The sequence below is a fragment of the Escherichia sp. KS167_9B genome (assembly GCF_030295215.1).
GTDB lineage: Bacteria > Pseudomonadota > Gammaproteobacteria > Enterobacterales > Enterobacteriaceae > Escherichia > Escherichia coli_F.
Genome location: NZ_AP025754.1, coordinates 1,325,376 through 1,438,369 on the forward strand (window position 1 = coordinate 1,325,376; position 112,994 = coordinate 1,438,369).

The 112,994-nt window shown below is 49.7% G+C and carries 123 protein-coding genes, 1 tRNA gene, 9 pseudogenes and 1 other annotated feature (2 of these 134 cut by a window edge); of the genes and pseudogenes, 89 read left to right on the plus strand and 44 right to left on the minus strand.

Going from position 1 to position 112,994, the window contains the following annotated elements; translation table 11 throughout:
• The 6 genes and pseudogenes from QUE34_RS06515 to QUE34_RS06540 form a co-directional block, all read left to right on the plus strand.
• On the plus strand, positions 1-95 hold the end of the coding sequence (locus tag QUE34_RS06515) for a tellurite resistance TerB family protein (protein ID WP_000007449.1). It extends 361 nt beyond the left edge of the window; only the last 95 of its 456 coding nucleotides appear in the window; its start codon lies off the left edge, out of view; it ends in the stop codon at positions 93-95.
• A gap of 22 nt (positions 96-117) precedes the next feature.
• Positions 118-1,158, plus strand: a complete 1,041-nt coding sequence (gene terC, locus QUE34_RS06520) for a tellurium resistance membrane protein TerC (RefSeq protein ID WP_000255079.1) — start codon at positions 118-120, stop codon at positions 1,156-1,158.
• A 48-nt stretch (positions 1,159-1,206) separates the two neighbouring features.
• A complete protein-coding gene (terD, locus tag QUE34_RS06525) occupies positions 1,207-1,785 on the plus strand; it encodes a tellurium resistance membrane protein TerD (RefSeq protein WP_000116680.1) in 579 nt (192 codons plus the stop codon).
• 68 nt (positions 1,786-1,853) lie between these two features.
• Entirely contained in the window at positions 1,854-2,429 is a 576-nt protein-coding gene (locus QUE34_RS06530) for a TerD family protein (protein ID WP_000301248.1), read from the plus strand.
• Positions 2,430-2,851: 422 nt separating this feature from the next.
• A complete protein-coding gene (locus QUE34_RS06535) occupies positions 2,852-3,238 on the plus strand; it encodes a TerD family protein (RefSeq protein ID WP_001053349.1) in 387 nt (128 codons plus the stop codon).
• A gap of 145 nt (positions 3,239-3,383) precedes the next feature.
• Positions 3,384-3,534 (plus strand): annotated as a pseudogene (locus QUE34_RS06540) (transposase domain-containing protein); the annotation flags it as partial.
• Between the two features lie 217 nt (positions 3,535-3,751).
• Here the strand turns inward: QUE34_RS06540 and iha are convergent.
• Positions 3,752-5,842, minus strand: coding sequence for a bifunctional siderophore receptor/adhesin Iha (gene iha, locus QUE34_RS06545; protein WP_001223350.1), 2,091 nt, complete (start codon positions 5,840-5,842; stop codon positions 3,752-3,754).
• Between iha and QUE34_RS28415 the strand changes: the two genes are divergently transcribed.
• The 3 genes from QUE34_RS28415 (at position 5,781) to QUE34_RS06555 (ending at position 8,481) form a co-directional block, all read left to right on the plus strand.
• A complete protein-coding gene (locus tag QUE34_RS28415) occupies positions 5,781-5,963 on the plus strand; it encodes a hypothetical protein (protein ID WP_000922604.1) in 183 nt (60 codons plus the stop codon). The genes iha and QUE34_RS28415 overlap by 62 nt on opposite strands.
• A 1,331-nt stretch (positions 5,964-7,294) precedes the next feature.
• On the plus strand, positions 7,295-7,513 hold the full coding sequence (locus QUE34_RS06550; RefSeq protein WP_047082682.1) for a hypothetical protein: 219 nt from the start codon (positions 7,295-7,297) through the stop codon (positions 7,511-7,513).
• Positions 7,514-8,145: 632 nt separating this feature from the next.
• The gene (locus tag QUE34_RS06555; protein ID WP_001310149.1) at positions 8,146-8,481 is read left to right on the plus strand and encodes a hypothetical protein; all 336 of its coding nucleotides are present in this window, start codon (positions 8,146-8,148) and stop codon (positions 8,479-8,481) included.
• 121 nt (positions 8,482-8,602) lie between these two features.
• Here the strand turns inward: QUE34_RS06555 and QUE34_RS28550 are convergent.
• Positions 8,603-8,967: pseudogene (locus QUE34_RS28550) on the minus strand (DDE-type integrase/transposase/recombinase); the annotation flags it as partial.
• A 294-nt stretch (positions 8,968-9,261) separates the two neighbouring features.
• Complete coding sequence (locus QUE34_RS06565; protein WP_001004881.1) at positions 9,262-9,456, minus strand: hypothetical protein; 195 nt, start codon at positions 9,454-9,456, stop codon at positions 9,262-9,264.
• Between the two features lie 319 nt (positions 9,457-9,775).
• Between QUE34_RS06565 and QUE34_RS06570 the strand changes: the two genes are divergently transcribed.
• The 4 genes and pseudogenes from QUE34_RS06570 (at position 9,776) to QUE34_RS06585 (ending at position 12,664) form a co-directional block, all read left to right on the plus strand.
• On the plus strand, positions 9,776-10,048 hold the full coding sequence (locus QUE34_RS06570; RefSeq protein ID WP_001303898.1) for a hypothetical protein: 273 nt from the start codon (positions 9,776-9,778) through the stop codon (positions 10,046-10,048).
• A 228-nt stretch (positions 10,049-10,276) separates the two neighbouring features.
• Positions 10,277-10,547, plus strand: a pseudogene (locus QUE34_RS06575) (hypothetical protein); the annotation flags it as partial.
• Positions 10,548-10,612: 65 nt separating this feature from the next.
• Entirely contained in the window at positions 10,613-10,810 is a 198-nt protein-coding gene (locus tag QUE34_RS06580; protein WP_000958487.1) for a helix-turn-helix transcriptional regulator, read from the plus strand.
• A gap of 729 nt (positions 10,811-11,539) precedes the next feature.
• Positions 11,540-12,664, plus strand: a complete 1,125-nt coding sequence (locus QUE34_RS06585) for a nucleotide disphospho-sugar-binding domain-containing protein (protein WP_001231525.1) — start codon at positions 11,540-11,542, stop codon at positions 12,662-12,664.
• A gap of 141 nt (positions 12,665-12,805) precedes the next feature.
• On the opposite strand, the pseudogene QUE34_RS06590 reads toward QUE34_RS06585, so the two are convergent.
• The 4 genes and pseudogenes from QUE34_RS06590 to QUE34_RS06600 form a co-directional block, all read right to left on the minus strand.
• Positions 12,806-13,066 (minus strand): annotated as a pseudogene (locus QUE34_RS06590) (alpha/beta hydrolase-fold protein); the annotation flags it as partial.
• Between the two features lie 16 nt (positions 13,067-13,082).
• Positions 13,083-13,780, minus strand: a protein-coding gene (locus QUE34_RS06595; RefSeq protein WP_223718721.1) for an IS1-like element IS1F family transposase whose coding sequence is annotated in 2 segments (ribosomal slippage) — positions 13,083-13,531 and positions 13,531-13,780 — 699 coding nt in all. Because the reading frame shifts where the segments join, the coding sequence is not laid out codon by codon here.
• A 55-nt stretch (positions 13,781-13,835) separates the two neighbouring features.
• Positions 13,836-13,918: pseudogene (locus QUE34_RS28555) on the minus strand (CPBP family intramembrane glutamic endopeptidase); the annotation flags it as partial.
• 99 nt (positions 13,919-14,017) lie between these two features.
• Positions 14,018-14,476, minus strand: coding sequence for a hypothetical protein (locus tag QUE34_RS06600; protein ID WP_001301456.1), 459 nt, complete (start codon positions 14,474-14,476; stop codon positions 14,018-14,020).
• A gap of 457 nt (positions 14,477-14,933) precedes the next feature.
• Here QUE34_RS06600 and QUE34_RS06605 point away from each other — a divergent pair, with 457 nt between their 5' ends.
• From QUE34_RS06605 to QUE34_RS06615, 3 genes are all read left to right on the plus strand, one after another.
• Positions 14,934-15,443, plus strand: coding sequence for a UCP030791 family putative phage-derived protein (locus QUE34_RS06605; RefSeq protein WP_001167434.1), 510 nt, complete (start codon positions 14,934-14,936; stop codon positions 15,441-15,443).
• An 88-nt stretch (positions 15,444-15,531) separates the two neighbouring features.
• Positions 15,532-16,155, plus strand: coding sequence for an ECs1377 family protein (locus QUE34_RS06610; RefSeq protein WP_001260386.1), 624 nt, complete (start codon positions 15,532-15,534; stop codon positions 16,153-16,155).
• A gap of 95 nt (positions 16,156-16,250) precedes the next feature.
• On the plus strand, positions 16,251-16,484 hold the full coding sequence (locus QUE34_RS06615; protein WP_000124179.1) for a hypothetical protein: 234 nt from the start codon (positions 16,251-16,253) through the stop codon (positions 16,482-16,484).
• A 52-nt stretch (positions 16,485-16,536) separates the two neighbouring features.
• Here the strand turns inward: QUE34_RS06615 and QUE34_RS06620 are convergent, their stop codons facing one another.
• A complete protein-coding gene (locus QUE34_RS06620) occupies positions 16,537-16,728 on the minus strand; it encodes a DUF4222 domain-containing protein (RefSeq protein ID WP_001287881.1) in 192 nt (63 codons plus the stop codon).
• 593 nt (positions 16,729-17,321) lie between these two features.
• Positions 17,322-18,535 (minus strand): IS3 family transposase gene (locus tag QUE34_RS06625; protein ID WP_428830039.1). Its coding sequence is split into 2 segments (ribosomal slippage): positions 17,322-18,247 and positions 18,247-18,535, totalling 1,215 coding nucleotides; the frame shifts between segments, so codons are not numbered across the junction.
• Positions 18,138-18,254, minus strand: a sequence feature (AL1L pseudoknot). Its footprint overlaps the gene before it by 117 nt.
• Before the next feature lie 130 nt (positions 18,536-18,665).
• Between QUE34_RS06625 and QUE34_RS06630 the strand changes: the two are divergent.
• Positions 18,666-18,926, plus strand: a pseudogene (locus QUE34_RS06630) (transposase); the annotation flags it as partial.
• 49 nt (positions 18,927-18,975) lie between these two features.
• Positions 18,976-19,215: pseudogene (locus tag QUE34_RS06635) on the plus strand (autotransporter outer membrane beta-barrel domain-containing protein); the annotation flags it as partial.
• Between the two features lie 47 nt (positions 19,216-19,262).
• On the opposite strand, the gene ureG reads toward QUE34_RS06635, so the two are convergent.
• The 7 genes from ureG to QUE34_RS06670 all read right to left on the minus strand — a co-directional run bounded on the left by ureG (position 19,263) and on the right by QUE34_RS06670 (position 24,157).
• Positions 19,263-19,880 carry an urease accessory protein UreG gene (ureG, locus tag QUE34_RS06640; protein ID WP_001021388.1) on the minus strand — a complete coding sequence of 206 codons (618 nt, stop codon included), beginning with the start codon at positions 19,878-19,880 and terminating at the stop codon, positions 19,263-19,265.
• An 11-nt stretch (positions 19,881-19,891) separates the two neighbouring features.
• Positions 19,892-20,566: an urease accessory protein UreF gene (locus QUE34_RS06645; RefSeq protein ID WP_001142971.1), complete on the minus strand. Its 675-nt coding sequence runs from the start codon at positions 20,564-20,566 to the stop codon at positions 19,892-19,894.
• Positions 20,567-21,031: an urease accessory protein UreE gene (gene ureE, locus QUE34_RS06650; RefSeq protein ID WP_000966485.1), complete on the minus strand. Its 465-nt coding sequence runs from the start codon at positions 21,029-21,031 to the stop codon at positions 20,567-20,569. It lies immediately after the preceding gene.
• A 9-nt stretch (positions 21,032-21,040) separates the two neighbouring features.
• Positions 21,041-22,744 (minus strand): urease subunit alpha, encoded by a 1,704-nt coding sequence (gene ureC / locus QUE34_RS06655; protein ID WP_000065682.1) that lies wholly within the window; start codon positions 22,742-22,744, stop codon positions 21,041-21,043.
• Complete coding sequence (locus QUE34_RS06660; RefSeq protein ID WP_000612150.1) at positions 22,737-23,057, minus strand: urease subunit beta; 321 nt, start codon at positions 23,055-23,057, stop codon at positions 22,737-22,739. The genes ureC and QUE34_RS06660 overlap by 8 nt, the downstream gene beginning before the upstream one ends.
• 8 nt (positions 23,058-23,065) lie before the next feature.
• Entirely contained in the window at positions 23,066-23,368 is a 303-nt protein-coding gene (locus QUE34_RS06665) for an urease subunit gamma (RefSeq protein WP_000424145.1), read from the minus strand.
• A gap of 90 nt (positions 23,369-23,458) precedes the next feature.
• A complete protein-coding gene (locus QUE34_RS06670; protein WP_042352357.1) occupies positions 23,459-24,157 on the minus strand; it encodes an urease accessory protein UreD in 699 nt (232 codons plus the stop codon).
• Positions 24,158-24,537: 380 nt separating this feature from the next.
• Here QUE34_RS06670 and QUE34_RS06675 point away from each other — a divergent pair, with 380 nt between their 5' ends.
• Positions 24,538-24,813 carry a hypothetical protein gene (locus QUE34_RS06675; RefSeq protein ID WP_000134927.1) on the plus strand — a complete coding sequence of 92 codons (276 nt, stop codon included), beginning with the start codon at positions 24,538-24,540 and terminating at the stop codon, positions 24,811-24,813.
• A gap of 224 nt (positions 24,814-25,037) precedes the next feature.
• Positions 25,038-26,657 carry a phosphoethanolamine transferase gene (locus QUE34_RS06680; protein ID WP_000591997.1) on the plus strand — a complete coding sequence of 540 codons (1,620 nt, stop codon included), beginning with the start codon at positions 25,038-25,040 and terminating at the stop codon, positions 26,655-26,657.
• A 92-nt stretch (positions 26,658-26,749) separates the two neighbouring features.
• On the opposite strand, the gene QUE34_RS06685 is transcribed toward QUE34_RS06680, so the two are convergent.
• Together QUE34_RS06685 and QUE34_RS06690 are read right to left on the minus strand one after the other, a co-directional pair.
• Positions 26,750-27,109 (minus strand): diacylglycerol kinase, encoded by a 360-nt coding sequence (locus tag QUE34_RS06685; protein WP_000024297.1) that lies wholly within the window; start codon positions 27,107-27,109, stop codon positions 26,750-26,752.
• A gap of 413 nt (positions 27,110-27,522) precedes the next feature.
• Positions 27,523-27,738: pseudogene (locus QUE34_RS06690) on the minus strand (integrase core domain-containing protein); the annotation flags it as partial.
• Positions 27,739-27,824: 86 nt separating this feature from the next.
• On the opposite strand from QUE34_RS06690, the gene tnpA (QUE34_RS06695) reads away from it, so the two are divergent.
• Positions 27,825-28,250 carry an IS66-like element accessory protein TnpA gene (gene tnpA / locus QUE34_RS06695; protein WP_000422760.1) on the plus strand — a complete coding sequence of 142 codons (426 nt, stop codon included), beginning with the start codon at positions 27,825-27,827 and terminating at the stop codon, positions 28,248-28,250.
• Positions 28,247-28,321, plus strand: a pseudogene (locus QUE34_RS06700) (IS66 family insertion sequence element accessory protein TnpB); the annotation flags it as partial. The gene tnpA (QUE34_RS06695) and the pseudogene QUE34_RS06700, both read left to right, overlap by 4 nt.
• 228 nt (positions 28,322-28,549) lie before the next feature.
• Here the strand turns inward: QUE34_RS06700 and QUE34_RS06705 are convergent.
• The gene (locus tag QUE34_RS06705; RefSeq protein ID WP_000282125.1) at positions 28,550-28,732 is read right to left on the minus strand and encodes a hypothetical protein; all 183 of its coding nucleotides are present in this window, start codon (positions 28,730-28,732) and stop codon (positions 28,550-28,552) included.
• Positions 28,733-29,060: 328 nt separating this feature from the next.
• Here QUE34_RS06705 and QUE34_RS06710 point away from each other — a divergent pair, with 328 nt between their 5' ends.
• The 15 genes from QUE34_RS06710 (at position 29,061) to QUE34_RS06780 (ending at position 43,421) form a co-directional block, all read left to right on the plus strand.
• Positions 29,061-29,933, plus strand: a complete 873-nt coding sequence (locus QUE34_RS06710) for a GTPase family protein (protein ID WP_001069768.1) — start codon at positions 29,061-29,063, stop codon at positions 29,931-29,933.
• 371 nt (positions 29,934-30,304) lie between these two features.
• Positions 30,305-33,154 (plus strand): calcium-binding autotransporter Cah, encoded by a 2,850-nt coding sequence (gene cah, locus QUE34_RS06715; protein WP_000820483.1) that lies wholly within the window; start codon positions 30,305-30,307, stop codon positions 33,152-33,154.
• Positions 33,155-33,264: 110 nt separating this feature from the next.
• On the plus strand, positions 33,265-35,649 hold the full coding sequence (locus QUE34_RS06720) for a dynamin family protein (RefSeq protein ID WP_000544679.1): 2,385 nt from the start codon (positions 33,265-33,267) through the stop codon (positions 35,647-35,649).
• The gene (locus tag QUE34_RS06725) at positions 35,646-36,551 is read left to right on the plus strand and encodes a diguanylate cyclase regulator RdcB family protein (RefSeq protein WP_000203541.1); all 906 of its coding nucleotides are present in this window, start codon (positions 35,646-35,648) and stop codon (positions 36,549-36,551) included. The genes QUE34_RS06720 and QUE34_RS06725 overlap by 4 nt, the downstream gene beginning before the upstream one ends.
• On the plus strand, positions 36,548-37,618 hold the full coding sequence (locus QUE34_RS06730) for a patatin-like phospholipase family protein (RefSeq protein WP_000102669.1): 1,071 nt from the start codon (positions 36,548-36,550) through the stop codon (positions 37,616-37,618). The genes QUE34_RS06725 and QUE34_RS06730 overlap by 4 nt, the downstream gene beginning before the upstream one ends.
• A gap of 446 nt (positions 37,619-38,064) precedes the next feature.
• Positions 38,065-38,523, plus strand: a complete 459-nt coding sequence (gene tnpA, locus QUE34_RS06735; protein ID WP_000502112.1) for an IS200/IS605 family transposase — start codon at positions 38,065-38,067, stop codon at positions 38,521-38,523.
• Positions 38,524-38,668: 145 nt separating this feature from the next.
• Positions 38,669-39,487 carry a DUF932 domain-containing protein gene (locus QUE34_RS06740; protein WP_001234682.1) on the plus strand — a complete coding sequence of 273 codons (819 nt, stop codon included), beginning with the start codon at positions 38,669-38,671 and terminating at the stop codon, positions 39,485-39,487.
• Positions 39,488-39,577: 90 nt separating this feature from the next.
• Positions 39,578-40,063: an antirestriction protein gene (locus QUE34_RS06745; RefSeq protein WP_000214398.1), complete on the plus strand. Its 486-nt coding sequence runs from the start codon at positions 39,578-39,580 to the stop codon at positions 40,061-40,063.
• Between the two features lie 15 nt (positions 40,064-40,078).
• A complete protein-coding gene (locus QUE34_RS06750; protein ID WP_001186738.1) occupies positions 40,079-40,555 on the plus strand; it encodes a JAB domain-containing protein in 477 nt (158 codons plus the stop codon).
• Between the two features lie 62 nt (positions 40,556-40,617).
• Positions 40,618-40,839, plus strand: a complete 222-nt coding sequence (locus QUE34_RS06755) for a DUF987 domain-containing protein (protein ID WP_001220314.1) — start codon at positions 40,618-40,620, stop codon at positions 40,837-40,839.
• 162 nt (positions 40,840-41,001) lie between these two features.
• On the plus strand, positions 41,002-41,376 hold the full coding sequence (locus QUE34_RS06760; RefSeq protein WP_001280954.1) for a type IV toxin-antitoxin system YeeU family antitoxin: 375 nt from the start codon (positions 41,002-41,004) through the stop codon (positions 41,374-41,376).
• Between the two features lie 46 nt (positions 41,377-41,422).
• Positions 41,423-41,797 (plus strand): TA system toxin CbtA family protein, encoded by a 375-nt coding sequence (locus QUE34_RS06765; RefSeq protein ID WP_000854914.1) that lies wholly within the window; start codon positions 41,423-41,425, stop codon positions 41,795-41,797.
• The gene (locus tag QUE34_RS06770; protein ID WP_000976857.1) at positions 41,794-42,285 is read left to right on the plus strand and encodes a DUF5983 family protein; all 492 of its coding nucleotides are present in this window, start codon (positions 41,794-41,796) and stop codon (positions 42,283-42,285) included. The genes QUE34_RS06765 and QUE34_RS06770 overlap by 4 nt, the downstream gene beginning before the upstream one ends.
• Before the next feature lie 11 nt (positions 42,286-42,296).
• Positions 42,297-42,494, plus strand: coding sequence for a DUF957 domain-containing protein (locus tag QUE34_RS06775; RefSeq protein WP_000839282.1), 198 nt, complete (start codon positions 42,297-42,299; stop codon positions 42,492-42,494).
• 84 nt (positions 42,495-42,578) lie between these two features.
• The gene (locus QUE34_RS06780; protein ID WP_001280481.1) at positions 42,579-43,421 is read left to right on the plus strand and encodes a DUF4942 domain-containing protein; all 843 of its coding nucleotides are present in this window, start codon (positions 42,579-42,581) and stop codon (positions 43,419-43,421) included.
• Between the two features lie 149 nt (positions 43,422-43,570).
• Here QUE34_RS06780 and QUE34_RS06785 read toward each other — a convergent pair.
• A tRNA-Ser gene (locus QUE34_RS06785) sits at positions 43,571-43,658 on the minus strand.
• Between the two features lie 233 nt (positions 43,659-43,891).
• On the opposite strand from QUE34_RS06785, the gene ghrA reads away from it, so the two are divergent.
• The 4 genes from ghrA (at position 43,892) to QUE34_RS06805 (ending at position 46,793) form a co-directional block, all read left to right on the plus strand.
• Positions 43,892-44,830: a glyoxylate/hydroxypyruvate reductase GhrA gene (ghrA, locus tag QUE34_RS06790; protein ID WP_032302840.1), complete on the plus strand. Its 939-nt coding sequence runs from the start codon at positions 43,892-43,894 to the stop codon at positions 44,828-44,830.
• Between the two features lie 54 nt (positions 44,831-44,884).
• Positions 44,885-45,622 carry a zinc-binding phosphatase gene (ycdX, locus tag QUE34_RS06795; protein WP_000283664.1) on the plus strand — a complete coding sequence of 246 codons (738 nt, stop codon included), beginning with the start codon at positions 44,885-44,887 and terminating at the stop codon, positions 45,620-45,622.
• Between the two features lie 23 nt (positions 45,623-45,645).
• A complete protein-coding gene (gene ycdY, locus QUE34_RS06800; RefSeq protein WP_001001909.1) occupies positions 45,646-46,200 on the plus strand; it encodes a molecular chaperone YcdY in 555 nt (184 codons plus the stop codon).
• A gap of 101 nt (positions 46,201-46,301) precedes the next feature.
• Entirely contained in the window at positions 46,302-46,793 is a 492-nt protein-coding gene (locus QUE34_RS06805) for a DUF1097 domain-containing protein (protein ID WP_032144287.1), read from the plus strand.
• A gap of 63 nt (positions 46,794-46,856) precedes the next feature.
• On the opposite strand, the gene csgG is transcribed toward QUE34_RS06805, so the two are convergent.
• From csgG to csgD, 4 genes are read right to left on the minus strand one after another with little or no spacing between them, the layout of a single operon-like run.
• Entirely contained in the window at positions 46,857-47,690 is an 834-nt protein-coding gene (gene csgG / locus QUE34_RS06810; RefSeq protein ID WP_001189321.1) for a curli production assembly/transport protein CsgG, read from the minus strand.
• A 26-nt stretch (positions 47,691-47,716) separates the two neighbouring features.
• Complete coding sequence (csgF, locus tag QUE34_RS06815) at positions 47,717-48,133, minus strand: curli production assembly/transport protein CsgF (RefSeq protein WP_001264088.1); 417 nt, start codon at positions 48,131-48,133, stop codon at positions 47,717-47,719.
• A 24-nt stretch (positions 48,134-48,157) separates the two neighbouring features.
• Complete coding sequence (gene csgE, locus QUE34_RS06820) at positions 48,158-48,547, minus strand: curli production assembly/transport protein CsgE (protein WP_000833288.1); 390 nt, start codon at positions 48,545-48,547, stop codon at positions 48,158-48,160.
• A 4-nt stretch (positions 48,548-48,551) separates the two neighbouring features.
• Positions 48,552-49,202, minus strand: a complete 651-nt coding sequence (gene csgD / locus QUE34_RS06825) for a biofilm master transcriptional regulator CsgD (protein ID WP_000481500.1) — start codon at positions 49,200-49,202, stop codon at positions 48,552-48,554.
• A 754-nt stretch (positions 49,203-49,956) separates the two neighbouring features.
• Here csgD and csgB point away from each other — a divergent pair.
• From csgB to clsC, 6 genes are all read left to right on the plus strand, one after another.
• Positions 49,957-50,412 carry a curli minor subunit CsgB gene (gene csgB / locus QUE34_RS06830; protein ID WP_001360656.1) on the plus strand — a complete coding sequence of 152 codons (456 nt, stop codon included), beginning with the start codon at positions 49,957-49,959 and terminating at the stop codon, positions 50,410-50,412.
• Positions 50,413-50,452: 40 nt separating this feature from the next.
• The gene (gene csgA, locus QUE34_RS06835) at positions 50,453-50,908 is read left to right on the plus strand and encodes a curli major subunit CsgA (RefSeq protein WP_032302842.1); all 456 of its coding nucleotides are present in this window, start codon (positions 50,453-50,455) and stop codon (positions 50,906-50,908) included.
• A gap of 58 nt (positions 50,909-50,966) precedes the next feature.
• Entirely contained in the window at positions 50,967-51,299 is a 333-nt protein-coding gene (csgC, locus tag QUE34_RS06840) for a curli assembly chaperone CsgC (RefSeq protein WP_000992818.1), read from the plus strand.
• A 120-nt stretch (positions 51,300-51,419) separates the two neighbouring features.
• Entirely contained in the window at positions 51,420-51,731 is a 312-nt protein-coding gene (locus QUE34_RS06845; protein WP_000489582.1) for a YmdA family protein, read from the plus strand.
• Between the two features lie 94 nt (positions 51,732-51,825).
• A complete protein-coding gene (gene ymdB / locus QUE34_RS06850) occupies positions 51,826-52,359 on the plus strand; it encodes an O-acetyl-ADP-ribose deacetylase (protein ID WP_105268585.1) in 534 nt (177 codons plus the stop codon).
• The gene (clsC, locus tag QUE34_RS06855; protein ID WP_001353293.1) at positions 52,301-53,782 is read left to right on the plus strand and encodes a cardiolipin synthase ClsC; all 1,482 of its coding nucleotides are present in this window, start codon (positions 52,301-52,303) and stop codon (positions 53,780-53,782) included. The genes ymdB and clsC overlap by 59 nt, the downstream gene beginning before the upstream one ends.
• 7 nt (positions 53,783-53,789) lie before the next feature.
• Here the strand turns inward: clsC and mdoC are convergent, their stop codons facing one another.
• A complete protein-coding gene (mdoC, locus tag QUE34_RS06860) occupies positions 53,790-54,947 on the minus strand; it encodes a glucans biosynthesis protein MdoC (RefSeq protein WP_001070350.1) in 1,158 nt (385 codons plus the stop codon).
• Positions 54,948-55,340: 393 nt separating this feature from the next.
• Here mdoC and mdoG point away from each other — a divergent pair, with 393 nt between their 5' ends.
• The 3 genes from mdoG (at position 55,341) to QUE34_RS06875 (ending at position 59,809) form a co-directional block, all read left to right on the plus strand.
• The gene (gene mdoG, locus QUE34_RS06865; protein WP_001300662.1) at positions 55,341-56,876 is read left to right on the plus strand and encodes a glucans biosynthesis protein MdoG; all 1,536 of its coding nucleotides are present in this window, start codon (positions 55,341-55,343) and stop codon (positions 56,874-56,876) included.
• The gene (gene mdoH / locus QUE34_RS06870; RefSeq protein WP_072000945.1) at positions 56,869-59,412 is read left to right on the plus strand and encodes a glucans biosynthesis glucosyltransferase MdoH; all 2,544 of its coding nucleotides are present in this window, start codon (positions 56,869-56,871) and stop codon (positions 59,410-59,412) included. The genes mdoG and mdoH overlap by 8 nt, the downstream gene beginning before the upstream one ends.
• Before the next feature lie 169 nt (positions 59,413-59,581).
• Positions 59,582-59,809 (plus strand): YceK/YidQ family lipoprotein, encoded by a 228-nt coding sequence (locus QUE34_RS06875; RefSeq protein ID WP_001211028.1) that lies wholly within the window; start codon positions 59,582-59,584, stop codon positions 59,807-59,809.
• On the opposite strand, the gene QUE34_RS06880 is transcribed toward QUE34_RS06875, so the two are convergent.
• The 3 genes from QUE34_RS06880 to lpxL form a co-directional block, all read right to left on the minus strand.
• Entirely contained in the window at positions 59,810-60,184 is a 375-nt protein-coding gene (locus QUE34_RS06880) for a MysB family protein (protein WP_000180056.1), read from the minus strand.
• 82 nt (positions 60,185-60,266) lie between these two features.
• A complete protein-coding gene (gene mdtG, locus QUE34_RS06885; protein WP_000074172.1) occupies positions 60,267-61,493 on the minus strand; it encodes a multidrug efflux MFS transporter MdtG in 1,227 nt (408 codons plus the stop codon).
• 171 nt (positions 61,494-61,664) lie between these two features.
• A complete protein-coding gene (gene lpxL, locus QUE34_RS06890) occupies positions 61,665-62,585 on the minus strand; it encodes a kdo(2)-lipid IV(A) lauroyltransferase (protein WP_001354911.1) in 921 nt (306 codons plus the stop codon).
• 224 nt (positions 62,586-62,809) lie between these two features.
• Here lpxL and trhO point away from each other — a divergent pair, with 224 nt between their 5' ends.
• On the plus strand, positions 62,810-63,862 hold the full coding sequence (gene trhO, locus QUE34_RS06895) for an oxygen-dependent tRNA uridine(34) hydroxylase TrhO (RefSeq protein WP_001353290.1): 1,053 nt from the start codon (positions 62,810-62,812) through the stop codon (positions 63,860-63,862).
• Positions 63,863-63,903: 41 nt separating this feature from the next.
• On the opposite strand, the gene QUE34_RS06900 is transcribed toward trhO, so the two are convergent.
• From QUE34_RS06900 to mdtH, 10 genes are all read right to left on the minus strand, one after another.
• On the minus strand, positions 63,904-64,479 hold the full coding sequence (locus QUE34_RS06900) for a YceI family protein (RefSeq protein WP_000749261.1): 576 nt from the start codon (positions 64,477-64,479) through the stop codon (positions 63,904-63,906).
• A 3-nt stretch (positions 64,480-64,482) separates the two neighbouring features.
• Positions 64,483-65,049 carry a cytochrome b gene (locus QUE34_RS06905; protein ID WP_032302850.1) on the minus strand — a complete coding sequence of 189 codons (567 nt, stop codon included), beginning with the start codon at positions 65,047-65,049 and terminating at the stop codon, positions 64,483-64,485.
• Between the two features lie 261 nt (positions 65,050-65,310).
• Entirely contained in the window at positions 65,311-65,424 is a 114-nt protein-coding gene (locus QUE34_RS06910) for a YceO family protein (protein ID WP_001253418.1), read from the minus strand.
• 47 nt (positions 65,425-65,471) lie between these two features.
• Positions 65,472-66,590: an N-methyl-L-tryptophan oxidase gene (gene solA / locus QUE34_RS06915; protein WP_032302851.1), complete on the minus strand. Its 1,119-nt coding sequence runs from the start codon at positions 66,588-66,590 to the stop codon at positions 65,472-65,474.
• A 114-nt stretch (positions 66,591-66,704) separates the two neighbouring features.
• The gene (gene bssS / locus QUE34_RS06920) at positions 66,705-66,959 is read right to left on the minus strand and encodes a biofilm formation regulator BssS (protein ID WP_000414437.1); all 255 of its coding nucleotides are present in this window, start codon (positions 66,957-66,959) and stop codon (positions 66,705-66,707) included.
• Positions 66,960-67,248: 289 nt separating this feature from the next.
• Positions 67,249-67,494, minus strand: coding sequence for a DNA damage-inducible protein I (gene dinI / locus QUE34_RS06925; protein ID WP_001217754.1), 246 nt, complete (start codon positions 67,492-67,494; stop codon positions 67,249-67,251).
• 73 nt (positions 67,495-67,567) lie between these two features.
• Positions 67,568-68,614, minus strand: a complete 1,047-nt coding sequence (pyrC, locus tag QUE34_RS06930) for a dihydroorotase (protein WP_000126544.1) — start codon at positions 68,612-68,614, stop codon at positions 67,568-67,570.
• A 105-nt stretch (positions 68,615-68,719) separates the two neighbouring features.
• Complete coding sequence (locus tag QUE34_RS06935) at positions 68,720-69,280, minus strand: lipoprotein (RefSeq protein ID WP_001353288.1); 561 nt, start codon at positions 69,278-69,280, stop codon at positions 68,720-68,722.
• A gap of 133 nt (positions 69,281-69,413) precedes the next feature.
• The gene (grxB, locus tag QUE34_RS06940; RefSeq protein WP_032302853.1) at positions 69,414-70,061 is read right to left on the minus strand and encodes a glutaredoxin 2; all 648 of its coding nucleotides are present in this window, start codon (positions 70,059-70,061) and stop codon (positions 69,414-69,416) included.
• 63 nt (positions 70,062-70,124) lie between these two features.
• A complete protein-coding gene (gene mdtH / locus QUE34_RS06945) occupies positions 70,125-71,333 on the minus strand; it encodes a multidrug efflux MFS transporter MdtH (RefSeq protein WP_000092207.1) in 1,209 nt (402 codons plus the stop codon).
• A 235-nt stretch (positions 71,334-71,568) separates the two neighbouring features.
• Here mdtH and rimJ point away from each other — a divergent pair, with 235 nt between their 5' ends.
• From rimJ to murJ, 4 genes are all read left to right on the plus strand, one after another.
• Positions 71,569-72,153, plus strand: coding sequence for a ribosomal protein S5-alanine N-acetyltransferase (gene rimJ / locus QUE34_RS06950; protein WP_000468190.1), 585 nt, complete (start codon positions 71,569-71,571; stop codon positions 72,151-72,153).
• Positions 72,154-72,163: 10 nt separating this feature from the next.
• Positions 72,164-72,811 (plus strand): YceH family protein, encoded by a 648-nt coding sequence (locus QUE34_RS06955; RefSeq protein ID WP_000877119.1) that lies wholly within the window; start codon positions 72,164-72,166, stop codon positions 72,809-72,811.
• A gap of 1 nt (position 72,812) precedes the next feature.
• Positions 72,813-73,736: a Gfo/Idh/MocA family protein gene (locus QUE34_RS06960; protein WP_032302856.1), complete on the plus strand. Its 924-nt coding sequence runs from the start codon at positions 72,813-72,815 to the stop codon at positions 73,734-73,736.
• A gap of 109 nt (positions 73,737-73,845) precedes the next feature.
• A complete protein-coding gene (gene murJ / locus QUE34_RS06965) occupies positions 73,846-75,381 on the plus strand; it encodes a murein biosynthesis integral membrane protein MurJ (RefSeq protein WP_001050688.1) in 1,536 nt (511 codons plus the stop codon).
• A gap of 39 nt (positions 75,382-75,420) precedes the next feature.
• On the opposite strand, the gene flgN is transcribed toward murJ, so the two are convergent.
• From flgN to flgA, 3 genes are all read right to left on the minus strand, one after another.
• Positions 75,421-75,837, minus strand: coding sequence for a flagella biosynthesis chaperone FlgN (gene flgN / locus QUE34_RS06970; RefSeq protein WP_000197347.1), 417 nt, complete (start codon positions 75,835-75,837; stop codon positions 75,421-75,423).
• A 4-nt stretch (positions 75,838-75,841) separates the two neighbouring features.
• Positions 75,842-76,135: a flagellar biosynthesis anti-sigma factor FlgM gene (flgM, locus tag QUE34_RS06975; protein ID WP_000020882.1), complete on the minus strand. Its 294-nt coding sequence runs from the start codon at positions 76,133-76,135 to the stop codon at positions 75,842-75,844.
• A 75-nt stretch (positions 76,136-76,210) separates the two neighbouring features.
• Positions 76,211-76,870, minus strand: a complete 660-nt coding sequence (gene flgA / locus QUE34_RS06980; protein ID WP_032302857.1) for a flagellar basal body P-ring formation chaperone FlgA — start codon at positions 76,868-76,870, stop codon at positions 76,211-76,213.
• 154 nt (positions 76,871-77,024) lie between these two features.
• On the opposite strand from flgA, the gene flgB reads away from it, so the two are divergent.
• From flgB to flgL, 11 genes are all read left to right on the plus strand, one after another.
• Positions 77,025-77,441, plus strand: coding sequence for a flagellar basal body rod protein FlgB (gene flgB / locus QUE34_RS06985; RefSeq protein WP_000884705.1), 417 nt, complete (start codon positions 77,025-77,027; stop codon positions 77,439-77,441).
• A 3-nt stretch (positions 77,442-77,444) separates the two neighbouring features.
• The gene (flgC, locus tag QUE34_RS06990; RefSeq protein ID WP_001196460.1) at positions 77,445-77,849 is read left to right on the plus strand and encodes a flagellar basal body rod protein FlgC; all 405 of its coding nucleotides are present in this window, start codon (positions 77,445-77,447) and stop codon (positions 77,847-77,849) included.
• A gap of 11 nt (positions 77,850-77,860) precedes the next feature.
• Positions 77,861-78,556 carry a flagellar hook assembly protein FlgD gene (gene flgD / locus QUE34_RS06995; RefSeq protein ID WP_000020484.1) on the plus strand — a complete coding sequence of 232 codons (696 nt, stop codon included), beginning with the start codon at positions 77,861-77,863 and terminating at the stop codon, positions 78,554-78,556.
• A gap of 25 nt (positions 78,557-78,581) precedes the next feature.
• Positions 78,582-79,787 (plus strand): flagellar hook protein FlgE, encoded by a 1,206-nt coding sequence (gene flgE, locus QUE34_RS07000; protein ID WP_105268584.1) that lies wholly within the window; start codon positions 78,582-78,584, stop codon positions 79,785-79,787.
• Between the two features lie 19 nt (positions 79,788-79,806).
• Positions 79,807-80,562: a flagellar basal-body rod protein FlgF gene (gene flgF / locus QUE34_RS07005; RefSeq protein WP_032183933.1), complete on the plus strand. Its 756-nt coding sequence runs from the start codon at positions 79,807-79,809 to the stop codon at positions 80,560-80,562.
• Positions 80,563-80,733: 171 nt separating this feature from the next.
• Positions 80,734-81,516, plus strand: a complete 783-nt coding sequence (gene flgG / locus QUE34_RS07010) for a flagellar basal-body rod protein FlgG (protein ID WP_000625837.1) — start codon at positions 80,734-80,736, stop codon at positions 81,514-81,516.
• Between the two features lie 52 nt (positions 81,517-81,568).
• Positions 81,569-82,267 (plus strand): flagellar basal body L-ring protein FlgH, encoded by a 699-nt coding sequence (gene flgH / locus QUE34_RS07015; protein WP_001295442.1) that lies wholly within the window; start codon positions 81,569-81,571, stop codon positions 82,265-82,267.
• Between the two features lie 11 nt (positions 82,268-82,278).
• A complete protein-coding gene (gene flgI / locus QUE34_RS07020) occupies positions 82,279-83,376 on the plus strand; it encodes a flagellar basal body P-ring protein FlgI (protein WP_000589300.1) in 1,098 nt (365 codons plus the stop codon).
• The gene (flgJ, locus tag QUE34_RS07025; RefSeq protein WP_103253914.1) at positions 83,376-84,317 is read left to right on the plus strand and encodes a flagellar assembly peptidoglycan hydrolase FlgJ; all 942 of its coding nucleotides are present in this window, start codon (positions 83,376-83,378) and stop codon (positions 84,315-84,317) included. The genes flgI and flgJ overlap by 1 nt, the downstream gene beginning before the upstream one ends.
• A gap of 65 nt (positions 84,318-84,382) precedes the next feature.
• Positions 84,383-86,026, plus strand: a complete 1,644-nt coding sequence (gene flgK, locus QUE34_RS07030) for a flagellar hook-associated protein FlgK (protein ID WP_103253915.1) — start codon at positions 84,383-84,385, stop codon at positions 86,024-86,026.
• Between the two features lie 11 nt (positions 86,027-86,037).
• Entirely contained in the window at positions 86,038-86,991 is a 954-nt protein-coding gene (gene flgL, locus QUE34_RS07035) for a flagellar hook-associated protein FlgL (protein ID WP_001212755.1), read from the plus strand.
• 184 nt (positions 86,992-87,175) lie between these two features.
• Here flgL and rne read toward each other — a convergent pair whose 3' ends face one another.
• Entirely contained in the window at positions 87,176-90,361 is a 3,186-nt protein-coding gene (rne, locus tag QUE34_RS07040) for a ribonuclease E (RefSeq protein WP_103253916.1), read from the minus strand.
• A gap of 572 nt (positions 90,362-90,933) precedes the next feature.
• On the opposite strand from rne, the gene rluC reads away from it, so the two are divergent.
• Positions 90,934-91,893, plus strand: a complete 960-nt coding sequence (rluC, locus tag QUE34_RS07045; protein ID WP_000846356.1) for a 23S rRNA pseudouridine(955/2504/2580) synthase RluC — start codon at positions 90,934-90,936, stop codon at positions 91,891-91,893.
• A gap of 111 nt (positions 91,894-92,004) precedes the next feature.
• On the opposite strand, the gene yceF is transcribed toward rluC, so the two are convergent.
• Positions 92,005-92,589 (minus strand): 7-methyl-GTP pyrophosphatase, encoded by a 585-nt coding sequence (gene yceF, locus QUE34_RS07050; RefSeq protein ID WP_001125202.1) that lies wholly within the window; start codon positions 92,587-92,589, stop codon positions 92,005-92,007.
• Positions 92,590-92,787: 198 nt separating this feature from the next.
• On the opposite strand from yceF, the gene yceD reads away from it, so the two are divergent.
• The 15 genes from yceD (at position 92,788) to tnpA (QUE34_RS07125) (ending at position 105,946) form a co-directional block, all read left to right on the plus strand.
• Positions 92,788-93,309: a 23S rRNA accumulation protein YceD gene (yceD, locus tag QUE34_RS07055; RefSeq protein WP_001174481.1), complete on the plus strand. Its 522-nt coding sequence runs from the start codon at positions 92,788-92,790 to the stop codon at positions 93,307-93,309.
• Between the two features lie 51 nt (positions 93,310-93,360).
• Positions 93,361-93,534, plus strand: coding sequence for a 50S ribosomal protein L32 (gene rpmF, locus QUE34_RS07060; protein ID WP_000290727.1), 174 nt, complete (start codon positions 93,361-93,363; stop codon positions 93,532-93,534).
• 80 nt (positions 93,535-93,614) lie between these two features.
• Positions 93,615-94,685 carry a phosphate acyltransferase PlsX gene (gene plsX, locus QUE34_RS07065; RefSeq protein ID WP_000197578.1) on the plus strand — a complete coding sequence of 357 codons (1,071 nt, stop codon included), beginning with the start codon at positions 93,615-93,617 and terminating at the stop codon, positions 94,683-94,685.
• Positions 94,686-94,752: 67 nt separating this feature from the next.
• Positions 94,753-95,706, plus strand: coding sequence for a beta-ketoacyl-ACP synthase III (fabH, locus tag QUE34_RS07070; protein ID WP_000288132.1), 954 nt, complete (start codon positions 94,753-94,755; stop codon positions 95,704-95,706).
• 15 nt (positions 95,707-95,721) lie between these two features.
• The gene (gene fabD, locus QUE34_RS07075) at positions 95,722-96,651 is read left to right on the plus strand and encodes an ACP S-malonyltransferase (protein WP_032183939.1); all 930 of its coding nucleotides are present in this window, start codon (positions 95,722-95,724) and stop codon (positions 96,649-96,651) included.
• Between the two features lie 12 nt (positions 96,652-96,663).
• Positions 96,664-97,398: a 3-oxoacyl-ACP reductase FabG gene (gene fabG, locus QUE34_RS07080; RefSeq protein ID WP_001008535.1), complete on the plus strand. Its 735-nt coding sequence runs from the start codon at positions 96,664-96,666 to the stop codon at positions 97,396-97,398.
• Positions 97,399-97,608: 210 nt separating this feature from the next.
• Complete coding sequence (gene acpP / locus QUE34_RS07085; RefSeq protein WP_000103754.1) at positions 97,609-97,845, plus strand: acyl carrier protein; 237 nt, start codon at positions 97,609-97,611, stop codon at positions 97,843-97,845.
• An 87-nt stretch (positions 97,846-97,932) separates the two neighbouring features.
• Positions 97,933-99,174, plus strand: coding sequence for a beta-ketoacyl-ACP synthase II (gene fabF / locus QUE34_RS07090; RefSeq protein WP_000044678.1), 1,242 nt, complete (start codon positions 97,933-97,935; stop codon positions 99,172-99,174).
• Between the two features lie 119 nt (positions 99,175-99,293).
• A complete protein-coding gene (pabC, locus tag QUE34_RS07095) occupies positions 99,294-100,103 on the plus strand; it encodes an aminodeoxychorismate lyase (RefSeq protein ID WP_032302863.1) in 810 nt (269 codons plus the stop codon).
• 2 nt (positions 100,104-100,105) lie between these two features.
• Positions 100,106-101,128 (plus strand): cell division protein YceG, encoded by a 1,023-nt coding sequence (yceG, locus tag QUE34_RS07100; protein ID WP_000756841.1) that lies wholly within the window; start codon positions 100,106-100,108, stop codon positions 101,126-101,128.
• Positions 101,118-101,759 carry a dTMP kinase gene (tmk, locus tag QUE34_RS07105; protein WP_032302864.1) on the plus strand — a complete coding sequence of 214 codons (642 nt, stop codon included), beginning with the start codon at positions 101,118-101,120 and terminating at the stop codon, positions 101,757-101,759. Before yceG ends, tmk begins: the two co-directional genes overlap by 11 nt.
• Positions 101,756-102,760 carry a DNA polymerase III subunit delta' gene (gene holB / locus QUE34_RS07110; RefSeq protein WP_001267966.1) on the plus strand — a complete coding sequence of 335 codons (1,005 nt, stop codon included), beginning with the start codon at positions 101,756-101,758 and terminating at the stop codon, positions 102,758-102,760. The genes tmk and holB overlap by 4 nt, the downstream gene beginning before the upstream one ends.
• A 10-nt stretch (positions 102,761-102,770) precedes the next feature.
• Positions 102,771-103,568 carry a metal-dependent hydrolase gene (locus tag QUE34_RS07115; RefSeq protein WP_000480245.1) on the plus strand — a complete coding sequence of 266 codons (798 nt, stop codon included), beginning with the start codon at positions 102,771-102,773 and terminating at the stop codon, positions 103,566-103,568.
• Positions 103,569-103,862: 294 nt separating this feature from the next.
• On the plus strand, positions 103,863-105,296 hold the full coding sequence (gene ptsG / locus QUE34_RS07120; protein WP_000475716.1) for a PTS glucose transporter subunit IIBC: 1,434 nt from the start codon (positions 103,863-103,865) through the stop codon (positions 105,294-105,296).
• Between the two features lie 191 nt (positions 105,297-105,487).
• Positions 105,488-105,946: an IS200/IS605 family transposase gene (gene tnpA, locus QUE34_RS07125; RefSeq protein ID WP_000502112.1), complete on the plus strand. Its 459-nt coding sequence runs from the start codon at positions 105,488-105,490 to the stop codon at positions 105,944-105,946.
• 120 nt (positions 105,947-106,066) lie between these two features.
• On the opposite strand, the gene fhuE is transcribed toward tnpA (QUE34_RS07125), so the two are convergent.
• The gene (fhuE, locus tag QUE34_RS07130; protein ID WP_103254022.1) at positions 106,067-108,256 is read right to left on the minus strand and encodes a ferric-rhodotorulic acid/ferric-coprogen receptor FhuE; all 2,190 of its coding nucleotides are present in this window, start codon (positions 108,254-108,256) and stop codon (positions 106,067-106,069) included.
• Between the two features lie 333 nt (positions 108,257-108,589).
• Here fhuE and hinT point away from each other — a divergent pair, with 333 nt between their 5' ends.
• The 7 genes from hinT to ndh form a co-directional block, all read left to right on the plus strand.
• Complete coding sequence (gene hinT, locus QUE34_RS07135) at positions 108,590-108,949, plus strand: purine nucleoside phosphoramidase (RefSeq protein WP_000807125.1); 360 nt, start codon at positions 108,590-108,592, stop codon at positions 108,947-108,949.
• A gap of 2 nt (positions 108,950-108,951) precedes the next feature.
• Complete coding sequence (locus QUE34_RS07140) at positions 108,952-109,329, plus strand: YcfL family putative periplasmic lipoprotein (protein ID WP_001225281.1); 378 nt, start codon at positions 108,952-108,954, stop codon at positions 109,327-109,329.
• Positions 109,330-109,342: 13 nt separating this feature from the next.
• Complete coding sequence (gene lpoB, locus QUE34_RS07145; RefSeq protein WP_000164439.1) at positions 109,343-109,984, plus strand: penicillin-binding protein activator LpoB; 642 nt, start codon at positions 109,343-109,345, stop codon at positions 109,982-109,984.
• The gene (gene thiK, locus QUE34_RS07150) at positions 109,965-110,789 is read left to right on the plus strand and encodes a thiamine kinase (protein ID WP_001116586.1); all 825 of its coding nucleotides are present in this window, start codon (positions 109,965-109,967) and stop codon (positions 110,787-110,789) included. Before lpoB ends, thiK begins: the two co-directional genes overlap by 20 nt.
• Positions 110,790-110,799: 10 nt before the next feature.
• Positions 110,800-111,825 (plus strand): beta-N-acetylhexosaminidase, encoded by a 1,026-nt coding sequence (nagZ, locus tag QUE34_RS07155; RefSeq protein ID WP_000529294.1) that lies wholly within the window; start codon positions 110,800-110,802, stop codon positions 111,823-111,825.
• Positions 111,826-111,847: 22 nt separating this feature from the next.
• Positions 111,848-112,390: an alpha/beta hydrolase YcfP gene (ycfP, locus tag QUE34_RS07160; RefSeq protein ID WP_000587933.1), complete on the plus strand. Its 543-nt coding sequence runs from the start codon at positions 111,848-111,850 to the stop codon at positions 112,388-112,390.
• 405 nt (positions 112,391-112,795) lie between these two features.
• Positions 112,796-112,994, plus strand: the 5' end (the start) of a protein-coding gene (gene ndh / locus QUE34_RS07165; RefSeq protein ID WP_000211045.1) for an NADH-quinone dehydrogenase. 1,106 nt of this gene lie beyond the right edge of the window; the window shows 199 of its 1,305 coding nt (coding positions 1-199); it begins with the start codon at positions 112,796-112,798; the stop codon falls past the right edge of the window.

Below are 112,994 nucleotides of genomic sequence, written 5' to 3' on the forward strand. Positions count from 1 at the left end.
CGAAAAGTGACGGTAACTTCGATCAGGACGAGAAACTGGCCTCCCGCGAGATCGCTATCGCGTTGGGCTTCGACCCGGCTGAATTTGGCCTCTGATCCACATCCCTAAGGGTAAAATATGGTTTCCACACACATCGGCTTCCCGACTGAAACGGTCATTGTTTTTATTGCGCTTTCAGTCGGTGCCATCTTTATTGACCTGTTTATGCACCGTGATGACAAGCCAATCTCGCTGAAGAGTGCTGCGCTCTGGTCCGTATTCTGGGTTGTGGTTGCGATGGCATTTGCCGGTTTCCTCTATATCCACCACGGTGCTGAGGTTGCCAGTCTGTTTGTCACGGGTTATGCGCTGGAGAAAGTGCTGTCGGTCGATAACCTGTTCGTCATGATGGCAATCTTCTCCTGGTTCGCCGTTCCGGATCGTTATCGCCACCGTGTTCTCTACTGGGGGATCATTGGTGCCATCGTCTTCAGGGGCATCTTTGTCGCCATCGGTACGAGCCTGCTGAGTCTGGGGCCGTACGTTGAAGTTGTCTTCGCTATTATCGTTGCCTGGACGGCGGTCATGATGCTTAAAAGCGGTGATGACGATGATGAAATTGAGGATTACTCCCAGCATCTGGCTTACCGTATGGTTAAACGCTTCTTCCCTATCTGGCCGAAGCTCAGAGGGCATGCCTTCCTACTTAACCAGAAGGAAGTGGATGCTGAACTGGCGAAACCAGAAAACAGCGATGTCACCATTGGCCGTGGTAAAAAAGCGGCGCTGTATGCGACCCCGCTGTTCCTGTGTGTGGCTGTGGTTGAACTCTCGGACGTAATGTTCGCGTTTGACTCGGTACCGGCAATCATTGCCGTCAGTCGTGAACCGCTTATCGTCTATAGTGCCATGATGTTTGCTATCCTGGGTCTGCGTACTCTGTATTTTGTCCTTGAGGCACTGAAACAGTACCTGGTTCATCTGGAGAAGGCCGTTATCGTGCTGCTGTTCTTCATCGCGGCAAAACTCGGCCTGAATGCGACCGATCACATCTGGCATCATGGTTACAGCATCGCGGCAACAACCAGCCTGTATGTTGTACTGGGTGTACTGGCGCTGGGCATTCTCGCAAGCGTCATGTTCCCGGGCAAACCTGAATCTGAGGAAAAGGGGAGTTAATCCCCTTAAGTGTTAACCTGAACAATTACTAATCGAAGAGGTTATTTTATGAGTGTTTCTCTTTCCAAAGGCGGGAACGTCTCCCTGAGTAAAGCAGCTCCGTCAATGAAAAATGTCCTGGTGGGCCTTGGCTGGGATGCGCGTTCAACAGACGGTCAGGACTTTGACCTGGATGCTTCAGCATTCCTGCTGGCCTCAAACGGCAAAGTGCGCGGCGATTCAGATTTCATCTTCTATAACAACCTGACGTCATCCGACGGTTCCGTAACGCACACCGGCGATAACCGCACCGGTGAGGGCGATGGTGATGATGAATCGCTGAAAATTAAACTGGACGCCGTCCCGTCTGAAGTTGACAAGATCATCTTCGTTGTGACCATCCACGATGCTCAGGCTCGTCGCCAGAGCTTTGGTCAGGTATCCGGTGCGTTTATTCGTCTGGTTAATGACGATAACCAGACTGAAGTCGCTCGCTACGATCTGACCGAAGATGCGTCCACTGAGACTGCCATGCTGTTCGGCGAGCTGTATCGCCACAATGGTGAGTGGAAATTCCGCGCAGTAGGCCAGGGTTATGCTGGTGGTCTGGCATCTGTATGTGCTCAGTACGGCATTAACGCGTCCTGATCGAAAAGTAACTTTTCATATCTGGGGCTGTTAATTCAGCCTCATTCAACTGTTTGCAGGAGCTAAAAATGGCAGTTTCTCTCGTAAAAGGCGGCAACGTATCTCTGACCAAAGAAGCACCAACCATGAATGTCGCTATGGTTGGCCTGGGCTGGGATGCCCGTGTAACCGATGGTCAGGGTTTTGATCTGGACGCTTCCGTATTCGCAGTAGGTGAAGACGGTAAAGTACTGTCAGATGCCCATTTCATTTTCTTCAATAATAAAACCAGCCCTGATGGCGCAGTAGAGCACCAGGGCGACAACCGTACCGGTGAAGGCGACGGCGACGATGAGCAGGTCAAAATCGATCTGACCAAAGTCTCAGCAGACATCAAAAAACTGGTATTTGCCGTTACCATCTATGATGCAGAAGCGCGTAAACAAAACTTCGGCATGGTGAGCAACAGCTTCATGCGCGTTTACAACAACGACAACGGGACGGAAATTGCCCGTTTCGATCTGTCTGAAGACGCCTCAACCGAAACCGCAATGGTCTTCGGTGAACTGTATCGCCATGGTACTGAGTGGAAGTTTAAAGCTGTTGGCCAGGGTTTTGCCGGTGGTCTGTCAGCGCTTGCTTCCCAGCACGGCGTCAATGTCTAAAAGACGCTGAGTCTGACCCCGGCAATGCCGGGGTTTTTTTTGGGTATCGATCCGCTATCAACGGGTGAATATGGGAAAGGGGGGGGGCAGAAAGCAGAGCTATGTTAATTCTGGCATGAACCTTTTATGCAGGCCCCGGGTTTATCTGTGGTTGCTGGTTAAAGCCAGTATTCCGTGTCTGATATCAACAGCATGCCCTTCGGATATATGTTACTTTTGCGACTTATGAAGGAACGGGCCCTGGAAAATAAGATACCCGGTCAATGAAAATTCAAATTCAACAGGTATAGAAACTTCAGCGTTATGAAAAATGGTGTCATACCATATTTACGCCTCACCGAATATCCAGCGTCCAGAACTAAGCCTAGGGAACATATATAAACGCTGCGCATTAATAATAATCAAAAATCAGGAGAGTTAATATGAATTTACAATCCGGACAAAACATACCCCTTCAGCAATCTACGATCAGGCTGAATCTTCAGTACCCTGCCAAATCCGGCTTTAAAGGCGAACCCGATACCTGCCTGTTCATGCTTAATGCTCAGGGAAAGGTCAGTGGCGATTCTGACTTTATCTTTTATAATAATTTGTCTTCTCCTGAGGGGGCAGTCAGGCTCGTTACCGGTTCGCAGCAGGCCAGCATTGAGATAGCACTGGATCGTGTTCCGGCGAACGTCAGTAAAATTGCGATCACCGTTGTCATTGATGGTGAAGATACCATCAGTTCAGGCTGTACGCTTACTGACAAAATGGCGATTGAGAAGGTGCAATTGACTTATTTGGATTTGGTCGTGGCGAGGTGGTGACCCTGCATTCTGCTAACCGGGTTATGAGTCAGGAGTCAGCGATAGACAAAGGGACTTATCTGACCGGGCCCCTGGAAAAATGGCGGGAGAGAATGATACCTTCCTGCTGACGAGACCGGACTTTGAGATGACGAGCGATAGTGCGGCAGTGATGTACAGCCTGATCGGTAGCTGCAAAACTTAACGGAATCGAGCCGGAAACGTGGCTACGCCACGTGATCAGTGTAATCAACACCTGGCCTGCCAACCGCATGAAAGAGTTGTTGCCCTGGAACGTCACTCTCTCTGTAAACTAATTTTTACCCCACGTCCTTCACGGTGCGCTTACACTCTGGACAAGTATGTAAATGATAAGTTAAAAATAATCCGTGCATTTCCTGTGACGATATTAGTTGTTGGTAACGAAATCTCATTAGCGGATCGGAAATGCACTTAACCTAATACGTTGCCACTGTTCCGCCAGGAGTTGCAGTGGCAACGTATTCTACCGTCAGTGATAGCGTTTTGTTATTATCAGAACTGATAGTTCAGCGACATCCAGTAATTTCGCTCAGGTATCACATATCCTGTTGTTGATGATCCCGTCTGGAAGTAATCACCGGCATACAGCGTACTCTTACCGGCACTGTACAGGCTCACGTCACTGTAATCCTTGTTGAGCAGGTTATTCACCGCAGCATTCAGCGTCAGGGCATCCGTCATCTTCCACGACAGACCTGCATCCACCACCGTCCAGGCTTTCAGGTATTCTCCTTTCTCATCATACACTTTCTTCTGTACAGCGCTCAGTGACGAATAATTCTGGGTGAAACGTGGTGTTTTCCCGCGATAACGGGCACCCAGCCATGATGCCACCTCTTCGGTGATCTGCCAGTTCAGTTTCGCATTCACCATGTGTTCAGGGGTATAACTCAGCGGCGCACCTTTGTTATCACCATCACGTTGTTCACTTCGGGTCCAGGTGTAATTCAGTGACAGCGTGACATCCTCTGACCACAGCGGCAATGTGCCGGCAAATTCCACACCGTGCAACCGGGCCTTTCCGCTGTTTACATAGCTATTGGTGTTATCATTTATGGAATAAGAGACAATCTTGTTGGAGAAGTCAGTCATAAAACCTGTGACATTGGCATTCAGACCGGCGGGGTTATCGTAATACACCCCAGCCTCATAACTGACGCTCTCTTCCGGCTTCAGGTCGGGGTTACCAAGTAGATTTGTTTTTCCCTGCCCGGACACACCACTAATCCCTTTATGTAGCTGCCCCATTCTGGGTGCCTTATATCCCGTGGTCACACCGCCTTTCAGCGTCCAGGCATCTGCCACATCCCAGACCAGATATGCACGCGGACTGAAGTGTCCCCCGAATTGCTCATGATGTTCATAGCGGCTGCCCGCAGTCAGCGCAAGTGCATCCGTGAGATGCCACTCATCCTCAGCAAATACCGACCAGCTTTTCTGCCGGAAAGTTTCACCTGTGCTGGCAAGGACAACTCCGTCTTTCATGGACGAGCTCTGAAACTCGCCCCCCACCGTAACCAGATGAGATTCTCCCAGAGGGGTAAGCAGTAATGAATTCAGGATAAGGTTCGATTCCTTAAGCTCCCGCGGCTGACCGGCAAGCCCCCATTTGTCGCGCTTCAGTACACTGCGTACAAGCTCACGACCTTTATTTTCTGTCTCGTTCCAGTTCAGATACGATTTCCATGTTCCGAAGGTGAAAGTATGATCATAGCCAGCTGAAATTTTGTTTCGCTCATAGCGCAGGGTCCGGTCATATCCCCCCGTCAGACTCCCCAGTTGCCCATCCCGGTTATCATAACGCTGCCGGGTGGTATCCATATCAAACCAGAGCACATCCTGCTCCGACGCCTTCCAGTCAAGACGTGCACCAAGATTATAATTCTGTGACTCCGTGGGATAAGGAATACGCGTGGCTGCTGTATCGCTCAGTGATGTGACCGATGAACCCTGACGCTGTTGTGTGCTACCGCGTACCTGCAGGCTGACAGAATCATCCACAAGGGGACCACTGCTCCAGAAATTAAACTGGCTGCTGTTACCCCATTTGTTGCTTTCCTGCAGATTCAGCCCTGCATTGACGGAAGAGAGCCATTTGTCTGCATTCTTTCTGGTAATGATATTCACCACACCGCCCATCGCATCAGAGCCATACAGTGTGGACATCGGCCCCCTGATAACCTCAATACGCTCAATGGCGGCCAGAGGGGGCATGAACCCGGTATTCATGGCAGAAAAACCGTTGGGAGTCACGTCACTGCTTCCGCCCTGACGAACACCATCAATCAGTATCAGCGTGTAACTGGCTGGCATTCCTCGGATGCTGATTTCCAGCCCTCCGGTTTTACCCGTACCACTTTCAACATCCACACCCTCTACTGATCTCAGAGCCTCCGCCAGATCGTGGTACTGGCTGGACTGCAATTCCTCCTGGCTAATCACAGAAACACTGGCGGCTGCGTTAGTCAGCTTTTTCTCATAGCCGGATGCCGAGACAATCATCACATCCTCTGCAGCAGCTATGCTGCTGGCTGAAAATCCGAGACAGGGAATGACTACGGAAGCCAGAGTGGTTATTCGCATATTACTAATCTCCGATCATGTTAACCGGCAAGACAATACACAAATACAAACAATAATGAGAATAATTTATATTTGCCTTTTACAAAAAATAAAGATTATTGACAAAACCAAATATAAATAACGACTGCCTCGGCATGCCAGTTAACAGCTATCCGTATGGCGTGTTCGGTTTTGCGAATAAAAAATGGTTACTGTAGAAGCGGATTTCCACCACATGTCAACCATGAATGGTCAGTGATGCGAGACGACTGGGATGATTTGGTCGATGACTTCTTCCGGCGAATACTGATAGAAACATTGAAATATTGTAAGAGAAAGCGTTCAAAATTCTGTGGCACGTGAAAAATTCTACAGCGTCATCACCTTATTCAGTCGACCTTCAAAATAAACGTTTAACAGAGACAATCACCATTTGGATTGTCCGCTGAGGAGGCGAACAATTTCCTAGACAGCTTTATCATGTCAGCCCACATTGTTGGCGCTGGCAATACTAAGGACAAACGATGGGGAAGTAGCTTTTTAGCGTTATTTTCGGGAGTAAAAAACGTGGTATCTTTCCGTATGTCAGTTGTATCTTGCTGGTATTCGTAGTCGTGATAAGGCATACAACGATATTTATCTTGACGTTAGTGAAGAATAAGTTGTTTTGTGATCTATGTTAATCTGGGATTACAATCCGGGCTTGATACATCGCATCACGACTTTTATTCTCTTCAGAATAGAATATGTTACTCCCCGCTTTACAGGCTCAGGATTTGAATTACAAATTATACTTTTAAGTGAACAATAACCAAGGGTATTTCTTATTTCCTGAAACCAGGCTTGGCCCATTTCGGGATGAGTTTGAAAAAACTCTTGACGCATACGATAGTGATGAAATAAACGAAACAAATTACGTCAACAAACTCAGGCGTCTTGCCTGACATGCTCCTGACATCATTGATATTCACGCTCATCTGGCATATGCATTTGCGCTCTTTATGCTGCAATTCTGGCGAATGTTCATTTACAGCGTCATCAGGATGCCGTTATACTCATTGATAAAATACTAACATATAACCCTGAGAATAATCAGGGAACACGCTGGTTACTGGGGGCGGAATTGTTACGTGCTGGCAAGCATGGCAGGGCTCTGTACGTATTGACAGGACATGTCAATGAATTTCCCCCCTACTGGTACGAGCTTGCTCTTTTACATTTTATGAATGAGGCATATATTAATGCTGCAACGGCATTTCGATATGGATTTTTAACAAGTATATATTGTTGAAATGCTTTGTTAGAATCTTTATCCATTCCCTAGGGCTGTATAGTATGATTTTTCAGGTATTTCTGAATACTGCCAAATATTATTGCAAAATATTCTCTAAATTATGAATTAAATATCCATAAGCATTATTGCCTGGGAACTGGACATATAATTACTCTTCTGTGCTAAAGGAACGTTCTGAAATGTTTAAGTATGCAGAGATGTTGATGGCGGAAGAAGATGATAAAGTATGTGAACTTATTTTTAAACAACAAGATAATTTGATTTTAAAAATAAATGTTAGATTTCCCAGAATAATTATAAAGAAATACCGAACATTACAAGGTAAAGTCGTATGGCTATGGATATCGCCATTTGTTATTGAATGGTTAATTGTGTGTACTTTGGGTGTAAACAGTTAGCTTGGTAAAAGTAAATATCCTGATTGTTGTTTGTTAAGGAGTGAGATGCCTGTGCGTCTGGTGTCTATTATATTCCCAATATTATTGGCGCTATTCTTGCTGGCGTAGGCATCGCCATACTATGAATATTGTGTTTGTCGTGATTCAATTTTTATTTATAACCTCTACCCGGAGCAAATTCAGGTAGGTCATGCATAAAAATATCTTTCTATACTACGAAAATTATTTTTGTGAAAGTATTGACAACGCTAACTATTTTTAATTATATATTCATGATGCTCTAGGCATCACATTTTCTCCATGGGGTATTCCCTCCGCCGGCACTATGTGTTGCTGGCGTTTTTTTATCAATTCTTACTTTTTAATCCCACTGTCCTTTCCACCAGAAACATACCTCGTTTCTACTGTATTTTGAGAATATAGTTCCCAGAATGCCAATTATATATAATACGTTGTAATATATGTATTCCAATTAAAGCCGTTATTATAATAATTATCATATATGGTTATTTTCATATTGATTTCGTCAGAAATAGAAAATGCTGATGATGAATTGTGAATAATCAAACTGACCTCTAATTATCCTGTATGGAGTAGTGCTTATTTTCGACTCAATTTCTACTGATTAGATTATGGTTATCAGTACAGTGGGTTATGAAAAACGGACTGGATCTGCCAGCAGTGCTTCTATTATTATTCAAAAAGAACTTCAGCCGGACAATGCTATAATCCAGGGAAAGGCTATAAGCTCTGTTGGACGGAATGTGGAAATCAGCACTGGTAAAAGGGGAACTGACATTAACACAAGAAGGATTCCTGCAAGCAACTGCTTATCTGCCCGGAACGCAGAATTAAAGCATAACCACACAGGAGCCAGAATACTGTGGTCGTACGCATTCAGTATTGTGACAACTAATAGAAATAAAAATCTGGCCGGTGCGAATATTAAACGATGCGATACCGTATAGTGTAAGTCAAAAGTAACGGGGTATTTAAACCATCTTTTTATATTTATTTAACATAATGCAGATTCTGATGTATTAGTTCAGTTGTTCGCCAGAATCAGCGCTCGATCACTATGCGTTTTAGCAGTGTGCTGAAGAAGTTCTTCATCACTGCGTTATTCAGACCGTTTCCTTTGTGCGGCATATTTTGTGCTACTCCATGGGGCTTTAACTTTGCCTATAGCCTGCAATTCGATATTGCCAACCCTGATCCATATGCAGCGACGGGGCATCCTCTGGCCGGGCACTGTGAATGCATCGTATAGCATCGTATTAACGATGCTCCATCACCGACCTTTCTGACAAGCTGTAGGAGATAATTTCCCGGTTAAACAGATCGGAGAACTGGCGACAGGTACCACTTTTCCCCTGTACCGAGAACTCTGTAACATCCGCTCCCATTTTTCGTTGGCCTTTGTCAAAGTTCCGGCTCAGGATATTGGGCGCAGATCACTTATTTGGTGGACACCACTTTGTCGGATGCTTCAGATTATGACCAGATGGATTTCGCTGGACGCTTACGATTACATGCACCATATTGTCAACGATTACGCCACTGAGTGTATGACACACATTAAAGCGTTAGGCTCAGGCCTTATTACAATGTCATGCTAGTGTGCTTGTACGCCGTAAATATCTGCATGATACCAGAATGACCGGCAAACTCGTCAGTGGATATAAAGAAAATCAAGTGCGCTGATAACGATGCCACATCTGTGGTTGGTGGCAATATGCAGATTGTTGTTATTTGTCTTCATTGCATTCTAAGAAGTGTTTCTTATCAGACCTGATTTTTTTGCCATTATTTTTAATGAGGTCTTCAAGTGGAAAATAGGTTAGGCGTTCATGTGGCAGCGCGGCACGTCCCCATTTAGTGGCAAACTCCCGTTGGCGTGCCTGTAACAGTTGCTCCAGCCTTTTTATTTTGTTCTCATTCATCCGGTTTTCCTCGTATGCTGCATCACACCACTGTGCTAATGAAAAATGTAATCAGTGTGGTGGACGTGTTTTATCCGCATTGGAATTGTCGTCAACTAAAGGAGATGAGGCCCGTTTGTATCGCAATGGGTCTATGGCGCTCATGCCCGTTTGCTGTTCGATAATGGCTTCTCTGAGCATACGGTGTTGCAGTTCTCGTAAAAACTTTGCGTCTTCTGGTGATAAATCCATTGTTATTACTCGTAAAGCAATGCGCTGTAGTGCCTTACGCTACCGCGCTGATGGTTCTTATCCGTTTTATTGAATCGGAGAACAAACTGTGAGCTATCAGCCTGGTGGTCTGGTTTTGCCTGATTTAAGCCGCCGTGGGTATTTGTCCAAGAATGCTTCAAGCTCCAATCGTTTTGGCCTGGTGAATGGAGATGGGTTAAGCAAAGACTCTCGTTGCTGGTGTACTTTTTCGCGCTGGCGCTCAAGCATGGATAATGCGATTGCCTGTAGTTCTTCGTTAGTCATTGTCTGCACCTGGGAAGCAATTTACCGGAGTACCTCACACTACGGCAAAAATGTTTTATTGTTGCAACTTGCGTAATTATTCAGGTCAGTTTGGAACGCACTGTATAAACATAAATAACCTGATACTGTTGTGTGTTTTCAAAGAAAACACAGGTATTTTTCACATAAACCTTCCCCTTTTCATATCCGACCACTTAATCAAAAAACGGTTTTATACTTGTTGCCCCCACTGGGGTCATCTTGGGTGACTTTTAACGTCAGGTGACGCATTGTCACTTCAGACCTGCTACCTATACGCCGGAATATAATGGTCAGAGAGGCATATTTCGACGCCCCTAATCTGGGGCGTTTGATTCAGGATGTCTGGAACAATCCGGGCTTTGTGTCACCGGGCGCATCAAAGCTGTACCACCCGGGATGTGGCGCTGGATCGTCATTTACCGGACTGCGAAGACATACTTAAAGAGGTGATATGGGCGTTCAGTGATTTTGTCCGCGATAATCGTGGTGTGTATGATCCGGAAGCCCGTTACCCCGCCGGTAATCCCTGGTATCCCGTAACAGGCCAGTTCTGAAAGCACAGCTCAGTAGATTTCCCGCATTCGCACAATCTTCATAAATCTCACAGGACATTCTGACCATGTTGACTACAACAAGCCACGACAGCGTATTTCTGCGTGCCGATAATTCCCTGATCGACATGAACTATATCACCAGTTTCACCGGTATGACCGACAAATGGTTTTACAAGTTGATCAGTGAAGGCCATTTCCCTAAACCCATCAAACTGGGGCGCAGCAGCCGCTGGTACAAAAGTGAAGTGGAGCAGTGGAAGTGAAGTAGAGCAGTGGATGTAGCAACGAATCGAGGAATCCTGGGGGGCAGCAGCATGAAACGTGTTGTAATGCCGGTACGCTGGCAATGTGCAAAATGCCAGCGCTGGTATTGTGGAACCCGGCCCTGCCCTTGGTGCTGGCGATATTCCCGTTCATCTTCCTGCTGATACCTTCCGTTCAGCAGCGGGTTGTTATCCCTTCCTGACTGATTCGTCATTCCATTCTTATTGATTAGAACTGGCATTACACCGGTGCCGGCGTGCTTTCCTGCGTGTCTGCGCCGGTTCAGTAAATTAGAAAAGAAACATTTGTCAGCGCCAGTGATATAAGGCGTAACGGCTAACAATCTTGGCGTTAATACATTCCGAGCAAATAACCGAAGCGTTACTTTTAGTGACGGGGTTATCCAATACTTTTCTAGTCAGTGTTTAGTATTTATGCAAGCGATATAAGTAGTCACCGCTTAGACTATTGACATTCATGATGCCTGTTAATTCAAATTTCAGGTATGATCAGTCATTTATTGTTGTGATACTGATTCCGCTAGTTTAGCATAACTGTCCTGCAAATCATTGTTCAAAAAAGAAAGCTCCTACAAACTGTATCCTGAATCTCTACCAGAAGATAATATACTTGGTTATTTTTGTGCATAAGCTCACATAAAAATAATATTAATTATGTTTTCTTAGAGATAGAAAAATAAACAGGTAAGCAGAAGACGGACTTTTTTAATGCGAAAACGTATTCTTTTTATTGGCCCACCGCTGTACGGTTTGTTATACCCATTGATTTCTCTGGCTCAGGCCTTTCGTGTAATTGGACATGATGTAGTAATTAGTAGCGCTGGCAAATTCGCGAATAAAGCAGCAGAAGCTGGACTGGTTGTTTTTGATGCAGTTCCAGGTTTAGATTCAGAGGCTGGATATCGCCATCAGGAAGAGTTGAGGAAAAAAAGTAATATTATTGGTCATTTCTCTTTTTTTAGCGATGAAATGGCAGATAACCTCATCGATTTTGCAGGAAAATGGAGGCCAGATTTAATAGTCTATCCCCCTCTTGATCCGGCAGGCCCATTGGTTGCTGCTAAATATAGAATTCCTTCAGTGATGCTGGCTGTTGGATTCGCGCATACATCTGCCCATATTCAGATGTTAAACCGTTCTTTAAGCAATGCTTACAGGCGGCATGGAGTCAGCGGTCCACTATGTGATTTAGCATGGATTGATGTTGCTCCCCCAAGTATGAGCATTCTTAAAAATGCTGGAGAACCGGTTATCTCAATGAGATATATTCCTTATAACGGAGGTGCTGTAAAGGAAACATGGTGGGACAGGGATTCTGATCGGAAACGTTTACTTATCAGCCTTGGCACTGTAAAACCAATGGTTGATGGTCTGGAGCTGATTTCATGGGTTATGGATTCTGCAAATGAAGTTGATGCTGATATCATTTTGCAACTTGCAATAAATGCTCGTACTGGTTTACGAAAACTACCATCAAATGTACGTCTGGTTGACTGGATACCTATGGGTGTATTCCTTAATGGAGCTGATGGATTTATTCATCACGGTGGCGCAGGTAATACCCTGACAGCGCTGTATAGTGGAATACCACAGATTGTGTTTGGCGAAGGTGCAGATCGCTCTGTTAATGCAGAAATTGTTGCGAAGCGTGGGTGTGGGATTATTCCGGACAAGCATGGACTGACCAGTGATTTGGTAAATCGCCTTCTTTATGATGATTCACTACGCTTCTGTTCAGATCAGGTAGCCGCTGAAATGGCTGAACAACCCAGTCCTGCAGAGATTGCAGAGGTTTTGATGAGAAAATTAAAAAACAACGGGAAACAATTGTAGCGTATTGCTGAAATTTTCAACGAGAAATGTTATGAGTAATATAATGTCCTTCATCACATAAATGAAGGACATCACTAAATAAATGAGATAGTCTCCCATAATAATATTGCAGAAAGAGTTATCTGACGATAAAACGATATTTTACACAGAGTTATTATTTGATACCTTCCTGCAATTATAATTTGCTAATTCATCAATAATTGCTCCGCGCCACCAGGCATAATCGTGACCACCGGTATAGACAGTGAGGTTACTTTCCAAACCAGCTGCGATTAACGAATGATGCAATCGCTGAACATGTGAGACGGTTGTACCTTCTAAAGAACCGACTCCAAGTCGAATATTTACATCTTTCGGAGGCGCTGAAAGTATCTGCTCACTTACCCAGGAGGTATTATTCTCAGGTAATGACTCCAACTTACTGATAGTGTTTTATGTTCAGATAATGCCCGATGACCTTGTCATGCAGCTCCACCGATTTTGAGAACGACAGTGACTTCCGTCCCAGCCTTGCCAGATGTTGTCTCAGATTCAGATTATGTCGCTCAATGCGCTGAGTGTAACGCTTGCTGATAACGTGCAGCTTTCCCTTCAGGCGTGATTCATACAGCGGCCAGCCATCCGTCATCCATACCACGACCTCAAAGGCCGACAGCAGGCTCAGAAGACGCTCCAGTGTGGCCAGAGTGCGTTCACCGAAGACGTGCGCCACAACCGTCCTCCGTATCCTGTCATACGCGTAAAACAGCCAGCGCTGACGTGATTTAGCACCGACGTAGCCCCACTGTTCGTCCATTTCAGCGCAGACAATCACATCACTGCCCGGTTGTATGCGCGAGGTTACCGACTGCGGCCTGAGTTTTTTAAGTGACGTAAAACCGTGTTGAGGCCAACGCCCATAATGCGTGCACTGGCGCGACATCCGACGCCATTCATGGCCATATCAATGATTTTCTGGTGCTTACCGGGCTGAGAGGCGGTGTAAGTGAACTGTAGTTGCCATGTTTTACGGCAAGGAGAGCAGAGATAGCGCTGATGTCCGGCAGTGCTTTTGCCGTTACGCACCACGCCTTCAGTAGCGGAGCAGGAAGGACATCTGATGGAAATGGAAGCCACGCAAGCACCTTAAAATCACCATCATACACTAAATCAGTAAGTTGGCAGCATTACCAGAAAATGATAAGGTAAACATTGAAAAGCAGCCGACTGATGACTGTTTTTTATAGTTGCATTTTTATTTTTTGTTATTTTCATTTATATTCCCTTACTTGTCGTTTAAAATTCTTCTATATAACAGGAAGAGGTAACCATAGAATGAACGTTTATTTTCCTGTATCAGAACAGCCATAACTTTTATTTTATAGTTGTTATCAGTGAATGAATGCAACCTAATAGAACAATGAGGAAAACAATGGAGAAAAAGCGACGGACCGGACGCCATAGTTCATATTCTCGTGTATCAGCCTCACGTATCAACCTTTCTGAAATGGTTTCGGTTTCTTTTCCTCGCACCAGAATATGTCTGTAATATTTCCTCATGACATATACCGAAAACTGAAACCAGATTAATATGGATGGACACACAACACATAAACTTCTGATGATATCACCCGGGAAAGTATCTTGGGCGGGTAAAAGAAAGTCATATACTCTGGATAAAATCATCATCGAGATAAATGAGACGCCAGCACCTATCCAGTATTCGATATGAGAAGATGCTGCATTATATGCGTCAGTAAAATTTTTCTTTCTTAATGAAGGTGGAAGTGCTGAAAGTTCAGGAATACGTTTTCTTGTCCAGTATATTTTCATATAGTAACTCATATAAAAAGTGTTCTACTTTACTATGATGATGACGATTTATAAAAGGCTTATAATGACTACTTCTCCTTTCATTCTCGAATTTCACGATAATGATAGAGATAATCATTATCAATTGATAGTATCAGTAATTTTGACTTACATCACACTTTCATGGTTTAATCAGGTGATTGATTTAATGAAAAGAGTGTGTTTGTGGATGTATTGTGTATATGTCCTACCGGGCATCTGTTCTTACATTAATTAATATATTGCTATTTAAGTATTGGTAGTATTGTCAGTAACATTCTTTTGGTTAATTTAGTTATTATTCCTCACTGATTAATTGTCCTTCCGTTCTTATTGTTTGTAACTTGTGTTTGTATCGTACCTTTCAGGTGTTGATGCGCGCTTTACTGTGTCTGCACCGGCTTGACAAAATTCAACAGGGGTTGAAAAGGAACATTTCGTGCAAATAACCGAAGCCTTAATTTCAGAGCCGGGGGAAATCCGGCGTTTTGTTCAGCAGGCGGTGGACCACTGGCCAAATCTGTTGGCATTTCACTTCACGCTCTATTCGGCAGAAGGAATCTATGGTCAACAGATTCAGACATTTTGTAGTTCCTTTCACCGACGGGTACACGAACGTATTACGGAGCATAATCACACGGTCAGCCCATCAGCGCCGGTGGTATTACGCTGGTTGCGGGAACAACATGAAGGAGCACAGATACGATGTCTGTTGCTGCTCAGCCAGACGAGTATTTGCCATCCGCGAGTCGGCGTCATGGCTGATGAAGAATGTGCGCAACTGGTGGATTTACTGCAACAGACCTGGTCGGTGATAAGTGCTGGCGGACAATGCCGGGTGGAAAGATGTTTTCGGGTGGCCCGGCCTGGTTCATCAGGGCAATACGTGGCGTTAAAAACGGCTGTTCAGTCCTTTATGTCGCAGGTTATTGCAACAATCATCCGGTGATTGTCGGGAGGAATATCAATGCTTCCGTTAATTTTTACTGGCTGATAAAGTTTTGTCTGCTGAATCTTTATACGGAATTCCTTTCAGTATGCGTACACGAATTGACTATCTGGCGGATAAATACTGTTTTACAGAACGGAACGAATCCCCCCGTCTTCGCCGGCAGTGGCAGGATGTTCTGGAGGAGTGCCGGCAGACAGAGGCCGGGCCAGAAGAACGGTTGCGTATTGCACTGCTGAATGTGGATTACGTCACCAGTTTTGAACTGCCTTTTCGCTTGCTGCTTACCCGTACACCGCAATTGATTGCCGCGCTGCGTGAAGAATGGGGCATCAGCCAGAAAAATGTGGTGTTTAACGATAAACGGTTTGGCTGCGTGTACAGCCTGAAGGCCAGCCTTTCTGGTGTGCCGGATACATACCGGTATCATCTGTCTCACCGTATTCGTCGCGTGGTTGGGAATGAAAACACATCATTGCCATATCAGCAGGTTGCCCGGGAAGTGAAAGCGCCCCGTGAACGGCTGAAGTATGCACTGGAGGCGGGTTTACTGGTGACTGCACTGGACGGCCTGTTCTGGTTTGGCAGTCAGCGTATTGCGGCTGATGTTCTGAGGCTGAGAAAGGCCGGAATGCCGGTGGTGACCACGACCGTGGAGGTGCACGATAACCTGACGGGAACAACCCGCAAAGTACCGGCATACCATCTCTGATACAACCATCAGGGGGAATATTGCTCTGGCAGCAGCAGTATGACATTCTTTATACTTTATCCCCGTGCCTGAAAACATGTGCTAAGGAAACGGGAATGGCAAGGTCCGATTATGATATTATCAATCTGTCTCTGGAACATGAACTGAATGAGTGGCTGGCAGAGAGAGGTTATGCCGGACTGGTGGATAACCGGAATCGCCTGGCAGAAGTTGTTACCCGCAAATTGCAGGACAGCTTTTATATAAACGTTTCCAGGGATGCGCTGAACACGGCATACAGTGAACACCCGGAGTGGTTTTCTGGGCTTGTCTCCGGGGATGAGAATTAATAAGTGGATTATGCTGCTATCAGGTAGTGTGATTGCCGGCAGGGATTTCGTTTTATTCTGTTTCTTCCCGGGGTTCGGGTTTGAATTTTCCCAGAAAGTTGTACATCGGTCGCATGCAGGGATGCGGATAGCCGTCCTGCATAAACACCACCCGGGTTTCCTCAACACTGGTCAGGGTGACAAGCGCACCATGATCGTCTTTGTATCGCTGATTGACTTTCGGTAATGGAACATCTTCTGACATAAATTTTAGTACGGTAACAGTTAACTAAATTTTCATGTGGTAGCACTGAATCAGGAGACTGCGTTTCCTGATGTGCGCTGTTAATTTTCTGTTTTTACGAAACATTTTCCCCTTCTTCCTGTGTATTTTATTGCGCTCCTCCTTTCATGTCCTTCCCATATCCTGAAACTCACTTAAATGCTGTTGAATCGTCAAACATTGCAACTTTCAATGACTGAAATCAAAAATTGCTATTTTTTAAGCTAACCAACTGTATTAAAAGCATTCAGTGGAATAATTTTCTGCACTTTTCCAGTAATTATGGTTATAAATTTTGTAATGTGCTGTTTTTGCGATATTTGTCAGAATAAAGAACTGTTCATTTGTGTTATATCGATCGATAAATCTGTCATGTTGCTGTAGTTCAGATCATTATTCTATAATGATCAAAATTAAGTCAATTCTAGCTGGTTTGTTACTCAGCATTCTGGTACCGGTTGATGCGGGTAAATACCGGAAGGGCGGTAGCGTGCCATCGCAAAACATGGTGGGAGGTATCGTCAGGAGGCTGGTGAACCGCCCCGGTTTTCCTGGAGAGTGTTTTATCTGTGAACTCAGGCTGCCAGATCATCGTTTCTGATGGAAGCATAATAAGCTTTTTCTGCTTCTGCCGGAGGGATATGACCCAGCCTTCCCAGCAATCGTCGATTGTTATACCAGTCCACCCACGTGAGTGTGGCCAGTTCCACTTCTGCACGGTTTTTCCAGCTCTTACGGTGTATTACCTCCGCTTTGTAAAGACCATTGATGCTCTCCGCCATCGCGTTGTCATACGAGTCACCTGTACTCCCTGTTGATGCCAGCAGTTTTGCTTCTTTTAGTCGCTCCGTATAGGCCAGTGATATATACTGAGAACCTTTATCACTGTGATGGACTGTGCCGGACGGCCGACGGGCCCACAACGCCTGCTCCAGTGCATCCAGCACGAATGTCGTTTCCATAGACGATGAGACTCGCCACCCCACGATACATCCGGCAAACACATCAATGATGAACGCCACATAGACGAAGCCCTGCCATGTGCTGACGTAAGTAAAATCAGCCACCCACAGCTGGTCAGGACGTTCTGCCACGAACTGACGGTTTACGCGGTCGCCTGCGGAAACGGCTTTCCGGCTGACGGTAGTACGGACCTTTTTACCCCGGAGAACACCGGCAAGTCCCATAACCGCCATGAGGCGCGCCACTGTACATCTGGCCACCCTGATACCTTCGCGTAACAACTGGCGCCAGACTTTACGCACACCGTACACCTGATGATTTTCATCGTATACGCGCTGTATCTCTCTCTTCAGCCAGTCATCGCGCTGAGCACGGGCACTGCGTTTATCAGGATGATGTCGCTGTTGCTGACAGTGGTAATACGTTGACGGGGCAATATGCAGCTCACTGCATACCGGTCCGACCCCGTACTGCTCACGCAGCTTATCCAGCAGTGGCATTATTTTTTCCAGAGGCGGTCGAACTCCGCCTTCGCAAAATAAGCGGAAGCCTGGCGAAGGATATCGTTACTGCGGCGCAGTTCACGATTTTCACGTTCCAGCTCTTTCAGACGCTGACGTTCAGCGGTGGTGAGTCCACCATCACCGCCCCCGGTATCCCGCTCATGCTGACGAACCCACACACGCAGAGTCTCTGGTGTACAGCCAATCTTTGGGGCAATGGAACAAATTGCCGCCCATTGTGAGTCATATTCGCCCTGACTTTCCAGAACCATACGGACTGCCCGTTGACGGACCTCGGGGGAAAAACGTGTATTTTTAGTCATCCTGTTTACCTCTTTCTCAGGGAGTTTAGTCTCCAGGATTCCCGGGGCGGTTCAATGAGTGAAACCTGAGGTAGCCTGAGTTTAACGGACACTCCTTCCTGAAATAGAATGGCATCAGAAGGAGCTAATAATGAGCAGAAAAACCCAACGTTACTCTAAAGAGTTCAAAGCCGAAGCTGTCAGAACGGTTCTTGAAAATCAACTTTCGATCAGTGAAGGCGCTTCCCGATTATCTCTTCCTGAAGGCACTTTAGGACAATGGGTTACCGCCGCCAGAAAAGGGCTCGGTACTCCTGGTTCCCGCACGGTGGCTGAACTGGAATCTGAAATTCTGCAACTGCGTAAGGCGTTAAATGAAGCTCGCCTTGAGCGAGATATATTAAAAAAAGCAGCTGTAGATTCAATCTGTCAATGCAACACCCCTTTCAATTATCTCTTTCACTGCCCGCGACGGTATCGGTTATCAGTTTGACCTGCTGGCTAACGGTGAAACCGTACTGCGTGATGCATCCGGCGAAAAACGCATCAAGGGTGAAAAAGACGGTCGTATGCTCATGAATGTTGGCCTGAATGCGGAAATTCGCGACAACATCCGCTTCGGTCTGGAGTTTGAAAAATCGGCATCTGGTAAGTACAACGTGGATAACGCGGTGAACGCCAACTTCCGTTATTCCTTCTGATAAAAACAAGGGGCCGCCTGCCGGCCCTGATACAGAGGATGTTGTGATTACTTACCCAGCATGCCCTGCTCTTCGATAAAGGCGATGATGTTTTGCAGACCTTCACCACTTTTCAGGTTAGTGAACCCCCATGGGCGTTCTCCGCGCATACGTAAAGTATCACGCTCCATTACCTCGAGGGAGGCGCCCACGTATGGTGCAAGGTCAGTTTTATTGATCACGAGGAAGTCGGATTTGGTGATCCCCGGACCGCCTTTACGCGGGATCTTTTCTCCTTCTGCCACATCTATGACATATATGGTAAGGTCCGCCAGTTCGGGGCTGAAGGTCGCACTCAGGTTGTCGCCGCCGCTTTCCACAAAGATCAGATCGAGATTACCAAATTTCTCACTCAGTGCTTCCACGGCTGCCAGATTCATTGATGCGTCTTCACGAATGGCTGTATGAGGGCAGCCCCCCGTTTCGACACCGACAATGCGTTCCGCTTCCAGTGCTCCGGCCTCAGTGAGAATGCGTTGATCTTCTCTGGTGTAGATGTCGTTGGTGACTACGGCTAATTGCCAGGTGTCACGCATGGATTTGCAGAGGGCTTCCAGAAGCGCGGTTTTACCTGAGCCGACCGGACCGCCGACGCCGACACGCAGCGGTTGCTTGATTATGTTCATTTTATTTTCTCCTAAGAACGGAATAATCGGGAATACTGGGTTTCATGTCGCGCGGAAGCGATAGATGCAAGTGGCGTTGCTGAACCAATTGCGTGATCCGGGGTTGCAAGGGCACTGTCCATGTTCGCCGCATAGCGGGCACACAGGCGCATAATTAACTGCTGGGCAGCCAGCTGGCCGTAGGGTACCAGCCTGACGCCCGCCATCACTGCGCTTTCAATCCAGCTGTAGCCAAGGCTCAGGGCCAGGTCTGAAACGGATATTTGCCAGCGTACGCCGAGCCATGCCATACCGGTTAACTGGCTTTGCTGGCATAGTTTGCGCCATTCGGCCGGGCAGTCGGGCTGCCAGTCGACCAGAAGTCTGGTGAAGGCTGCACCGCGGTTACGTTCTTCATCGCGTAGCTCACGGGTTTCCCTGCAGGCCAGCAGATAAGCGGTCCAGCGCCCGGCACTGTCAGGATCGCCCGCTTCACAGGCCCGGTATAGCCGGGCAAGCAGTGGCAGGTCGACGGCAAAAAAACTCTGTTCCATCTGCAACTGCTGCCAGTGTTCAAAGGCGGCGCTATCTTCTACCCAGCCTGCTTCCACTGCCCACTCCAGTCCCTGGGACCAGCTGTAGCCTCCAACAGGGAGGCTGTTACTGGCAAGCTGCATCAGCCGCAGACGTTTTTCCGGAGTCGGCATTCAGTGGCTGTGCTCCTGATCGTGATTATGGGCGTGCGACTTGCTGGCGTAAGCGCCGGCTTCCGGCTCAAACGGAAGATGTGCAAAATCAACATCCAGCCCAAACTGGCGCAGCATATCATCGAGGACGTGATCGTGATGGTAGCGCAGCTCTCCGGGCATTATTTGCAGCGGAACGTGGCGATTGCCGAGATGCCAGCAGGCTTTCGCGAGCATAAAAGGATCTGCGCAGCGCACTACAGAAACGGCTTCATCAGCGGCGATCACCTTAATGAATTCATCACCGTTTTCGTTACTGAGAATATCACCATCGCGCAGCAGCAGACCGCGTGGCAGCAACAGTCCAGCCTGACGTCCATCGTTAAGGGTGACTTTAATACGGCTTTTTACCCGCATGTCAACAGGGAGGGTAACGCTGGCAGTTGTCTGAGCCGGGGTCTCCACCCGCCGGGTCAAATAAAGCATTTGTGCTCCTTAAAACAGGAAATAACGTTGCGCCATTGGCAGAATGTCCGCCGGTTCACTGGTTATCAGTTCGCCGTTGATACGCACTTCGTAGGTTTGTGAATCCACGGTTATATCAGGCAACAGGCTGTTGTGGCGCATATCGGCTTTTTGTACTGTGCGGCAGCCTTTTACCACAGCAGTTGTGCTGTGCAGGTTAAGCTGTTCAGCGACGCCATTTGCTGCTGCTGCCTGCGACAGGAAAGTCACACGACAGCGGTGACGGGCACTGCCCAATGCAGCGAACATTGGGCGATAGTGCACCGGCTGCGGTGTGGGGATAGAGCCGTTGATATCACCCATCGGCGCCATGGCTATCATTCCGCCTTTGACGATAGTCGCCGGTTTTACGCCAAAGAACGCCGGGGACCAGAGCACCAGATCCGCCAGTTTTCCCACTTCAATCGAGCCGACTTCATGAGCAATACCGTGGGTTAATGCCGGATTAATGGTGTATTTAGCGATATAGCGCTTCACGCGGACGTTGTCGTTATCACCACTTTCTTCCGGTAACGGGCCGCGCTGAACTTTCATCCGGTGTGCCACCTGCCAGGTTCGTAACACTACTTCTCCGACGCGTCCCATGGCCTGCGAATCGGACGAGGTGAGGGAGAACGCGCCAAGGTCGTGCAGGACGTCTTCCGCGGCAATGGTTTCCTGGCGAATGCGCGATTCGGCAAAGGCTACGTCCTCGGCGATATCCGGGTCAAGATGATGGCAAACCATCAGCATGTCCAGATGCTCATCAATAGTGTTGACGGTATAGGGTAGCGTCGGATTGGTTGAGGAAGGCAGAATATTGGGGTGCGCGCAGGCGGTGATAATATCCGGAGCATGACCACCACCTGCACCTTCTGTATGGAAGGTATGGATAGTGCGCCCGCCGATGGCAGTCAGAGTATCCTCAACGAATCCTGATTCGTTAAGCGTATCACTGTGTAGCGCAACCTGAACGTCCATTTCGTCGGCTACAGTCAGTGCGCAGTTGATTACCGCAGGTGTAGCTCCCCAGTCTTCGTGAATTTTGAGGCCGATAACCCCGGCCGCGACCTGCTCACGAAGCGCATCCGGATTGGAGCAATTGCCTTTACCCAGCAACCCGATATTGACCGGCAGGCTGTCTGCAGCCTGCAGCATTTGATAAATGTACCATGGTCCTGGGGTACAGGTTGTGGCGTTAGAACCCGCTGTCGGGCCAGTACCGCCACCGATCATGGTGGTAATGCCGGATGTCAGCGCTTCTTCAGCCTGCTGTGGGCAGATCCAGTGAATATGCGTATCGACGCCACCTGCGGTAACGATCCTGCCTTCTGCGGCAATAATTTCCGTGGATACGCCGATTGGGATAGTGACGTTGGGTTGTATATCAGGATTACCGGCTTTGCCGATAGCAAATATCCTTCCATCTTTGACGCCGATATCGGCTTTAACGATCCCCCAGTAATCGATGATCAGGGCATTGGTCAGCACCAGATCAGCGCAGCCGGCGGAGAGCATTTGCCCCTGTCCCATACCGTCGCGGATTACTTTACCGCCGCCGAATTTGACCTCTTCGCCGTAGGTAGTTAAATCATCTTCGACCTCGATCCACAGCTCAGTGTCTGCCAGACGAATTTTATCACCGGTGGTAGGGCCGAACATGTCAGCATAGGCCTGGCGTGAAATATTACTCATCATTTGCCTCCAGCTCACCCATTATATCTCCGCGGAAACCGTGCACGATACGGGCACCGCTCAGCGCCACCAGTTCAACCTCACGCTTTTGGCCTGGTTCGAAGCGCACTGCAGTTCCGGCGGCGATATTGAGACGATAGCCTCTTGCCTTCTGGCGATCGAACTTCAGTGCCGGGTTAACCTCCGCGAAGTGATAATGGGAACCGACCTGAATTGGTCGGTCTCCGTGATTTTCAACGATAATACTGCAGGTAGCCCGGCCGATGTTAAGCTCTATATAGCCAGGTTTAACCTTATATTCTCCAGGGATCATCTGTTACCTCAGATTATCGGATTATGGACGGTAACCAGCTTGGAGCCGTCCGGAAAGGTGGCTTCGACCTGGATATCGGGGATCATTTCTGGTATGCCTTCCATGACCTGCTCGCGACTCAGGACATGCCGTCCTTCTTCCATCAGCGCAGCGACGCTTTTGCCGTCGCGAGCGCCCTCCATTATAAAAGCGCTAATCAGGGCCACGGATTCGGGATAGTTAAGTTTCAGGCCGCGGGCCAGACGACGCTCTGCCAGCAGTGCAGCGGTAAACAGTAATAGTTTGTCTTTTTCTCTTGGAGTCAGTTCCATAGCGTTCTCTTAAGTCAGCCAGATCCGGGGAAGTACCGGTGATTTGTCAGTCAGTTGCGGCCGCATAAATTGCCAGATATCACGCATTACCTACTGGCAACGCAGATTATCATCACTTAAAAAGCGAACTGTCAGTAGACCATCGGTGAGCGTGGCTCCGGCGTAGTTTTCCAGTGGTGTGAGTTTTTCGCGTATGTCTTCCAGTTGCGTTTCATTCCCCAGGTAGAACAGCATCGTTCCCACCCATGGTTTCCGGGCAACGCAGGTAAGTTCTCCATTGGCCACGTGCAGACGCTCAATCAACAGCGGAGAACCGTCGACCCATATCTCCAGACGGTTAGCGAGTGTTCCGTGGCTGAAGGTTTCTCCGATGACCGGACGTCCAAGGCACAGAAGATCCCAGGCCAGCAGTGTACTGGAGGACGACAGATGAAACACGGTATGCAACGTGGCGTGAGCGCCGGGAAAAAAAATCGAATCCTGTGGCAACCACTCCAGCGTTGCGTTATTGCACAGCGTCAGGTTTTGCTGAAGGTGCGCCTGCGCGCCGCTGCTGCGGTAAAATTTACTGGCACCAGGCATGGTGATCAGCGTATGGCAATCAGAGTCAATTATTGCGTTGATGATGAGTTCGTCACCGCCGACGATACCACCGGGTGGATGAAGCAGACAGAGGTGGCAGGTTTCTTCTTCGGGATAAAAAGGACGCTGAACAGTGAGCGGACCGACATGATGACGGGTGGTGAGCGTGGTTTTCCCGTGCAGACGCTGAAAACGGAGATCCAGCATGGCCTGCCAGCCTTTTTTATTTTGTGGTAACGCGGTACTGAGCAATCTTACGCCCCTGATAAATAAAGATAAAACGACAGTAAAGAGCCGGATTTCCTTGTTATATAAAAGATGATGCCTTTCCAGTGAGTTTTCGTCTGAATAATACGAATGTTTGTTTTCGTCATGAAGCGTTCCGGCTCCCGGGGCTATACATCGCCAGAAAAGCAATGCATATTGTCGGGATTATCCAGAGAATCAGGCAGAAAGATCCGACAATGGGCTGTGATTATGCCATCTGGCTCAGAATGATATCAAGGTGTTATGGGGATAACTTGCTGATACAATAGCAGTATGACAGATTCATTAATGCGGAAACTGCTCACTGAAACAGAGTGTTCATGACTGAGCACTGGTCGGGTCATGCAGATGATAATTTCCCCTTTTCTTGGGGAAGCGACAGTATTTTCATGCATGCCTGTCTTCAGTCATACGGGGAGAGCATCTGTGATACAGTCCATACATTTGTTGCGGACGTCGCTCCTGAGTCACTGACTGGTCTGCAAACAGTTTATCTGTACACGGCAGGGCTTCTGTGTGATATCGTTTTTCATATCGAGGGGGGGCCTCCAGAGATGAATGGAATAATAATATTTCCTGATGATATAATACCTTAGAGAATTTCTGTGTATGCTATTGTGAACATATTTTTTATTAAAAAGATGTTAGTGGTGTTGTAAAATAAAAGAATCAGTAACTATAAACGCCTTTATTGACATAAAGTTTTGATGATGAAGTTGAAGTTTGACCTGGTATAAATCAGTATTCACTTTACCAGGTTTTATAAAAATATATCACTTTTAGATACGGACAATTATAGGCTCTAATTAATGGGGGTAAGATGATTAAAAAAATCAGTATTAATTTTCTTTTCTTGATGTTAATGATAGATGTTGTTTTTGCCACATTGTTCAATATCCCTGTCTGGATGCATCTGTTTAATATTATTAATAACCTTGATGGTGTGAAACTTGGATTTATTATATCTCTTCCAGTCTTTCTGATATCTGCATTAAATTTTGTTTTTACACCGTTCTCATTCAGGTATATATTTAAACCTTTTTTTTGTATTCTGTTTATCTGTAGTTCCATTGTTACATATGCCACCATGAAATATGGTGTGCAGTTTGATAAAACAATGATGCAGAATATTTTTGAAACAAATGCAGGTGAAATGACATCATATTTCAATATGTCTGTTGTACTGTGGTTTTTATTTACGGGTATACTTCCATGTGGACTATTGTTGTTAGTAAATATCCGTTATCCTGAGACATGGATAAAGGGTATTACATATCGTTTAATATCAATGTTTGCATCTCTCTTGATTATATTTGCGATTGCGTTTTTCTTTTATAAGGATTATGCATCAGTTGGCAGAAACAACTCTTCATTAAATAAAGAAATAATACCTACTAATTATATCTATAGTGGGTTTAAATATGTAAGGGATTTTTTTGTTTCTCCTGGCGAGTTTCGTCAGACTGGAACGGATGCATCCCGCACAATAAATGAAAAACAAAAGCCGGTAATTATGTTTTTAGTTGTCGGGGAGACAGCAAGAAGTCAAAACTATGCTCTGAATGGATATTCTCGTGGTACCAATGATTTTACAAAGAAATATAATGAACTTATATCCTTTCATAATGTGCAGTCGTGTGGCACATCCACAGCCATATCTGTTCCATGCATGTTTTCAGATATGAAGCGAAAAGAGTTCAATTCCCGCAAAGCGGTAAATTCGGAAAATGTACTGGATATTCTGTACAGAACGGGGGTAAATTTACTCTGGATTGAAAATGACGGGGGATGTAAAGGTGTATGTAAGCGAATCCCTACAATTAATATTGAGCCATCAAATTCAGATAATACATTATGCAAGAAAAACTCATGTTATGATGAGGTTATGCTAAAAAATATTGATGAGTATATAAATAATAACTCAGAGGATAAACTTATCGTATTTCATTTGATGGGTAGTCATGGTCCTACCTACTATCTCCGTTATCCTGAGTCACATAAATATTTTAAACCAACATGTGATCGTAGTGATATCGAAAATTGTACGCATGAGCAATTGATTAATACCTATGATAATACAATTCGCTATACTGATTATATAATATCAAAATTAATTGACAAGCTTATCGAATATAAAGATGAGTATGATACTGTTTTATTATATGTCTCTGACCATGGAGAATCTCTGGGAGAAAATGGATTATACTTACATGGAACACCATATAATGTTGCTCCAGCTGAGCAAACGCATGTGCCTCTTATTACCTGGATGTCTCCGGGGTTCGTTTCCTCTAAAAAAATTGATTTGAATTGTTTGTCAGAACATGCTCTAAACAGAACAGTAAGTCATGATAATATATTTTCATCGTTACTGGGGTTATGGAATGTAAATACTTCAGTTTATAATAAAGAAGATGATATTATATCCTCCTGCAGATAGATACTGACATTTTTCTGAGGATAAGAGGTGAATACCTCTTATCCTTAAGTAAATATTAACCAGGTAACTGTGAATAATTTAGATGTTGGGCGTTATGAAAGTAATAAAACTCCCCATATAATGATAGCAACTAAAATCGTAATCAACACTGCGGCTGAACCCATATCTTTTGCTCTGCCTGATAATTCGTGATGTTCTGAACCAATTCTGTCAACAACTGCTTCAATTGCACTGTTAATTATTTCAACAATAATTACCATCATTGCCGAACCAATGAGTAATACTCGAGTAACAGAGTCAACATCCAGCCAAAAGGATATTATCAGTGCTGACAGAACCAGAATGCACTCCTGACGAAAGGCTGCTTCATAGCGCCATGCCGCACATAAGCCTTTCCATGAATAACCCGCTGCTTTAATAATTCTGGTAACACCAGTGGTCGTATTAGCCATAAATACCTCTTATTTAATTATATGTCTGAATATGCATTATAAAATATCAGTTAACATTAACAGGATTTTGTAATAAGCCACATTTATTCTTTCGGGAATTAAAAAACATAACGAAATTTTGCCTCATTCTGCATTTCATTGAAATAGTATGTTTCTCATCGAAAGCAAGTTTGTCAATATAAATTTGTAACAGAAATGACTTTCCGGGGATAAACAAAACTGTTCATGGCAATGGCTTTCTCTGTCGCCAACATGGATACATTGTTCCGGATAAAGCACTGATGTCATTGACTGACGCAGACTATCAGGCCATCTGATGCTTTCTTTTCCTTCACCGGTATTGATGATATGCCTTATGAAGGGGGACTTATTGAACCGCCCCGGTTTTCCTGGAGAGTGTTTTATCTGTGAACTCAGGCTGCCAGATCATCGTTTCTGATGGAAGCATAATAAGCTTTTTCTGCTTCTGCCGGAGGGATATGACCCAGCCTTCCCAGCAATCGTCGATTGTTATACCAGTCCACCCACGTGAGTGTGGCCAGTTCCACTTCTGCACGGTTTTTCCAGCTCTTACGGTGTATTACCTCCGCTTTGTAAAGACCATTGATGCTCTCCGCCATCGAGTTGTCAGTAAGCGTAAACTGACCGCCGTATGTAGCCATCAGACGAAAATTGGTAACTTAGACGCCCATCTGATATAGACGGACATCTAAGTATGGAATTACAGGACTGGCGAAAAGAACCTCGTAAAAACTATTCGAATGAATTCAAACTTCGTATGGTGGAACTGGCATCACAACCAGGAGCCTCTGTTGCCCGTATTGCCCGGGAACACGATATCAATGATAACCTCCTGTTCAAATGGCTCAGGCTCTGGCAGAACGAAGGGCGTATATCACGGCGTCTTCAGGTAACGACCTCTTCTGACACTGGCGTTGAATTATTACCTGTAGAAATAACGCCGGATGAGCAGAAAGAACCGGTGGCGGCCATTGCGCCGTCTTTATCCACTTCCACTCAGACCAGTGTCAGTGCCGGCTCCTGCAAGGTGGAGTTCCGTCACGGTAACATGACGCTGGAAAATCCATCGCCAGAGCTGCTCACGCTGTTGATCCGTGAACTGACCGGGAGGGGACGATGATCTCACTCCCGTCAGGTACCCGCATCTGGCTCGTTGCCGACGTTACCGATATGCGTAAATCCTTCAACGGATACGACATATGCTGAAGGAGGAGCAGTAATGGATTAAGTGATAACAAATACCCAGAAATAGAGGTTCAAATCCAGCTTAGTTAGTACATAAATACTATTTTGATGAAAATTATTATATGTTTCCTCAGATTTTAATCAGGCGCCCAGATTAAACCAAGTATTGAGCGCCTGATTATGTTTATTCATTAATATCTGTCATTGATTGTCTTATTATCAGCTACCCCCGTATTAATCAGAGTTTTCATTTATTTTTAATGCATAATCAGATGCCGCCTCATCATTATCCTCAGTATTATCATAGCCGAAAACTTCTCCCGGACACGGGCGTTCACGATAATAGTCATCGTCATAGTTTTCATCGTCAGATAATGATATGTCGTATTCTGAATATGATTCACCACAATTATACATGAAATCATCTCCTTTGGGGGGGGCAATAATTAGTGAGTTTATTCGAAAAAATGATGAGCGCCAGACCAATCCACCCAACTTTTGATTATAATCATGAAGATACTTGTCTCAGTACAAATTGAATCAAACTCAATGCAGCATGATTCACCTTTATATTCTCTCAGGGAAACCAAATACCACTACTCAACTATTAAGAACAAAATTCGGGATGTATGATTATCAGAAGATACCTGCATCCTAAATAATTTCAGACAGATATTATCGTTGTGAATCCCCCGCCACCTTTCCGGTGCGCGGGGTTTTGTCTTTTTTCACCGGGAATACATGTATGAATCCGTCTGATGCCATTGAGGCAATTGAAAAACCGCTCTCCTCCCTGCCTTACTCGCTTTCCCGTCACATCCTGGAACATCTGCGCAAACTCACCAGTCACGAACCCGTGATTGGCATTATGGGTAAAAGCGGGGCCGGTAAATCCTCACTCTGTAATGCACTGTTTCAGGGGGAGGTCACCCCGGTCAGTGATGTTCACGCCGGCACCCGGGAAGTGCGGCGCTTCCGTCTGAGTGGCCATGGTCACAGCATGGTTATCACTGACCTGCCCGGGGTGGGCGAGAGCCGGGACAGGGATGCAGAGTATGAAGCCCTGTACCGTGACATTCTGCCTGAACTGGACTTGGTACTGTGGCTGATTAAAGCCGATGACCGTGCCCTGTCTGTGGATGAGTATTTCTGGCGACACATACTGCACCGGGGACATCAGCAGGTGCTGTTTGTGGTGACGCAGGCCGACAAAACAGAGCCCTGCCATGAATGGGATATGGCAGGTATTCAGCCTTCTCCCGCACAGGAACAGAACATTCGCGAAAAAACAGATGCGGTATTCCGGCTGTTCCGGCCCGTACATCCGGTTGTTGCCGTATCGGCCCGCACCGGCTGGGAACTGGATACGCTGGTCAGTGCGCTCATGACAGCGCTTCCCGACCATGCCGCCAGTCCCCTGATGACCCGCCTGCAGGACGAGCTGTGCACGGAATCTGTCCGGGGGCAGGCCCGTGAACAGTTTACCGGTGCGGTGGACCGGATATTTGACACGGTGGAGAGCGTCTGTGTTGCCTCTGTTGCACGCACAGTTCTGCGTGCCGTCCGTGACACGGTGGTCTCTGTTGCCCGCGCGGTATGGAACTGGATTTTCTTCTGAACAGTCTGCCAGGGGAAATGTCTGATTACATTGCGTTAACCAACTGAAAACATGATACAAACACCTCATGCCCCTCCTGTTTCTCTTGCGTGACTGCTCTACTGTTAATAGAATAAAACGATCGATAAAACAGGTATCGATCGTTTATATCGATCGTTTATAGTGGTTAATGGCCTGCGAAAAGGCAGCTGAATCTCTTCATCATGCAGAACGGAATTGCACACAACAGACTGATACTTCTCTGTCTGATGAAGGGGGAGAGCGTTTACGCCCGGGACGTATCGCTGTGCCCGATAACTCTGTTTTGTACCTGCCGGTATCCACTTTTGTGGGTACCGGCTTTTTTATTCACCCTCTGTAAGGAAAAGCTGATGAAACGACATCTGAACACCAGCTACAGGCTGGTATGGAATCACATTACGGGCACCCTGGTGGTGGCCTCCGAACTGGCCCGCTCACGGGGAAAACGCGCCGGTGTGGCGGTTGCGCTGTCTCTTGCTGCTGTCACATCAGTCCCGGCACTGGCTGCTGACAAGGTTGTACAGGCGGGAGAAACCGTGAACGATGGAACACTGACAAATCATGACAACCAGATTGTCTTCGGTACGGCCAACGGAATGACCATCAGTACCGGGCTGGAACTGGGGCCGGACAGTGAAGAAAACACCGGTGGGCAATGGATACAGAATGGCGGGATAGCCGGAAACACCACTGTCACCACAAATGGTCGTCAGGTCGTGCTGGAGGGGGGAACAGCCAGTGATACGGTTATTCGTGACGGCGGGGGACAGAGCCTGAACGGACTGGCGGTGAACACCACACTGAATAACAGAGGCGAGCAGTGGGTGCATGAGGGCGGGGTTGCCACCGGTACAATTATCAACCGCGACGGTTACCAGAGCGTTAAAAGTGGCGGGCTGGCAACAGGAACCATCATCAACACCGGCGCAGAAGGCGGCCCTGATTCTGACAACTCGTATACGGGTCAGAAGGTCCAGGGAACAGCAGAATCCACCACCATCAACAAAAATGGACGGCAGATTATCTTATTTTCCGGGCTAGCCCGTGACACTCTCATTTACGCAGGTGGTGACCAGTCGGTACACGGAAGGGCCCTGAATACCACACTGAATGGCGGTTACCAGTATGTGCACAGGGACGGACTTGCGCTGAACACGGTAATTAACGAGGGGGGCTGGCAGGTTGTTAAGGCAGGTGGCGCTGCCGGTAACACCACCATAAATCAGAACGGTGAACTGAGGGTACATGCCGGCGGGGAAGCCACTGCAGTCACCCAGAACACGGGCGGTGCACTGGTTACCAGTACTGCTGCAACTGTCATCGGCACAAACCGTCTGGGGAATTTCACGGTGGAAAACGGTAAGGCTGACGGTGTTGTTCTGGAATCCGGCGGTCGTCTGGATGTACTGGAGAGCCATTCAGCACAGAATACCCTAGTGGATGACGGCGGTACCCTGGCAGTGTCTGCCGGCGGTAAGGCGACAAGTGTCACCATAACATCCGGTGGTGCCCTGATTGCAGACAGTGGTGCCACTGTTGAGGGGACCAATGCCAGCGGTAAGTTCAGTATTGATGGCACATCCGGTCAGGCCAGCGGCCTGCTGCTGGAAAATGGCGGCAGCTTTACGGTTAATGCCGGGGGACAGGCTGGCAACACCACTGTCGGACATCGTGGAACACTGACGCTGGCTGCCGGGGGAAGTCTGAGTGGCAGAACACAGCTCAGTAAAGGCGCCAGTATGGTACTGAATGGTGATGTGGTCAGTACCGGCGATATTGTTAACGCAGGGGAGATTCGCTTTGATAATCAGACGACACCGAATGCCGCGCTGAGCCGTGCTGTTGCAAAAAGTAACTCCCCGGTAACGTTCCATAAACTGACCACCACGAACCTCACCGGCCAGGGCGGCACCATCAATATGCGTGTTCGCCTTGATGGCAGCAATGCCTCTGACCAGCTGGTGATTAATGGTGGTCAGGCAACCGGCAAAACCTGGCTTGCGTTTACAAATGTCGGAAACAGCAACCTCGGGGTGGCAACCACCGGACAGGGTATCCGGGTTGTGGATGCACAGAATGGCGCCACCACAGAAGAAGGTGCGTTTGCCCTGAGTCGCCCGCTTCAGGCCGGCGCCTTTAACTACACCCTGAACCGTGACAGCGATGAAGACTGGTACCTGCGCAGTGAAAATGCTTATCGTGCTGAAGTCCCCCTGTATACATCCATGTTGACACAGGCAATGGACTATGACCGGATTCTGGCAGGCTCCCGCAGCCATCAGACCGGTGTAAACGGTGAAAATAACAGCGTCCGTCTCAGCATTCAGGGCGGTCATCTCGGTCACGATAACAACGGCGGTATTGCCCGTGGAGCCACGCCGGAAAGCAGCGGCAGCTATGGCTTCGTCCGTCTGGAGGGTGACCTGCTCAGAACAGAGGTTGCCGGTATGTCTCTGACGACAGGGGTGTATGGTGCTGCAGGCCATTCTTCCGTTGATGTTAAGGATGATGACGGTTCCCGCGCCGGCACGGTCCGGGATGATGCCGGCAGTCTGGGCGGATACCTGAATCTGGTACACACATCCTCCGGCCTGTGGGCTGACATTGTGGCCCAGGGAACCCGTCACAGCATGAAAGCGTCATCGGACAATAACGACTTCCGCGCCCGGGGCTGGGGCTGGCTGGGCTCACTGGAAACCGGTCTGCCCTTCAGTATCACTGACAATCTGATGCTGGAGCCACAACTGCAGTACACCTGGCAGGGACTCTCCCTGGATGACGGCCAGGATAACGCCGGTTATGTGAAGTTCGGGCATGGCAGTGCACAACATGTGCGTGCCGGTTTCCGTCTGGGCAGCCACAACGATATGACCTTTGGTGAAGGCACCTCATCCCGTGACACCCTGCGCGACAGTGCAAAACACAGTGTGAGTGAACTGCCGGTGAACTGGTGGGTACAGCCTTCTGTTATCCGCACCTTCAGCTCCCGGGGTGACATGAGCATGGGGACAGCCGCAGCCGGCAGTAACATGACGTTCTCACCGTCCCGGAATGGCACGTCACTGGACCTGCAGGCCGGACTGGAAGCCCGTATCCGGGAAAATATCACCCTGGGCGTTCAGGCCGGTTATGCCCACAGCGTCAGCGGCAGCAGCGCTGAAGGCTATAACGGTCAGGCTACGCTGAATATGACTTTCTGATTATACGGTATCCCGGAAATACGATTTCAGGAAAATTCATGCAGTAATGGGAAAGGACGCTCATTGCTGTTCACCGCAGTTCTGAATTATTGAATTTATAAAGGTGAATGATGCACGAAAAGAACATCGCCCTGCTTTGTGATGAAGCCGACCGGCTTTTGCAACTGAATATCAATCTGCTCCGGCAAATGGTTGATGAGCCGGATGTGTTATCTGACAGTAAGAACGAAAACGGGCTGCTTTTTGATAAACGGAAAGCGCTGAAAAGAATTGAGGAGCTGGAGGGCGAACAAATCAAAACCGCCCGCAGGGAGATGGTGCTGGCTGTGGTCGGCACGATGAAGGCGGGCAAATCAACCACCATCAACGCCATTGTGGGGCAGGAAATTCTGCCCAACCGTAACCGCCCCATGACCTCGGTACCGACATTGATCCGCCACGTTCCCGGAAAAACGGAACCGGTCCTCCATCTGGAACATATTCAGCCCGTCCGCAATTTATTAATCACACTGCAGGAAAAACTCGCCACCCCGGCAGGGCAGCAAGTCGCACAGTCCCTGCAGCAAACCGGGGATACCCGCGAACTACTGGATATTCTGGCGGATGATGTCTGGCTTAAAAATGAATACCACGGGGAAGACGAAATCTTTACCGGACTGGCATCGTTAAATGACCTGGTTCGTCTTGCTGCGGCAATGGGGACTGAATTTCCTTTTGACGAATACGCAGAAGTGCAGAAACTACCGGTGATCGACGTGGCGTTCAGCCACCTGGTGGGAATGGATGCATGTCAGGGAACACTCACACTGCTGGATACCCCCGGCCCTAATGAAGCCGGACAACCACAGATGGAAATGATGATGCGGGATCAACTACAGAAAGCCTCTGCGGTGCTGGCGGTGATGGATTACACCCAGATGAACTCGAAAGCCGATGAGGAGGTTCGTAAAGAGCTTAATGCCATTGCTGACGTCTCAGCCGGTCGTCTGTTTGTGCTGGTCAATAAATTCGATGAAAAAGATCGCAATGGTGATGGTGCGGATGCCGTACGCCAGAAGGTGCCAGCAATGCTGAACAGCGATGTGCTGCCCGCCTCCCGCGTTTATCCCGGCTCATCACGTCAGGCGTACCTGGCTAACCGTGCGCTTCATGAGTTACGAAAAAACGGTGCGCTTCCGGTTGATGAAGCCTGGGTCGATGATTTTATCAGGGAAGCTTTCGGACCTATGGTGGAAGAGGACGACTGGAAAGACAGCACTAAGGTAAATAAAAAGGCAGAAAAACTCTGGAATATATCTCTGATCGATCAACTGATAACGGAAGTCATACAGAGCTCCCATTCCAGAGCGGCGGCACTGGCGGTTGACTCTGCCGCCGCAAAACTGATGCAGAATGCAGAAAATGTCAGCGAATATCTGTCATTACGTCATCAGGGGCTGCAGCAAAGCATTCAGTCACTACAGGCGCATATTACCAGCCTGCTGGCGGATATCCAGGAGATTGAGGAATGTCAGAATCAGGTGACCGGTGATGTCAGAATGGCCATGGAGGACATCAATACCAAAACCGGGGAATTACTGACGAAGGTCTGTGCCTCACTGGAGGAGGAGCTGAACGACTATTTCAGAAGCGGTAAACGCAAAGAACAGCAAATGCTGGAGGAAGAAAATTCAGCGCAGCCCCGGGAGAGAAACGCATTCGCTTTCTTTCACGATATTTTCGGAACCGGAAATCAGCATGACAGGATGCGGGACTTTGATCCGGACAGCCCCGAAATAAAATTCAGTGATCGCAGGGCAGCCCTTGAACTGATGACGCAAATCGAATCGACCGTGACCAGCCTGCACCGTGAGGCTGAAGCACAGTTCCGGCCTGAGCTGGAGAAAATCGTCAGCGGGATTGAAACAGGTTTTCGTGGCACGGCCCTGTACGCCACAGAAAACATTGCCGGTCGCATCAATGCCCGCCTGGAGGATGAGGGCTTTACCGTAAAAATCAGTTTTCCGGCAGTCAGCCAGTTACAGACCCGGCTCGCGGTAAAAATAAATCTGAGTGCGCTTATGGAGGAAAGAACGGAGACCGTCACCCGTCGCCGTCGGCAGAGTGGCGTATGGGGAACCGTTTGTCGATGGTTTGGCACCAGTGACCTGGGCTGGGAAAACTATGACGAGGATGTGAGTCGCAGCGTGATCAATATCAACAAGGCCAGAGAGGAAGTTATGTCACTGACCCGGGCATATTTCGGGGAGCTGCAGGCATCCATTGAGCAGGATATTAACCAGCCCGTCCGCCAGGAAATCGATGCCTTTTTCTGCGCATTCAGGGAGAAAGTTGAACAACTGCGTAACACGCTGATTCAGAGCTCTGAAGATCATAAACGCGATCAGCAGGCGCAGGAACGGCTTACCGGGCGACTTCAGGCATTAAATGAAAGGGTTCCTGAGCTCATTACTGACAGTAAGGCGCTGAGGGAAGAGCTGGAGACAATGCTGTGACTTCACCATTTATTCAACAAATTGCTGATAACCGGGTATGTCAGGTACTCACCTGTCTTCCTGAAAAATTTGTGGTTGATTTCGCAAACGGAATCGATGTTGCACAGGAGCATATCCGCACGGCCGGAGAGCGCACGTTCTTCCGGCGTTTAAAAGAGGGGCTGACCGGCGAAGGCGCTGCACGGCAGAATGCCATCAATGCGTCGCTTGCACAGGGCGTTGAGGCGTCCCTGCGCTGGCTGACGGAGATGACAACGTCACTTGCCACCACAAACTACGCGATTACCCGGGTAAACGACAGGGTCAGTTCACTGGTCAGTGATACAGCCAGGCTGGCGCATTATTCCGCAGATACGCGGGAGCAGTTACTCACCCTGGCCGATCAGGTTCACCATAAACTGAATCATCTTGAAGAAAAACTCCACCGTGTTGACCAGGTTCAGCGGGCGCAGTTACATCTTGAGCAGATATTCTCATGGTGGAGCGCCGGGCGATATGCGTCATTTTCCCCTGCCGGACGTTGTTATGTGGCACTTGAAGAGCTTCGCTGGGGCGCGTTTGGTGATGTGATACGTCAGGGCGAAACAGGCCAGGTTAACCAGCTACTGGATATTCTCAGACATAAAGCATTAACGCAGATGGCACAGGAGAGTGGCGGTAGTGCAACCGTGCGTCTGAACACTCTGGACTGGCTTGGTGGTCAGGGCCGGGAGCAGGCAGATAACGAGTGGCATGACGCGATTAACTGGCTGGGAGACTGGTGCAGTGAAGAGCAGCATCCGGTGATCTGGTCAACCACGCAGGCTGCAGAACACTTACCGGTTCGCATGCCTCGCCTCTGCTCTGCAGAACGCCTCTCTGAAAGTATGGTCGATGAAATATTTCAGAAGGGGGCTGCATGAGTACAGAAATGAAAACGGGGCTGGTGCTGTCCGGTGGCGGGGCGGTGGGCGCTTATCAGGCGGGAGTGGTTAAGGCACTGGCAGAGTGTGGTACACAGATCAGCATGGTTTCAGGGACCAGCATTGGCGCATTCAATGGTGCCATTATCGCGGCCTCTCCCGATCTGTCAGAAGCTGCCGTACGCCTGGAGGCGCTCTGGGAGCATCTGGGGAATAATCAGGTGCTGTCGGTAAACAGATTGGTTTACTTTTCATTGCTGAAAAAATTGTTCCAGGCAATGAACCTCTGCCAGATCCCCGGACGTGCAGGAGCACTGCTTACGACGCTTCTTCGCCATATATCGACAATCAACGGGTTTGACAATCTGATGGCTCAGCCGTTGTTGTCAGATGAGCCCCTGACAGCGCTGATGGATCATTATCTTGATACTGATGCTCTGGCAGACGGGCTACCGCTGTATGTGTCGCTGTACCCCACAGAAGGGGGCATGCAGGATATTATTGACTGCATTCGTGCTGAACTGGGTGTCGGAACCACGAAAAACGCCGTTTTTCAGCATATCCAGAGCCTGCCCCGCGGACAGCAGAAAGAGGCTCTGCTTGCGTCAGCCGCGCTGCCCCTGCTGTTCCGTCCCCGTGAGGTTCAGGGGACAATGTTCGGTGATGGTGGTATGGGAGGATGGCGAAATATGCAGGGAAATACCCCTGTGACGCCTCTGGTCGATGCCGGATGCAATATGGTGATTGTGACGCATCTGAGTGACGGTTCTTTATGGGATCGCCAGGCTTTTCCGGACACCACAATCCTTGAGATCCGTCCCCGGAAAAGGCTGAAATATGCAGGTGATGGTGGCAACAGCGGCGGTCTGCTCAGTTTTACATCGGCACATACCGACGCCTGGCGTCAGCAGGGCTATGAAGACACGATGCTGGCGATGGAGCATATCCGGAAACCGCTGGCAGCACGTCAGGCACTGACCCGGTCAGAGGCGGTATTGCAGAAAAGCCTGGATATAACGGAAGAGGCAGATTTGGCACTGAGAAACGCGATGGCCCGGATTAAATAAAGACGCCCCAAAGAAACGCCACCGCCTGTGGTGGTGTTTTTCCTGTCTGGTGTTATTGAAAATATTTTCAGATATATATTATCTGGGTGATGGTTAAGATGAATTTATTTAATTTTGGGGGAAGATACAAAAACAACCAGTGAACATATTTCCGGCGGGTTATCCGCAATGCTGAAGGTCAGTTGCACTGGCGATGCCGGAATACAGCTTAATACGTGGTTCGCCAGTGAAGGGCTTCTCAGACAATAAACCTCATTCATTTCACCCATCAGGCCGCGTCTTCTCCGGGAGACGCGGCTTTTTGTGCACAGAAAACCCCCAGCTAGGCTGGGGGTTCCGGAAAGCTTTCAGCTTTGAGCCAGTTATTAAAACCCCTTTTGATTTGTTAAAACACCTTGCGGTCTGGCAACTGCAAGTGTCAAACAAGAAATCAAAAGGGGGTCCCAATGGGGGACGAAAAGAGCTTAGCGCACACCCGCTGGAACTGTAAATATCACATAGTTTTTGCGCCGAAATACCGAAGACTGGCGTTTTACGGAGAGAAGCGTAGGGCGATAGGCAGTATTTTGAGAAAGCTGTGTGAGTGGAAAAGCGTACGGATTCTGGAAGCAGAGTGCTGCGCAGATCATATCCATATGCTTGTGGAAATCCCACCCAAAATGAGCGTATCCGGCTTTATGGGATATCTGAAAGGGAAAAGCAGTCTGATGCTTTACGAGCAGTTTGGGGATTTGAAATTCAAATACAGAAACAGGGAGTTCTGGTGCCGAGGGTACTATGTCGATACGGTGGGTAAGAACACGGCGAAGATACAGGACTACATAAAGCACCAGCTTGAAGAGGATAAAATGGGGGAGCAGTTATCGATTCCATATCCGGGCAGCCCGTTTACGGGCCGTAAGTAACGAAGTTGAATGCAAATGTCAGATCGTATGCGCCTGTTAGGGCGCGGCTGGTAACAGAGCCTTACAGGCGCATTTGAAAAACCTCCGGCTATGCCGGAGGATATTTATTCATTTATATCGCTTAATCATTCATAAGGAGCAAATCATGAGATTAGCCAGTCGTTTTGGTTATGCGAACCAGATACGTCGTGATCGTCCGCTGACACACGAAGAACTGATGCGCCATGTACCGAGTATTTTTGGGGAAAACCGACATACCTCTCGCAGTGAACACTATGCGTACATTCCCACTATCACCGTCCTGGAAAATCTGCAGCAGGAAGGCTTTCAGCCGTTCTTTGCCTGCCAGACCCGCGTGCGCGACCAGAGCCGCCGGGAATACACAAAACACATGCTGCGTCTGCGGCGGGCCGGACAGATAACCGGTCAGCATGTCCCTGAAATTATTCTGCTCAACTCCCATGACGGTTCATCCAGCTACCAGATGTTACCCGGATATTTTCGTGCCATTTGTACCAATGGACTGGTCTGCGGTCAGTCTCTGGGAGAATTGCGTGTTCCACACCGGGGAAATGTGGTGGACAGAGTCATTGAAGGGGCTTACGAGGTGGTGGGCGTTTTTGACCGGATAGAGGAGAAGCGTGATGCCATGCAGTCGCTGGTCCTGCCGCCACCGGCACGCCAGGCGCTGGCACAGGCGGCACTGACTTACCGTTATGGTGACGAACATCAGCCCGTCACCACCGCCGACATTCTGACACCACGACGCCGGGAGGATTACGGTAAGGACCTGTGGAGTGCTTATCAGACCATCCAGGAGAATATGCTGAAAGGCGGGATTTCCGGTCGCAGTGCAAAAGGAAAACGTATCCATACCCGGGCCATTCACAGCATTGATACCGACATTAAGCTCAATCGCGCATTGTGGGTGATGGCAGAAACGCTGCTGGAGAGCATGCGCTGATGCCGTTTCACTGAAAGTGCAGTCCTGACTCACATCTGTTCCTGCCCCGGGGCTTCTTCCATTCATTTACTTTTTATAAGGAATAACCTCATGACAACCGTTTCGCATAATTCCACCACACCTTCTGTTTCCGTAACCACTGCATCAGGGAATAACCCACCTCAGCTGGTTGCCACTCCCGTCCCTGATGAACAGCGCATCAGCTTCTGGCCGCAGCATTTTGGCCTCATTCCACAGTGGGTGACCCTGGAGCCCCGTGTCTTCGGCTGGATGGACCGTCTTTGCGAAGACTACTGCGGTGGTATCTGGAATCTGTACACCCTGAACAACGGCGGGGCATTTATGGCACCCGAACCGGATGACGATGATGACGAAACATGGGTACTGTTCAATGCCATGAACGGCAACCGCGCTGAAATGAGCCCGGAAGCCGCCGGTATTGCTGCCTGTCTGATGACGTACAGTCATCATGCCTGTCGTACGGAGTGTTATGCCATGACGGTCCACTATTACCGGCTGCGGGATTACGCCCTGCAGCATCCGGAATGCAGCGCCATTATGCGCATCATTGACTGAATGGAGGCAGGGACAATGCAGCAGCTTTCCTTTCTGCCCGGAGAGATGACGCCCGGCGAGCGCAGTCTCATTCTGCGGGCCCTGCAAACCCTGGACCGCCATCTTCATGAACCCGGCGTGGCCTTCACCTCCACCCGTGCGGCACGGGAATGGCTGATTCTGAACATGGCGGGACTGGAGCGGGAAGAGTTCCGGGTGCTGTATCTGAACAACCAGAATCAGCTGATTGCCGGTGAAACCCTCTTCACCGGCACCATCAACCGTACGGAAGTTCATCCCCGGGAAGTGATTAAACGCGCCCTGTACCACAATGCCGCTGCCGTGGTGCTGGCGCACAATCACCCGTCCGGTGAAGTCACACCCAGTAAGGCAGACCGGCTTATCACCGAACGTCTGGTACAGGCACTGGGCCTGGTGGATATCCGGGTGCCGGACCATCTGATAGTCGGTGGCAACCAGGTTTTCTCCTTTGCCGAACATGGTCTGCTTTAACCCGTCACAACCACATCACACCTGTTTTCACTTTTATCTTCTGTCTTCAGAGGTATCACATCATGAGAATCATCACCCGTGGTGAAGCCATGCGTATTCACCAACAGCATCCTGCATCCCGTCTTTTTCCGTTCTGTACCGGTAAGTATCGCTGGCACGGCAGTGCTGAAGCGTATACTGGTCGTGAAGTGCAGGATATTCCCGGCGTTCTTGCCGTGTTTGCAGAACGCCGTAAGGACAGTTTTGGCCCGTATGTCCGGCTGATGAGTGTCACCCTGAACTGATGTTCCGTCACCCGGGAAACGAGTACGACCAGATGACCTCAGACGCCGCTGTGGATGAGGCCATTCTCATCAATGCATACATCTTCACCGAAACCGGTCAGCGCGCCGGCTGACCTGTCATCGTTAAACCATTCTTAACCACTTTTCAGAGAGGATTTTATCGTGTCAGACAAACTCTCCGGGATAACTCATCCCGATGACAATCACGACCGCCCCTGGTGGGGGCTTCCCTGCACAGTGAGGCCCTGTTTTGGCGCTCGTCTGGTGCAAGAGGGTAACCGCCTGCATTACCTTGCCGACCGCGCCGGTATCAGAGGCCGCTTCAGCGACGCAGATGCATACCATCTGGACCAGGCCTTTCCGCTGCTGATGAAACAACTGGAACTCATGCTCACCAGCGGTGAACTGAATCCCCGATATCAGCATACCGTCACGCTGAATGCAAAAGGGCTGACCTGCGAAGCCGACACCCTCGGCTCCTGTGGTTACGTTTATCTGGCTGTTTATCCGACACCAGCACCCGCAACCACCTCATAACCCCGAAGCTCTCACCTTTAGCACTACCAGTTACAGAGAACTTAAGATGAAAACATTATCCGACACACATGTACGGGAGGTATCTCGCTGCCCGTCTCCCGTCACCATCTGGCAGACACTGCTCATCCGACTGCTGGACCAGCATTATGGCCTCACACTGAATGACACACCGTTTGCCGATGAACGTGTGATTGAGCAGCATATTGAGGCAGGCATTTCACTGTGTGATGCAGTTAATTTTCTCGTGGAAAAATACGCGCTGGTGCGTACCGACCAGCCGGGATTCAGCACCTGTCCCCGCTCTCAGTTAATAAACAGTATTGATATCCTCCGGGCTCGCCGGGCGACCGGCCTGATGACCCGCGACAATTACAGAACGGTAAATAACATTACCCTGGGTAAGTATCCGGAGGCGAAATGATGAAACTGGCCCTGACACTGGAAGCCGACAGCGTTAACGTACAGGCACTGAACATGGGGCGCATTGTCGTTGACGTCGATGGTATTGAGCTCGCTGAACTGATTAACATGGTCTGCGATAACGGCTACTCCCTTCGTGTTGTTGATGAATCTGACCAGACCTCAGCAGAATGCACGCCACCATTTGCTACCCTTACCGGCATACGCTGCAGTACCGCACATATCACGGAAACGGACAACGCCTGGTTGTACTCGCTGTCACACCAGACCAGTGACTTCGGTGAATCAGAATGGATTCATTTTACAGGTAGCGGATATCTGTTACGTACCGATGCGTGGTCATACCCGGTTCTGCGGCTTAAACGCCTGGGGCTGTCAAAAACGTTCCGTCGTCTGGTCGTCACACTCATCCGGCGTTATGGCGTCAGTCTCATTCATCTGGATGCCAGCGCTGAATGCCTGCCGGGTTTACCCACTTTCGACTGGTAACCAGGAACAACATGAAATCATTAACCACGGAAACAGCGCTGGATATTCTGATTGCGTGGCTGCAGGACAATATCGACTGCGGATCGGGAATTATCTTTGACAACGATGAGGATAAAACGGATTCAGCAGCACTGTTGCCCTGTATCGAACAGGCCCGGGAGGATGTCCGTACCCTGCGTCATCTGCAGCTTCTGCACCAGAACCGGTGAAGCTCACTCACCAGACTTCATTCCTCTGACGCCAGCCTGCACAGGGCTGGCGTTTTCATTTATCTGCAAAAAGGAATATCGATTATGTCAGATATCACAATCTCCCGTCCGGAAGTGGTCAACGGGCATACGGACGTTATCTGCTCAACCAGCATTCGCCACATTCTGGCTGTACGAAAGAGTACACTGTTGCAAATCGACACACTTATCCGACAACTGGCTGAAATCTCGGTGCTGACGGAAAGCATCGGAGGTAAAACTGCCCCGGACTGGGCCATGAAACAGGATTTTCGCTGCGGCTGCTGGCTGATGGAGAAACCCGAAACAGCAATGAAAGCCATTACCCGGAATCTTGATCGCGAAATCTGGCGTGACCTGATGCAACGTTCCGGGATGCTGTCATTAATGGATACGCAGGCCCGTGATACATGGTACCGGTCACTGGAGTACGATAATTTTCCGGAAATCAGCGAAGCGAACATTCTGAGCACATTTGAACAACTGCACCAGAATAAGGATGAGGTGTTTGAGCGAGGGGTGATCAACGTCTTCAGAGGGCTGAACTGGAATTACAAAACCAATTGCCCCTGTAAATTTGGCAGTAAAATTATCGTCAACAATCTGGTGAGATGGGACCGGTGGGGATTTCATCTTATCACCGGACAACAGGCTGACCGACTCGCCGATCTGGAAAGAATGTTGCACCTGTTCAGCGGTAAACCAATCCCCGACAACCGGGGAAACATCACCCTTCGTCTGGATGATCACATTCAGTCTGTTCAGGGTAAAGAGAGCTATGAAGATGAGATGTTCAGCATCAGATACTTTAAGAAGGGCTCCGCGCATATCACGTTCAGAAAACCAGAACTGGTTGACAGACTGAATGATATTATCGCAAAACACTATCCTGATATGCTGGCAGTATAGCTTTGCCAGTATGCTCAAAGATCGGAAATTGTCCGATAAGATATGATCGCGGGGCATATAAACCGGTTTCAGATGGCATACCCGATGGCATACTGTCTGGAAGGGAAAATAAAAAAGCGCATGTTAAACAATAACATGCGCTTATAATCTGGCGGTGAGGGGGGGATTCGAACCCCCGATACGTTGCCGTATACACACTTTCCAGGCGTGCTCCTTCAGCCACTCGGACACCTCACCAAATTGTCGTTCCTGTCTTGCTGGAACGGGCGCTAATTTAGGGAAATCATGACCTGAGGTCAACAAACTTTTTAAAAAAATCGCGCGTTTATTCAAACTTCAATCAATATGCAGTTTTAATAAGCGAAATCTGCTTTTTTTGCCACCGACCACGGATTTGTTATGCTGGTGGCCTTTGTAGATCATAACGATAAGTGCGAATAAATTTCGCGCAACGCTTTTCGGGAGTCAGTATGGACATCATCTTTTATCACCCAACGTTCGATACCCAATGGTGGATTGAGGCACTGCGCAAAGCGATTCCTCAGGCAAGAGTCAGAGCATGGAAAAGCGGAGACAATGAATCAGCCGATTATGCTTTAGTCTGGCATCCTCCTGTTGAAATGCTGGCTGGGCGCGATCTTAAAGCGGTGTTTGCACTCGGGGCGGGTGTTGATTCTATTTTGAGCAAGTTACAGGCTCACCCTGATATGCTGAAACCTTCTGTTCCACTTTTTCGCCTGGAAGATACCGGTATGGGCGAGCAAATGCAGGAATATGCCGTTAGTCAGGTGCTGCATTGGTTTCGACGTTTTGACGATTATCGCACCCAGCAAAATAATTCACATTGGCAACCGCTGCCTGAATATCATCGGGAAGATTTTACCATCGGCATTTTGGGCGCAGGCGTACTGGGCGGTAAAGTTGCCCAGAGTCTGCAAACCTGGCGCTTCCCGCTGCGTTGCTGGAGTAGAACCCGTAAATCGTGGCCTGGCGTGCAAAGCTTTGCCGGACGGGAAGAACTTTCTGCATTTCTGAGCCAATGCCGGGTATTGATTAATTTGTTACCGAATACCCCTGAAACCGTCGGCATTATTAATCAACAATTAATCGAAAAATTACCGGATGGCGCGTATCTCCTCAACCTGGCGCGTGGTGTTCATGTCGTGGAAGATGACCTGCTCGCGGCGCTGGATAGCGGCAAAGTTAAAGGTGCAATGCTGGATGTTTTTAATCGCGAACCCTTACCGCCGGAAAGTCCGCTCTGGCAACATCCACGCGTGGCGATAACACCACATGTCGCCGCGATTACCCGTCCCGCTGAAGCTGTGGAGTACATTTCTCGCACCATTGCCCAGCTCGAAAAAGGGGAGAGGGTCTGCGGGCAAGTCGACCGCGCACGCGGCTACTAATAAAGCATCAGGTTTCCTGCTATCCTTGGCGGGAATTGAATACAGGAGAGAGTTATGTATCCCGTCGACCTTCATATGCATACCGTTGCCAGCACGCATGCATATAGCACATTGAGTGATTACATTGCCCAGGCCAAACAAAAGGGCATTAAACTTTTTGCGATCACCGATCATGGCCCAGATATGGAAGATGCGCCGCATCACTGGCACTTCATTAACATGCGTATCTGGCCGCGAGTGGTTGATGGGGTTGGGATCCTGCGCGGCATCGAAGCTAACATTAAAAATGTTGACGGTGAAATTGACTGCAGTGGCAAAATGTTTGATTCGCTGGATCTGATTATTGCCGGTTTTCATGAGCCGGTGTTTGCGCCGCATGACAAAGCGACCAATACGCAAGCGATGATCGCCACTATCGCCAGCGGCAATGTGCATATAATAAGCCATCCCGGAAATCCGAAATATGAAATAGATGTTAAAGCCGTTGCTGAAGCAGCTGCGAAACATCAGGTGGCGCTGGAAATCAATAATTCCTCATTTTTACACTCACGTAAGGGCAGTGAAGACAACTGTCGTGCGGTAGCCGCAGCGGTACGTGACGCTGGAGGTTGGGTGGCATTAGGCTCGGATTCTCACACCGCGTTTACCATGGGTGAATTTGAAGAGTGTCTTAAAATCCTCGACGCGGTAGATTTTCCGCCAGAGCGCATTTTGAATGTTTCTCCACGCCGCTTACTGAACTTCCTTGAATCTCGCGGTATGGCACCGATTGCGGAATTTGCAGACCTTTAATTACTAGTAATGGAAATATATTAATGAACGAGTTTTCTATCCTCTGTCGTGTGCTGGGTTCGCTCTATTACCGCCAACCGCAAGACCCTTTACTGGTGCCGCTGTTTACCCTGATTCGTGAAGGGAAACTGGCTGCGAACTGGCCACTGGAGCAGGATGAGTTACTGACACGTTTACAGAAAAGCTGTGATATGGCGCAAGTCTCTGCCGATTACAATGCGTTGTTTATCGGCGATGAATGTGCTGTGCCGCCATATCGTAGCGCATGGGTTGAGGGCGCGACGGAAGCGGAAGTGCGCGCTTTTCTTTCCGAACGAGGGATGCCATTAGCGGATACGCCAGCCGATCACATCGGTACATTGCTGCTCGCGGCTTCCTGGCTGGAAGATCAGTCAACGGAAGATGAGAGCGAAGCACTGGAAACACTGTTCAGTGAGTATCTGTTACCCTGGTGTGGTGCGTTCCTTGGCAAAGTGGAGGCCCATGCAACTACGCCTTTCTGGCGCACCATGGCACCGCTAACCCGCGATGCTATTAGTGCAATGTGGGACGAGCTTGAAGAAGATTCTGAAGAGTAAATGTGATCTCCATCACTCATAACTGCAACAGATAATTTGTTGTTGCATAAAATGTGTGCTCGATCTCATTCATGGCCGCGTTTTCTGCTATCATGCGCGGCATGAACATACTTCTCTCTATTGCAATCACAACAGGCATTCTCTCCGGTATCTGGGGATGGGTGGCTGTTTCCCTGGGCTTACTAAGCTGGGCGGGTTTCCTGGGCTGTACGGCCTACTTTGCCTGCCCGCAAGGTGGGCTGAAAGGGCTGGCGATCTCCGCTGCAACCCTGCTTAGTGGCGTGGTGTGGGCGATGGTCATTATTTACGGTAGTGCACTGGCACCACATCTGGAAATTCTCGGTTATGTCATAACCGGTATTGTCGCGTTTCTGATGTGTATTCAGGCGAAACAGCTGCTGCTTTCATTTGTTCCGGGGACGTTTATAGGCGCATGCGCGACGTTTGCCGGGCAGGGTGACTGGAAACTGGTGTTACCTTCGCTGGCGCTCGGGTTGATATTTGGTTACGCAATGAAAAACAGCGGCTTGTGGCTGGCGGCGCGTAGTGCAAAGACGGCTCACCGTGAGCAGCAAATCAAAAATAAAGCGTGAGGGGCACTCACGCTTTCGCTTGAACAGTAAAATGCCGGATGATAATTCCGGCATTTTTATCTATCAGGATTCCGGTGGAACCGACATATGGCGGTATTTCACCAGAATGTCATTCTGCCGTTCTGCTTTGTTCTGCAAATCCCAAAGACCGCGGTCGATACCATCATTAATCAGGAAAATGACGCCTGTTTCGATAGCCGACATCAGGCACAGCATAACGGGTTCGTTCGAGGTGTAACCTACTTCCCCTTCCAGTAAGCGCTGGTAGTCAATAAAGCGGAAGACCCCCGCCTGAACTTCATAGGAAAGTATCGTCTTACTGGTGTTCACCGAGGAGAGGATCTCACCGGTACTCACATTGACGACACGCAGGTTCACGGCAATCTGATCGAGCTGGTATTGCGTGTCGGCACCGATCCCAAAATATCTTGCACCAACACCGCCCGATTTAACGTTGCTTTCATAACCGATAATCGAACCTTCAACCATGATATTTGCCGCCGTTAAAGATTGCAGCGGGATTCGGTTATTAATGGCAACCGTGCCGTTTTCTTGTGCCGCACGAATAATCTTGCGCTCGTTAAGCAGGTTTTGTAAGCCCTGGCGCTCCAGCGGTATAAACCAGCGAGAATCTTTTAATGCCGTGACCAGCATTGCCGTGGCGCTTTGCGGAACAGCAGTGGAGAAGTTACTTGCCGGGTAGGGTTTAAATTGCCCGGTTTCGTCCTGAATGTTGTATACCGAAACAAAGATCTTACCCGTCGGCGCTGGCAGATGGGTCAAATCTTTGTAGCTCTGAGCACGAGGCATTAATGTCGGTCTGGCGGCTTCTTTAGGCGGGGCGGTTAAGCATCCGCTCAGTAACATGACGGCAACCAAAAGAAATAAGCGCTGCATGATTATTTTCCTTATGAAGCTGGGGCTTAAAAATCGGTTGAGTTATTTTGTAAACCCGAAACCTGGATGGTCGAGGTTTGTCCGGTTTTGCGATCCGTCACATTCAACTGCAATTGACCATCGCGGTTAGCGATATCGACAATATAATCGTTGGTCACCATGCGGCCCGGTTTACCGGTATTAATATTCGACAGTAGCCCACCTAAAATTTGTGACTGGATGGCCTGGGTAAAGTTATCTAACGCTGATGGCGTTTCAATACCAAAGTCATCGTTATAGCTCGGATCTTTATACGAGTTCTGTGCCTGGGCGCTATTTAATAAAAAAGCGCCATTATTTGGGTTGCCACCAAAGTTTGGATTACGGAACTGGAAAGTCATGGTTCCAGCCCAACTTAAAGGCGAAATAAGCATGAGTAGAACTACTGCATGTTTGACACGCATTGCAGCCTCCGAACAATTTTTTATTTAGAATTCATCATGCGCCAAATCGCCCGTACTCAATAACGCCTGATTTATCTGGCGACGATTTAGTGCTTCTTCAGTTTGAATCAGTGCAAAGACGACAGTTTTTTCGAAGTCTCTTTTCAACGGGAATAAAAAAGTCTGGAAAATAACGTCCTGATTGACCGTTATTGTGATCCAACTTCCCCATCGTGCACTGGGCCTTTCATTAATCGTTAAGTTACCCGTATAGTCACTTTCCCATTTATCACTAAAGGCTCGGTAAAAATCATGGCCAATTGATGAAACAGTATGGTCAGTTAACAAGCCCGGGACTTCTACCTCAACGGCGTGAAGATTCCCTGCGGCGAACAGGAATTCTGCCGCCACAATCCAGCGTAAATAACGTTTCATGGCTTTATCGCCTGAGGTTATCGTTTGCCCAGGAAACCGCTTGTGTCCGGTTTTTTACGGCTATCTTCTTGAAAAGATTATAAAGATGCGTTTTAACCGTATTTTCGCTGATGAACAACGAACGAGCGATCTCGTTATTAGACGCGCCGATACGCAGCTTATTCAGGATCTCTTTTTCCCGATGAGTAAGGAGGGCTGATTCCGTGCTGTTATAACGATAGTTACCTGAATGCGTAATCAGGTAACTGGCAAGCTTTTGCGTAAAGTAGCATTCGCCGCGCAGGACGCCTTGCAACCCATTGACAACACGTTCTTGATCCTCCATGGCATAAAAAACGCCGTTGATATGAGGCCAGTTTTCAATGTCGCGGTACGGGTAATCTTCAGGCGTATTTAGCAACAATATTTTGATATTGTTGTTTTTCCTGCTCAAAGTATCCTGCCAATAATGGATAAGCTTTTTATCCGCTTCCATCATATCCAGAAGAATAATAGAGCCTGAAGATATATCGTCCAGAGAACGTTGAATATTATGTAATTTTCCTGTAATTGCCAGCGATTGTTTAAGGTGCTGCAAGAGAGCTGTCGCCTGCAAAGAAGGTTTAGTGATCAACAATAATGTATGACCATGGATACTATGGACTTCATTAAACATGATGAAACCCCGCTTTTTTTATTGATCGCACACCTGACAGCTGCCTCTAAAATAGAAGCACCAGAAGTACTGACAGATGTTGCACTGCTGTGTGTAGTAATAAATCAGCCCTAAATGGGTAAAATATAAAACTAATGGATTACATCTGATTTCAATCTAGCCATTACAAATCTTAAATCAAGTGTTAAACATGTAACTAAATGTAACTCGTTATATTAAAATGTTAATCTTAAGGTTTTATTAAGTTTAGAAATGATAGAAAAGTTGTACATTTGGTTTTTCTTGCACAATTTTAAAAAATCATACAAATGGTGCTAACTTGCTAATAATGCATATAAAAAATATTTCGGTGTAGTCCTTTCGTCATGTAAAACGTTCTTGTTTTTTCTCCACACCTCCGTGGACAATTTTTTACTGCAAAAAGACGAGGTTTGTCACGGCTTGTGCGCAAGACATATCGCAGCAATCAGCGACGGGCAAGAAGAATGACTGTCTGGTGATTTTTGATTGCGGAAAACCGAAATTTAAAAGAAAACAAAATATTTTTTTGCGTAGATAACAGCGTATTTACGTGGGTTTTAATACTTTGGTATGAACAAAAAAAGAAAAATACAACGCGCAGGTGAGTTATTAAAAATATTTCCGCAGACATACTTTCCATCGTAACGCGGCGTTAACAAAATACAGGTTGCGTTAACAACCAAGTTGAAATGATTTAATTTCTTAAATGTACGACCAGGTCCAGGGTGACAACATGAAAAACAAATTGTTATTTATGATGTTAACAATACTGGGTGCGCCTGGGATTGCAGCCGCAGCAGGTTATGATTTAGCTAATTCAGAATATAACTTCGCGGTAAATGAATTGAGTAAGTCTTCATTTAATCAGGCAGCCATAATTGGTCAAGCTGGGACTAATAATAGTGCTCAGTTACGGCAGGGAGGCTCAAAACTTTTGGCGGTTGTTGCGCAAGAAGGTAGTAGCAACCGGGCAAAGATTGACCAGACAGGAGATTATAACCTTGCATATATTGATCAGGCGGGCAATGCCAACGATGCCAGTATTTCGCAAGGTGCTTATGGTAATACTGCGATGATTATCCAGAAAGGTTCTGGTAATAAAGCAAATATTACACAGTATGGTACTCAAAAAACGGCAATTGTAGTGCAGAGACAGTCGCAAATGGCTATTCGCGTGACACAACGTTAATTTCCATTCGACTTTTAAATCAATCCGATGGGGGTTTTACATGAAACTTTTAAAAGTAGCAGCAATTGCAGCAATCGTATTCTCTGGTAGCGCTCTGGCAGGTGTTGTTCCTCAGTACGGCGGCGGCGGTAACCACGGTGGTGGCGGTAATAATAGCGGCCCAAATTCAGAGCTGAACATTTACCAGTACGGTGGCGGTAACTCTGCACTTGCTCTGCAAACTGATGCCCGTAACTCTGACTTGACTATTACCCAGCATGGCGGTGGTAACGGTGCAGATGTTGGTCAGGGCTCAGATGACAGCTCAATCGATCTGACTCAGCGTGGCTTCGGTAACAGCGCCACTCTTGATCAGTGGAATGGTAAAGATTCTACTATGACTGTTAAACAGTTCGGTGGCGGTAACGGTGCTGCTGTTGACCAGACTGCATCTAACTCCAGCGTTAACGTCACTCAGGTTGGCTTTGGTAACAACGCGACCGCTCATCAGTACTAATACATCCTCTGTATTAAAGAAACAGGGCGCAAGCCCTGTTTTTTTTCGGGAGAAGAATATGAATGCGTTATTACTCCTTGCGGCACTTTCCAGTCAGATAACCTTTAATACGACCCAGCAAGGGGATATGTACACCATTATTCCTGAAGTCACTCTTACTCAATCTTGTCTGTGCAGAGTACAAATATTGTCCCTGCGCGAAGGCAGTTCAGGGCAAAGTCAGACGAAGCAAGAAAAGACCCTCTCATTGCCTGCTAATCAACCCATTGCTTTGACGAAGTTGAGTTTAAATATTTCCCCGGACGATCGGGTGAAAATAGTTGTTACTGTTTCTGATGGACAGTCACTTCATTTATCACAACAATGGCCGCCCTCTTCAGAAAAGTCTTAATTTGTTGAAATATAGAGCATAAGATGAATCTGGAGAGAATGGTCTGCTGCGGATCAGCCAACCTGAAAGTATGGATAACACAACCCTCAAGGATGACTAATCATTGAGGAAATAGAATAAATGTTCAGACCTTTTTTAAACTCTCTTATGCTCGGCAGTTTGTTTTTTCCTTTTATTGCCATCGCAGGAAGCACCGCGCAAGGGGGCGTGATCCATTTTTATGGCCAAATTGTGGAACCGGCATGTGACGTCAGCACCCAGTCATCACCCGTAGAAATGAACTGCCCACAGAATGGCTCTGTTCCGGGCAGAACCTATTCCAGCAAAGCGTTAATGAGCGGCAATGTCAAAAACGCGCAAATAGCCTCAGTAAAAGTGCAGTATCTTGATAAACAGAAAAAGCTGGCTGTAATGAACATCGAATATAACTAAGTTTCTGAACAACTCACCTTGCTGAGCAGAAAAATGCGATTTAACCAAAAAGCCTGCTGTACACTTAAGAAACAAGAAGGTGTAAGGAGGCGTTATGAAAACGCGTATTCATGTTGTGCAGGGTGATATTACCAAACTGGCCGTTGATGTGATTGTGAATGCGGCTAATCCGTCATTAATGGGAGGCGGCGGCGTCGATGGAGCCATTCATCGCGCAGCGGGTCCGGCCCTTCTGGATGCCTGTTTAAAAGTCAGGCAACAGCAGGGCGATTGCCCTACGGGGCATGCCGTTATTACGCTTGCAGGCGATCTTCCCGCGAAAGCCGTAGTGCACACCGTCGGCCCAGTCTGGCGTGGTGGTGAACAAAACGAAGACCAGCTTTTGCAGGATGCCTATCTCAATAGCCTACGACTGGTGGCGGCAAACAGCTATACGTCAGTGGCTTTTCCTGCAATTAGTACTGGGGTTTATGGTTACCCTCGCGCGGCAGCGGCTGAAATCGCAGTAAAAACCGTTTCAGAATTTATTACCCGTCACGCTTTACCCGAACAGGTATACTTTGTCAGTTATGATGAAGAAAACGCCCACCTCTACGAAAGACTCCTTACCCAACAAGGAGATGAATGATTTGCCCCGGCTGGCGAGCGCGGTGCTGCCACTGTGTTCGCAACATCCCGGTCAGTGTGGCCTTTTTCCTCTGGAGAAAAGTCTGGATGCGTTTGCCGCCCGGTATCGTCTGGCCGAAATGGCAGAGCATACGCTGGATGTTCAGTATTACATCTGGCAGGACGATATGTCGGGTCGGTTACTGTTTTCCGCCCTGTTAGCCGCAGCAAAGCGTGGCGTTCGCGTCCGTTTGTTGCTGGACGACAACAATACACCCGGACTTGACGACATTTTACGCTTGCTTGACAGTCATCCCCGCATTGAAGTCCGACTTTTTAATCCTTTTTCGTTTCGACTGCTACGTCCGCTTGGTTATATCACCGACTTTTCCCGTCTCAATCGCCGTATGCACAATAAAAGTTTCACCGTCGATGGTGTGGTGACTCTGGTGGGGGGACGAAATATTGGTGATGCCTATTTTGGTGCAGGGGAAGAGCCACTTTTTTCGGATTTAGATGTCATGGCAATAGGACCAGTTGTAGAGGACGTTGCCGATGATTTCGCCCGCTACTGGTATTGTAAATCGGTTTCACCCTTACAGCAGGTGCTGGATGTCCCGGAAGGTGAAATGGCGGATCGCATCGAGTTACCCGCCTCCTGGCATGACGATGCCATGACGCATCGTTATTTACGCAAAATGGAATCCAGCCCGTTTATAAATCATCTGGTTGATGGAACGTTGCCGCTTATCTGGGCGAAAACACGTTTATTAAGTGATGATCCGGCGAAAGGGGAAGGCAAGGCAAAACGGCATTCACTGTTACCGCAGCGCCTGTTCGATATCATGGGCTCACCCAGTGAACGCATCGATATTATCTCTTCCTATTTTGTACCGACACGCGCAGGTGTGGCGCAACTCTTACGGATGGTGAGAAAAGGGGTAAAGATTGCGATCCTAACCAATTCTCTTGCCGCTAACGATGTTGCTGTCGTCCATGCCGGATACGCGCGCTGGCGCAAAAAATTGCTCCGCTACGGCGTGGAATTATATGAACTCAAGCCGACGCGTGAACAAAGTAGTACGTTACACGATCGCGGCATAACCGGTAATTCCGGTGCCAGCCTGCATGCTAAAACCTTTAGCATCGATGGTAAAACGGTGTTTATTGGCTCTTTCAATTTCGATCCACGTTCGACATTGCTCAATACTGAAATGGGGTTCGTGATAGAGAGCGAAACGCTGGCACAGTTAATTGATAAACGCTTTATTCAGAGCCAGTATGATGCGGCCTGGCAGCTCCGTCTGGACAGGTGGGGGCGGATCAACTGGGTTGATCGTCATGCAAAGAAAGAAATTGTTCTCAAAAAAGAACCCGCTACCAGTTTCTGGAAGCGGGTTATGGTCAGACTGGCGTCGATATTGCCTGTGGAATGGTTATTGTAAACGCGGCTTAACGGGCTGGTGCTTTATCGTTCTCACGCTTAACAACCGGTTTACCAGAGAACAAAAACTTCAGTAACGGGATGCGTAAATGAATTTCATACAGAATTATCGCAATCCCTACTACGAATATCAGGCCACAGAGAAAACCAAGCCAGTTGGAGGTGATGTGCGGTGTAATGTACGCGCCGAAAAACAGCGTTAACGGGTGGTGAACCAGATAGATAAATAGCGATGCGTTAACAAAGTAAGTCACCCGCGCTGACTGGAAGTTAAGCAAACGGTGGCCGAAGGAGAAGACCACATTCACCATCCACAGACCGAGGACCATGGTGATCACCGACTCGGTTTCGTACATCCAGGCATCGCCACTGCCATAGCGCTGGTTGAGTAAATAAGCGACAAACGCCAATGCTGCTGCAAGGGTACAGCCACGAGACGGCGTGGTAAACAAGGCTTTAAGATGAGGGAAAATGAAAGCCAGTGCGCCGAGGATAAAGAACGGCAAATAAAATAACGTTTGCATGACAATAAAATTGAACATGCCGTTACTCAGAATGGGTGGATACACAATAAAAATCGTTCTTCTTATTACCGCATAACCGATGCCGAGGCACAAAAAAATCACCGATAATTTTACCATCGAGAATTTTTTATTCGTTTTATCAGAATTTTCTAAATTATTTCTGATGCGTTTAAATATCCATACGCATAGCGTCGTCATGACCACTAACACCAGTAAAAACCACAGGTGTGATATTAATTCCCAGGCCAACGTATTATATTTGTCATACAATGACAGCCCAGGCCAACTTTCCGCTTTCCCTTTGACGTATTGCAGCATAATAAATTGCGGCAATGTCAGTAGGGGGATGGCTGTTAACATCGGGATCCCTACACGTTCGACACGTACTTTCCACCATTTTTTCAAGGGATAGCGTAAAAAAAGCATGTAAGAAAAGTACCCGGATATAACGAAAAATACCTGCATGCGGAACGAGTGGATGAAGTCATTAAAAAGGGTCAGCCACAATGACGGTTCGGCGCTATTCACATGCCATGTATGGCTCGAATAGATTAAAGAAATATGAAAAGGGATCCCTAACAACATCAGCCAGGCGCGGATGGAGTCGAGGAAATATTCACGTTGCGCGGGTACTGGATTCATATATGGTTAACTAATCTCGGATTTTTCGTCTTATCCCTGTCGGGTTATGCCTTTAGGCTTGTTGCCATAGCGACACCGACCTGACCGCGCCAGACGCAGGCTTCAAGGTTTTTATGCATAGCATCATCGCTACCACTAACCAGAATGGAAGCGTCTGTAAGACGGTTGATAAATAAATTTGCTGGCAAACCCTACACGAAGTCGATGCTTCTGTCTTTAGGAGAAGCACGGAAAGTGAAAACGGTTGCAATCAGGTGCTTAATCCATGAGCCAGCGTGCTGAACGATACCGGGATTCTGTTGTCGGAATGGCTGGTTATCCATTAAAATAGATCGGATCGATATAAGCACACAAAGGGGGAAGTGCTTACTAATTATGAAACATAAACTACAAATGATGAAAATGCGTTGGTTGAGTGCTGCAGTAATGTTAACCCTGTATACATCTTCAAGCTGGGCTTTCAGTATTGATGATGTCGCAAAGCAAGCTCAATCCTTAGCCGGGAAAGGCTATGAGGCGCCTAAAAGCAACTTGCCCTCCGTTTTCCGCGACATGAAATACGCGGACTATCAGCAGATCCAGTTTAATCATGACAAAGCATACTGGAACAATCTGAAGACCCCATTCAAACTCGAGTTCTACCATCAGGGTATGTACTTCGATACCCCGGTCAAAATAAATGAAGTGACTGCCACCGCAGTCAAACGAATCAAATACAGCCCGGATTATTTCACTTTCGGCGATGTTCAGCATGATAAAGACACGGTAAAAGACCTTGGTTTTGCCGGTTTTAAAGTGCTTTACCCGATCAACAGCAAAGATAAAAACGATGAAATCGTCAGCATGCTCGGGGCCAGCTATTTCCGCGTGATTGGCGCAGGTCAGGTTTATGGCCTTTCTGCCCGCGGCCTGGCAATTGATACCGCCTTGCCATCGGGTGAAGAATTTCCACGTTTCAAAGAGTTCTGGATCGAGCGTCCAAAACCGACTGATAAACGTTTAACCATTTATGCATTGCTTGACTCGCCGCGTGCGACAGGTGCTTACAAATTCGTGGTTATGCCAGGGCGTGACACGGTTGTGGATGTGCAGTCGAAAATCTATCTGCGCGATAAAGTCGGCAAACTGGGGGTTGCACCGTTAACCAGTATGTTCCTGTTTGGGCCGAACCAACCTTCGCCTGCAAATAACTATCGCCCGGAGTTGCACGACTCTAACGGTCTCTCTATCCATGCCGGTAATGGTGAATGGATCTGGCGTCCGTTGAATAACCCGAAACATTTAGCGGTCAGCAGCTTCTCGATGGAAAATCCGCAAGGCTTCGGTCTGTTGCAGCGCGGTCGTGATTTCTCCCGCTTCGAAGATCTCGATGATCGTTACGACCTCCGTCCAAGCGCATGGGTGACTCCGAAAGGGGAGTGGGGCAAAGGCAGCGTTGAGCTGGTGGAAATTCCAACCAACGATGAAACCAACGATAACATCGTCGCTTACTGGACGCCGGATCAGCTGCCGGAGCCGGGTAAAGAGATGAACTTTAAATACACCATCACCTTTAGCCGTGATGAAGACAAACTGCATGCACCAGATAACGCATGGGTGCAACAAACGCGTCGTTCAACGGGGGATGTGAAGCAGTCGAACCTGATTCGCCAGCCTGACGGTACTATCGCCTTTGTGGTCGATTTTACCGGCGCAGAGATGAAAAAACTGCCAGAGGATACCCCGGTCACAGCGCAAACCAGCATTGGTGATAATGGTGAGATAGTTGAAAGCACAGTGCGCTATAACCCGGTTACCAAAGGCTGGCGTCTGGTGATGCGTGTGAAAGTGAAAGATGCCAAGAAAACCACTGAAATGCGTGCTGCGCTGGTGAATGCCGATCAGACGTTGAGTGAAACCTGGAGCTACCAGTTACCTGCCAATGAATAAGACAACTGAGTACATTGACGCAATGCCCATCGCCGCAAGCGAGAAAGCGGCATTGCCGAAGACTGATATCCGCGCCGTTCATCAGGCGCTGGATGCCGAACACCGCACTTGGGCGCGGGAGGATGACTCCCCGCAAGGCTCGGTAAAGGCGCGTCTGGAACAAGCCTGGCCAGATTCACTTGCTGATGGACAGTTAATTAAAGACGATGAAGGGCGCGATCAGCTTAAGGCGATGCCAGAAGCAAAACGCTCCTCGATGTTTCCCGACCCGTGGCGTACCAACCCGGTAGGCCGTTTCTGGGATCGTCTGCGTGGACGCGATGTCACGCCGCGCTATCTGGCTCGTTTGACCAAAGAAGAGCAGGAAAGCGAGCAAAAGTGGCGTACCGTCGGTACTATCCGCCGTTACATTTTGTTAATCCTGACGCTCGCACAAACTGTTGTCGCGACCTGGTATATGAAGACCATTCTTCCTTATCAGGGGTGGGCGCTGATTAATCCTATGGATATGGTTGGTCAGGATGTGTGGGTTTCCTTTATGCAGCTTCTGCCTTATATGCTGCAAACCGGTATCCTGATCCTCTTTGCGGTGCTGTTCTGTTGGGTGTCCGCCGGATTCTGGACGGCGTTGATGGGCTTCCTGCAACTGCTTATTGGTCGCGATAAATACAGTATATCTGCGTCGACAGTTGGCGATGAACCATTAAACCCGGAGCATCGCACGGCGTTGATCATGCCTATCTGTAACGAAGACGTGAACCGTGTTTTTGCTGGCCTGCGTGCAACGTGGGAATCAGTAAAAGCCACCGGGAATGCCAAACACTTTGATGTCTACATTCTGAGTGACAGTTATAACCCGGATATCTGCGTCGCAGAGCAAAAAGCCTGGATGGAGCTTATCGCTGAAGTCGGTGGCGAAGGTCAGATTTTCTATCGCCGCCGCCGTCGTCGCGTGAAGCGTAAAAGCGGTAATATCGATGACTTCTGCCGTCGCTGGGGCAGCCAGTACAGCTACATGGTGGTGCTGGATGCTGACTCGGTAATGACCGGTGATTGTTTATGCGGCCTGGTGCGCCTGATGGAAGCCAACCCGAACGCCGGGATCATTCAGTCGTCACCGAAAGCGTCCGGTATGGATACGCTGTATGCGCGCTGTCAGCAGTTCGCGACCCGCGTGTATGGGCCACTGTTTACAGCCGGTTTGCACTTCTGGCAACTTGGCGAGTCGCACTACTGGGGACATAACGCGATTATACGCGTGAAACCGTTTATCGAGCACTGCGCACTGGCTCCGCTGCCGGGCGAAGGTTCCTTTGCCGGTTCAATCCTGTCACATGACTTCGTGGAAGCGGCGTTGATGCGCCGTGCAGGTTGGGGGGTGTGGATTGCTTACGATCTCCCGGGTTCTTATGAAGAATTGCCGCCTAACTTGCTTGATGAGCTAAAACGTGACCGCCGCTGGTGCCACGGTAACCTGATGAACTTCCGTCTGTTCCTGGTTAAGGGTATGCACCCGGTTCACCGTGCGGTATTCCTGACGGGCGTGATGTCTTATCTCTCCGCTCCGCTGTGGTTTATGTTCCTCGCGCTCTCTACTGCATTGCAGGTAGTGCATGCGTTGACCGAACCGCAATACTTCCTGCAACCACGGCAGTTGTTCCCGGTGTGGCCGCAGTGGCGTCCTGAGCTGGCGATAGCGCTGTTTGCTTCGACTATGGTGCTGTTGTTCCTGCCGAAGTTATTGAGCATTTTGCTTATCTGGTGCAAAGGAACGAAAGAATTCGGTGGCTTCTGGCGCGTTACATTATCGCTGCTGCTGGAAGTGCTTTTTTCCGTGTTGCTGGCTCCGGTACGTATGCTGTTCCATACGGTATTCGTCGTCAGCGCTTTCCTTGGCTGGGAAGTGGTGTGGAATTCACCGCAGCGTGATGATGACTCCACTTCCTGGGGCGAAGCGTTCAAACGCCACGGCTCACAGCTGCTGTTGGGGTTAGTGTGGGCAGTTGGTATGGCGTGGCTGGATCTGCGTTTCCTGTTCTGGCTGGCACCGATTGTCTTCTCGTTGATCTTGTCACCGTTTGTTTCGGTGATTTCCAGCCGTGCCACCGTTGGTCTGCGAACCAAACGCTGGAAACTGTTCCTGATCCCGGAAGAGTATTCACCGCCGCAGGTGCTGGTTGATACCGATCGTTTCCTTGAGATGAATCGTAAACGCTCCCTTGATGATGGTTTTATGCACGCGGTGTTTAACCCGTCATTTAACGCTCTGGCAACCGCAATGGCGACCGCGCGTCACCGCGCCAGTAAGGTGCTGGAAATCGCCCGTGACCGCCACGTTGAACAGGCGCTCAACGAGACGCCAGAGAAGCTGAATCGCGATCGTCGCCTGGTGCTGCTAAGCGATCCGGTGACGATGGCCCGTCTGCATTTCCGCGTCTGGAATTCCCCTGAGAGATATTCTTCATGGGTGAGTTATTATGAAGGGATAAAGCTGAATCCGCTGGCATTGCGTAAACCGGATGCGGCTTCGCAATAAAACGTAGTGGCCTGATGCGCTACGCTTATCAGGCCACTACGTTCTACGATGTATTGATTTTGCAATATTTTTTAGGTCGGACAAGGCGTTCACGCTGCATCTGGCAAAAACAACGAGCCAATAAAAATACCGGCGTTATGCCGGTATTTTTTTACGGGAGAGGTATCAAATGCGTTTCATCATGGTCAGTATTATGGTGACCTTGTTGAGTGGCTGCGGCAGTATTATTAGTCGCACTATACCGGGGCAGGGGCATGGCAACCAATATTATCCTGGTGTGCAATGGGACGTGCGTGACTCCGCCTGGCGTTACGTCACGATCCTTGATCTGCCATTCTCCCTTGTTTTCGATACTTTACTGCTGCCGATCGACATTCATCATGGCCCGTATGAGTAATTAGCGTTCATCCCACTCATCAGCCGCTGCCCGTCCTTCTTCCGTATCCAGCGGTGGCTCAAGCTGAAATTCCCCCTCGTCCCATTCATGTAATGTATTCTCTTCCTGCCACTCCTGGCGGATCTCTATCTCATCATAGTCGCCGTCAAAGACACTTTGCGCGGCTTCACCGCTAAGCATGGGTAAACATTCACCTTCTTCCCCTTCGTCGGCAAAAAACTCAACTTGCCACATGATGTCGCCGTCCTGCAAAACGTATTTTTGGGCATTGAACTGTTGCACATTCGCGTCTTCGGCGTCGATGCCGGGGTTGTCTGCAAGAAATTCTTCGCGTGCAGCGTCAATGGCTTCTTCAAGCGTTGCGTACATGGTCATCACGATTCTCCCTTTGAGTTGATGAGGTTTCAGGGAAAAGGATAGCTGATTCTCCGCTTTTGCAAGTATGAAAGGCGAAAAATCAGTTCGATACCTGGGGTATCCGACGACGGCGCAGACTGTTCCATGAATAGACGGCGTTGAATAACACTACGCCAGCGGTGACGAGGAATACCGCTCTGAAACCGTAGTTCGCTGAAATCGCTGCTCCCATCAATGGTCCGGTAACGTTGCCAATATCACGAAACGATTGGTTATAGCTGAAGATACGCCCGGCGATTTGGTTGCTCGAGTTGTAAACCAACAGTGTCTGTACGGCGGGGAGTAGTGCACCATCCGCGGCACCGAGCAAAAAACGTAAAATCCCAAGTTGCAATGGCGTCTGAACATAAGACATTGGGATCAACAGCAGTACAGAAAAGATCAGCGCTGTAATCAGGATCTTTTCGGGTCCGATTCGATCGCCAAGTTTGCCGAGTCGTGGTGCACTCAGCAGAGCAGCCACGCCTGGCACCGAGGCGATCATGCCGCTGATAAAGGCGACATTACTGACGTTACCCGCCAGTTCGCGGACATACAGCGTCAGAATAGGGGCAATTGAACCCGTCGCCACCTGGATGATTAACGTGGTGACAAACAGGCTGAGTACCAGTTTCGGGTTTTTAAGTGATGTCACCACTTCCCGCATATGCAGCATCTCTTTTTTGCTGACCGGCTGGAATTTTTCTCGGATGCAAAACAGGGTGACGAAAAAGCAAAGTATCAGCACACTGGCGGTAATAAAGAATACCGGACGTAAGCCGTAGCTATCGGCAAGCAAACCACCAGCCATTGGGCCGAGCAACGCGCCGCTAACGCCGCCTGTGGAGAGCGTACCCAGCGCCCAGCCGCTTTTATTACGCGGTACTTGTGTGGCGATCAGTGCGTTAGCGTTGGGAACAAATCCGCCAAGCAAACCAAGCAGCGCCCGCAGGATCAAAAACTGCCAGATATTTTGTGCCAGCCCCATCAACACCATCACGATGCCCATGCCGAGGGCAGAGCGTAATAGCATGAGTTTTCGGCCTTTACGGTCGGCGAGTCCACCCCAAAACGGTGAGGCGATGGCCGAAAATAAAAATGTAATGCTGAAGACAATACCGGACCACATATTCAGGGCGGAGTGGCCGGTAACGCCAAGCTGCTCAACGTAGAGGGGTAAGAAGGGCATTACCAGGCTGAAGGCGGCACCGGTAAGAAAACAGCCTAGCCAGGCGACGATCAGGTTTCGTTTCCAGTTTATAGGGGTGTCATTTTCACAGGGTGACATAGCAATCCGCTGTTGGTGCGCCAGGCGCGGTGAACATAAGAAGAAAAGATAAGCACACTAATTATGCGCCCGACTTCCAGGGGGCGCAATCCAGAGAGCTTTTATCGCTAAATCAGGAGGATTTGCTGTGGGAATGCCGGATGCCATTCTCAAGCATCCGGCATGGGAGATTTAATAGCGTGAAGGAACGCCTTCCGGACGTGTTTTAAAGCGACGGTGTAACCACATATACTGCTCTGGTGCCATCATGATGCATTTTTCGACCACTTTGTTCATCCACGCGGCGGTGGTTTCGGCATCATCCAGCGGCGGAGAACACTCTGGCGGTAGCATAATCAACTGATACCCTTTGCCATCTGGCTTACGGCGTGGAACGAAGGGCACCAGACATGCGCCGGACATCCGTGCCAGCATCCAGGTTCCGGTTGTGGTCGCAGCCTGCTCAACGGCAAACAACGGGACGAAAACGCTTGAGCGCGGGCCGTAATCATGATCCGGTGCGTACCAAACCACTTCGCCTTTTTTCAGGGCTTTAATCATGCCTTTTAAATCTTTGCGGTCGAGCATCGATTTATTTGAGCGCAAACGGCCCCAGGTTTGTAGCCAGTCAATCAGTGGATTATCGTTCGGGCGGTAAACGCCAATGCCCGGCTCCTGCATACCAAACTGCCGCGCACCCAGCTCCAGAGTCAGAAAATGGATGCCAACTAACAGGATGCCGCGTTTTTGCGCCTGCACGTCACGAATGTGTTCCATGCCGATCACTTCCGTCCAGCGGGCGATTCGGCGGTCCGGCCAGAACCACGCCATGCCGGTTTCCATCAGCCCCATACCAACAGATTCGAAATTCTTCACCACCATTTCACGGCGTTCTTGTTCGCTCATTTCCGGGAAGCACAGTTCCAGGTTGCGATGCACAATTTTTGCGCGTCGTTTCATAAAACGTAACGCCAGTTTTCCTAATCCACAACCGAGGCGGTAGATAACCGGGTAGGGCAATTGCACGACTAACCAAAGTACGCCAATACCCAACCAGGTTAACCAATAACGCGGATGAAGCAGTGCGGTGGAGAACTTGGGTAGATTCGTCATATCAATCCTGTTTTTCAACCTATTCGGGCAATTGTATGTATTGTCGCATTTTTTCGCCCGCAACCAAAATTTGTGGCTGAAGACTGGGCGAAATTACCGCGCTTGTAAATAATAAATAATTTTTAATGCGCAAATGTAGCGTAAAATGTGTGGATGTTAATTATCGATAATTGCTATATCATGCCGCGGATTTTTACTTTCCCATCTCGCAGGAACCGTACACCATGCCAGTGTTACACAACCGCATTTCCAACGACGCGCTGAAAGCCAAAATGTTGGCTGAGCGCGAACCGCGCACCACCATTTCGTTTTATAAGTATTTCCACATCGCCGATCCGAAAGCGACCCGTGACGCTTTATATCAGCTGTTTACTGCGCTGAATATTTTTGGGCGAGTGTATCTGGCGCATGAGGGGATTAACGCGCAAATCAGTGTACCTGCGAGCAATGTTGAAACATTTCGCGCACAGCTATACGGCTTCGACCCGGCTTTAGATGGCTTACGCCTGAATATCGCGTTGGATGATGACGGGAAATCCTTCTGGGTACTGCGCATGAAGGTGCGCGATCGCATCGTAGCCGACGGTATTGACGATCCTCACTTCGATGCCAGTAATGTTGGTGAGTATTTGCAAGCGGCGGAAGTGAACGCCATGCTTGACGATCCCGATGCACTGTTTATCGACATGCGTAACCACTATGAGTATGAAGTGGGGCACTTTGAAAACGCGCTGGAAATTCCGGCAGATACCTTCCGTGAGCAGCTGCCAAAAGCAGTCGAGATGATGCAGGAACATAAAGATAAAAAAATCGTTATGTACTGCACCGGCGGCATTCGTTGTGAAAAGGCCAGTGCCTGGATGAAACATAACGGATTCAATAAAGTCTGGCATATCGAAGGCGGAATTATTGAATACGCCCGTAAGGCGCGCGAGCAGGGCTTACCGGTGCGTTTTATTGGCAAAAATTTTGTGTTTGACGAGCGGATGGGCGAACGTATATCTGATGAGATTATCGCGCATTGCCACCAGTGCGGTGCGCCGTGCGATAGCCATACCAACTGTAAAAATGATGGCTGCCACCTGCTGTTTATTCAGTGTCCAGTATGTGCAGAAAAATACAAAGGTTGTTGCAGTGAGATTTGCTGCGAAGAAAGCGCGTTACCGCCAGAAGAACAGCGACGCCGTCGGGCAGGACGTGAAAATGGCAATAAGATCTTTAATAAGTCTCGTGGACGTCTGAATACAACACTGGGCATTCCTGATCCAACAGAATAAAAATCATTGCCGGATGCGTGTCATCCGGCAACATTTCACGCTTACTTCTGCTGTACGCCTTCCACTGAAATAATCAGATCCACTTCCTGAGAAGCTGGACCTAAATCTGTTTTGATATTGAAGTCCTTGAGCTTAATTTTGCCTTCGGCCTCGAAGCCTGCACGTTTACCACCCCACGGGTCGTCGCCTTGACCAATTAATTTCGCTTCCAGCGTGACGGGTTTGGTTACGCCATTCAGCGTCAGATCGCCAGTAATATCCAGTTCGTCACCGTCTTTCTTCACGCTGGTGGAGGTGAATGTTGCCTGTGGATATTTTGCGGTATTGAGAAAATCCGCACTGCGAAGATGTTTATCGCGTTCGGCGTGGTTAGTATCGACGCTGGTGGTGTTAATTGTCACATTCACTTTATCGGCAGCTGGATTTTTTTCATCAAAGGTAAAAGTACCGTCGAAATCTTTAAAGGTGCCATATAACCAGCTATAGCCAAGATGCTGGATGCGGAAGTTAACAAAGGCGTGCTGACCTTCTTTGTCAATTTTGTAATCGGCGGCAACCGCTGAACCGGCAGAGAACATCAAGGAAGCGAAGGTTAAACCAAGCAGGCTTTTTTTCATTTTTTATACTCCATAGTCAGATGACGACTTTCCCAGCATGCGCTTCAGAGTGTCGTCTTTATCGATGAAATGATGCTTCAGGGCCATAAATCCGTGCATAACGGACAGTACTACGACGCTCCACGCGAGCCAAAAATGCAGGGCACCGGCAAAGTCAGCCTGTGCGCCAGCGTCGGCGAGGGTCGCGGGGACGTCAAACCAGCCAAAAACGCTGATCGGTTTACCATCGGCAGTTGAGATCAGATAGCCGCTGATGCCGATGGCAAAGAGCAATAGGTACAATGCAAGATGTCCAGCCTTTGCGCCAACACGAGTCATGGGCGAATAACTTTGCAGCGGACCCGGCGGTGGAGATATGACACGCCAAAGAACGCGAATAACCAGCCCCATCATTAACAAAATGCCGATGCTTTTATGCAATTCGGGTGCTTTGTGGTACCAGCCATCGTAATAGCTGAGCGTGACCATCCACAGACCTAAAGCAAACATGCCATAGACAATAATTGCGCTTAGCCAATGTAAGGCCGCAGATATAACACCATAGCGTTCAGGGGTATTTGTGAATGACATAAGTGCATCCAAAAAGAATTTGCGAGAGAAAGAAAATGGCGTGTCGGAGAATGAATTGCAACACAAAAATAACAAATTGAATGATATTTATTTTTATTTCAATAATTTTGAATTAATAATGAAAGAATCTTCATAAGTTTAGTGGGTTCAGCATCTGGAAGGTCTGGTGAGTGCTGTAGAGGCAGGAAGAATCTCATTCAATTTTTCACGCTAAATGAAAGGGAGATTAAATATTTGTCAGTTTATGTCAGTGCGGAAAAACTAAAAATAAAACACGTAGATCAGGTCCATAATTGCCAACAGTCCCCAGAGAAAAAGATAAAGCATCAGATGCTCGCGAATATTATTGATGAGATAGTGCAACAGCCGACGCATTAAATACTCCTGTAAAAACGGCCTCATTCTGGAGGCCGTAATGATGATTATTGGAAGCGGGAAAGCATGAATGGCGTCAAATCAAAATCGCTTTTTTTGTCTTGCGCAAAATCGGCAGCTATTTCCCCTAAAACTGACGCAAATTTAAAACCGTGCCCGCTCAGGCCGGTAATGAGCAGTGTATTATCGTGGCCGGGTAGAGTATCGATAATAAAATCTTCGTCAGGCGAATTATCATAGGTGCAGGCAGCGCCGTACAGGCAGCAACCGATACCCGGCAATACATTGCGCAAGAACGGGAAGGCTTCCGAGCCATCGCTGACGACTTCCGCAAACGGAACACGTTCATCCGCTGAATGGATAACCTGGCCTCCGTTATGTTTGCCAATCTTCAACGCGTCGTTTTCTGCCGGAAAACCATAATATTGATCGCCATTGGGCAGTTCACCGGTAAACGCCGGGAATTTATTCTTCACGCTATAGCGACCATCGGCCTGATACCAGGTAAATACTTTGCGTACGGGCTGGACAGGCAGTTCCGGGAGCAGATCTTTTACCCATGTTCCCGCGCAGACAATCGCCTTTTTCGCCTGATACTCACCGTCAGCGGTTTCAATAGTTACGCCATCATCGTCATGACGAATTGCGGTGACCGGGCAGTTGAACAACTGCGCACAACCCGCTTCCTTCGCCAGTTGAATCCAGGTTTTAATCGCCAGTTCGCTGCGTAAAAAGCCGGAATCAGTCTCAAATAAGCCGATGTAGTTGTCCGGGACGCGTATTTCCGGCCAGCGGGCCATAATCCCTTGCGCATCGAGCTTTTCAACGTTGAGTTGCCACTGTTCGGCGCTGTGGGCGACGTTGGCGAGAAATGTGGAATCAGCCGGGCCAAGGTTAATGACGCCAGAGCGTACAAAAATGGGATCTTCTTCGTTGTGGCGGGAGAGTTCATCCCACAGCGTTTGCGCGCGGAGGACCAGCGGGACATACTTTTCGCCTTCACCATAAGCATGGCGAATTAATCGCGTATCGCCGTGGTGGCTGCCGTGTTGATGCGGTGGCATATGGGCGTCGGTCATTAGCACGTTTAAACCGGCACGGGTTGCATAATACCCGGCGGCAGCGCCTACGGAACCGCTGCCAATAATGATGAGATCGTATTTCATTTTTTTCTCTCTGCTCTCATGGTTTAAGCAGAGTAATTAACTGAATGCAGATATACAACCCAGAAATGGTAAAGGCACCAGTGAGGTGCCTTTTGGGTGGATGGTCATGTCATGTTAATGACGCCGATACTCGTTTACCGGGAAATCACCGGATTCAATTTTGGCGATTCCTGCTTCTAATATCGAAATAAATTGTCTGGCAACATCAGTGGTTAACCAGAGCGTCTGACCAACTTCAGTCCCTTCCTGCTCGGACTTATTTGGGGTCTGGTAATGCAAACGCAACATCAGCGCATCATAGCTATCAACGGTGCTGATGTCCCACCCTACGAGCGGATGAGTCTGAATGACTTCATTATTTTTTTCCATCATGGCCCCCTAATTCGTGTTACTAGACAACGTTATTCGAGGTTCAATGCGTTTTTATCTGAAGCAACTTCAGTATACCAATAAGTAAGGGTATTCACCGAATTTTTAAAGGGGGGAACAGATAAATTTTTGCTTTTAAGATTTATATGAACAATAAAACAGCATGTCATTCATATTTTTTTAGCATATTGTGCAATTATTTTGAGGAAGTGTAGGAATTTTGTACTCGAAAATCGTAAGTAAAATAAAAAAGCCGGGGCGACCCGGCAAAAACAAAAATCACTGCATATTATTCGCTGACAAACCAGTCATCGGCGCTTTCCCACGTTTCCTGGAGAATTTCGCTAATGCGCTGTTTATCTTCTTTTGTCGCGCCAATAACCGATAAATTATTCGCTGCGGCATAACGTACCGATACGTGGCCTTCATTATCAGGAAACGCATACTGAATACGGCGGGAAAGTTCGCCAGCCAGGGCGTCAATAGCCCCAGCTGGCAATGGAGAAGTTTTCGCTATGGTGACTTCAATTCGCATAATAGCCCCCTGTTGAATATACTGGTTATTTATACAGTTAAAATAACCTAATGACAACAGGAAGCTACGATTTTTATTGTTTAACGGACCAGCGTACCGTTTCCCCGGCGAGGAATGGCACCAGTGTGTCATCAGTCAATGCGATGCTTTCAGCAACCTGTTGCTCTTTGCGGACCAGTTCGATGAATGTGTCGTTGACCGGCAAGCCATAGAACTGTGGGCCGTTTACAGAACAGAATGCTTCAAAGTGCTGCAGAGCATTCATCTCTTCAAAGACGGTAGCGTAACTGCCCAGCGCGGTTGGGGCGTTGAAGCAGCCCGCGCAGCCGCAGCTGCTCTCTTTGCGATGACGTGCATGCGGCGCAGAATCCGTACCGAGGAATACGCGATTAAAACCGCTGGCGACCAGTTCACGCAGTGCCTGTTGGTGAATATTGCGTTTGAGGATGGGTAGACAATACAGGTGTGGACGCACGCCACCAACCAGCATATGGTTGCGGTTAAACATCAGATGCTGCGGAGTGATGGTGGCAGCCAGACGTTCATTTCCGTCACGGACATAGTCGGCAGCATCTTTGGTGGTGATGTGCTCAAAAACGACTTTCAGCGCGGTCAGGCGCTGGCGAAGCGGTTCCATTACGCTTTCTATAAAGCGCGCCTCACGATCAAAAATGTCGATATCTGCATGTGTCACTTCACCATGCACCAGTAGCGGCATACCGATTTTTTCCATGCGCTCAAGTACCGGCATGATTGCATCAACCGACGTCACGCCGTGGCTGGAGTTAGTGGTTGCGTTTGCGGGGTAAAGTTTTGCAGCGGTGAACACGCCTTCGTTAAATCCACGTTCCAGCTCATTAGGGTCCAGCGAATCTGTTAAATAACAGGTCATCAGCGGGGTGAAATCGTGCCCGGCAGGTACGGCGTCGAGAATACGCTGGCGATATGCCACGGCAGCCTCAACGGTGGTCACGGGCGGAGCCAGATTGGGCATTACGATAGCCCGCCCATATATTTCGCTGGTATAAGGCACGACAGTTTTTAACATGTCGCCATCGCGGAGGTGAAGGTGCCAGTCGTCTGGGCGGCGGATCTTTAATACCTGGGATGGTGCAGTCATTAATCTCTATGCTCCGGCTGAAGGGATGTTTTTGCCGGACACAAAGGATAAGCGGAAACGTTTTCCTTTGCACGAAAAATAAAGGGCGCAAATGCGCCCTCGTGATTAATCAGTAAACGGAATGACAATTTCACCAGGCTTCACTTCAATACCTTTCGCCAGTTTCTTCGCCATTGCTTCGCCCTTACTGCCATCTTCGCGCAGGACATAAGCAGGTTGCTGGTTAAAGTAATTGCGTAATGCCTGGTTCAAATAGGGAAGCAACGTTTGCATCACCGTTTGCATTTTTTCCGGTTGTACCGTCGCATCGACTACTTCCATCTCTTTCAGGAAGATCGCGCCTTTTTCTTTATCAAACACAGGCAGCGCTTTCAGCTTCAGTTTCATGGTCGCTTTCTGGCTACCGAACAGGGAGTTCATGTCCAGATTGGCGTCTCCGGTTAGGGTAACCTTATTCGGCTCTTCGCGACCAATTTGGCTGGTCAGGTTTGTCAGAACAATATGGGCGTCAGCCACGCCGGGTAAACCGATATCTTTTGAGAAATTATTATGTTTCGCAAGCGACTGGTTAATTTCTTGTTCGGTGATGGTGTATTGGGTGAGTTGATTACAGCCAACGAGCAGGCCACTGACGAACAATACAGCGGCAAATAAAAACTTGTTCATGGTAGTCCTCGACATGAAATCTGCGTCAATATCCTGACACAACGCAGCATGTGTCACCAGCGATAAACTCGCCAGCAGAAAAAACTGAAAACGGCGGCAACCCGCGAATACAGGCTGCCGCGGCGGGTCAGGATTAAATCGCCATTGATGATAACAAATTGATTTGTGTCTGTTTCGCCATATTATCGCGGTAATCAGCAACGCGGCTTGGCCAGTTGATTCCGGCTACCAGCGTCAGATTACGCAGGAGCGGAAATAGCTGAATATCGTCTTCCGAAAGTTCGCCATTCACGGCGTTCGGTTTGACGATAAGTTTGTCCAGCGCACGAAAATCATCGCTGATATTCTTAATCAGACCGTCAGAGTGGGCCAGCAGGTCGGAAAAATTACCCGCGCTGGCTTCTTTCTTGTCGACAAAATATTTGCGTGCGGCGGGAGTAGAAAACTCATCAAATGCCGATTTGGCAAAACGCGGTAACAGCAGTTTGTTGGCGTAGCCGTTGACCTTGCGCAGCCATTCTTCAATGGCAGGTGAACGTTTGCCGGTCAGTAACGGTTTGCCGTCGAGTTTATCGACATAGTGAACGATGTCCATGCTTTCTGGCATATAGCGGCTGTCATCTTTTTGCAGAATGGGAACCTGTTTTTGACCGACCATCCGGGTGGGTGTTTCTGCGTCGTCATTGAGCAGAACATGTAATTCGACGGGGATATTTTTCAGGCCGAAAATCATGCGGGCTTTGAGGCAGTAAGGGCAGTGATCGTAAATGTATAGCTTCACGTGACTCCTCCATTTGGCTGTCAGTTCATTTTCAGTATGGAGGAGTCAGGGGGGAGTATCAAATCAGGCGTCGCGTTCCAGCAAACGACGCGCGGTGCGTTTCTGGCTAAACTGCCAACCCAGCGCAAGGAAAGTGAAGATGCCAATAATGCCCAGCATCATCCACGGAAGCTCTGGTTGGTGCGCTGATTTACCCAAGTCAAATAGCCAGCCACCACCGATATAACCAATCGCGCCGCCAATCGCCAGACCCAGACGGCTAAACCCCATATAGCTGCCGCGTGCTCTTGCATCTGCCAGCGAAGCACTTAAGGTTTCACGCGCAGGCTCAGCAATGATCGACCCGATATAAAACAGACAAATCAGAGTGAAAAGTTGTTGCAGGCCGCTGACCATACCCACTGGCATCATGCTTAATGACATTATTAATAGCCCAGCCATCAATCGGTGTTCCAGACGAAAATGTTTTTCACTCCAGCGGGCGATAGGGTAGAGCAACGTTAACGACAGACACGCCTCAATGGCATACATCCATTTAACGGCAGACGGCGCGCCCGCGACGTCGTTGACCATAATTGGCAGCATCAGCATCACTTGTACAGCCAGCATGTAGTAACCCGCCAGCGTCAGGACATAGGTGACAAAACGCTTGTCGCGCATCACGCGGGTCATGCCTTCGCGAACGGGCGTGCGTACGGTGGAGAGTTTCCATGCCGGTAACAACCAGGCATTAAACGCAGCACACAGCACAAACAAAACGGCTCCTGTGGCACAGACCAGGCGAAAGTCGTATTGCAACAGCCAGCTTCCCAACAATGCGCCAATGACAGCACCAGCGCTGTCTTGCATCATTAATAGTGAGAAAAAACGGCCACGCTGCTGCGGGCGGATTAGTTTCACCACCAGCGCCGAACGCGGAGGATCAAACAACGTGCCGCCGAGTCCCGAAAGCAGGCATGAAAACCACAGTAGCCACGGTTCGTGGGCGATACCCATTGTGGCGAATCCGGCGGCACGCATCAGCATACCGGTGACAATCATCGGTTTGGCACCAAAGCGGTCGGCAATTGCGCCGCCGAAAATCCCCAGACCTTGCTGAATAAACTGGCGTAGGCCGAGGGCAATACCGACCATGACGGCGGCCCAGCCCATTTGATCAACGAAGCGGATAGAGATCAGCGGGAAGACAACAAAGAACCCCAGCACGACCAGCATATTATCGATGAGCAGGAAATATTTACCCAGGTTCCTCGCCTGCGACACGCGGGACATTTCCCCTCCCGGGAAATAAAAGATGAGCACTTTCTATTCTGCATTGCCGCTATGACTTTTCCCATCACTTCGGGGACAATATTTTTTTATCAAAACGTCGCTTTGATAGAGAGTTTTTATCAAATATGTGAATAATGCAGAAAATGGCATTCTGGACTTTTCACAGGGTCTGGTTGCGCAGGTATAGTAATACTTACAGCGTATTAAAGACGTTACGGGAAGGAGTAGGTATAGAATGTTTGGCTATCGCAGTAACGTGCCAAAAGTGCGCTTAACCACTGACCGACTGGTCGTGCGTCTGGTGCATGATCGTGATGCCTGGCGTCTTGCGGATTATTACGCAGAGAATCGCCATTTCCTCAAGCCCTGGGAGCCAGTGCGCGACGAAAGCCACTGTTATCCATCAGGCTGGCAGGCCAGGCTAGGGATGATTAACGAATTTCATAAACAAGGTTCAGCTTTCTACTTTGGCTTATTCGACCCGGACGAAAAAGAGATTATTGGCGTTGCCAATTTTTCCAATGTTGTTCGCGGCTCTTTTCATGCCTGCTATCTCGGTTATTCGATTGGGCAAAAATGGCAGGGCAAAGGACTCATGTTTGAAGCCCTGACCGCAGCCATTCGTTATATGCAGCGCACCCAACATATTCATCGCATTATGGCCAACTATATGCCGCACAATAAACGCAGCGGTGATTTACTGGCGCGATTGGGTTTTGAAAAAGAAGGTTATGCGAAAAACTATCTGTTGATTGATGGACAATGGCGCGATCATGTTCTGACGGCATTAACCACCCCAGACTGGACGCCTGGCCGCTAAGGAGAATCTGATGAAATATCAACTTACTGCTCTGGAAGCCCGCGTGATTGGCTGCTTGCTGGAAAAACAGGTGACTACGCCGGAGCAATACCCGCTTTCAGTAAATGGTGTAGTAACGGCCTGTAATCAGAAAACGAACCGTGAACCGGTCATGAATCTGAGTGAATCTGAAGTGCAGGAACAGCTGGATAATCTGGTCAAACGTCATTATCTACGCACGGTGAGCGGTTTTGGTAATCGGGTCACCAAATATGAGCAACGTTTTTGTAATTCAGAATTTGGCGATCTGAAACTGAGCGCCGCAGAAGTAGCGTTAATCACCACGTTGTTATTGCGTGGTGCCCAGACACCGGGAGAACTGCGCAGTCGCGCCGCGCGAATGTATGAGTTCAGCGATATGGCGGAAGTGGAGTCGACGCTTGAACAACTGGCGAATCGCGAAGATGGTCCTTTTGTGGTGCGTCTGGCCCGCGAACCGGGTAAACGCGAAAGCCGCTACATGCATCTTTTCAGTGGTGAGGTTGAAGATCAGCCGGCGGTAACGGATACGTCGAACGCGGTTGACGGTGATTTACAGGCCCGCGTCGAAGCTCTGGAAATCGAAGTGGCAGAACTGAAACAGCGTCTTGATTCGTTGCTGGCCCATCTGGGAGATTAAAGTGAAAAAATTACGTATCGGCGTAGTGGGGTTAGGCGGCATCGCGCAAAAGGCGTGGTTACCGGTGCTGGCGGCAGCGTCTGACTGGACGTTACAAGGTGCGTGGTCGCCAACGCGCGCGAAAGCTCTGCCAATTTGTGAAAGCTGGCGCATTCCTTATGCCGATTCGTTATCCAGCCTTGCTGCCTGTTGTGACGCTGTTTTTGTGCATTCCAGCACCGCCAGCCACTTTGACGTGGTCAGTGCGTTACTCAATGCGGGGGTACATGTCTGCGTCGATAAACCGCTGGCAGAAAATCTGCGCGATGCTGAACGGCTGGTTGAACTGGCGGCGCGGAAAAAACTGACGTTGATGGTCGGTTTTAACCGTCGTTTCGCACCACTCTACGGTGAGTTAAAAACGCAACTTGCCACCGCAGCCTCGCTAAGAATGGATAAACATCGTAGTAATAGCGTCGGGCCACACGACCTTTATTTCACGTTGCTGGATGATTATCTGCATGTGGTGGATACCGCGCTGTGGTTGTCGAGCGGCAAAGCCTCTCTGGATGGCGGTATGCTACTGACTAACGACGTGGGCGAAATGCTGTTTGCCGAGCACCATTTTTCGGCCGGTCCTTTGCAGATTACCACCTGTATGCATCGCCGTGCCGGAAGTCAGCGTGAAGCCGTGCAGGCCGTGACTGACGGTGCGCTCATCGACATTATAGATATGCGCGAATGGTGTGAGGAGCGCGGGCAGGGCGTGGTGCATAAACCTATTCCAGGTTGGCAGAGTACTCTTGAGCAACGTGGATTTGTTGGCTGTGCGCGTCACTTCATTGATTGCGTGCAAAATCAGACAGTTCCACAAACTGCCGGAGAACAGGCCGTGCTGGCGCAACGTATCGTTGACAAGATCTGGCGCGATGCGATGAGTGAATAAACCCTGTAACATCTGGCGGTAGCAATTCACCATAATCCAGGTAGACTATTCGCCTCTTTCAGCGCCTGCCTTGCAGGCGTTTTGCCCGTGGGTCTGGATTAGAACACCGATGAATTTATTAAAATCGCTGGCCGCCGTCAGCTCGATGACCATGTTTTCGCGTGTGCTTGGCTTCGCACGTGACGCAATTGTCGCCAGAATCTTTGGCGCAGGGATGGCAACAGACGCCTTTTTCGTCGCATTTAAACTTCCTAACTTGTTGCGCCGTATCTTTGCCGAAGGGGCATTTTCCCAGGCATTTGTACCGATTCTGGCGGAATATAAAAGCAAGCAGGGTGAAGACGCCACGCGGGTCTTCGTCTCTTATGTTTCTGGCTTGCTGACACTCGCGCTGGCGGTTGTGACGGTCGCCGGGATGCTCGCCGCGCCGTGGGTGATCATGGTGACCGCGCCGGGTTTTGCTGACACGGCCGACAAATTTGCCCTGACTACCCAGTTATTACAGATTACCTTTCCCTATATCTTGCTGATTTCCCTGGCGTCGCTGGTGGGTGCGATTCTGAATACCTGGAACCGCTTCTCGATTCCGGCATTTGCTCCAACGCTGCTTAACATCAGCATGATTGGCTTCGCGCTGTTTGCCGCACCGTACTTTAATCCTCCGGTGCTGGCGCTGGCATGGGCTGTTACGGTCGGCGGCATCCTACAGCTGGTGTATCAGCTACCGCATTTGAAGAAGATCGGCATGCTGGTTTTGCCACGCATTAACTTCCACGATGCCGGGGCAATGCGCGTGGTGAAACAGATGGGACCAGCGATCCTTGGCGTCTCTGTGAGCCAGATCTCCTTAATCATCAACACCATTTTTGCCTCGTTTCTTGCTTCCGGTTCGGTGTCGTGGATGTATTACGCCGACCGCCTAATGGAGTTTCCGTCCGGTGTACTGGGCGTGGCGCTTGGCACCATTTTGCTGCCGTCGCTGTCGAAAAGTTTTGCCAGTGGCAATCATGATGAATACAACCGTTTGATGGACTGGGGGCTGCGTCTTTGTTTCCTGTTGGCGCTGCCGAGTGCGGTTGCGTTGGGCATTCTTTCAGGTCCGTTAACCGTTTCGCTGTTCCAGTACGGTAAATTTACCGCCTTTGATGCGCTGATGACCCAGCGGGCGTTAATTGCCTACTCGGTGGGTTTGATTGGCCTGATTGTAGTGAAAGTGTTGGCTCCTGGCTTTTATTCCCGCCAGGACATTAAAACGCCAGTGAAAATTGCCATCGTTACGCTGATTTTAACGCAATTGATGAACCTGGCGTTTATCGGCCCGTTGAAACATGCCGGGCTGTCCCTTTCTATTGGTCTGGCGGCGTGTCTGAATGCTTCTCTGCTTTACTGGCAGTTGCGTAAGCAGAAAATCTTTACCCCGCAACCCGGCTGGATGCCGTTTCTGTTGCGTCTGGTGGTGGCGGTACTGGTGATGTCTGGCGTGCTTTTAGGTATGTTACATATCATGCCTGAGTGGTCACTGGGTACTATGCCCTGGCGTTTACTGCGTTTAATGGCGGTCGTGCTGGCGGGAATTGCCGCGTACTTCGCTGCACTGGCGGTGTTGGGCTTCAAAGTTAAAGAGTTTGCCCGTCGGACGGTATAACAATGCATTCCGGCCTGCACTGCAGGCCGGAGATAATCTTCAGATCGAAATCTTTTTACTGCCGCGATGGGGTATTGATGTCTGACCGTTCGCCCCGTACAGCGTCGGTTCCTGATGCGGTTTTAACATTTCCAGCGCCTGTTGATTGCGCTCAATCTGTCCTTCCAGTAACCAGCCATTATGTTGATTCATTTGACGTAGTTGCTGAGTTTGCACCGTAATTTCCTGCCAACGTTGACTAATATCAACGCTATTTTCTGCATTGGGTTCTTTTCTGCGTAACTGTTCGAGGTAATCCAACGTCGCCAGCAGTGAGCTTTTTTGTTCTGTAATCCATTGCAACTGGCTGCCGTTGATCTGCCCCATTGAGAGATGTTGCTGCTCTTGATCCATTACCGTTTTGAGATCGTTAAGCACTGCGGACATCTGGTCGAGGATCTCTGCAAGACGCGTCATACGATCAGTTACTCTGCAAGTCTTGCTGCGCTTCGTTGATTAGCGCATCGGCAATTTTGCCGGTGTCCATTTTTAGTTCACCGTTACGAATCGCCAGTTTTAACGCTTCGACACGTTCAAGATTGATATCACTGCTGCCGGGTTGCATTAGTTTTGCTTGCGCGTCGCTTAACGTCACACTGGTGCTGGTGGCGGCGGTTGTTTTTGCCGCCCGGGTATTCGTTACCGGCGCGTCAGTGGTTTCACGCGGTTGAACGGTGCTTACGGGCTTCAGAGGTGAAGTGCGGTCAATACTCATGGTTTATTCCTCATTGAGGGCGCTTTTATCATGTGTTGCTTATTTATCGGCATGGGTCGGGTAATCTTTAACAGGTTACAGGTTTATAAGAATATTCCCATCTGCATCGACAACGCCGCTGACCACCTGTCCCGATACCATGCGCACCCGCGCATTCTGTGCGACGGCAGCATTGTTCAGCGCCTGACCTTCAGCGTTGGCGCTAAACCCATCACCACTGGCGATCACGTTGACGCGTTGTCCCGCTTTTACACGCCAGGCCTGGCGCAACTGGGTTAATTGGATAGGTTGTTCGGGTGATAGATCGCGCAGGCTAACGGCATCAATAAGTTGATTGATATCCAACACAGTACGCGGCGGCAAGGTATCCAGCCTGCCGCGTTTCAGTTTTACATTGCCAGCTTCCAGCTTTCCTCCCCGCACAATGGGCATCGCGGCAACCACATAATTTCCTGTGGCCTGTACATTGACTTGCAAATATCGTTTGTCGTTACCGCAGCGTGCCAGCACATTCACATTTCCCCACAGGCGGGAATTATTGCTTATCGAAAGCAGTGGTTGCTCGCACGGCGGAAGTAGATGGGGCGATGTACGAATAGAAACACGAACCTCATCACTTACTCCCGCGAGCTGGGCGCTAAAAAAGGTTTGTAACTGCGATGTGAGATTGCTCGCCGTACTTAACGGACTGAACAGTATCGCAATGATCGCCACGCTACGTTTTATTGTCAGCATTTTCGCTCCCAGCCATTTCTACAACGTGAATTGTACCTGTACGCAATGACCATCAACGGCATAAATAGCGACCCATTTTGCGTTTATTCCGCCGATAACGCGCGCGTAAAGGCATTTAAGCTGATGGCAGAATTTTGATACTTGCGGAGGAGATATGCTCGATAAGCTCGACGCCGCCTTACGTTTTCAACAAGAGGCGCTCAATCTGCGCGCCCAGCGTCAGGAAGTGCTGGCAGCAAACATCGCCAATGCCGATACCCCTGGTTATCAGGCACGCGATATCGATTTTGCCAGTGAACTTAAAAAGGTCATGCAGCGTGGACGGGATGAAACCAGCATGGTTGCGCTGACGATGACCTCAACGCAACACATTCCGGCGCAGGCGCTGACGCCTCCTACCGCAGAACTGCAATACCGTATTCCGGACCAGCCTTCGCTGGACGGTAATACCGTCGATATGGATCGCGAACGCACTCAGTTTGCCGATAACAGCCTGCAATACCAGATGAGCCTTAGCGCGTTGAGCGGGCAAATCAAAGGCATGATGAACGTTTTACAGAGCGGAAATTAACGGATGGCACTGCTGAACATTTTTGATATCGCCGGGTCGGCGTTAACTGCCCAGTCCCAGCGCCTGAATGTGGCGGCCAGTAATCTGGCGAATGCTGATAGCGTGACCGGTCCCGATGGACAGCCATATCGGGCAAAACAGGTGGTATTCCAGGTGAACGCTGCGCCAGGCGCTGCGACAGGCGGCGTAAAGGTTGCCGATGTTATAGAAAGTCAGGCTCCGGACAAACTGGTTTATGAACCGGGTAATCCGCTGGCGGATGCAAAGGGCTACGTGAAAATGCCAAACGTTGATGTTGTCGGCGAGATGGTTAACACCATGTCAGCATCACGCAGCTATCAGGCCAATGTTGAAGTGCTCAACACGGTGAAAAGCATGATGCTGAAAACCCTTACGCTTGGTCAATAAAGGAGAAATCTATGTCCATTGCGGTAACCACCACCGATCCGACAAATACCGGCGTTAGCACCACCAGCAGTAGCTCGCTCACGGGTAGCAACGCCGCAGATTTACAAAGCAGTTTTCTGACTTTGCTGGTGGCGCAGCTGAAAAACCAGGACCCGACCAATCCAATGGAAAACAACGAGCTGACGTCGCAATTGGCGCAAATCAGCACGGTCAGCGGGATAGAAAAACTCAATACTACACTCGGATCTATTTCCGGACAGATTGATAACAGCCAGTCGCTACAGGCCAGTAACCTGATCGGTCACGGTGTGATGATCCCCGGCACCACAGTTCTTGCCGGAACCGGCAGTGAGGAAGGGGCTGTGACCACGACCACGCCGTTTGGTGTTGAGTTGCAGCAGGCGGCAGACAAAGTTACGGCCACCATCACCGATAAAAACGGCGCGGTTGTCCGTACCATTGATATCGGTGAACTGACTGCCGGAGTCCACAGTTTCACCTGGGACGGTACGTTGACTGACGGCAGCACTGCGCCGAACGGTTCTTACAATGTAGCGATTAGCGCCAGTAACGGTGGTACACAACTGGTTGCCCAGCCGCTGCAGTTTGCTCTGGTGCAGGGGGTGATCCGCGGCAACAACGGTAATACGCTGGATCTCGGCACTTACGGCACCACCACCCTCGACGAAGTACGGCAGATAATTTAAAGCCCTCAAATTTCAGGAGTCAGTCATGGCCTTTTCTCAAGCGGTTAGCGGATTAAACGCTGCCGCCACCAACCTCGATGTTATTGGCAACAATATCGCCAACTCCGCCACCTACGGCTTTAAATCAGGCACGGCCTCTTTTGCCGATATGTTTGCCGGTTCGAAAGTGGGACTGGGGGTAAAAGTTGCCGGTATCATTCAGGACTTTACCGATGGCACGACCACCAACACCGGGCGAGGTCTGGACGTTGCTATCAGCCAGAATGGTTTTTTCCGTCTGGTAGACAGTAATGGTTCGGTTTTTTACAGCCGTAATGGACAATTTAAGCTCGATGAAAATCGTAACCTGGTGAATATGCAAGGATTACAGCTGACGGGGTATCCGGCAACCGGTACGCCGCCGACTATTCAACAAGGGGCGAATCCGACCAATATTTCGATCCCGAATACCCTGATGGCAGCGAAAACTACCACCACGGCGTCGATGCAGATCAACCTGAATTCCAGTGATCCGCTTCCCTCTGTTAAAGGATTCGATGCCAGCAATGCGGATAGCTATAACAAAAAAGGTTCGGTGACTGTTTTCGATAGTCAGGGTAATGCTCATGATATGAGCGTTTATTTTGTGAAGACCGGGGATAATAACTGGGATGTTTACACCCTGGATAGCAGTGATCCAAAAGGCACAGCTAACCCTGCAACGACGCTGGTGTTTAATGCCAATGGCGTTCTGACCTCAGATCCAACAAAGGATATTACCACCGGCGCAATTAACGGCGCAGATCCCGCCACGTTTAGCCTGAGCTTCCTCAACTCCATGCAGCAAAATACCGGTGCTAACAACATTGTGGCAACCACCCAGAACGGCTATAAACCGGGCGATCTGGTGAGTTATCAAATCAATGATGACGGTACGGTTGTCGGCAACTATTCCAACGAACAAACCCAACTGCTGGGGCAGATTGTACTGGCGAACTTTGCCAACAACGAAGGTCTGGCATCCGAAGGCGACAACGTCTGGTCTGCGACGCAATCTTCTGGCGTGGCGCTGTTGGGGACAGCCGGGACGGGCAACTTTGGCACCCTGACCAACGGTGCGCTGGAAGCGTCCAATGTCGATCTCAGCAAAGAACTGGTCAATATGATCGTTGCCCAGCGTAACTATCAGTCTAACGCCCAGACCATCAAAACCCAGGACCAGATCCTCAACACGCTGGTTAACTTACGCTAATCGCTGACGGGATAGCTCAATGGATCACGCAATTTATACCGCGATGGGGGCAGCCAGCCAGACGCTGAATCAACAGGCGGTGACCGCCAGTAATCTGGCCAATGCCTCTACGCCCGGTTTTCGCGCACAGTTAAACGCCTTGCGTGCAGTGCCGGTGGAAGGGCTTTCACTACCCACGCGCACGCTGGTTACGGCGTCAACACCGGGTGCTGACATGACGCCCGGTAAGATGGATTACACCTCGCGCCCGCTGGACGTCGCGTTGCAGCAGGACGGCTGGCTGGCCGTGCAGACCGCTGACGGCAGCGAAGGATATACGCGTAATGGCAGCATTCAGGTTGATCCCACCGGGCAACTGACAATTCAGGGGCATCCGGTGATCGGCGAGGCGGGGCCAATTGCTGTGCCGGAAGGGGCGGAAATCACTGTTGCTGCCGATGGCACAATCTCGGCGCTGAATTCTGGCGATCCGGCAAATACTGTCGCGCCAGTGGGGCGTCTGAAGCTGGTGAAAGCCACGGGCAGCGAAGTGCAGCGCGGTGACGACGGCATTTTTCGTTTAAGCGCAGAAAGCCAGGCTACGCGTGGGCCGGTACTGCAGGCAGATCCAACCTTACGTGTGATGTCGGGGGTTCTGGAAGGCAGTAACGTCAATGCCGTTGCGGCAATGAGCGACATGATTGCCAGCGCGCGGCGTTTTGAAATGCAGATGAAGGTGATCAGCAGCGTCGATGATAACGCAGGCCGTGCCAACCAACTGCTGTCGATGAGTTAATTGAACGGATACATGACAAGAATAAGTTGCCCGATGCGCAAGTTTATCGGGTCTATGGGGGCAATCGCAATTTATTGATTTCGCGAGCTCTTGTAGGCCGGATAAGGCGTTTACGCCGCATCCGGCATGAAGACATATGCATTTTGTCAATAATCCACCACAGGACATTTTATGATCAGTTCATTATGGATCGCCAAAACGGGCCTTGACGCCCAGCAAACCAATATGGACGTCATTGCCAACAACCTGGCAAACGTCAGTACCAACGGTTTTAAGCGCCAGCGGGCCGTTTTTGAAGATCTGCTTTACCAAACCATCCGCCAGCCGGGGGCACAGTCTTCCGAACAAACCACCTTGCCATCCGGGTTGCAAATCGGCACGGGGGTACGTCCGGTCGCCACTGAACGCTTACACAGCCAGGGCAACCTGTCGCAGACCAACAACAGTAAAGACGTCGCGATTAAAGGGCAGGGCTTTTTTCAGGTGATGTTGCCAGATGGCTCATCAGCCTATACCCGCGACGGCTCTTTCCAGGTGGATCAGAACGGGCAACTGGTGACGGCTGGTGGTTTTCAGGTGCAGCCAGCGATCACCATTCCGGCGAATGCGTTAAGTATCACCATCGGTCGTGATGGCGTGGTCAGCGTAACCCAACAAGGCCAGGCAGCTCCGGTTCAGGTTGGGCAGCTCAATCTCACCACCTTTATGAATGACACCGGACTGGAGAGCATTGGCGAAAATCTCTACACCGAAACGCAATCCTCCGGTGCACCGAACGAAAGCACGCCGGGCCTGAACGGCGCGGGACTGCTGTATCAAGGGTATGTTGAAACGTCTAACGTCAACGTGGCGGAAGAACTGGTCAATATGATTCAGGTGCAACGCGCCTACGAAATCAACAGTAAAGCGGTATCCACCACCGATCAGATGCTGCAAAAACTGACGCAACTCTAAGGCATAACCGGTGGCAGATTCACCGGTTTACTGATTTTTGAAGATGATAGCCATGCAAAAAAACGCTGCGCATACTTATGCCATTTCCAGCTTGTTGGTGCTTTCACTAACCGGCTGCGCCTGGATACCCTCCACGCCGCTGGTACAGGGGGCGACCAGTGCACAACCGGTTCCCGGTCCGACGCCCGTCGCCAACGGTTCTATTTTCCAGTCTGCTCAGCCGATTAACTATGGCTATCAACCGCTGTTTGAAGATCGTCGACCACGCAATATTGGCGATACGCTGACCATCGTGTTGCAGGAGAACGTCAGCGCCAGCAAAAGCTCCTCTGCGAATGCCAGCCGTGACGGTAAAACTAATTTTGGCTTTGATACTGTGCCGCGCTATTTGCAGGGGCTGTTTGGTAACGCTCGTGCCGATGTCGAAGCCTCTGGTGGCAACACGTTCAACGGAAAAGGTGGGGCCAATGCCAGCAATACCTTTAGCGGCACGTTGACGGTGACGGTTGACCAGGTACTGGTCAACGGCAACCTGCATGTGGTGGGTGAAAAACAGATCGCCATTAATCAGGGTACCGAATTTATTCGCTTCTCTGGTGTAGTTAATCCTCGCACCATCAGCGGCAGTAATACCGTACCGTCTACTCAGGTGGCGGATGCGCGCATTGAATACGTAGGCAATGGCTACATTAACGAAGCGCAAAATATGGGCTGGTTGCAGCGTTTCTTCCTTAACCTGTCGCCAATGTAAGTGAGGCTGTGGTGATTAAATTTCTCTCTGCATTAATTCTTCTACTGGTTATCACGGCAGCTCAGGCTGAGCGTATTCGCGATCTCACCAGTGTTCAGGGGGTAAGGCAAAACTCACTGATTGGCTATGGCCTGGTGGTGGGGCTGGATGGCACCGGTGACCAGACAACTCAGACGCCGTTTACCACACAAACGCTTAATAACATGCTCTCACAGCTGGGAATTACCGTTCCGACGGGCACTAATATGCAGCTAAAAAACGTCGCTGCGGTAATGGTGACGGCGTCACTTCCACCGTTTGGACGTCAGGGGCAAACCATTGACGTGGTGGTTTCTTCCATGGGAAATGCCAAAAGTCTGCGTGGCGGTACGTTATTGATGACACCGCTTAAGGGCGTTGACAGTCAGGTGTATGCGCTGGCACAGGGCAATATTCTGGTTGGCGGCGCAGGGGCCTCCGCTGGCGGTAGCAGTGTTCAGGTGAACCAACTGAACGGTGGACGGATCACCAATGGTGCGGTTATTGAACGTGAATTGCCCAGCCAATTTGGCGTCGGGAATACCCTTAATTTGCAACTTAACGACGAAGATTTCAGTATGGCGCAGCAAATCGCTGACACCATCAACCGCGTGCGTGGATATGGCAGCGCCACCGCGTTAGATGCGCGGACTATTCAGGTGCGCGTACCGAGTGGCAACAGTTCCCAGGTCCGTTTCCTTGCCGATATCCAGAATATGCAGGTTAATGTCACCCCGCAGGACGCTAAAGTAGTGATTAACTCGCGCACTGGTTCGGTGGTGATGAATCGCGAAGTGACCCTCGACAGCTGCGCGGTAGCGCAGGGGAATCTCTCAGTAACAGTTAATCGCCAGGCCAATGTCAGCCAGCCAGATACACCGTTTGGTGGTGGGCAGACTGTGGTTACTCCACAAACACAGATCGACTTACGCCAGAGCGGCGGTTCGCTGCAAAGCGTACGCTCCAGTGCCAGCCTCAATAACGTGGTGCGCGCGCTCAATGCGCTGGGTGCTACGCCGATGGATCTGATGTCTATTTTGCAATCAATGCAAAGTGCGGGATGTCTGCGGGCAAAACTGGAAATTATCTGATGATCAGCGACAGCAAACTACTGGCGAGTGCGGCCTGGGATGCGCAATCGCTCAACGAACTGAAGGCGAAAGCGGGCGAAGATCCAGCGGCAAATATCCGTCCAGTGGCCCGTCAGGTAGAAGGGATGTTCGTGCAGATGATGCTGAAAAGCATGCGCGACGCTTTGCCAAAAGATGGCCTGTTCAGCAGCGAGCACACTCGCCTCTACACCAGTATGTATGACCAGCAGATTGCCCAACAGATGACGGCGGGCAAAGGCCTGGGGCTGGCAGAGATGATGGTTAAACAGATGACGCCAGAACAACCGTTGCCAGATGAGTCCACGCCAGCAGCACCGATGAAATTCCCGCTCGAAACCGTGATGCGTTATCAAAATCAGACGCTTTCGCAGCTGGTGCAAAAGGCCGTACCACGCAACTACGATGATTCGCTGCCAGGTGACAGTAAAGCATTCCTCGCGCAACTCTCACTGCCCGCCCAACTGGCAAGCCAGCAAAGTGGTGTGCCACACCATTTGATCCTCGCTCAGGCGGCGCTGGAGTCTGGCTGGGGGCAACGGCAAATCCGCCGTGAAAACGGCGAGCCGAGCTATAACCTGTTTGGCGTCAAAGCCTCTGGCAACTGGAAAGGGCCAGTCACTGAAATCACCACGACTGAATATGAAAATGGCGAAGCGAAGAAAGTAAAAGCGAAGTTTCGGGTCTACAGCTCGTATCTGGAAGCATTGTCGGATTACGTTGGGCTATTAACACGTAACCCGCGCTACGCTGCCGTGACGACCGCCGCGAGTGCGGAGCAGGGGGCGCAGGCCCTACAGGACGCGGGCTATGCTACCGATCCTCACTATGCCCGAAAACTCACCAACATGATTCAGCAGATGAAATCGATAAGCGACAAGGTGAGCAAAACCTACAGCATGAACATTGATAATCTGTTCTGAATAACTCAAGTCCGGCGTGTCGCTGCCGATAATACTCTGTAATTGAAGGCTTATAAGGAACCTCCATGTCCAGCTTGATCAATAACGCCATGAGCGGACTGAACGCGGCTCAGGCGGCGTTAAATACGGCAAGTAATAATATCTCCAGCTATAACGTTGCCGGATATACCCGCCAAACCACTATTATGGCGCAGGCCAACAGCACGTTGGGCGCGGGTGGCTGGGTTGGCAATGGTGTCTACGTTTCCGGTGTGCAGCGTGAGTATGATGCTTTTATTACCAACCAGTTACGTGCGGCGCAGACGCAAAGTAGCGGCCTGACTGCCCGCTATGAGCAGATGTCGAAAATCGACAATATGCTCTCCACCAGTACCTCTTCGCTGGCAACACAGATGCAGGATTTCTTCACAAGCCTGCAAACGCTGGTAAGTAACGCGGAAGACCCGGCAGCACGCCAGGCGCTGATTGGGAAATCAGAAGGGTTGGTGAATCAGTTTAAAACCACCGATCAATATCTGCGCGACCAGGACAAACAGGTCAATATCGCGATAGGTGCCAGCGTTGATCAGATCAACAATTACGCTAAACAAATCGCCAGCCTGAACGATCAGATCTCCCGCCTGACAGGCGTGGGGGCAGGGGCGTCACCTAACAATCTGCTGGATCAACGCGATCAACTGGTGAGCGAATTAAACCAGATTGTTGGCGTAGAAGTCAGCGTTCAGGATGGTGGCACTTATAACATCACGATGGCCAATGGCTACTCACTGGTTCAGGGAAGTACGGCGCGGCAACTTGCGGCAGTTCCTTCCAGCGCCGACCCTTCTCGTACGACTGTCGCTTATGTTGATGGGACGGCAGGCAATATTGAGATCCCGGAGAAATTACTGAATACCGGGTCGCTGGGCGGCATTCTGACATTCCGTTCTCAGGATCTGGACCAGACGCGTAATACGCTCGGACAACTGGCGCTGGCATTTGCCGAGGCTTTCAACACCCAACACAAAGCCGGATTTGATGCTAACGGCGATGCCGGTGAAGATTTCTTTGCTATCGGTAAGCCCGCGGTTCTGCAAAACACGAAAAACAAAGGTGACGTTTCGATCGGTGCAACGGTAACTGATGCCTCCGCGGTACTGGCGACAGATTACAAAATTTCGTTCGACAATAATCAGTGGCAGGTCACCCGCCTTGCCAGCAACACCACTTTTACGGTGACGCCGGATAACAACGGTAAAGTTGTATTTGATGGTCTGGAGTTGACGTTTACAGGCACGCCTGCCGCTAACGACAGCTTCACGCTGAAACCGGTAAGTGACGCCATCGTCAACATGGATGTATTAATCACTGACGAAGCGAAAATCGCCATGGCGAGCGAAGAAGATGCGGGTGATAGCGACAACCGCAACGGGCAGGCCCTGCTGGATCTGCAAAGTAACAGTAAAACGGTGGGCGGTGCGAAATCCTTTAACGACGCTTATGCCTCGTTAGTGAGTGATATCGGTAATAAAACCGCGACGTTGAAAACCAGTAGCACCACGCAAGGTAATGTGGTGACGCAGCTTTCCAATCAGCAGCAGTCGATTTCTGGTGTCAATCTCGACGAGGAGTACGGAAATCTGCAACGTTTTCAGCAGTATTACCTCGCGAATGCGCAGGTTCTGCAGACGGCAAACGCGATTTTTGATGCGCTGATTAACATTCGCTAAGGGGAGATAAAATGCGTTTCAGTACCCAGATGATGTACCAGCAAAACATGCGTGGCATCACCAATTCTCAGGCCGAATGGATGAAGTACGGCGAACAGATGTCGACGGGTAAGCGAGTCGTTAACCCTTCAGATGATCCCATTGCTGCATCACAAGCTGTTGTTCTCTCCCAGGCACAGGCGCAAAACAGCCAGTACACGCTGGCGCGTACTTTCGCCACTCAAAAAGTGTCACTGGAAGAGAGTGTGCTTAGCCAGGTCACCACTGCTATCCAGAATGCTCAGGAAAAAATTGTCTACGCCAGCAATGGCACCTTGAGTGATGATGACCGGGCGTCGTTGGCAACCGATATCCAGGGTATTCGTGACCAGTTGCTGAATCTGGCGAACACTACGGATGGTAACGGGCGCTACATTTTTGCCGGTTATAAAACAGAAACTGCGCCGTTTAGTGAGGCAGACGGCGAATATGTTGGCGGAGCAGAAAGTATTAAACAACAGGTCGATGCTTCGCGTTCGATGGTGATAGGGCACACGGGTGACAAAATTTTCGACAGTATTACCAGCAACGCGGTAGCGGAACCAGACGGTAGCGCTTCTGAAACCAATCTTTTTGCCATGCTGGATAGCGCCATCGCAGCCCTGAAAACGCCGGTCGCGGAAAGCGAAGCGGATAAAGAAACCGCCGCTGCGGCACTGGATAAAACCAACCGCGGACTGAAAAACTCGCTGAACAATGTGCTGACCGTTCGCGCGGAATTAGGCACGCAGCTGAACGAACTGGAGTCGCTGGATTCATTAGGTAGCGATCGCGCTTTAGGGCAAACGCAGCAGATGAGCGATCTGGTTGATGTGGACTGGAATGCAACTATTTCATCTTACATCATGCAGCAAACGGCATTGCAGGCATCGTATAAAGCATTTACAGATATGCAGGGATTGTCGCTGTTCCAGCTCAACAAATAAGCTCGCTTTAAAACATATCATGAAACTGGGTATGTTTTGTCTGCCCGCTCTGGGATCGCCGGGGCGGGCATTTTTTTGCCTATTTTGTATTGTTGGTTAGCAAGGATGCCATTTAATATGTTGATTCAAAGATGAAATAAAAAAGCCCTGGCAGTTACCAGGGCTTGATTACTTGAGCTAATTATTACTCAACAGGTTGCGGACGCGCAGGAGCGGCAGATGCATGATGCGTTGCCGTATGACCACCTGCGGCACCTTTACCTTCGAAGGTAAAAGCAGGGCGCTGCCAGTCACTGTGACGCGGTGCCTCCGGAACATATGCCGGAGCCGGAGCACGCGTCATTGGCGCGGTAGCGTGGTTATGCTCAACGGTGACCTCAGGTTCAACCGCAGCTACCGTTTCAACTTCTGCTGCGACTTCAGCGACGACTGGCGCGGCAGGTTGAGCAACAACTTCAGGCTCAGCAACCACAACCTCAGCAGTTTCGGCAACTTCTTCAATATCAGCCGTCTCTTCCTGCGGTTCAACCACCGGTTCTGCGTGTTCTGCAACTTCCTGGGCTACGGCAACATCAGACTCGGTAATCACCTGCGGCTGTTCAGTTACCGCGGCGGCAATCACTTCAGGATGCGTCGTTTCAACCACTTCCGGTTGCGGTTCGGTAACCTGAACGGGGGCTTCTACGACTTCAGCCACTTCTTCAACAATCGGTGCGCTAACAACCGGTTCGACAGCGGCGGCGACAGGGACCTCAGTCACCATCGGTTGCACTTGTACTTCTTCCTGTTCGCGCTGCTCTTCAACCTGTACATCTTGCGGACGTACAATCGGATAGCGGATCCAGACTTTGCCAGAGGCCAGTTCCGGAGACGCGCACGCTACGGTTAACGGCATTGGCGACTGGGTCGGGTAACGCTCGTCACGATAGCGACGACGACGCTGACCACTTACGCGCAGGTGACGAGGCGAGCGGCGAGAGCGACGCGGCATGCCACCGTTATCACGGTTATCAGCATTGTTCTCTTCCTGCTGTTCCGGCGCAGTTTGCGCTACGACTGGCAGCGGGACTTTCGCCAGTTCTGTACGCGGAGCAGGCACTTCCTGAACGATGGTTTCGGCAGCGGCAGTTTCTTCCACCACTGGTGCGGCTACCGTTTCTTCGGCTACGCTTTGCTCGTAACGCACCTTCTGATTCAGCTGGCGCTGTTTACGACGCGGCTGAACCGGACGTACACGTTCTTCCTGTTCGGTTTCCTGAACAGATTGCTCTTCAACATTCAGCGCTTTCGCTTCTTGTTGCGCCTGACGTTTATCATCATTACGGCGGCGGCTACGTTCACGACGCGGCGCTTGCTGCTCGTCGGTGGTACGCGCTTTTTCCGTTACCTCAGCCTGCTGACGGCTTTCACGTGTCTCGGCAGTCTGCTGCTGTGCCTGGCGACGATTACGGCGGTTTTCTTCGCGATTATCGCTGCCTTCATTACGTTCGCTACGTGTGTCGCGGCGTTCATTACGGTCACGACGGTTGTTCTGACGTGGCTTACGGCGGTCCTGTTGACGTTCCGGTTTCGTTTCAGTTTTCGGTGCCGGTTGCTCGGTCGGTTTGGTTTCTTCACCACCGCTGAAAAGCGCTTTCAGTGCGCTGAAGAAGCGACTCAACAGCCCCGGTTGTGCAGAAGCTGCTGGTGTTGCCGGTGTTGCTTTAGGCGTTGGGGCTACGACAGGCGCGGCAGGTTCAGCCGGGGTTGGCGCTGGCGGCACATCCGGCATGGCAAAGGTTGCCAGCGCAGGCTGTTCCGGACGCTTACGTTCAGCGAACTCTTCTTCAGACGGCAGCGCCATCGCTTCTTCATGCAGTTTCGGCAGCATGTAGCTTAACGTTGGGGTTTCTTCCCCTTTGCGTACGCGCAGCACATGGTAGTGCGGGGTTTCCATCTGATCGTTTGGCACAATCACACAGCGCACGCCGTCCTGACGAGTTTCAATGGCATTTACCGCAGAGCGTTTTTCGTTCAGCAGGTAAGAAGCGATTGGCACAGGAACAATGGCATGGACTTCCTGGGTGTTCTCTTTCAGCGCTTCTTCTTCAATCAGACGCAGAATAGAGAGCGACAGGGATTCGTTGTCACGCACGGTGCCGGTACCAGAGCAGCGCGGGCAGACGTGATGGCTGGACTCACCCAGCGATGGACTCAGGCGCTGACGCGACATTTCCAGCAGACCAAAGCGAGAAATATGGCTGATTTGAATACGTGCACGGTCCTGACGCACCGCTTCACGCAGACGGTTTTCTACCGCACGCTGGTGGCGGACTGGCGTCATGTCAATGAAGTCGATAACAATCAGGCCGCCGAGGTCACGCAGGCGCAGCTGACGAGCAATCTCATCGGCAGCTTCGAGGTTGGTGTTAAACGCGGTTTCTTCGATATCGCCGCCGCGGGTTGCGCGTGCGGAGTTGATATCAATGGCAGTTAACGCTTCAGTGCTGTCGATAACAATAGAACCACCAGACGGCAGACGGACTTCACGCTGGAAGGCGGACTCGATCTGCGACTCGATCTGGTAGTGGCTGAACAGCGGAATTTCACCAGTGTACAGCTTGATTTTGCTGCTGAAATCCGGGCGACCTAATGCAGCGATATGCTGACGCGCCAGTTCGAGCACTTTCGGGTTATCGATAAGGATTTCGCCGATGTCCTGACGTAAGTAATCGCGGAATGCGCGAACGATGACGTTGCTCTCCTGATGGATCAGGAACGGGGCAGGGCGGCTTTCAGCGGCTTTTTTAATAGCTTCCCAGTGTTTCAGGCGGAAGCTTAAATCCCATTGCAGCGCCTCAGCAGATTTGCCGACGCCAGCGGTGCGCACGATAAGCCCCATGCCTTCCGGCAGTTCAAGGCTTGCCAGTGCTTCTTTTAATTCGGTACGGTCGTCGCCTTCAATACGGCGAGAAATACCACCCGCGCGCGGGTTGTTCGGCATCAGAACCAGATAGCTACCTGCCAGGCTGATAAAGGTGGTCAGTGCTGCGCCTTTGTTACCGCGCTCTTCTTTATCAATCTGAACAATAACTTCCTGACCTTCACGCAACACATCTTTAATGTTGGGACGGCCATGAGCACTGTAGTTAGCAGGGAAATATTCGCGGGCAATTTCTTTAAGTGGGAGGAAACCGTGACGTTCAGCGCCGTAATCAACAAAAGCAGCTTCCAGACTCGGTTCAATGCGGGTGATTTTACCTTTGTAGATGTTTGCCTTTTTCTGTTCGTGCCCTGGACTTTCGATATCCAGGTCATACAGACGCTGCCCATCTACAAGGGCAACGCGCAACTCTTCCTGCTGAGTTGCGTTGATTAACATTCTTTTCATCGTAACTTACTCATTATTCTTACATTGACGACTAAGCTGCGGGCAAAGTAACGCCTTTCCGGGTGTGAACCGATGGCCTCGTGTCTAGTCGCGTCGCCAACCTCACGGTTATCGTCAGCTCAAAGAGGCGCAGAGTGTCGGTTGCCCGTTTTTCATGCGGAAAAACAGCGCAATTATCAAAGAAACAGACTGGGTATTACTCTCCAGAAATATTTCCATCTACCGGTAAGGACTGCAACCCGCAGCCCGCTAACTGCCTGAAAGATCAATACGTCTTACGCCATTGCTGCGTGGATGATCGGTCGGGCAAAATGGGTTATTCCGTAAAATTTCTTGTTTTAACAAGGATGGACACGGAAACGTTCTCATTATTCCACTGCAAGCCTTGTTATAGCAAGATGACTTTTACCATTTATCACCCGCTTACTCACAGTTTTTTCACTTCTTAATGGTGATTGGTTTAATAACCATCAATAAAGTGATGACGTAGTGAAGTAATAAGGTGCAAAACTAAATATAAGCATAGAAAAATGAGTGGCGCGAATCCTGTTGGCTAATTAGAATCGCCCACCATGAAAACAGAGACTCCATCCGTAAAAATTGTTGCTATCACCGCGGACGAAGCGGGGCAACGTATCGACAACTTTTTGCGTACCCAATTGAAAGGCGTACCTAAAAGTATGATTTACCGTATTTTGCGTAAAGGCGAAGTGCGGGTGAACAAAAAACGTATTAAGCCTGAATATAAACTCGAAGCAGGTGATGAGGTGCGTATTCCACCGGTTCGCGTTGCTGAACGTGAAGAGGAGGCGGTTTCGCCACATCTGCAAAAGGTGGCGGCGCTGGCGGACGTCATCTTATATGAAGATGAGCATATCCTGGTGCTGAATAAACCTTCCGGTACGGCAGTACATGGCGGCAGTGGTTTAAGCTTCGGCGTTATCGAAGGTTTACGGGCGTTGCGCCCGGAAGCGCGGTTCCTTGAACTGGTACATCGTCTCGACCGGGACACTTCCGGTGTGTTGCTGGTAGCGAAAAAACGCTCGGCGTTGCGTTCTCTGCATGAGCAATTACGTGAAAAAGGGATGCAAAAAGATTACCTGGCGCTGGTGCGCGGTCAGTGGCAGTCGCATGTGAAGAGCGTACAAGCGCCGTTGCTGAAAAATATTCTGCAAAGTGGCGAACGTATCGTGCGTGTGAGTCAGGAAGGTAAACCGTCGGAAACACGCTTTAAAGTGGAAGAACGCTATGCATTTGCCACCCTGGTGCGTTGTAGCCCGGTAACTGGGCGTACTCATCAGATCCGTGTGCATACACAGTATGCGGGTCATCCGATTGCCTTTGACGATCGCTACGGTGACCGTGAATTTGACAGACAGCTCACTGAAGCAGGCACGGGATTAAATCGTCTGTTCCTGCACGCCGCAGCGTTGAAGTTTACCCATCCGGGAACCGGTGAGGTGATGCGTATCGAAGCACCGATGGATGAGGGGTTGAAGCGTTGTTTGCAGAAACTGCGTAACGCGCGCTAATACAAGCATATAAACCTGATAATGGGCGGTAGGCCTGATAAGGCGTTTACGCCGCATCAGGCAGCCAGCACCGATTGCCGGATGCGGCATACCTGCATCCGGCGTAAAAAACTATCCCATCAGCGGATTTTTCCCTTCCCGACGTAACATCTGACACAGCGCGATTAGCGGTAAACCAACCAGCGTGTTAGGGTCACGCCCTTCTAAACGCTCAAACAGCGTAATGCCAAATCCTTCACTCTTAAAGCTACCCGCACAGTGCAGGGGATGCTCCTTACGCACGTAATTATCAATCTCCGCCTCGCTCAGGTGACGGAAATGGACGTCAAAAGGCTCCACTTCTGTTTGCAGATGCCCATTCGCCGAATTAAACAACGCCAGGCCAGTATAGAAGGTGACGATATTGCCGCTGGCTTTGCGTAATTGCAGACGGGCATTTTCTTCCGTTAACGGTTTACCGGTGATTTCGCCATCAAGAACACATACCTGGTCTGAACCAATAATTAAATGATCCGGATAACGTGACGCCAGAGATTGCGCTTTTTCCTGCGCCAGTCGAAGCACCAACTGTCGCGGTGATTCGTCACTGCGTGGGGTTTCGTCGACCTCGGGTGCTGCACATTCAAAAGAGATTTGCAGTTTTTCCAGAAGAGCGCGACGCCAGGGCGAGGTGGAGGCTAAAATAAGTTTAGGCATATTTTTTTCCAACAGATATAGCGTATTGATGATAGCCATTTTAAACTATGCGCTTCGTTTTGCAGGTTGATGTTCGTTATCAGCACTGAACGAAAATAAAGCAGTAACCCGCAATGTGTGCGAATTATTGGCAAAAGGCAACCACAGGCTGCCTTTTTCTTTGACTCTATGACGTTACAAAGTTAATATGCGCGCCCTATGCAAAAGGTAAAATTACCCCTGACTCTCGATCCGGTTCGTACGGCTCAAAAACGCCTTGATTACCAGGGTATCTATACCCCTGATCAGGTTGAGCGCGTCGCCGAATCCGTAGTCAGTGTGGACAGTGATGTGGAATGCTCCATGTCGTTCGCTATCGATAACCAACGTCTCGCAGTGTTAAACGGCGATGCGAAGGTGACGGTAACGCTCGAGTGTCAGCGTTGCGGGAAGCCGTTTACTCATCAGGTCTACACAACGTATTGTTTTAGTCCTGTGCGTTCAGACGAACAGGCTGAAGCACTGCCGGAAGCGTATGAACCGATTGAGGTTAACGAATTCGGTGAAATCGATCTGCTTGCAATGGTTGAAGATGAAATCATCCTCGCCTTGCCGGTAGTTCCGGTGCATGATTCTGAACACTGTGAAGTGTCCGAAGCGGACATGGTCTTTGGTGAACTGCCTGAAGAAGCGCAAAAGCCAAACCCATTTGCCGTATTAGCCAGCTTAAAGCGTAAGTAATTGGTGCTCCCCGTTGGATCGGGGATAAACCGTAATTGAGGAGTAAGGTCCATGGCCGTACAACAGAATAAACCAACCCGTTCCAAACGTGGCATGCGTCGTTCCCATGACGCGCTGACCGCAGTCACCAGCCTGTCTGTAGACAAAACTTCTGGTGAAAAACACCTGCGTCACCACATCACTGCCGACGGTTACTACCGCGGCCGCAAGGTCATCGCTAAGTAATCACGCGTCTGCGTGATGAAGCTTAGTGAGGATTTTCCCCAGGCAACTGGGGAAAGACCAAACCGGGCGGCGACGATACCTTGACACGTCTAACCCTGGCGTTAGATGTCATGGGAGGGGATTTTGGCCCTTCCGTGACAGTGCCTGCAGCATTGCAGGCACTGAATTCTAATTCGCAACTCACTCTTCTTTTAGTCGGCAATCCCGACGCCATCACGCCATTACTTGCTAAAGCTGACTTTGAACAACGTTCGCGTCTGCAGATTATTCCTGCGCAGTCAGTTATCGCCAGTGATGCCCGGCCTTCGCAAGCTATCCGCGCCAGTCGTGGTAGTTCAATGCGCGTGGCCCTTGAGCTGGTGAAAGAAGGTCGAGCGCAAGCCTGTGTCAGTGCTGGTAATACCGGGGCGCTGATGGGGCTGGCAAAATTATTACTCAAGCCCCTGGAGGGGATTGAGCGTCCGGCGCTGGTGACGGTATTACCGCATCAGCAAAAGGGCAAAACGGTGGTCCTCGATTTAGGGGCCAACGTCGATTGTGACAGTACAATGTTGGTGCAATTTGCCATTATGGGCTCAGTTCTGGCTGAAGAGGTGGTGGAAATTCCCAATCCTCGCGTGGCGTTGCTCAATATTGGTGAAGAAGAAGTAAAGGGTCTCGACAGTATTCGGGATGCCTCAGCAGTGCTTAAAACAATCCCTTCTATCAATTATATCGGCTATCTTGAAGCCAATGAGTTGTTAACTGGCAAGACAGATGTGCTGGTTTGTGACGGCTTTACAGGAAATGTCACATTAAAGACGATGGAAGGTGTTGTCAGGATGTTCCTTTCTCTGCTGAAATCTCAGGGTGAAGGGAAAAAACGGTCGTGGTGGCTACTGTTATTAAAGCGTTGGCTACAAAAGAGCCTGACGAGGCGATTCAGTCACCTCAACCCCGACCAGTATAACGGCGCCTGTCTGTTAGGATTGCGCGGCACGGTGATAAAAAGTCATGGTGCGGCCAATCAGCGAGCTTTTGCGGTCGCGATTGAACAGGCAGTGCAGGCGGTGCAGCGACAAGTTCCTCAGCGAATTGCCGCTCGCCTGGAATCTGTATACCCAGCTGGTTTTGAGCTGCTGGACGGTGGCAAAAGCGGAACTCTGCGGTAGCAGGACGCTGCCAGCGAACTCGCAGTTTGCAAGTGACGGTATATAACCGAAAAGTGACTGAGCGTACATGTATACGAAGATTATTGGTACTGGCAGCTATCTGCCCGAACAAGTGCGGACAAACGCCGATTTGGAAAAAATGGTGGACACCTCTGACGAGTGGATTGTCACTCGTACCGGTATCCGCGAACGCCACATTGCCGCGCCAAACGAAACCGTTTCAACCATGGGCTTTGAAGCGGCGACACGCGCAATTGAGATGGCGGGCATTGAGAAAGACCAGATTGGCCTGATCGTTGTGGCAACAACTTCTGCTACGCACGCTTTCCCGAGCGCAGCATGTCAGATTCAAAGCATGTTGGGTATTAAAGGTTGCCCGGCATTTGACGTTGCAGCAGCCTGCGCAGGTTTCACCTACGCGTTAAGCGTAGCCGATCAATACGTGAAATCTGGGGCGGTGAAGTATGCTCTGGTCGTCGGTTCCGATGTACTGGCGCGCACCTGTGATCCAACAGATCGCGGGACTATTATTATTTTTGGCGATGGCGCGGGCGCTGCGGTGTTGGCTGCCTCTGAAGAGCCGGGAATCATCTCTACCCATCTGCACGCTGATGGTAGCTATGGTGAATTGCTGACGCTACCTAATGCTGACCGTGTGAATCCAGAGAATTCAATTCATCTGACGATGGCGGGCAACGAAGTCTTCAAGGTTGCGGTAACGGAACTGGCGCACATCGTTGATGAGACGCTGGCGGCGAATAATCTTGACCGTTCTCAACTGGACTGGCTGGTGCCGCATCAGGCTAACCTGCGTATTATCAGTGCAACGGCGAAAAAACTCGGCATGTCGATGGACAATGTCGTGGTGACGCTGGATCGCCACGGTAATACCTCTGCGGCCTCTGTCCCGTGCGCGCTGGATGAAGCTGTACGTGACGGGCGCATTAAGCCGGGGCAGTTGGTTCTGCTTGAAGCCTTTGGCGGTGGATTCACCTGGGGCTCCGCGCTGGTTCGTTTCTAGGATAAGGATTAAAACATGACGCAATTTGCATTTGTGTTCCCTGGACAGGGTTCTCAAACCGTTGGAATGCTGGCTGATATGGCGGCGAGCTATCCCATTGTCGAAGAAACGTTTGCTGAAGCTTCTGCGGCGCTGGGTTATGACCTGTGGGCGCTGACTCAGCAGGGGCCAGCCGAAGAACTTAATAAAACCTGGCAAACTCAGCCAGCGCTGTTGACTGCATCAGTTGCGCTGTACCGCGTATGGCAGCAGCAGGGCGGTAAAGCACCAGCGATGATGGCCGGTCACAGCCTCGGGGAATACTCTGCGCTGGTTTGCGCTGGTGTGATTGATTTCGCTGATGCGGTGCGTCTGGTTGAGATGCGCGGTAAGTTCATGCAAGAAGCCGTACCGGAAGGAACGGGCGCTATGGCGGCAATCATCGGTCTGGATGATGCGTCTATTGCGAAAGCGTGTGAAGAAGCTGCAGAAGGTCAGGTGGTTTCTCCGGTAAACTTCAACTCTCCAGGCCAGGTGGTAATTGCGGGACATAAAGAAGCCGTTGAGCGTGCTGGCGCTGCCTGTAAAGCTGCAGGCGCAAAACGCGCGCTGCCGTTGCCAGTGAGCGTACCGTCTCACTGTGCGCTGATGAAACCGGCAGCCGACAAACTGGCAGTAGAATTAGCAAAAATCACCTTTAACGCACCAACAGTACCTGTTGTGAATAACGTTGATGTGAAATGCGAAACCAATGGTGATGCCATCCGTGACGCACTGGTACGTCAGTTGTATAACCCGGTTCAGTGGACGAAGTCTGTTGAATACATGGCAGCGCAAGGCATAGAACATCTTTATGAAGTCGGCCCGGGCAAAGTGCTTACTGGCCTGACGAAACGCATTGTCGACACCCTGACCGCCTCGGCGCTGAACGAACCTTCAGCGATGGCAGCGGCGCTCGAGCTATAAAAGAGGAAAATCATGAATTTTGAAGGAAAAATCGCACTGGTAACCGGTGCAAGCCGCGGAATTGGCCGCGCAATTGCTGAAACGCTCGCAGCCCGTGGCGCGAAAGTTATTGGCACTGCGACCAGTGAAAACGGCGCTCAGGCGATCAGCGATTATTTAGGTGCTAACGGTAAAGGTCTGATGTTGAATGTGACCGATCCAGCATCTATCGAATCTGTTCTGGAAAAAATTCGCGCAGAATTTGGTGAAGTGGATATCCTGGTCAATAATGCCGGTATCACTCGTGATAACCTGTTAATGCGAATGAAAGATGAAGAGTGGAACGATATTATCGAAACTAACCTTTCATCTGTTTTCCGTCTGTCAAAAGCGGTAATGCGCGCTATGATGAAAAAGCGTCATGGTCGTATTATCACTATCGGTTCTGTGGTTGGTACCATGGGAAATGGCGGTCAGGCCAACTACGCTGCGGCGAAAGCGGGCTTGATCGGCTTCAGTAAATCACTGGCGCGCGAAGTTGCGTCACGCGGTATTACTGTAAACGTTGTTGCTCCGGGCTTTATTGAAACGGACATGACACGTGCGCTGAGCGATGACCAGCGTGCGGGTATCCTGGCGCAGGTTCCTGCGGGTCGCCTCGGCGGTGCACAGGAAATCGCCAACGCGGTTGCATTCCTGGCATCCGACGAAGCAGCTTACATCACGGGTGAAACTTTGCATGTGAACGGCGGGATGTACATGGTCTGACCGCGATTTGCACAAAATGCTCATGTTGCGCGCAGTCTGCGTGGTTATGAGTAATAATTAGTGCAAAATGATTTGCGTTATTGGGGGGTAAGGCCTCAAAATAACGTAAAATCGTGGTAAGACCTGCCGGGATTTAGTTGCAAATTTTTCAACATTTTATACACTACGAAAACCATCGCGAAAGCGAGTTTTGATAGGAAATTTAAGAGTATGAGCACTATCGAAGAACGCGTTAAGAAAATTATCGGCGAACAGCTGGGCGTTAAGCAGGAAGAAGTTACCAACAATGCTTCTTTCGTTGAAGACCTGGGCGCGGATTCTCTTGACACCGTTGAGCTGGTAATGGCTCTGGAAGAAGAGTTTGATACTGAGATTCCGGACGAAGAAGCTGAGAAAATCACCACCGTTCAGGCTGCCATTGATTACATCAACGGCCACCAGGCGTAAGTGAACATCTCCAGGCGGTCGTTCGACCGCCTGAGTTTTATCTTTTTGTCCCACTAGAATCATTTTTTCCCTCCCTGGAGGACAAACGTGTCTAAGCGTCGTGTAGTTGTGACCGGACTGGGCATGTTGTCTCCTGTCGGCAATACCGTAGAGTCTACCTGGAAAGCTCTGCTTGCCGGTCAGAGTGGCATCAGCCTAATCGACCATTTCGATACTAGCGCCTATGCAACGAAATTTGCTGGCTTAGTAAAGGATTTTAACTGTGAGGACATTATCTCGCGCAAAGAACAGCGCAAGATGGATGCCTTCATTCAATATGGAATTGTCGCTGGCGTTCAGGCCATGCAGGATTCTGGCCTTGAAATAACGGAAGAGAACGCAACCCGTATTGGTGCCGCAATTGGCTCCGGGATTGGCGGCCTCGGACTGATCGAAGAAAACCACACATCTCTGATGAATGGTGGCCCACGTAAGATCAGCCCATTCTTCGTTCCGTCAACGATTGTGAACATGGTGGCAGGTCATCTGACTATCATGTATGGCCTGCGTGGCCCAAGCATCTCTATCGCGACCGCCTGTACTTCTGGCGTGCACAACATCGGTCATGCTGCGCGTATTATCGCGTATGGCGATGCTGACGTGATGGTTGCAGGTGGCGCAGAGAAAGCCAGTACGCCGCTGGGCGTTGGTGGTTTTGGCGCGGCACGTGCATTATCTACCCGCAATGATAACCCGCAAGCGGCGAGCCGCCCGTGGGATAAAGAGCGCGATGGTTTCGTACTGGGCGATGGTGCCGGTATGCTGGTACTGGAAGAGTACGAACACGCGAAAAAACGCGGGGCGAAAATTTACGCTGAACTCGTTGGCTTTGGTATGAGCAGCGATGCTTACCATATGACGTCACCGCCAGAAAACGGCGCAGGCGCAGCTCTGGCAATGGCAAATGCTCTGCGTGATGCAGGCATTGAAGCGAGTCAGATTGGCTACGTTAACGCGCACGGTACTTCTACACCGGCTGGCGATAAAGCTGAAGCGCAGGCTGTTAAAAGCATCTTCGGTGAAGCTGCCAGCCGTGTGTTGGTGAGCTCCACGAAATCTATGACCGGTCACCTGTTAGGTGCGGCGGGTGCAGTAGAGTCTATCTACTCCATCCTGGCACTGCGCGATCAGGCTGTTCCGCCAACCATCAACCTGGATAATCCGGATGAAGGTTGCGATCTGGATTTCGTACCGCACGAAGCGCGTCAGGTTAGCGGAATGGAATACACGCTGTGTAACTCCTTCGGCTTCGGTGGTACTAATGGTTCTTTGATCTTTAAAAAGATCTAAGTTGTCATTTCCCACCCTTATAAAAGGTCCGCTTGCGGGCCTTTTTTCTTAGCTTTTATTCCGACTTGTTCTGTAGTGAACATGCTGCCACACTAACAATTCTCTGATAAGGAGCCGGTATGTTCTTAATTAACGGTCATAAGCAGGAATCGCTGGCAGTAAGCGATCGAGCAACGCAGTTTGGTGATGGTTGTTTTACCACCGCCAGAGTTATCGACGGTAAAGTCAGTTTGTTATCGGCACATATCCAGCGACTACAGGATGCTTGTCAGCGGTTGATGATTTCCTGTGACTTCTGGCCTCAGCTTGAACAAGAGATGAAAACGCTGGCAGCAGAACAGCAGAATGGTGTGCTGAAGGTCGTGATCAGTCGCGGTAGTGGCGGGCGAGGGTACAGCACATTGAACAGCGGACCGGCAACGCGGATTCTCTCCGTTACGGCTTATCCTGCACATTACGATCGTTTGCGTAACGAGGGGATGATGTTGGCGCTAAGCCCGGTGCGGCTGGGGCGCAATCCTCATCTTGCAGGTATTAAACATCTTAATCGGCTTGAACAAGTATTGATCCGCTCTCATCTTGAGCAGACAAACGCTGATGAGGCGCTGGTCCTTGACAGCGAAGGGTGGGTTACGGAATGCTGTGCGGCTAATTTGTTCTGGCGGAAGGGCAATGTAGTTTATACGCCGCGACTAGAGCAGGCAGGTGTTAACGGCATTATGCGACAATTCTGTATCCGTTTACTGGCACAATCCTCTTATCAGCTTGTCGAAGTGCAAGCCACTCTGGAAGAGGCGTTGCAGGCAGATGAGATGGTTATTTGTAATGCGTTAATGCCAGTGATGCCCGTACGTGCCTGTGGCGATGTCTCCTTTTCGTCAGCAACGTTATATGAATATTTAGCCCCACTTTGTGAGCGCCCGAATTAGTCATGAAAAAAGTGTTATTGATTATCTTGTTATTGCTGGTGGTACTGGGTATCGCCGCTGGTGTGGGCGTCTGGAAGGTTCGCCATCTTGCCGACAGCAAATTGCTTATCAAAGAAGAGACGATATTTACCCTGAAGCCAGGGACCGGACGTCTGGCGCTCGGTGAACAGCTTTACGCCGATAAGATCATCAATCGCCCACGGGTTTTTCAATGGCTGCTGCGTATCGAACCGGATCTTTCTCACTTTAAAGCCGGGACTTACCGCTTTACACCGCAGATGACCGTACGTGAGATGCTGAAATTGCTGGAAAGCGGTAAAGAAGCACAGTTCCCTCTGCGACTGGTAGAAGGGATGCGTTTGAGCGATTACCTCAAGCAATTGCGTGAGGCCCCGTATATCAAGCACACGCTGAGCGACGATAAGTACGCCACCGTAGCGCAGGCACTTGAACTGGAAAACCCGGAGTGGATTGAAGGTTGGTTCTGGCCAGACACCTGGATGTATACCGCTAATACCACAGATGTCGCGTTACTCAAGCGTGCACACAAGAAAATGGTGAAAGCGGTCGATAGCGCCTGGGAAGGGCGTGCTGACGGTCTGCCTTATAAAGATAAAAACCAGTTGGTGACGATGGCATCAATTATCGAAAAAGAAACCGCCGTTTCCAGCGAACGCGATCAGGTTGCCTCGGTATTTATCAACCGTTTACGCATTGGTATGCGCCTGCAGACCGACCCGACCGTGATTTACGGGATGGGAGAGCGTTATAATGGCAAACTTTCTCGTGCAGACCTGGAAACGCCGACAGCGTATAACACCTATACCATTACCGGTTTGCCGCCAGGTGCGATAGCGACGCCGGGGGCGGATTCGCTGAAGGCTGCTGCGCATCCGGCAAAAACGCCGTATCTCTATTTTGTGGCCGATGGTAAAGGTGGTCACACGTTTAATACCAATCTTGCCAGTCATAACAAGTCTGTGCAGGATTATCTGAAAGTGCTTAAGGAAAAAAATGCGCAGTAAGTATATCGTCATTGAGGGGCTGGAAGGCGCAGGCAAAACTACCGCGCGTAACGTGGTGGTTGAGACGCTCGAGCAACTGGGTATCCGCGACATGGTTTTCACTCGGGAACCTGGCGGTACGCAACTTGCCGAAAAGTTAAGAAGCCTGGTGCTGGATATCAAATCGGTAGGCGATGAAGTCATTACCGATAAAGCCGAAGTTCTGATGTTTTATGCCGCGCGCGTTCAACTGGTAGAAACGGTCATCAAACCTGCGCTGACTAACGGCACCTGGGTGATTGGCGATCGCCACGATCTCTCCACTCAGGCGTATCAGGGCGGCGGACGTGGTATTGACCAACATATGCTGGCAACATTGCGTGATGCTGTTCTCGGGGATTTTCGCCCCGACTTAACGCTCTATCTCGATGTTACCCCGGAAGTTGGCTTAAAACGCGCGCGTGCGCGCGGCGAGCTGGATCGTATTGAGCAAGAGTCTTTCGATTTCTTTAATCGCACCCGCGCCCGCTATCTGGAAGTGGCAGCACAAGATAAAAGCATTCATACCATTGATGCCACCCAGCCGCTGGAGTCCGTGATGGATGCAATCCGCACTACCGTGACCAATTGGGTGAAGGAGTTGGACGCATGAGATGGTATCCATGGTTACGACCTGATTTCGAAAAACTGGTAGCCAGCTATCAGGCCGGAAGAGGTCACCATGCGCTACTCATTCAGGCGTTACCGGGTATGGGCGAGGATGCTTTAATCTACGCCCTGAGCCGTTATTTACTCTGCCAACAACCGCAGGGCCACAAAAGTTGCGGTCACTGTCGTGGATGTCAGTTGATGCAGGCTGGCACGCATCCCGATTATTACACCCTGGCTCCCGAAAAAGGGAAAAATGCGCTGGGCATTGATGCGGTACGTGAAGTCACCGAAAAGTTAAATGAGCACGCACGCTTAGGTGGTGCGAAAGTTGTCTGGGTAACCGATGCTGCCTTACTGACTGACGCCGCGGCTAACGCATTGCTGAAAACGCTTGAAGAGCCGCCAGCAGAAACCTGGTTTTTCCTTGCTACCCGCGAGCCTGAACGTTTACTGGCAACATTACGTAGTCGTTGTCGGTTACATTACCTTGCGCCGCCGCCGGAACAGTACGCCGTGACCTGGCTTTCACGCGAAGTGACAATGTCACAGGATGCATTACTTGCCGCATTGCGCTTAAGCGCCGGTTCGCCTGGTGCGGCACTGGCGTTGTTTCAGGGAGATATCTGGCAGGCTCGTGAAACATTGTGTCAGGCGCTGGCATATAGCGTGCAATCGGGCGACTGGTATTCGCTGCTAGCGGCCCTTAATCATGAACAAGCTCCGGCGCGTTTACACTGGCTGGCAACGTTGCTGATGGATGCGCTAAAACGCCATCATGGCGCTGCGCAGGTTACCAATGTTGATGTGCCGGGCCTGGTCGTCGAACTGGCAAACCATCTTTCTCCCTCGCGTCTGCAGGCTATACTGGGGGATGTTTGCCACATTCGTGAACAGTTAATGTCTGTCACAGGTATTAACCGAGAGCTTCTCATCACCGATCTTTTACTGCGTATTGAGCATTACCTGCAACCGGGCGTTGTGCTACCGGTTCCTCATCTTTAAGAGAGACATCATGTTTTTAGTCGACTCACACTGCCATCTCGATGGTCTGGATTATGAATCTTTGCATAAGGACGTGGATGACGTTCTGGCGAAAGCCGCCGCACGCGATGTGAAATTTTGTCTGGCAGTCGCCACAACATTACCGGGTTATTTACACATGCGGGATCTGGTAGGCGAACGTGACAACGTCGTATTTTCTTGTGGCGTGCATCCACTCAACCAGAATGATCCCTACGATGTAGAAGATTTACGCCGTCTGGCGGCAGAAGAGGGCGTTGTTGCGCTGGGTGAAACCGGGTTGGATTATTATTACACGCCGGAAACTAAAGTACGGCAGCAAGAGTCCTTCATCCATCATATCCAGATTGGTCGTGAACTGAACAAGCCGGTTATCGTCCACACCCGTGACGCCCGCGCCGATACGCTGGCAATTCTGCGCGAAGAAAAAGTGACGGATTGCGGTGGCGTACTACACTGTTTTACAGAGGACAGAGAAACGGCGGGTAAATTACTGGATCTCGGATTTTACATCTCCTTTTCCGGCATTGTGACTTTCCGTAATGCGGAGCAACTGCGCGATGCCGCGCGTTATGTCCCCCTCGATCGGTTACTGGTAGAAACTGACTCACCTTACCTTGCACCGGTTCCGCATCGAGGAAAAGAGAATCAACCTGCGATGGTTCGTGACGTTGCAGAATACATGGCTGTGTTGAAAGGTGTTGCCGTTGAAGAACTGGCGCAGGTAACCACCGATAACTTCGCCCGTCTGTTTCACATCGACGCTTCCCGCCTTCAATCCATCCGTTGAATGAGTTTTTTTAAAGCTCGTAATTAATGGCTAAAACGAGTAAAGTTCACCGCCGAAAATTGGGCGGTGAATAACCACGTTTGAAATATTGTGACATATGTTTTGTCAAAATGTGCAACTTCTCCAATGATCTGAAGTTGAAACGTGATAGCCGTCAAACAAATCGGCACTGAATTATTTTACTCTGTGTAATAAATAAAGGGCGCTTAGATGCCCTGTACACGGCGAGGCTCTCCCCCCTTGCCACGCGTGAGAACGTAAAAAAAGCACCCATACTCAGGAGCACTCTCAATTATGTTTAAGAATGCATTTGCTAACCTGCAAAAGGTCGGTAAATCGCTGATGCTGCCGGTATCCGTACTGCCTATCGCAGGTATTCTGCTGGGCGTCGGTTCCGCGAATTTCAGCTGGCTGCCCGCCGTTGTATCGCATGTTATGGCAGAAGCAGGCGGTTCCGTCTTTGCAAACATGCCACTGATTTTTGCGATCGGTGTCGCCCTCGGCTTTACCAATAACGATGGCGTATCCGCGCTGGCCGCAGTTGTTGCCTATGGCATCATGGTTAAAACCATGGCCGTGGTTGCGCCACTGGTACTGCATTTACCTGCTGAAGAAATCGCCTCTAAACACCTGGCGGATACTGGCGTACTCGGGGGGATCATCTCCGGTGCGATCGCAGCGTACATGTTTAACCGTTTCTACCGTATTAAGCTGCCTGAGTATCTTGGCTTCTTTGCCGGTAAACGCTTTGTGCCGATCATTTCAGGCCTGGCTGCCATATTTACTGGCGTTGTGCTGTCCTTCATTTGGCCGCCTATTGGTTCTGCAATCCAGACCTTCTCTCAGTGGGCTGCTTACCAGAACCCGGTAGTTGCGTTTGGCATTTACGGTTTCATCGAACGTTGCCTGGTACCGTTTGGTCTGCACCACATCTGGAACGTACCTTTCCAGATGCAGATTGGTGAATACACCAACGCTGCAGGTCAGGTTTTCCACGGCGACATTCCGCGTTATATGGCGGGTGACCCAACTGCGGGTAAACTGTCTGGCGGCTTCCTGTTCAAAATGTACGGTCTGCCAGCTGCCGCAATTGCTATCTGGCACTCTGCTAAACCGGAAAACCGCGCGAAAGTGGGCGGTATCATGATCTCCGCGGCGCTGACCTCGTTCCTGACCGGTATCACCGAGCCGATCGAGTTCTCCTTCATGTTCGTTGCGCCTATCCTGTACATCATCCACGCGATTCTGGCAGGCCTGGCATTCCCAATCTGTATTCTTCTGGGGATGCGTGACGGTACGTCGTTCTCGCACGGTCTGATCGACTTCATCGTTCTGTCTGGTAACAGCAGCAAACTGTGGCTGTTCCCGATCGTCGGTATCGGTTATGCAATTGTTTACTACACCATCTTCCGCGTGCTGATTAAAGCACTGGATCTGAAAACGCCGGGTCGTGAAGACGCGACTGATGATGCAAAAGCGACAGGTACCAGCGAAATGGCACCGGCTCTGGTTGCTGCGTTTGGTGGTAAAGAAAACATCACTAACCTCGACGCATGTATTACCCGTCTGCGCGTCAGCGTTGCTGATGTGTCTAAAGTGGATCAGGCTGGCCTGAAGAAACTGGGCGCAGCGGGCGTAGTGGTTGCTGGTTCTGGTGTTCAGGCGATTTTCGGTACTAAATCCGATAACCTGAAAACCGAGATGGATGAGTACATCCGTAACCACTAATCCGTAAGACGTTGGGGAGACTAAGGCAGCCAGATGGCTGCCTTTTTTGTGCACAGAAAACCCCCAGCTAGGCTGGGGGTTCCGGAAAGCTTTCAGCTTTGAGCCAGTTATTAAAACCCCTTTTGATTTGTTAAAACACCTTGCGGTCTGGCAACTGCAAGTGTCAAACAAGAAATCAAAAGGGGGTCCCAATGGGGGACGAAAAGAGCTTAGCGCACACCCGCTGGAACTGTAAATATCACATAGTTTTTGCGCCGAAATACCGAAGACTGGCGTTTTACGGAGAGAAGCGTAGGGCGATAGGCAGTATTTTGAGAAAGCTGTGTGAGTGGAAAAGCGTACGGATTCTGGAAGCAGAGTGCTGCGCAGATCATATCCATATGCTTGTGGAAATCCCACCCAAAATGAGCGTATCCGGCTTTATGGGATATCTGAAAGGGAAAAGCAGTCTGATGCTTTACGAGCAGTTTGGGGATTTGAAATTCAAATACAGAAACAGGGAGTTCTGGTGCCGAGGGTACTATGTCGATACGGTGGGTAAGAACACGGCGAAGATACAGGACTACATAAAGCACCAGCTTGAAGAGGATAAAATGGGGGAGCAGTTATCGATTCCATATCCGGGCAGCCCGTTTACGGGCCGTAAGTAACGAAGTTGAATGCAAATGTCAGATCGTATGCGCCTGTTAGGGCGCGGCTGGTAACAGAGCCTTACAGGCGCATTTGAAAAACCTCCGGCTATGCCGGAGGATATTTATTACAGGTGTTATTCAGAATTGATACGTGCCGGTAATGCTGAAATTACGCGGTGCGCCGTAGACGATAGAACCTTCCACGTTCGTATCGTAGGTTTTGTCGAACAGGTTATTGACGTTCCCCTGTAACGAGAAGTTTTTCGTCACCTGGTAGCGGGTGAAGAGATCCACCAGCGCGTAGCTACCTTGCTCGGCGCGGAAGGTGCCATACGGTGTCACGGTGTCGGTATACACGCGATTTTGCCAGTTAACACCACCGCCGACCGTCAACTCTGCCATGACAGGCAACCGATAGCTGGTGAACATTTTAACCGTGGTGCGTGGCAGATTAGGATTAACGGCGTTTCCTTCGTTATCTTCTGCAATATAGCGCGTTGCGCCAAACGTCAGCTGCCAGTTGTCGGTAATTGCGCCGTTGAGTTCAAATTCCACACCTTTACTGACTGTCCCATCCACCGCTTTATAGGCGGTTTCGCCGTTGCTGCCGGGGATAGGTGTACCGGTGGACTGAGCGACATTATCCTGCTCAATACGGAAGATGGCTAACGTGGTGGTCAGACGGCTATTCATCCAGTCCGATTTCAGACCCAGCTCGTAGTTGTTACCGGTGATTGGAGCCAGATATTTGCCTGAACTGTCACGGTCATTTTGCGGCTGGAAAATAGAGGTATAGCTGGCGTAGGTCGACCAGTTATCATTGATGTCAAACACCAGTCCAGCATAAGGCGTGGTGTGGTTTTTCTCCATGCTATAAGTCAGCGTATCAACCCGCCAGTTGGTATAACGTGCGCCGAGGATCAGATGCAGCGGATCGGCAAGGGTGACACGAGTGGCAGCATATAACGATTTCATATGTGTGGTATCGTCCTGCGCCAGATTCTGTGGTGACCAGTCGGTTTGTGGGAAATTGCCATTAAAGTTGTAGAAACTGCCAATTTCATCCGGGAAGATGTTGGCCCATGAACTGAAGTAACGATTGTTTTGTTTGCTGTAACTGCCACCAAACATGAGATTGTGCTGACGACCAAACAATTCATAACTACCGTCAGCGAACAAATCCAGCGCATCAACTTTACGTTTGCCGCTGTTCCAACCGGTGCCGCCGACATAATCAAAGCCAGGTCCATAATTACTGTATGGCCCAACCAGCATACCATCCGCTTTGTTTACATAGGCATCGACATACATCATTTTGCTGTCAAATTCGACTTCGGAGTGGGTGGCATTCAGTGTCGCTTGCCAGGTATCAGCAAACCGCTGCTTCAGGGTCATAAAGACCTTGTTGATCTCTTTATCGTTGTACGCCCAGTCAGGTGCGGTACTGCGTGCGCGATCGTAACTGTTGCTGCTGCCATCAGTATTCCAGCGCGGTAAACCGCCCCACGTTGGGCTATTAACATCAATGCGCTGATATTCGTAACCGGCTGAAAGCGTCGTAAGATCGCCTAAATCAGCATCAACAATGCCGGAGAAGAAGGTCTTTTCACTGTTGTAGCGGTCCAGCCATGAGTCGTTATTCTGGTAGCCGCCGACAATTCGCGCGCGGATTTTACCATCTTCGGTGAGTGGACTTTGTAAATCCGCCACATACCGTTCTTTGTTCCAGCTACCGTATTCTGCCGAGACATCGCCTTTAAATTCACGACTGGTCGCGTGTTTTCGAACCATATTAATTGCCGCAGATGGATTACCCGTACCGGTCATGAGTCCTGTCGCGCCACGCACTACTTCTACGCGTTCAAACAGTGCCATATCAGAAAGTGCGTCGCCCAGATTCCAGCGCGATTCAAAATAGGTGGGGATACCATCAACCATATAGTTATCGATCTGGAATCCGCGGGAATAATAAAGAGCACGATCGGAATCCGCCTGACTTTTGCTGATCCCCAGCGTGTTTTCCATCACTTCGCCCAGCGTTTGTAACTGCTGATCTTCCATCCGCTGCTGACTAACAATAGTGACCGACTGAGGAATATCACGTTGAGTCATCTGCATTTTGGTACCCGCAGAGGTAGACGTTACGCTGTAATCATTTTCGTCATCAACTGGAGTAGTGGCGGAACCCTCAACAATCACCGTTTCTTCAGTGGCTGGTGCAGCAAAAGCGGCGGAAGGTAAGAGTGCCAGTGCTATGCAGGCGGCAAGCAGTGACGGTTTGGAGGTGGTTTGATGTTGATTATCCCTGTTAAATTGTGTTGAAAGCATTTGAAATCTCTTGGTTTATGTTGTCGTCAGGCTCATGCCGGAGGAGGGTGATGAGCGGTTATATTTAGTGTGCGAATAATTTTGTGTGTAAATGCAAATGAGAAATATACGCATTCATATTTGACGTGTAAACCAAACAGAGAAAGTCTTTTCAGCGCATTCGCAGGCAGAAATGGGAATAATGGCGATATATACGGCAGCAAAACGATTTTTTGCTTAAGAAATCGTTAGTTAAGGTTGAAAGAGCAGGTTTAACTCGACCATACTCTATACTCGCAGTGTGGCGCGGCGTAGCATGGCGCAACGCATGGCTATTTGAAAAAGGAAAATGTCGTGGCAGAAGAAACTATATTCAGCAAAATTATTCGTCGTGAGATCCCCTCTGATATCGTCTACCAGGATGATCTGGTAACGGCGTTTCGCGATATTTCGCCGCAAGCGCCAACGCATATTCTGATCATTCCGAATATCCTCATTCCGACTGTGAACGACGTGTCAGCTGAGCATGAGCAGGCGCTGGGACGCATGATCACCGTAGCGGCAAAAATTGCTGAGCAAGAAGGTATTGCCGAAGATGGCTATCGTCTGATCATGAACACCAACCGCCATGGCGGACAAGAGGTTTACCACATCCATATGCACTTGTTGGGTGGCCGTCCGCTGGGACCCATGCTGGCGCATAAAGGTCTGTAACGATGAGAAAAGGATGCTTTGGGCTGGTGTCTCTGGCGTTGTTACTGCTGGTGGGCTGTCGTTCACATCCGGAAATTCCGGTGAATGATGAGCAATCGCTGGTGATGGAGTCATCTTTATTGGCTGCGGGCATCAGTGCAGAAAAGCCCGTCCTTTCGACGTCTGATATTCAACCTTCAGCATCCTCAACGCTTTATAACGAAAGGCAAGAACCCGTTACCGTTCATTATCGTTTTTACTGGTATGACGCCAGAGGGCTGGAGATGCATCCTCTGGAAAGGCCACGCAGCGTTACCATTCCCGCACATTCGGCGGTAACGCTGTACGGCAGCGCCAATTTTCTGGGGGCGCACAAAGTCAGACTTTATCTATATTTGTAAGGGGTGAATCTTGATGACAAAAATGAGTCGCTACGCCTTGATTACCGCGCTGGCGATGTTTCTCGCCGGGTGTGTGGGGCAACGTGAACCTGCACCGGTAGAAGAAGTGAAACCAGCGCCGGAACAACCAGCCGAGCCACAACAGCCTGTCCCCACAGTGCCCTCGGTGCCGACGATCCCGCAGCAGCCAGGCCCAATTGAGCACGAAGATCAAACTGCACCGCCTGCACCGCATATTCGCCATTATGACTGGAATGGCGCAATGCAGCCGATGGTCAGTAAGATGCTTGGGGCTGACGGGGTGACTGCGGGTAGCGTCCTTCTGGTTGATAGCGTTAACAACCGTACTAACGGTTCGCTGAATGCCGCAGAAGCGACCGAAACGCTGCGAAATGCGCTGGCTAATAACGGTAAATTTACCCTGGTTTCCGCCCAGCAGCTGTCGATGGCGAAGCAACAGTTAGGTTTGTCGCCGCAGGACAGTTTAGGTACCCGTAGTAAAGCCATAGGCATTGCCCGCAATGTCGGCGCTCATTACGTGCTGTACTCCAGCGCCTCTGGCAACGTTAACGCTCCGACCCTACAAATGCAGCTGATGCTGGTGCAGACGGGCGAAATTATCTGGTCAGGTAAAGGTGCCGTTTCGCAGCAATAATCCCATCACGCGCGACGAATTGTTGTCGCGCTTTTTCCCGCAATTTCATCCCGTCACGACGTTTAATAGTGGGCTTAGTGGCGGGAGTTTTCTCATTGAACATCAGGGCCAGCGTTTTGTTGTGCGTCAGCCGCACGATCCTGATGCGCCGCGGTTCGCGTTCTTGCGCCAGTATCGGGCTTTATCACAACTACCCGCATGCATTGCACCGAAGCCGCATTTATATCTCCGTGACTGGATGGTGGTCGACTATCTGCCCGGCGAGGTAAAAACGTATTTGCCGGATACCAACGAACTGGCAGGCTTGCTGTATTATCTACATCAACAACCGCGTTTTGGCTGGCGAATAACTCTGTTGCCGTTACTGGAACTGTACTGGCAGCAAAGCGATCCGGCGCGGCGGACAGTGGGTTGGCTGCGAAGGTTAAAACGTCTGCGCAAAGCGCGGGAACCACAGCCTTTACGCTTAAGTCCATTGCATATGGATGTCCACGCCGGAAATTTAGTGCATAGCGCGTCAGGATTAAAACTTATCGACTGGGAGTATGCCGGAGATGGTGATATCGCGCTGGAACTGGCGGCGGTGTGGGTGGAAAATACTGACCAGCATCGGCGATTGGTTAATGACTATGCCGCGCGCGCGAAGATTAATCCGGCGCAATTATGGCATCAGGTCAGGCGATGGTTTCCCTGGCTGCTGATGCTCAAAGCTGGGTGGTTTGAGTACCGCTGGCGACAAACCGGCGATCAACAATTTATCAGGCTTGCCGATGACACCTGGCGGCAGCTATCAATAAAACAATAAGGAGAGCAGTGTGGGTCCAGTAATGTTGGATGTTGAAGGTTACGAACTGGACGCGGAAGAGCGTGAAATATTGGCGCATCCGCTGGTAGGAGGGCTGATTCTCTTTACGCGTAACTATCACGATCCTGCCCAGTTACGCGAACTGGTGCGCCAGATCCGTGCAGCTTCGCGCAATCATCTGGTGGTGGCGGTGGATCAGGAAGGTGGGCGTGTGCAGCGTTTTCGTGAAGGTTTTACCCGCTTGCCAGCGGCACAATCATTTGCTGCGCTGTTGGGAATGGAAGAAGGCGGAAAACTGGCGCAAGAGGCAGGTTGGTTGATGGCCAGCGAAATGATTGCTATGGATATTGATATCAGCTTTGCGCCAGTGCTGGACGTCGGGCATATCAGCGCGGCGATTGGTGAGCGTTCTTATCATGCCGATCCCGAAAAAGCCCTGGCAATCGCCAGCAGCTTTATTGATGGCATGCATGAAGCCGGAATGAAAACCACCGGTAAACACTTCCCAGGGCATGGTGCGGTAACGGCAGACTCACACAAAGAGACGCCGCGTGACCCTCGTCCACAAGCGGAAATTCGTGCCAAGGATATGTCGGTATTCAGCGCATTAATCCGTGAAAATAAACTCGACGCCATTATGCCTGCGCATGTGATCTACAGTGATGTAGATCCGCGTCCGGCGAGTGGTTCTCCCCACTGGCTGAAAACCGTTTTACGCCAGGAACTGGGTTTTGACGGCGTGATTTTCTCCGACGATTTATCGATGGAAGGTGCCGCGATTATGGGCAGTTATGCCGAACGCGGGCAGGCATCACTGGATGCGGGTTGCGATATGATCCTGGTCTGCAATAATCGTAAAGGGGCCGTCAGCGTGTTAGATAATCTGTCACCGATCAAGGCAGAACGTGTTACACGTTTGTATCATAAAGGTTCATTTTCGCGACAGGAACTGATGGACTCGGCTCGCTGGAAAGAGATCAGCGCCCGTCTGAATCAGTTACATGAACGCTGGCAGGAAGAGAAAGCAGGTCACTAACCCTGGCTTATGTGAGGAAGCGATGATTATCTATTTACACGGTTTTGACTCTAACAGTCCGGGTAACCACGAGAAAGTCTTACAATTGCAGTTTATTGACCCGGATGTACGCTTGATAAGCTACAGTACGCGGCATCCGAAACATGATATGCAGCATCTGCTCAAAGAAGTGGACAAAATGCTGCAACTAAACGTCGATGAGCGTCCGCTGATATGCGGCGTTGGTCTGGGCGGATACTGGGCGGAGCGAATTGGTTTTCTTTGCGATATCCGCCAGGTGATCTTCAATCCTAATTTGTTCCCTTATGAGAACATGGAAGGCAAGATTGATCGCCCGGAAGAGTATGCCGATATTGCCACTAAGTGTGTGACCAACTTCCGCGAAAAGAATCGCGATCGTTGTCTGGTGATTTTGTCGCGTAACGATGAAGCGCTTAACAGCCAGCGGACATCTGAAGAGTTGCATCATTATTACGAGATTGTCTGGGACGAAGAGCAGACGCACAAATTCAAGAATATCTCCCCGCATTTGCAGCGCATTAAAGCGTTCAAAACCCTCGGTTAAATGCCCTCGTCGCATCAGGTAACCTTGCTGATACCTGATGCGTTCCAGATTCTGTAAATTCTGTAGGTCGGATAGGGCGTTCACGCCGCATCCGACACTGGCAATGTGCCTGATGCGACGCCGCTCGCGTCTTATCAGGCCTACCAAACGCCCTCCATATACGTCTCACCCTCCTGAATTCGTTTAAATAATAAACAATAAGCTGTATTTTATGATCTCATCCGGTAAATCAGACTATCTTTTCAGCAACAAAACTTGATTAACATCAATTTTGGTATGACCAATGCACCATTCATGTTATTCTCAATAACGAAGAACATTTTCATTGCTGTAACCTATTGTTAATTAAGAGCTATATTAATAACTATTAGTTAACAATTGGTTAATAAATTTAAGGGGGTCACGTTGACTACGCCATTGAAAAAAATTGTGATTGTCGGCGGCGGTGCTGGTGGGCTGGAAATGGCGACACAGCTGGGACATAAGCTGGGACGCAAGAAAAAAGCCAAAATTACGCTGGTCGATCGTAACCACAGCCACTTGTGGAAACCGCTGCTGCACGAAGTGGCGACTGGCTCGCTTGATGAAGGCGTCGATGCGTTGA

Excerpts from the sequence above, each read along its gene's own strand:
- fabG (WP_001008535.1), top strand. The coding sequence starts at position 96,664 with ATGAATTTTGAAGGAAAAATCGCACTGGTAACCGGTGCAAGCCGCGGA.
- ycfP (WP_000587933.1), top strand. The coding sequence starts at position 111,848 with ATGATTATCTATTTACACGGTTTTGACTCTAACAGTCCGGGTAACCAC.
- QUE34_RS06905 (WP_032302850.1), bottom strand. The coding sequence starts at position 65,049 with ATGTCATTCACAAATACCCCTGAACGCTATGGTGTTATATCTGCGGCC.
- yceF (WP_001125202.1), bottom strand. The coding sequence starts at position 92,589 with ATGCCTAAACTTATTTTAGCCTCCACCTCGCCCTGGCGTCGCGCTCTT.
- QUE34_RS06745 (WP_000214398.1), top strand. The coding sequence starts at position 39,578 with ATGACAACCGTTTCGCATAATTCCACCACACCTTCTGTTTCCGTAACC.
- rne (WP_103253916.1), bottom strand. The coding sequence starts at position 90,361 with ATGAAAAGAATGTTAATCAACGCAACTCAGCAGGAAGAGTTGCGCGTT.
- murJ (WP_001050688.1), top strand. The coding sequence starts at position 73,846 with ATGAATTTATTAAAATCGCTGGCCGCCGTCAGCTCGATGACCATGTTT.
- rluC (WP_000846356.1), top strand. The coding sequence starts at position 90,934 with ATGAAAACAGAGACTCCATCCGTAAAAATTGTTGCTATCACCGCGGAC.
- terD (WP_000116680.1), top strand. The coding sequence starts at position 1,207 with ATGAGTGTTTCTCTTTCCAAAGGCGGGAACGTCTCCCTGAGTAAAGCA.
- QUE34_RS06875 (WP_001211028.1), top strand. The coding sequence starts at position 59,582 with ATGCGTTTCATCATGGTCAGTATTATGGTGACCTTGTTGAGTGGCTGC.
- lpxL (WP_001354911.1), bottom strand. The coding sequence starts at position 62,585 with ATGACGAATCTACCCAAGTTCTCCACCGCACTGCTTCATCCGCGTTAT.
- clsC (WP_001353293.1), top strand. The coding sequence starts at position 52,301 with ATGATGAAGAAAACGCCCACCTCTACGAAAGACTCCTTACCCAACAAG.
- pabC (WP_032302863.1), top strand. The coding sequence starts at position 99,294 with ATGTTCTTAATTAACGGTCATAAGCAGGAATCGCTGGCAGTAAGCGAT.
- QUE34_RS06660 (WP_000612150.1), bottom strand. The coding sequence starts at position 23,057 with ATGATCCCTGGAGAATATAAGGTTAAACCTGGCTATATAGAGCTTAAC.
- fhuE (WP_103254022.1), bottom strand. The coding sequence starts at position 108,256 with ATGCTTTCAACACAATTTAACAGGGATAATCAACATCAAACCACCTCC.
- flgM (WP_000020882.1), bottom strand. The coding sequence starts at position 76,135 with ATGAGTATTGACCGCACTTCACCTCTGAAGCCCGTAAGCACCGTTCAA.
- tmk (WP_032302864.1), top strand. The coding sequence starts at position 101,118 with ATGCGCAGTAAGTATATCGTCATTGAGGGGCTGGAAGGCGCAGGCAAA.
- dinI (WP_001217754.1), bottom strand. The coding sequence starts at position 67,494 with ATGCGAATTGAAGTCACCATAGCGAAAACTTCTCCATTGCCAGCTGGG.
- terC (WP_000255079.1), top strand. The coding sequence starts at position 118 with ATGGTTTCCACACACATCGGCTTCCCGACTGAAACGGTCATTGTTTTT.
- QUE34_RS06730 (WP_000102669.1), top strand. The coding sequence starts at position 36,548 with ATGAGTACAGAAATGAAAACGGGGCTGGTGCTGTCCGGTGGCGGGGCG.
- flgE (WP_105268584.1), top strand. The coding sequence starts at position 78,582 with ATGGCCTTTTCTCAAGCGGTTAGCGGATTAAACGCTGCCGCCACCAAC.
- flgC (WP_001196460.1), top strand. The coding sequence starts at position 77,445 with ATGGCACTGCTGAACATTTTTGATATCGCCGGGTCGGCGTTAACTGCC.
- QUE34_RS07115 (WP_000480245.1), top strand. The coding sequence starts at position 102,771 with ATGTTTTTAGTCGACTCACACTGCCATCTCGATGGTCTGGATTATGAA.
- flgF (WP_032183933.1), top strand. The coding sequence starts at position 79,807 with ATGGATCACGCAATTTATACCGCGATGGGGGCAGCCAGCCAGACGCTG.
- fabD (WP_032183939.1), top strand. The coding sequence starts at position 95,722 with ATGACGCAATTTGCATTTGTGTTCCCTGGACAGGGTTCTCAAACCGTT.
- ycdY (WP_001001909.1), top strand. The coding sequence starts at position 45,646 with ATGAACGAGTTTTCTATCCTCTGTCGTGTGCTGGGTTCGCTCTATTAC.
- holB (WP_001267966.1), top strand. The coding sequence starts at position 101,756 with ATGAGATGGTATCCATGGTTACGACCTGATTTCGAAAAACTGGTAGCC.
- csgA (WP_032302842.1), top strand. The coding sequence starts at position 50,453 with ATGAAACTTTTAAAAGTAGCAGCAATTGCAGCAATCGTATTCTCTGGT.
- QUE34_RS06580 (WP_000958487.1), top strand. The coding sequence starts at position 10,613 with ATGTTGACTACAACAAGCCACGACAGCGTATTTCTGCGTGCCGATAAT.
- pyrC (WP_000126544.1), bottom strand. The coding sequence starts at position 68,614 with ATGACTGCACCATCCCAGGTATTAAAGATCCGCCGCCCAGACGACTGG.
- ycdX (WP_000283664.1), top strand. The coding sequence starts at position 44,885 with ATGTATCCCGTCGACCTTCATATGCATACCGTTGCCAGCACGCATGCA.
- QUE34_RS06955 (WP_000877119.1), top strand. The coding sequence starts at position 72,164 with ATGAAATATCAACTTACTGCTCTGGAAGCCCGCGTGATTGGCTGCTTG.
- yceG (WP_000756841.1), top strand. The coding sequence starts at position 100,106 with ATGAAAAAAGTGTTATTGATTATCTTGTTATTGCTGGTGGTACTGGGT.
- fabH (WP_000288132.1), top strand. The coding sequence starts at position 94,753 with ATGTATACGAAGATTATTGGTACTGGCAGCTATCTGCCCGAACAAGTG.
- QUE34_RS06670 (WP_042352357.1), bottom strand. The coding sequence starts at position 24,157 with ATGCTGGATCTCCGTTTTCAGCGTCTGCACGGGAAAACCACGCTCACC.
- QUE34_RS06900 (WP_000749261.1), bottom strand. The coding sequence starts at position 64,479 with ATGAAAAAAAGCCTGCTTGGTTTAACCTTCGCTTCCTTGATGTTCTCT.
- ghrA (WP_032302840.1), top strand. The coding sequence starts at position 43,892 with ATGGACATCATCTTTTATCACCCAACGTTCGATACCCAATGGTGGATT.
- QUE34_RS06845 (WP_000489582.1), top strand. The coding sequence starts at position 51,420 with ATGTTCAGACCTTTTTTAAACTCTCTTATGCTCGGCAGTTTGTTTTTT.
- csgD (WP_000481500.1), bottom strand. The coding sequence starts at position 49,202 with ATGTTTAATGAAGTCCATAGTATCCATGGTCATACATTATTGTTGATC.
- solA (WP_032302851.1), bottom strand. The coding sequence starts at position 66,590 with ATGAAATACGATCTCATCATTATTGGCAGCGGTTCCGTAGGCGCTGCC.
- flgD (WP_000020484.1), top strand. The coding sequence starts at position 77,861 with ATGTCCATTGCGGTAACCACCACCGATCCGACAAATACCGGCGTTAGC.
- QUE34_RS06720 (WP_000544679.1), top strand. The coding sequence starts at position 33,265 with ATGCACGAAAAGAACATCGCCCTGCTTTGTGATGAAGCCGACCGGCTT.
- mdoH (WP_072000945.1), top strand. The coding sequence starts at position 56,869 with ATGAATAAGACAACTGAGTACATTGACGCAATGCCCATCGCCGCAAGC.
- trhO (WP_001353290.1), top strand. The coding sequence starts at position 62,810 with ATGCCAGTGTTACACAACCGCATTTCCAACGACGCGCTGAAAGCCAAA.
- rimJ (WP_000468190.1), top strand. The coding sequence starts at position 71,569 with ATGTTTGGCTATCGCAGTAACGTGCCAAAAGTGCGCTTAACCACTGAC.
- cah (WP_000820483.1), top strand. The coding sequence starts at position 30,305 with ATGAAACGACATCTGAACACCAGCTACAGGCTGGTATGGAATCACATT.
- tnpA (WP_000422760.1), top strand. The coding sequence starts at position 27,825 with ATGGAATTACAGGACTGGCGAAAAGAACCTCGTAAAAACTATTCGAAT.
- csgF (WP_001264088.1), bottom strand. The coding sequence starts at position 48,133 with ATGCGTGTCAAACATGCAGTAGTTCTACTCATGCTTATTTCGCCTTTA.
- ureE (WP_000966485.1), bottom strand. The coding sequence starts at position 21,031 with ATGCTTTATTTGACCCGGCGGGTGGAGACCCCGGCTCAGACAACTGCC.
- QUE34_RS06565 (WP_001004881.1), bottom strand. The coding sequence starts at position 9,456 with ATGAATGAGAACAAAATAAAAAGGCTGGAGCAACTGTTACAGGCACGC.
- mdtH (WP_000092207.1), bottom strand. The coding sequence starts at position 71,333 with ATGTCCCGCGTGTCGCAGGCGAGGAACCTGGGTAAATATTTCCTGCTC.
- lpoB (WP_000164439.1), top strand. The coding sequence starts at position 109,343 with ATGACAAAAATGAGTCGCTACGCCTTGATTACCGCGCTGGCGATGTTT.
- QUE34_RS06530 (WP_000301248.1), top strand. The coding sequence starts at position 1,854 with ATGGCAGTTTCTCTCGTAAAAGGCGGCAACGTATCTCTGACCAAAGAA.
- QUE34_RS06685 (WP_000024297.1), bottom strand. The coding sequence starts at position 27,109 with ATGGCTAATACGACCACTGGTGTTACCAGAATTATTAAAGCAGCGGGT.
- mdtG (WP_000074172.1), bottom strand. The coding sequence starts at position 61,493 with ATGTCACCCTGTGAAAATGACACCCCTATAAACTGGAAACGAAACCTG.
- csgB (WP_001360656.1), top strand. The coding sequence starts at position 49,957 with ATGAAAAACAAATTGTTATTTATGATGTTAACAATACTGGGTGCGCCT.
- QUE34_RS06765 (WP_000854914.1), top strand. The coding sequence starts at position 41,423 with ATGAAAACATTATCCGACACACATGTACGGGAGGTATCTCGCTGCCCG.
- QUE34_RS06615 (WP_000124179.1), top strand. The coding sequence starts at position 16,251 with ATGGCAAGGTCCGATTATGATATTATCAATCTGTCTCTGGAACATGAA.
- ptsG (WP_000475716.1), top strand. The coding sequence starts at position 103,863 with ATGTTTAAGAATGCATTTGCTAACCTGCAAAAGGTCGGTAAATCGCTG.
- QUE34_RS06770 (WP_000976857.1), top strand. The coding sequence starts at position 41,794 with ATGATGAAACTGGCCCTGACACTGGAAGCCGACAGCGTTAACGTACAG.
- QUE34_RS06675 (WP_000134927.1), top strand. The coding sequence starts at position 24,538 with ATGACTGAGCACTGGTCGGGTCATGCAGATGATAATTTCCCCTTTTCT.
- iha (WP_001223350.1), bottom strand. The coding sequence starts at position 5,842 with ATGCGAATAACCACTCTGGCTTCCGTAGTCATTCCCTGTCTCGGATTT.
- QUE34_RS06620 (WP_001287881.1), bottom strand. The coding sequence starts at position 16,728 with ATGTCAGAAGATGTTCCATTACCGAAAGTCAATCAGCGATACAAAGAC.
- QUE34_RS06600 (WP_001301456.1), bottom strand. The coding sequence starts at position 14,476 with ATGAAAATATACTGGACAAGAAAACGTATTCCTGAACTTTCAGCACTT.
- mdoC (WP_001070350.1), bottom strand. The coding sequence starts at position 54,947 with ATGAATCCAGTACCCGCGCAACGTGAATATTTCCTCGACTCCATCCGC.
- ymdB (WP_105268585.1), top strand. The coding sequence starts at position 51,826 with ATGAAAACGCGTATTCATGTTGTGCAGGGTGATATTACCAAACTGGCC.
- rpmF (WP_000290727.1), top strand. The coding sequence starts at position 93,361 with ATGGCCGTACAACAGAATAAACCAACCCGTTCCAAACGTGGCATGCGT.
- flgH (WP_001295442.1), top strand. The coding sequence starts at position 81,569 with ATGCAAAAAAACGCTGCGCATACTTATGCCATTTCCAGCTTGTTGGTG.
- QUE34_RS06910 (WP_001253418.1), bottom strand. The coding sequence starts at position 65,424 with ATGCGTCGGCTGTTGCACTATCTCATCAATAATATTCGCGAGCATCTG.
- bssS (WP_000414437.1), bottom strand. The coding sequence starts at position 66,959 with ATGGAAAAAAATAATGAAGTCATTCAGACTCATCCGCTCGTAGGGTGG.
- flgB (WP_000884705.1), top strand. The coding sequence starts at position 77,025 with ATGCTCGATAAGCTCGACGCCGCCTTACGTTTTCAACAAGAGGCGCTC.
- QUE34_RS06585 (WP_001231525.1), top strand. The coding sequence starts at position 11,540 with ATGCGAAAACGTATTCTTTTTATTGGCCCACCGCTGTACGGTTTGTTA.
- QUE34_RS06680 (WP_000591997.1), top strand. The coding sequence starts at position 25,038 with ATGATTAAAAAAATCAGTATTAATTTTCTTTTCTTGATGTTAATGATA.
- QUE34_RS06755 (WP_001220314.1), top strand. The coding sequence starts at position 40,618 with ATGAGAATCATCACCCGTGGTGAAGCCATGCGTATTCACCAACAGCAT.
- QUE34_RS06935 (WP_001353288.1), bottom strand. The coding sequence starts at position 69,280 with ATGAACAAGTTTTTATTTGCCGCTGTATTGTTCGTCAGTGGCCTGCTC.
- tnpA (WP_000502112.1), top strand. The coding sequence starts at position 38,065 with ATGGGGGACGAAAAGAGCTTAGCGCACACCCGCTGGAACTGTAAATAT.
- ureC (WP_000065682.1), bottom strand. The coding sequence starts at position 22,744 with ATGAGTAATATTTCACGCCAGGCCTATGCTGACATGTTCGGCCCTACC.
- QUE34_RS07140 (WP_001225281.1), top strand. The coding sequence starts at position 108,952 with ATGAGAAAAGGATGCTTTGGGCTGGTGTCTCTGGCGTTGTTACTGCTG.
- flgK (WP_103253915.1), top strand. The coding sequence starts at position 84,383 with ATGTCCAGCTTGATCAATAACGCCATGAGCGGACTGAACGCGGCTCAG.
- QUE34_RS06775 (WP_000839282.1), top strand. The coding sequence starts at position 42,297 with ATGAAATCATTAACCACGGAAACAGCGCTGGATATTCTGATTGCGTGG.
- csgC (WP_000992818.1), top strand. The coding sequence starts at position 50,967 with ATGAATGCGTTATTACTCCTTGCGGCACTTTCCAGTCAGATAACCTTT.
- flgA (WP_032302857.1), bottom strand. The coding sequence starts at position 76,870 with ATGCTGACAATAAAACGTAGCGTGGCGATCATTGCGATACTGTTCAGT.
- QUE34_RS06780 (WP_001280481.1), top strand. The coding sequence starts at position 42,579 with ATGTCAGATATCACAATCTCCCGTCCGGAAGTGGTCAACGGGCATACG.
- QUE34_RS06710 (WP_001069768.1), top strand. The coding sequence starts at position 29,061 with ATGAATCCGTCTGATGCCATTGAGGCAATTGAAAAACCGCTCTCCTCC.
- QUE34_RS06805 (WP_032144287.1), top strand. The coding sequence starts at position 46,302 with ATGAACATACTTCTCTCTATTGCAATCACAACAGGCATTCTCTCCGGT.
- ureG (WP_001021388.1), bottom strand. The coding sequence starts at position 19,880 with ATGAACATAATCAAGCAACCGCTGCGTGTCGGCGTCGGCGGTCCGGTC.
- acpP (WP_000103754.1), top strand. The coding sequence starts at position 97,609 with ATGAGCACTATCGAAGAACGCGTTAAGAAAATTATCGGCGAACAGCTG.
- csgE (WP_000833288.1), bottom strand. The coding sequence starts at position 48,547 with ATGAAACGTTATTTACGCTGGATTGTGGCGGCAGAATTCCTGTTCGCC.
- QUE34_RS06610 (WP_001260386.1), top strand. The coding sequence starts at position 15,532 with ATGCGTACACGAATTGACTATCTGGCGGATAAATACTGTTTTACAGAA.
- QUE34_RS06550 (WP_047082682.1), top strand. The coding sequence starts at position 7,295 with ATGTTTAAGTATGCAGAGATGTTGATGGCGGAAGAAGATGATAAAGTA.
- mdoG (WP_001300662.1), top strand. The coding sequence starts at position 55,341 with ATGATGAAAATGCGTTGGTTGAGTGCTGCAGTAATGTTAACCCTGTAT.
- QUE34_RS06535 (WP_001053349.1), top strand. The coding sequence starts at position 2,852 with ATGAATTTACAATCCGGACAAAACATACCCCTTCAGCAATCTACGATC.
- flgG (WP_000625837.1), top strand. The coding sequence starts at position 80,734 with ATGATCAGTTCATTATGGATCGCCAAAACGGGCCTTGACGCCCAGCAA.
- QUE34_RS06645 (WP_001142971.1), bottom strand. The coding sequence starts at position 20,566 with ATGCCGACTCCGGAAAAACGTCTGCGGCTGATGCAGCTTGCCAGTAAC.
- flgL (WP_001212755.1), top strand. The coding sequence starts at position 86,038 with ATGCGTTTCAGTACCCAGATGATGTACCAGCAAAACATGCGTGGCATC.
- QUE34_RS06665 (WP_000424145.1), bottom strand. The coding sequence starts at position 23,368 with ATGGAACTGACTCCAAGAGAAAAAGACAAACTATTACTGTTTACCGCT.
- QUE34_RS06880 (WP_000180056.1), bottom strand. The coding sequence starts at position 60,184 with ATGACCATGTACGCAACGCTTGAAGAAGCCATTGACGCTGCACGCGAA.
- QUE34_RS06555 (WP_001310149.1), top strand. The coding sequence starts at position 8,146 with ATGGTTATCAGTACAGTGGGTTATGAAAAACGGACTGGATCTGCCAGC.
- QUE34_RS28415 (WP_000922604.1), top strand. The coding sequence starts at position 5,781 with ATGCTGCTGGCTGAAAATCCGAGACAGGGAATGACTACGGAAGCCAGA.
- csgG (WP_001189321.1), bottom strand. The coding sequence starts at position 47,690 with ATGCAGCGCTTATTTCTTTTGGTTGCCGTCATGTTACTGAGCGGATGC.
- tnpA (WP_000502112.1), top strand. The coding sequence starts at position 105,488 with ATGGGGGACGAAAAGAGCTTAGCGCACACCCGCTGGAACTGTAAATAT.
- QUE34_RS06705 (WP_000282125.1), bottom strand. The coding sequence starts at position 28,732 with ATGTATAATTGTGGTGAATCATATTCAGAATACGACATATCATTATCT.
- QUE34_RS06750 (WP_001186738.1), top strand. The coding sequence starts at position 40,079 with ATGCAGCAGCTTTCCTTTCTGCCCGGAGAGATGACGCCCGGCGAGCGC.
- flgJ (WP_103253914.1), top strand. The coding sequence starts at position 83,376 with ATGATCAGCGACAGCAAACTACTGGCGAGTGCGGCCTGGGATGCGCAA.
- flgN (WP_000197347.1), bottom strand. The coding sequence starts at position 75,837 with ATGACGCGTCTTGCAGAGATCCTCGACCAGATGTCCGCAGTGCTTAAC.
- yceD (WP_001174481.1), top strand. The coding sequence starts at position 92,788 with ATGCAAAAGGTAAAATTACCCCTGACTCTCGATCCGGTTCGTACGGCT.
- QUE34_RS06740 (WP_001234682.1), top strand. The coding sequence starts at position 38,669 with ATGAGATTAGCCAGTCGTTTTGGTTATGCGAACCAGATACGTCGTGAT.